The 109,881-nt window shown below is 69.9% G+C and carries 104 protein-coding genes, 2 tRNA genes and 3 pseudogenes; 39 read left to right on the top strand and 70 right to left on the bottom strand.

From position 1 onward, the window contains the following. Positions 1 to 70: 70 nt before the first annotated feature. A complete protein-coding gene (locus ABD927_RS15345; RefSeq protein WP_345250706.1) occupies positions 71 to 667 on the bottom strand; it encodes an ATP-dependent Clp protease proteolytic subunit in 597 nt (198 codons plus the stop codon). Positions 668 to 768: 101 nt separating this feature from the next. On the opposite strand from ABD927_RS15345, the gene ABD927_RS15340 reads away from it, so the two are divergent. The 3 genes from ABD927_RS15340 to ABD927_RS15330 all read left to right on the top strand — a co-directional run bounded on the left by ABD927_RS15340 (position 769) and on the right by ABD927_RS15330 (position 3,204). After that, the gene (locus tag ABD927_RS15340) at positions 769 to 1,503 is read left to right on the top strand and encodes an RNA polymerase sigma factor (protein ID WP_345250705.1); all 735 of its coding nucleotides are present in this window, start codon (positions 769 to 771) and stop codon (positions 1,501 to 1,503) included. A 215-nt stretch (positions 1,504 to 1,718) separates the two neighbouring features. Next, positions 1,719 to 2,999: an Nramp family divalent metal transporter gene (locus ABD927_RS15335; protein WP_345250704.1), complete on the top strand. Its 1,281-nt coding sequence runs from the start codon at positions 1,719 to 1,721 to the stop codon at positions 2,997 to 2,999. A 129-nt stretch (positions 3,000 to 3,128) separates the two neighbouring features. Further along, positions 3,129 to 3,204 (top strand) — tRNA-Gly (locus ABD927_RS15330). Positions 3,205 to 3,439: 235 nt separating this feature from the next. Here the strand turns inward: ABD927_RS15330 and ABD927_RS15325 are convergent. Continuing rightward, positions 3,440 to 3,817 carry a DUF427 domain-containing protein gene (locus ABD927_RS15325; RefSeq protein ID WP_345250703.1) on the bottom strand — a complete coding sequence of 126 codons (378 nt, stop codon included), beginning with the start codon at positions 3,815 to 3,817 and terminating at the stop codon, positions 3,440 to 3,442. A 214-nt stretch (positions 3,818 to 4,031) separates the two neighbouring features. Between ABD927_RS15325 and ABD927_RS15320 the strand changes: the two genes are divergently transcribed. From ABD927_RS15320 to ABD927_RS15310, 3 genes and pseudogenes are all read left to right on the top strand, one after another. Then, complete coding sequence (locus ABD927_RS15320) at positions 4,032 to 4,229, top strand: hypothetical protein (RefSeq protein ID WP_345250702.1); 198 nt, start codon at positions 4,032 to 4,034, stop codon at positions 4,227 to 4,229. A gap of 189 nt (positions 4,230 to 4,418) precedes the next feature. Then, positions 4,419 to 4,586 (top strand): annotated as a pseudogene (locus tag ABD927_RS15315) (DUF1800 family protein); the annotation flags it as partial. Further along, positions 4,584 to 4,979 (top strand): annotated as a pseudogene (locus ABD927_RS15310) (helix-turn-helix domain-containing protein); the annotation flags it as partial. The pseudogenes ABD927_RS15315 and ABD927_RS15310, both read left to right, overlap by 3 nt. 415 nt (positions 4,980 to 5,394) lie before the next feature. On the opposite strand, the gene ABD927_RS15305 reads toward ABD927_RS15310, so the two are convergent. The 7 genes from ABD927_RS15305 to ABD927_RS15275 form a co-directional block, all read right to left on the bottom strand. After that, on the bottom strand, positions 5,395 to 6,204 hold the full coding sequence (locus ABD927_RS15305) for an IclR family transcriptional regulator (RefSeq protein ID WP_345250719.1): 810 nt from the start codon (positions 6,202 to 6,204) through the stop codon (positions 5,395 to 5,397). A gap of 214 nt (positions 6,205 to 6,418) precedes the next feature. After that, positions 6,419 to 7,513, bottom strand: a complete 1,095-nt coding sequence (locus ABD927_RS15300; RefSeq protein WP_345250701.1) for a CapA family protein — start codon at positions 7,511 to 7,513, stop codon at positions 6,419 to 6,421. A gap of 48 nt (positions 7,514 to 7,561) precedes the next feature. Next, entirely contained in the window at positions 7,562 to 8,533 is a 972-nt protein-coding gene (locus ABD927_RS15295; RefSeq protein ID WP_345250700.1) for a tripartite tricarboxylate transporter substrate binding protein, read from the bottom strand. Positions 8,534 to 8,556: 23 nt separating this feature from the next. After that, entirely contained in the window at positions 8,557 to 9,633 is a 1,077-nt protein-coding gene (locus tag ABD927_RS15290) for an acyl-CoA dehydrogenase family protein (RefSeq protein WP_345250699.1), read from the bottom strand. After that, positions 9,630 to 10,790, bottom strand: a complete 1,161-nt coding sequence (locus tag ABD927_RS15285) for an acyl-CoA dehydrogenase family protein (protein WP_345250698.1) — start codon at positions 10,788 to 10,790, stop codon at positions 9,630 to 9,632. The genes ABD927_RS15290 and ABD927_RS15285 overlap by 4 nt, the downstream gene beginning before the upstream one ends. A gap of 50 nt (positions 10,791 to 10,840) precedes the next feature. Beyond that, entirely contained in the window at positions 10,841 to 12,241 is a 1,401-nt protein-coding gene (locus ABD927_RS15280; RefSeq protein ID WP_345250697.1) for an MmgE/PrpD family protein, read from the bottom strand. A 3-nt stretch (positions 12,242 to 12,244) separates the two neighbouring features. After that, on the bottom strand, positions 12,245 to 13,522 hold the full coding sequence (locus ABD927_RS15275; RefSeq protein ID WP_345250696.1) for a CaiB/BaiF CoA transferase family protein: 1,278 nt from the start codon (positions 13,520 to 13,522) through the stop codon (positions 12,245 to 12,247). Between the two features lie 259 nt (positions 13,523 to 13,781). Here ABD927_RS15275 and ABD927_RS15270 point away from each other — a divergent pair, with 259 nt between their 5' ends. From ABD927_RS15270 to ABD927_RS15260, 3 genes are read left to right on the top strand one after another with little or no spacing between them, the layout of a single operon-like run. Then, positions 13,782 to 14,822: a tripartite tricarboxylate transporter substrate binding protein gene (locus ABD927_RS15270; protein ID WP_345250695.1), complete on the top strand. Its 1,041-nt coding sequence runs from the start codon at positions 13,782 to 13,784 to the stop codon at positions 14,820 to 14,822. A 51-nt stretch (positions 14,823 to 14,873) separates the two neighbouring features. Beyond that, positions 14,874 to 16,262, top strand: a complete 1,389-nt coding sequence (locus ABD927_RS15265) for an MmgE/PrpD family protein (protein WP_345250694.1) — start codon at positions 14,874 to 14,876, stop codon at positions 16,260 to 16,262. Then, entirely contained in the window at positions 16,259 to 17,638 is a 1,380-nt protein-coding gene (locus tag ABD927_RS15260; RefSeq protein ID WP_345250693.1) for an MmgE/PrpD family protein, read from the top strand. The genes ABD927_RS15265 and ABD927_RS15260 overlap by 4 nt, the downstream gene beginning before the upstream one ends. A 77-nt stretch (positions 17,639 to 17,715) precedes the next feature. Here the strand turns inward: ABD927_RS15260 and ABD927_RS15255 are convergent, their stop codons facing one another. The 3 genes from ABD927_RS15255 to ABD927_RS15245 form a co-directional block, all read right to left on the bottom strand. Beyond that, positions 17,716 to 18,702: a Bug family tripartite tricarboxylate transporter substrate binding protein gene (locus ABD927_RS15255; protein ID WP_345250692.1), complete on the bottom strand. Its 987-nt coding sequence runs from the start codon at positions 18,700 to 18,702 to the stop codon at positions 17,716 to 17,718. 71 nt (positions 18,703 to 18,773) lie between these two features. Continuing rightward, positions 18,774 to 19,916 (bottom strand): CaiB/BaiF CoA transferase family protein, encoded by a 1,143-nt coding sequence (locus ABD927_RS15250; RefSeq protein WP_345250691.1) that lies wholly within the window; start codon positions 19,914 to 19,916, stop codon positions 18,774 to 18,776. Between the two features lie 5 nt (positions 19,917 to 19,921). Continuing rightward, positions 19,922 to 20,893: a Bug family tripartite tricarboxylate transporter substrate binding protein gene (locus tag ABD927_RS15245; RefSeq protein ID WP_345250690.1), complete on the bottom strand. Its 972-nt coding sequence runs from the start codon at positions 20,891 to 20,893 to the stop codon at positions 19,922 to 19,924. A gap of 260 nt (positions 20,894 to 21,153) precedes the next feature. On the opposite strand from ABD927_RS15245, the gene ABD927_RS15240 reads away from it, so the two are divergent. From ABD927_RS15240 to ABD927_RS15230, 3 genes are read left to right on the top strand one after another with little or no spacing between them, the layout of a single operon-like run. Beyond that, complete coding sequence (locus ABD927_RS15240) at positions 21,154 to 22,158, top strand: tripartite tricarboxylate transporter substrate binding protein (protein ID WP_345250689.1); 1,005 nt, start codon at positions 21,154 to 21,156, stop codon at positions 22,156 to 22,158. Between the two features lie 15 nt (positions 22,159 to 22,173). Continuing rightward, positions 22,174 to 22,407: a hypothetical protein gene (locus ABD927_RS15235; RefSeq protein ID WP_345250688.1), complete on the top strand. Its 234-nt coding sequence runs from the start codon at positions 22,174 to 22,176 to the stop codon at positions 22,405 to 22,407. Next, positions 22,383 to 23,240: a MaoC/PaaZ C-terminal domain-containing protein gene (locus ABD927_RS15230; protein WP_345250687.1), complete on the top strand. Its 858-nt coding sequence runs from the start codon at positions 22,383 to 22,385 to the stop codon at positions 23,238 to 23,240. Before ABD927_RS15235 ends, ABD927_RS15230 begins: the two co-directional genes overlap by 25 nt. A 176-nt stretch (positions 23,241 to 23,416) precedes the next feature. On the opposite strand, the gene ABD927_RS15225 is transcribed toward ABD927_RS15230, so the two are convergent. Then, positions 23,417 to 24,265, bottom strand: a complete 849-nt coding sequence (locus tag ABD927_RS15225) for an NADPH-dependent oxidoreductase (protein WP_345250686.1) — start codon at positions 24,263 to 24,265, stop codon at positions 23,417 to 23,419. 224 nt (positions 24,266 to 24,489) lie between these two features. Here ABD927_RS15225 and ligD point away from each other — a divergent pair, with 224 nt between their 5' ends. After that, positions 24,490 to 26,010 (top strand): non-homologous end-joining DNA ligase, encoded by a 1,521-nt coding sequence (gene ligD, locus ABD927_RS15220; RefSeq protein ID WP_345250685.1) that lies wholly within the window; start codon positions 24,490 to 24,492, stop codon positions 26,008 to 26,010. A gap of 27 nt (positions 26,011 to 26,037) precedes the next feature. Here the strand turns inward: ligD and ABD927_RS15215 are convergent, their stop codons facing one another. Next, entirely contained in the window at positions 26,038 to 26,532 is a 495-nt protein-coding gene (locus tag ABD927_RS15215; RefSeq protein WP_345250684.1) for an arsenate reductase ArsC, read from the bottom strand. Between the two features lie 153 nt (positions 26,533 to 26,685). Between ABD927_RS15215 and ABD927_RS24560 the strand changes: the two are divergent. The 4 genes and pseudogenes from ABD927_RS24560 to ABD927_RS15200 form a co-directional block, all read left to right on the top strand. After that, positions 26,686 to 26,754 (top strand): annotated as a pseudogene (locus tag ABD927_RS24560) (hypothetical protein); the annotation flags it as partial. Positions 26,755 to 27,184: 430 nt separating this feature from the next. Next, entirely contained in the window at positions 27,185 to 28,561 is a 1,377-nt protein-coding gene (locus tag ABD927_RS15210) for an aspartate aminotransferase family protein (RefSeq protein ID WP_345250683.1), read from the top strand. After that, the gene (locus tag ABD927_RS15205) at positions 28,561 to 29,694 is read left to right on the top strand and encodes a GNAT family N-acetyltransferase (RefSeq protein WP_345250682.1); all 1,134 of its coding nucleotides are present in this window, start codon (positions 28,561 to 28,563) and stop codon (positions 29,692 to 29,694) included. Before ABD927_RS15210 ends, ABD927_RS15205 begins: the two co-directional genes overlap by 1 nt. After that, on the top strand, positions 29,691 to 30,599 hold the full coding sequence (locus tag ABD927_RS15200; RefSeq protein ID WP_345250681.1) for a hypothetical protein: 909 nt from the start codon (positions 29,691 to 29,693) through the stop codon (positions 30,597 to 30,599). The genes ABD927_RS15205 and ABD927_RS15200 overlap by 4 nt, the downstream gene beginning before the upstream one ends. Here the strand turns inward: ABD927_RS15200 and ABD927_RS15195 are convergent. The 13 genes from ABD927_RS15195 to ABD927_RS15135 form a co-directional block, all read right to left on the bottom strand. After that, a complete protein-coding gene (locus tag ABD927_RS15195) occupies positions 30,594 to 32,000 on the bottom strand; it encodes a 3-deoxy-D-arabino-heptulosonate 7-phosphate synthase (RefSeq protein ID WP_345250718.1) in 1,407 nt (468 codons plus the stop codon). The two genes, ABD927_RS15200 and ABD927_RS15195, sit on opposite strands and share 6 nt — an antisense overlap. A 56-nt stretch (positions 32,001 to 32,056) precedes the next feature. Further along, complete coding sequence (locus tag ABD927_RS15190) at positions 32,057 to 32,527, bottom strand: VOC family protein (protein WP_345250680.1); 471 nt, start codon at positions 32,525 to 32,527, stop codon at positions 32,057 to 32,059. Positions 32,528 to 32,625: 98 nt separating this feature from the next. Further along, entirely contained in the window at positions 32,626 to 33,930 is a 1,305-nt protein-coding gene (locus tag ABD927_RS15185; protein WP_345250679.1) for a DegT/DnrJ/EryC1/StrS family aminotransferase, read from the bottom strand. After that, a complete protein-coding gene (locus ABD927_RS15180) occupies positions 33,917 to 34,312 on the bottom strand; it encodes a DMT family transporter (protein WP_345250678.1) in 396 nt (131 codons plus the stop codon). The genes ABD927_RS15185 and ABD927_RS15180 overlap by 14 nt, the downstream gene beginning before the upstream one ends. A 4-nt stretch (positions 34,313 to 34,316) precedes the next feature. After that, positions 34,317 to 34,691 carry an EamA family transporter gene (locus ABD927_RS15175; RefSeq protein ID WP_345250677.1) on the bottom strand — a complete coding sequence of 125 codons (375 nt, stop codon included), beginning with the start codon at positions 34,689 to 34,691 and terminating at the stop codon, positions 34,317 to 34,319. Then, positions 34,684 to 35,748, bottom strand: coding sequence for an alpha/beta hydrolase (locus ABD927_RS15170; protein WP_345250676.1), 1,065 nt, complete (start codon positions 35,746 to 35,748; stop codon positions 34,684 to 34,686). The genes ABD927_RS15175 and ABD927_RS15170 overlap by 8 nt, the downstream gene beginning before the upstream one ends. Then, on the bottom strand, positions 35,745 to 36,464 hold the full coding sequence (locus ABD927_RS15165; RefSeq protein WP_345250675.1) for an MtnX-like HAD-IB family phosphatase: 720 nt from the start codon (positions 36,462 to 36,464) through the stop codon (positions 35,745 to 35,747). The genes ABD927_RS15170 and ABD927_RS15165 overlap by 4 nt, the downstream gene beginning before the upstream one ends. Then, entirely contained in the window at positions 36,457 to 37,386 is a 930-nt protein-coding gene (locus tag ABD927_RS15160) for an HlyD family secretion protein (protein WP_345250674.1), read from the bottom strand. Before ABD927_RS15160 ends, ABD927_RS15165 begins: the two co-directional genes overlap by 8 nt. Continuing rightward, positions 37,383 to 38,249 carry an ABC transporter ATP-binding protein gene (locus ABD927_RS15155; RefSeq protein ID WP_345250673.1) on the bottom strand — a complete coding sequence of 289 codons (867 nt, stop codon included), beginning with the start codon at positions 38,247 to 38,249 and terminating at the stop codon, positions 37,383 to 37,385. The genes ABD927_RS15160 and ABD927_RS15155 overlap by 4 nt, the downstream gene beginning before the upstream one ends. Positions 38,250 to 38,261: 12 nt before the next feature. Beyond that, positions 38,262 to 39,398, bottom strand: a complete 1,137-nt coding sequence (locus ABD927_RS15150) for an ABC transporter permease (RefSeq protein WP_345250672.1) — start codon at positions 39,396 to 39,398, stop codon at positions 38,262 to 38,264. Continuing rightward, entirely contained in the window at positions 39,395 to 40,789 is a 1,395-nt protein-coding gene (locus ABD927_RS15145; RefSeq protein WP_345250671.1) for a TolC family protein, read from the bottom strand. Before ABD927_RS15145 ends, ABD927_RS15150 begins: the two co-directional genes overlap by 4 nt. A gap of 131 nt (positions 40,790 to 40,920) precedes the next feature. After that, the gene (locus ABD927_RS15140; protein ID WP_345250670.1) at positions 40,921 to 42,081 is read right to left on the bottom strand and encodes a sensor histidine kinase; all 1,161 of its coding nucleotides are present in this window, start codon (positions 42,079 to 42,081) and stop codon (positions 40,921 to 40,923) included. Continuing rightward, complete coding sequence (locus ABD927_RS15135) at positions 42,066 to 42,791, bottom strand: response regulator (RefSeq protein WP_345250669.1); 726 nt, start codon at positions 42,789 to 42,791, stop codon at positions 42,066 to 42,068. Before ABD927_RS15135 ends, ABD927_RS15140 begins: the two co-directional genes overlap by 16 nt. Before the next feature lie 264 nt (positions 42,792 to 43,055). Between ABD927_RS15135 and ABD927_RS15130 the strand changes: the two genes are divergently transcribed. Continuing rightward, on the top strand, positions 43,056 to 45,386 hold the full coding sequence (locus ABD927_RS15130) for a heavy metal translocating P-type ATPase (protein WP_425570262.1): 2,331 nt from the start codon (positions 43,056 to 43,058) through the stop codon (positions 45,384 to 45,386). Positions 45,387 to 45,427: 41 nt separating this feature from the next. Continuing rightward, positions 45,428 to 46,279 carry an NAD(P)-dependent oxidoreductase gene (locus ABD927_RS15125; protein ID WP_345250667.1) on the top strand — a complete coding sequence of 284 codons (852 nt, stop codon included), beginning with the start codon at positions 45,428 to 45,430 and terminating at the stop codon, positions 46,277 to 46,279. Here ABD927_RS15125 and ABD927_RS15120 read toward each other — a convergent pair. The 7 genes from ABD927_RS15120 to ABD927_RS15090 all read right to left on the bottom strand — a co-directional run bounded on the left by ABD927_RS15120 (position 46,257) and on the right by ABD927_RS15090 (position 52,724). After that, entirely contained in the window at positions 46,257 to 47,318 is a 1,062-nt protein-coding gene (locus ABD927_RS15120) for a 2,5-dihydroxypyridine 5,6-dioxygenase NicX family protein (protein ID WP_345250666.1), read from the bottom strand. The two genes, ABD927_RS15125 and ABD927_RS15120, sit on opposite strands and share 23 nt — an antisense overlap. Before the next feature lie 71 nt (positions 47,319 to 47,389). Then, on the bottom strand, positions 47,390 to 48,316 hold the full coding sequence (locus ABD927_RS15115) for an aspartate dehydrogenase (RefSeq protein WP_345250665.1): 927 nt from the start codon (positions 48,314 to 48,316) through the stop codon (positions 47,390 to 47,392). Further along, positions 48,313 to 49,149 carry an alpha/beta fold hydrolase gene (locus ABD927_RS15110; RefSeq protein WP_345250664.1) on the bottom strand — a complete coding sequence of 279 codons (837 nt, stop codon included), beginning with the start codon at positions 49,147 to 49,149 and terminating at the stop codon, positions 48,313 to 48,315. The genes ABD927_RS15115 and ABD927_RS15110 overlap by 4 nt, the downstream gene beginning before the upstream one ends. A gap of 64 nt (positions 49,150 to 49,213) precedes the next feature. Further along, positions 49,214 to 50,026: an ABC transporter ATP-binding protein gene (locus ABD927_RS15105; RefSeq protein WP_345250663.1), complete on the bottom strand. Its 813-nt coding sequence runs from the start codon at positions 50,024 to 50,026 to the stop codon at positions 49,214 to 49,216. 2 nt (positions 50,027 to 50,028) lie between these two features. Beyond that, the gene (locus ABD927_RS15100; protein WP_345250662.1) at positions 50,029 to 51,075 is read right to left on the bottom strand and encodes an ABC transporter substrate-binding protein; all 1,047 of its coding nucleotides are present in this window, start codon (positions 51,073 to 51,075) and stop codon (positions 50,029 to 50,031) included. A 28-nt stretch (positions 51,076 to 51,103) separates the two neighbouring features. Next, the gene (locus ABD927_RS15095; protein WP_345250661.1) at positions 51,104 to 51,886 is read right to left on the bottom strand and encodes an ABC transporter permease; all 783 of its coding nucleotides are present in this window, start codon (positions 51,884 to 51,886) and stop codon (positions 51,104 to 51,106) included. A gap of 49 nt (positions 51,887 to 51,935) precedes the next feature. Further along, positions 51,936 to 52,724, bottom strand: a complete 789-nt coding sequence (locus ABD927_RS15090) for an IclR family transcriptional regulator (RefSeq protein ID WP_345250660.1) — start codon at positions 52,722 to 52,724, stop codon at positions 51,936 to 51,938. 237 nt (positions 52,725 to 52,961) lie between these two features. Between ABD927_RS15090 and ABD927_RS15085 the strand changes: the two genes are divergently transcribed. Beyond that, positions 52,962 to 54,224, top strand: a complete 1,263-nt coding sequence (locus tag ABD927_RS15085; RefSeq protein WP_345250659.1) for a Rieske 2Fe-2S domain-containing protein — start codon at positions 52,962 to 52,964, stop codon at positions 54,222 to 54,224. An 86-nt stretch (positions 54,225 to 54,310) separates the two neighbouring features. Here ABD927_RS15085 and ABD927_RS15080 read toward each other — a convergent pair whose 3' ends face one another. The 6 genes from ABD927_RS15080 to ABD927_RS15055 form a co-directional block, all read right to left on the bottom strand. Further along, complete coding sequence (locus ABD927_RS15080; RefSeq protein ID WP_345250658.1) at positions 54,311 to 55,579, bottom strand: CaiB/BaiF CoA transferase family protein; 1,269 nt, start codon at positions 55,577 to 55,579, stop codon at positions 54,311 to 54,313. Next, positions 55,576 to 56,613: a CoA transferase gene (locus ABD927_RS15075; protein WP_345250657.1), complete on the bottom strand. Its 1,038-nt coding sequence runs from the start codon at positions 56,611 to 56,613 to the stop codon at positions 55,576 to 55,578. Before ABD927_RS15075 ends, ABD927_RS15080 begins: the two co-directional genes overlap by 4 nt. Then, complete coding sequence (locus ABD927_RS15070) at positions 56,600 to 57,427, bottom strand: enoyl-CoA hydratase/isomerase family protein (protein ID WP_345250656.1); 828 nt, start codon at positions 57,425 to 57,427, stop codon at positions 56,600 to 56,602. The genes ABD927_RS15075 and ABD927_RS15070 overlap by 14 nt, the downstream gene beginning before the upstream one ends. Next, entirely contained in the window at positions 57,424 to 57,888 is a 465-nt protein-coding gene (locus ABD927_RS15065; protein WP_345250655.1) for a Zn-ribbon domain-containing OB-fold protein, read from the bottom strand. Before ABD927_RS15065 ends, ABD927_RS15070 begins: the two co-directional genes overlap by 4 nt. 3 nt (positions 57,889 to 57,891) lie before the next feature. Beyond that, entirely contained in the window at positions 57,892 to 59,010 is a 1,119-nt protein-coding gene (locus ABD927_RS15060) for a thiolase family protein (RefSeq protein ID WP_345250654.1), read from the bottom strand. 162 nt (positions 59,011 to 59,172) lie between these two features. Then, entirely contained in the window at positions 59,173 to 60,519 is a 1,347-nt protein-coding gene (locus ABD927_RS15055) for an MmgE/PrpD family protein (RefSeq protein ID WP_345250653.1), read from the bottom strand. Positions 60,520 to 60,608: 89 nt separating this feature from the next. On the opposite strand from ABD927_RS15055, the gene ABD927_RS15050 reads away from it, so the two are divergent. Beyond that, positions 60,609 to 61,520: a LysR family transcriptional regulator gene (locus ABD927_RS15050; protein WP_345250652.1), complete on the top strand. Its 912-nt coding sequence runs from the start codon at positions 60,609 to 60,611 to the stop codon at positions 61,518 to 61,520. 15 nt (positions 61,521 to 61,535) lie between these two features. Here the strand turns inward: ABD927_RS15050 and ABD927_RS15045 are convergent, their stop codons facing one another. Genes ABD927_RS15045 through ABD927_RS15020 form a run of 6 tightly spaced genes read right to left on the bottom strand, consistent with a single transcriptional unit; the run spans position 61,536 to position 67,783 of the window. Next, positions 61,536 to 62,744, bottom strand: coding sequence for a CaiB/BaiF CoA transferase family protein (locus tag ABD927_RS15045; RefSeq protein ID WP_345250651.1), 1,209 nt, complete (start codon positions 62,742 to 62,744; stop codon positions 61,536 to 61,538). Further along, a complete protein-coding gene (locus ABD927_RS15040) occupies positions 62,741 to 63,625 on the bottom strand; it encodes an alpha/beta fold hydrolase (protein WP_345250650.1) in 885 nt (294 codons plus the stop codon). The genes ABD927_RS15045 and ABD927_RS15040 overlap by 4 nt, the downstream gene beginning before the upstream one ends. A 16-nt stretch (positions 63,626 to 63,641) precedes the next feature. Next, a complete protein-coding gene (locus ABD927_RS15035; protein WP_345250649.1) occupies positions 63,642 to 64,802 on the bottom strand; it encodes an acyl-CoA dehydrogenase family protein in 1,161 nt (386 codons plus the stop codon). Positions 64,803 to 64,835: 33 nt separating this feature from the next. Further along, entirely contained in the window at positions 64,836 to 66,059 is a 1,224-nt protein-coding gene (locus ABD927_RS15030) for an acyl-CoA dehydrogenase family protein (protein WP_345250648.1), read from the bottom strand. 52 nt (positions 66,060 to 66,111) lie between these two features. Continuing rightward, complete coding sequence (locus ABD927_RS15025; protein ID WP_345250647.1) at positions 66,112 to 67,128, bottom strand: Bug family tripartite tricarboxylate transporter substrate binding protein; 1,017 nt, start codon at positions 67,126 to 67,128, stop codon at positions 66,112 to 66,114. A 25-nt stretch (positions 67,129 to 67,153) separates the two neighbouring features. Continuing rightward, complete coding sequence (locus tag ABD927_RS15020) at positions 67,154 to 67,783, bottom strand: flavin reductase family protein (RefSeq protein ID WP_345250646.1); 630 nt, start codon at positions 67,781 to 67,783, stop codon at positions 67,154 to 67,156. A 258-nt stretch (positions 67,784 to 68,041) separates the two neighbouring features. On the opposite strand from ABD927_RS15020, the gene ABD927_RS15015 reads away from it, so the two are divergent. Beyond that, entirely contained in the window at positions 68,042 to 69,466 is a 1,425-nt protein-coding gene (locus tag ABD927_RS15015) for an NAD-dependent succinate-semialdehyde dehydrogenase (RefSeq protein ID WP_345250645.1), read from the top strand. Positions 69,467 to 69,483: 17 nt separating this feature from the next. Next, entirely contained in the window at positions 69,484 to 70,638 is a 1,155-nt protein-coding gene (locus ABD927_RS15010; RefSeq protein ID WP_345250644.1) for a PrpF domain-containing protein, read from the top strand. Between the two features lie 43 nt (positions 70,639 to 70,681). Here ABD927_RS15010 and ABD927_RS15005 read toward each other — a convergent pair whose 3' ends face one another. The 8 genes from ABD927_RS15005 to ABD927_RS14970 form a co-directional block, all read right to left on the bottom strand. Then, positions 70,682 to 72,397, bottom strand: coding sequence for a thiamine pyrophosphate-requiring protein (locus ABD927_RS15005; protein ID WP_345250643.1), 1,716 nt, complete (start codon positions 72,395 to 72,397; stop codon positions 70,682 to 70,684). 8 nt (positions 72,398 to 72,405) lie between these two features. After that, the gene (locus ABD927_RS15000) at positions 72,406 to 73,848 is read right to left on the bottom strand and encodes an aldehyde dehydrogenase family protein (RefSeq protein ID WP_345250642.1); all 1,443 of its coding nucleotides are present in this window, start codon (positions 73,846 to 73,848) and stop codon (positions 72,406 to 72,408) included. A gap of 136 nt (positions 73,849 to 73,984) precedes the next feature. Beyond that, positions 73,985 to 75,232: an NAD(P)/FAD-dependent oxidoreductase gene (locus ABD927_RS14995; protein ID WP_345250641.1), complete on the bottom strand. Its 1,248-nt coding sequence runs from the start codon at positions 75,230 to 75,232 to the stop codon at positions 73,985 to 73,987. After that, on the bottom strand, positions 75,229 to 75,552 hold the full coding sequence (locus ABD927_RS14990) for a 2Fe-2S iron-sulfur cluster-binding protein (protein ID WP_345250640.1): 324 nt from the start codon (positions 75,550 to 75,552) through the stop codon (positions 75,229 to 75,231). Before ABD927_RS14990 ends, ABD927_RS14995 begins: the two co-directional genes overlap by 4 nt. Positions 75,553 to 75,568: 16 nt before the next feature. Further along, positions 75,569 to 76,774, bottom strand: coding sequence for a cytochrome P450 (locus tag ABD927_RS14985; protein WP_345250639.1), 1,206 nt, complete (start codon positions 76,772 to 76,774; stop codon positions 75,569 to 75,571). A gap of 27 nt (positions 76,775 to 76,801) precedes the next feature. Continuing rightward, positions 76,802 to 77,569, bottom strand: a complete 768-nt coding sequence (locus ABD927_RS14980) for an SDR family NAD(P)-dependent oxidoreductase (protein ID WP_345250638.1) — start codon at positions 77,567 to 77,569, stop codon at positions 76,802 to 76,804. A 26-nt stretch (positions 77,570 to 77,595) separates the two neighbouring features. After that, on the bottom strand, positions 77,596 to 79,038 hold the full coding sequence (locus ABD927_RS14975) for a UbiD family decarboxylase (protein ID WP_345250637.1): 1,443 nt from the start codon (positions 79,036 to 79,038) through the stop codon (positions 77,596 to 77,598). Positions 79,039 to 79,130: 92 nt separating this feature from the next. After that, positions 79,131 to 80,150, bottom strand: coding sequence for a tripartite tricarboxylate transporter substrate binding protein (locus ABD927_RS14970; protein ID WP_345250636.1), 1,020 nt, complete (start codon positions 80,148 to 80,150; stop codon positions 79,131 to 79,133). A 142-nt stretch (positions 80,151 to 80,292) separates the two neighbouring features. On the opposite strand from ABD927_RS14970, the gene ABD927_RS14965 reads away from it, so the two are divergent. Continuing rightward, complete coding sequence (locus ABD927_RS14965; protein ID WP_345250635.1) at positions 80,293 to 81,225, top strand: LysR family transcriptional regulator; 933 nt, start codon at positions 80,293 to 80,295, stop codon at positions 81,223 to 81,225. 120 nt (positions 81,226 to 81,345) lie between these two features. Here the strand turns inward: ABD927_RS14965 and ABD927_RS14960 are convergent, their stop codons facing one another. Both ABD927_RS14960 and ABD927_RS14955 read right to left on the bottom strand, forming a co-directional pair. After that, positions 81,346 to 81,831: a hypothetical protein gene (locus tag ABD927_RS14960; RefSeq protein ID WP_345250634.1), complete on the bottom strand. Its 486-nt coding sequence runs from the start codon at positions 81,829 to 81,831 to the stop codon at positions 81,346 to 81,348. Between the two features lie 293 nt (positions 81,832 to 82,124). Beyond that, positions 82,125 to 82,198, bottom strand: a tRNA-Cys gene (locus ABD927_RS14955). A gap of 90 nt (positions 82,199 to 82,288) precedes the next feature. Between ABD927_RS14955 and ABD927_RS14950 the strand changes: the two genes are divergently transcribed. After that, positions 82,289 to 82,672 carry a VanZ family protein gene (locus tag ABD927_RS14950; RefSeq protein ID WP_345250633.1) on the top strand — a complete coding sequence of 128 codons (384 nt, stop codon included), beginning with the start codon at positions 82,289 to 82,291 and terminating at the stop codon, positions 82,670 to 82,672. Between the two features lie 9 nt (positions 82,673 to 82,681). Here ABD927_RS14950 and ABD927_RS14945 read toward each other — a convergent pair whose 3' ends face one another. After that, a complete protein-coding gene (locus ABD927_RS14945) occupies positions 82,682 to 83,155 on the bottom strand; it encodes a hypothetical protein (protein ID WP_345250632.1) in 474 nt (157 codons plus the stop codon). A 111-nt stretch (positions 83,156 to 83,266) separates the two neighbouring features. On the opposite strand from ABD927_RS14945, the gene ABD927_RS14940 reads away from it, so the two are divergent. Next, positions 83,267 to 83,554: a transcriptional regulator gene (locus tag ABD927_RS14940; protein ID WP_345250631.1), complete on the top strand. Its 288-nt coding sequence runs from the start codon at positions 83,267 to 83,269 to the stop codon at positions 83,552 to 83,554. Here the strand turns inward: ABD927_RS14940 and ABD927_RS14935 are convergent. The 5 genes from ABD927_RS14935 to alr all read right to left on the bottom strand — a co-directional run bounded on the left by ABD927_RS14935 (position 83,551) and on the right by alr (position 89,257). After that, positions 83,551 to 83,742, bottom strand: a complete 192-nt coding sequence (locus ABD927_RS14935; RefSeq protein WP_345250630.1) for a hypothetical protein — start codon at positions 83,740 to 83,742, stop codon at positions 83,551 to 83,553. The two genes, ABD927_RS14940 and ABD927_RS14935, sit on opposite strands and share 4 nt — an antisense overlap. 127 nt (positions 83,743 to 83,869) lie before the next feature. Continuing rightward, on the bottom strand, positions 83,870 to 86,464 hold the full coding sequence (clpB, locus tag ABD927_RS14930) for an ATP-dependent chaperone ClpB (protein ID WP_345250629.1): 2,595 nt from the start codon (positions 86,462 to 86,464) through the stop codon (positions 83,870 to 83,872). Positions 86,465 to 86,651: 187 nt separating this feature from the next. Further along, on the bottom strand, positions 86,652 to 88,019 hold the full coding sequence (gene radA / locus ABD927_RS14925) for a DNA repair protein RadA (protein ID WP_345250628.1): 1,368 nt from the start codon (positions 88,017 to 88,019) through the stop codon (positions 86,652 to 86,654). A gap of 1 nt (position 88,020) precedes the next feature. Next, complete coding sequence (locus ABD927_RS14920) at positions 88,021 to 88,161, bottom strand: hypothetical protein (protein WP_345250627.1); 141 nt, start codon at positions 88,159 to 88,161, stop codon at positions 88,021 to 88,023. A 1-nt stretch (position 88,162) separates the two neighbouring features. Continuing rightward, positions 88,163 to 89,257, bottom strand: a complete 1,095-nt coding sequence (gene alr, locus ABD927_RS14915; RefSeq protein WP_345250626.1) for an alanine racemase — start codon at positions 89,255 to 89,257, stop codon at positions 88,163 to 88,165. 208 nt (positions 89,258 to 89,465) lie between these two features. On the opposite strand from alr, the gene hpnC reads away from it, so the two are divergent. The 5 genes from hpnC to ABD927_RS14890 all read left to right on the top strand — a co-directional run bounded on the left by hpnC (position 89,466) and on the right by ABD927_RS14890 (position 93,840). Continuing rightward, positions 89,466 to 90,542 (top strand): squalene synthase HpnC, encoded by a 1,077-nt coding sequence (gene hpnC / locus ABD927_RS14910; RefSeq protein WP_345250625.1) that lies wholly within the window; start codon positions 89,466 to 89,468, stop codon positions 90,540 to 90,542. After that, positions 90,539 to 91,393 carry a presqualene diphosphate synthase HpnD gene (gene hpnD / locus ABD927_RS14905; RefSeq protein ID WP_345250624.1) on the top strand — a complete coding sequence of 285 codons (855 nt, stop codon included), beginning with the start codon at positions 90,539 to 90,541 and terminating at the stop codon, positions 91,391 to 91,393. Before hpnC ends, hpnD begins: the two co-directional genes overlap by 4 nt. A gap of 42 nt (positions 91,394 to 91,435) precedes the next feature. After that, positions 91,436 to 92,899 carry a hydroxysqualene dehydroxylase HpnE gene (gene hpnE / locus ABD927_RS14900; RefSeq protein WP_345250623.1) on the top strand — a complete coding sequence of 488 codons (1,464 nt, stop codon included), beginning with the start codon at positions 91,436 to 91,438 and terminating at the stop codon, positions 92,897 to 92,899. Positions 92,900 to 93,142: 243 nt separating this feature from the next. Next, positions 93,143 to 93,688, top strand: a complete 546-nt coding sequence (locus tag ABD927_RS14895; RefSeq protein ID WP_345250622.1) for an RpnC/YadD family protein — start codon at positions 93,143 to 93,145, stop codon at positions 93,686 to 93,688. Continuing rightward, a complete protein-coding gene (locus tag ABD927_RS14890) occupies positions 93,688 to 93,840 on the top strand; it encodes a hypothetical protein (RefSeq protein WP_345250621.1) in 153 nt (50 codons plus the stop codon). The genes ABD927_RS14895 and ABD927_RS14890 overlap by 1 nt, the downstream gene beginning before the upstream one ends. A 42-nt stretch (positions 93,841 to 93,882) precedes the next feature. Here the strand turns inward: ABD927_RS14890 and moaE are convergent, their stop codons facing one another. From moaE to alaC, 7 genes are all read right to left on the bottom strand, one after another. Then, a complete protein-coding gene (moaE, locus tag ABD927_RS14885) occupies positions 93,883 to 94,350 on the bottom strand; it encodes a molybdopterin synthase catalytic subunit MoaE (protein WP_345250620.1) in 468 nt (155 codons plus the stop codon). A 4-nt stretch (positions 94,351 to 94,354) separates the two neighbouring features. Beyond that, positions 94,355 to 94,612 carry a molybdopterin converting factor subunit 1 gene (gene moaD, locus ABD927_RS14880; protein WP_345250619.1) on the bottom strand — a complete coding sequence of 86 codons (258 nt, stop codon included), beginning with the start codon at positions 94,610 to 94,612 and terminating at the stop codon, positions 94,355 to 94,357. A 122-nt stretch (positions 94,613 to 94,734) separates the two neighbouring features. Beyond that, on the bottom strand, positions 94,735 to 95,937 hold the full coding sequence (locus tag ABD927_RS14875) for a molybdopterin molybdotransferase MoeA (RefSeq protein ID WP_345250717.1): 1,203 nt from the start codon (positions 95,935 to 95,937) through the stop codon (positions 94,735 to 94,737). 26 nt (positions 95,938 to 95,963) lie between these two features. Next, on the bottom strand, positions 95,964 to 96,470 hold the full coding sequence (gene mobB, locus ABD927_RS14870) for a molybdopterin-guanine dinucleotide biosynthesis protein B (RefSeq protein WP_345250618.1): 507 nt from the start codon (positions 96,468 to 96,470) through the stop codon (positions 95,964 to 95,966). A 12-nt stretch (positions 96,471 to 96,482) separates the two neighbouring features. After that, positions 96,483 to 97,898, bottom strand: a complete 1,416-nt coding sequence (gene thrC, locus ABD927_RS14865) for a threonine synthase (protein WP_345250617.1) — start codon at positions 97,896 to 97,898, stop codon at positions 96,483 to 96,485. 7 nt (positions 97,899 to 97,905) lie between these two features. Continuing rightward, on the bottom strand, positions 97,906 to 99,213 hold the full coding sequence (locus ABD927_RS14860) for a homoserine dehydrogenase (protein WP_345250616.1): 1,308 nt from the start codon (positions 99,211 to 99,213) through the stop codon (positions 97,906 to 97,908). Positions 99,214 to 99,313: 100 nt separating this feature from the next. Further along, positions 99,314 to 100,525, bottom strand: coding sequence for an alanine transaminase (alaC, locus tag ABD927_RS14855; RefSeq protein WP_345250615.1), 1,212 nt, complete (start codon positions 100,523 to 100,525; stop codon positions 99,314 to 99,316). Positions 100,526 to 100,662: 137 nt separating this feature from the next. Between alaC and ABD927_RS14850 the strand changes: the two genes are divergently transcribed. From ABD927_RS14850 to ABD927_RS14835, 4 genes are all read left to right on the top strand, one after another. After that, a complete protein-coding gene (locus ABD927_RS14850) occupies positions 100,663 to 101,046 on the top strand; it encodes an Mth938-like domain-containing protein (RefSeq protein ID WP_345250614.1) in 384 nt (127 codons plus the stop codon). 149 nt (positions 101,047 to 101,195) lie between these two features. Next, positions 101,196 to 101,660 carry a peroxiredoxin gene (locus ABD927_RS14845; protein ID WP_345250613.1) on the top strand — a complete coding sequence of 155 codons (465 nt, stop codon included), beginning with the start codon at positions 101,196 to 101,198 and terminating at the stop codon, positions 101,658 to 101,660. 171 nt (positions 101,661 to 101,831) lie between these two features. Further along, the gene (locus ABD927_RS14840) at positions 101,832 to 102,815 is read left to right on the top strand and encodes a tripartite tricarboxylate transporter substrate binding protein (RefSeq protein ID WP_345250612.1); all 984 of its coding nucleotides are present in this window, start codon (positions 101,832 to 101,834) and stop codon (positions 102,813 to 102,815) included. Between the two features lie 16 nt (positions 102,816 to 102,831). After that, a complete protein-coding gene (locus tag ABD927_RS14835) occupies positions 102,832 to 104,229 on the top strand; it encodes a CoA transferase (protein WP_345250611.1) in 1,398 nt (465 codons plus the stop codon). On the opposite strand, the gene ABD927_RS14830 is transcribed toward ABD927_RS14835, so the two are convergent. Further along, a complete protein-coding gene (locus ABD927_RS14830) occupies positions 104,221 to 105,150 on the bottom strand; it encodes a LysR family transcriptional regulator (protein ID WP_345250610.1) in 930 nt (309 codons plus the stop codon). The two genes, ABD927_RS14835 and ABD927_RS14830, sit on opposite strands and share 9 nt — an antisense overlap. Positions 105,151 to 105,331: 181 nt before the next feature. Here ABD927_RS14830 and ABD927_RS14825 point away from each other — a divergent pair, with 181 nt between their 5' ends. From ABD927_RS14825 to ABD927_RS14810, 4 genes are read left to right on the top strand one after another with little or no spacing between them, the layout of a single operon-like run. After that, positions 105,332 to 106,300: a hydroxymethylglutaryl-CoA lyase gene (locus ABD927_RS14825; protein ID WP_345250609.1), complete on the top strand. Its 969-nt coding sequence runs from the start codon at positions 105,332 to 105,334 to the stop codon at positions 106,298 to 106,300. Between the two features lie 4 nt (positions 106,301 to 106,304). Further along, the gene (locus ABD927_RS14820; protein ID WP_345250608.1) at positions 106,305 to 107,546 is read left to right on the top strand and encodes a CaiB/BaiF CoA transferase family protein; all 1,242 of its coding nucleotides are present in this window, start codon (positions 106,305 to 106,307) and stop codon (positions 107,544 to 107,546) included. 3 nt (positions 107,547 to 107,549) lie between these two features. Then, complete coding sequence (locus ABD927_RS14815; protein ID WP_345250607.1) at positions 107,550 to 108,482, top strand: SMP-30/gluconolactonase/LRE family protein; 933 nt, start codon at positions 107,550 to 107,552, stop codon at positions 108,480 to 108,482. A gap of 17 nt (positions 108,483 to 108,499) precedes the next feature. After that, positions 108,500 to 109,480, top strand: coding sequence for a Bug family tripartite tricarboxylate transporter substrate binding protein (locus ABD927_RS14810; protein WP_345250606.1), 981 nt, complete (start codon positions 108,500 to 108,502; stop codon positions 109,478 to 109,480). The last annotated feature ends 401 nt before the right edge of the window (positions 109,481 to 109,881 follow it).

Here is a 109,881-nt window from a genome sequence, read left to right as displayed (position 1 = left end):
GTGGCAGGCCCGCTCGCAATCAGGACGTAACGCGCGAACATCCAATGCCTTAGATATGGGCTCATGGCGGTCATGCGGCCAGTTCCCCACGCCGCTCGATGATGCGCGAAACCAGGCCATAGGCCACGGCTTCTTCCGCCGGCATCCAGTGATCGCGCTCGATGTCTGCCAGCACCCGATCCAGGGGCTGCCCGCTTTCACGCGCAATGACGCGGGCGATGCGCTCGCGCGCCTTGACGATCTCGCGCGCATGGATGGCGATATCGCTGGCCGGGCCGCCGGCGCCGCCGCTGGGCTGATGGATCAGGAAGCGGGTTTGCGGCAGGCAGAAGCGGCGCTCGCGCGGCGCGCCGAGGTAGAGATGGGTGGCGGCGCTGCCTACCCAGCCGGTGCCTACCATGTTGACCGGCGCGCAGATGAAACGCACCACGTCGTGTATCGCATCGCCCGATTCCAGATGGCCGCCGGGGGATGAGACGATCATGTTGATGGGCGCATCGGACTCTGCGTCGAGCGCCAGCAGGCGGCGCACCGTTTCGGACGCCGTGGCGTCGGTGATGGTTCCGAATACCAGCACCGTCCGGGCCCGGAAGGTCTTCTCTTCCAGGAAGGCGCCGTTCTGTGCCGGCGAAGGCGCGGCATTGCGGTCCGGATCGTTGGCGAACATCGGGAAAGCTCCTTTCGTGTTAAGTTCCGCCGGTAAACGAACGAGCCGCCGATAACGTGACATCCGCCGTCCCTCCCCATCCCCTGGCCGACGACGAGGCATTGCGCAAGCGCCTGATCGCGCTGGCCCGGCGCTGGCTGGCGCACGGCAGCGAGGCCGAAGACCTGGTCCAGGACGCCTATCTGCGCACGGCCGCGGGAGCGCTGCCGCCCACCGAAGCGGGCCGGGAAGCATGGCTGGTCACGGTGCTGCACCACCTCTGCATCGATTTCCTGCGTCGTCAGGGACGCTACCGGACCATTCTCGCGCAGGCCGCCGAAGAAACGCCGCACCGGCCGGACGACGATTGGCCGCAGCGGCTGGCCGATCAGGCGCAACGCGTGGAAGCGGCCCTGGCCCACCTGAGCCGGACCCTGGCCCCCGGCGATGCGGCGGCCGTGCTGCTGTACGAAATCTTCGGGTTCAGCCACGCCGAACTCGGCTCGCTGGCCGGCCGCAGCGAGGACGCATCCCGCCAGCACCTGCATCGCTTGCTCCGGCGTCTACGTTCCACGCCTATCGGCCCCAGGCCGGACGAAATAGAGGAAGAGGAAGGCGACGACGCGGCGTACCTGTTCGCGCTGTGCCGGCATGCGCTGACCCAGCGCGATCCCGGCGGGCTCGTCGCCGTGCTGCGCGCTTGCCGGCCGCAGGCGATGGCGGCGCTTGCGAATGCCGTGGCCGGCGGTGTGCGGGAAGACATGGCGGCTTCCTGCATGGCACGGCGGATTCATATCCGGAACCTGCTGACCTGGGCGGCGCACACGGAAGACTGCTGCGCGCTTTGCGGCTTGTAGTCGATCGCCACCGGCAGCGCCAGGCTGGCCGGTAGGAGACATGCGAACACGCGGTGGCGCCGGGCACGCGGCTTGCAGCAACCGGCGCCGCGCCCCTCTCGCGAATCAAGCAGGCCGGGCGAGGCGGCGCCTAACGATTCCATTGGCAAATTCAATCGTAGATGCTAATGAGAATTGATATCATTTATTCCGTGAAGACTTTCCGCGAGCCTGCCATGTCGACCCATGCAGTCCCTCTTCGCGCCGAGCCCGCGCCGCGCCCTACCCCGCGCTGGTTTGCGTTCGCCGGCGCCGGAGCCCTGATCGCCGTCGGCTACATGGATCCCGGCAACTGGGCCACCGCCCTGTCCGCCGGGGCCGGCTACGGCTATGCCTTGCTGGGCGTCGTCCTGCTCGCCAGTCTCATGGGCATGCTGCTGCAATGGATGTCTTCGCGCGTGGGCGTGGTCAGCGGACGAGACCTTGCAGAACTCGCGCATGAACGCTACGGCCGGCGAACCGTGCTCATGCTGTGGATCGCGGCCGAGATCGCCATCATCGCCTGCGACGTGGCCGAGGTGCTCGGCGTGGCCGTCGCCCTGCAATTGCTGCTGGGCGTCTCGCTGGCCGTGGGCGTGGCGCTGTCCGCGGTCGGCACCTTCGGCCTGCTGGCCTTGAAGCGCCGCGGCACGCGAAGGCTCGAAGGCACGGTGACCGCCCTCATCATGTTCACGGCCGCCTGCTTCGTGGCGCAACTCGCGCTCGCCCATCCCGACTGGGCCGCCGCGCTGCGGGGCTTCGCGCCCTCGCGCGAGATGATGACCAACACCGGCATGCTCTGGCTCGCCGCCGGCATCCTGGGCGCCACCGTCATGCCGCACAACCTGTACCTGCACTCGGCGCTCGTCAAGGATCTGGCGCCCGAGCGGCAGCCGGCGCAGGTGCGGCAGGCGCTGCTGGGCGTGAACTTCGACACCTTCGGGTCGCTCGTCTTCGCCTTCGTCATCAACGCGGCGCTGCTCATCCTGGCGGCTGCCGTTTTCCATGCCAACGGCAACACCGGGGTGAGCGACCTCGGCGACGCCCAACGGCTGCTCGCGCCGTTGCTGGGGCACCAGTGGGCGGGGCTGCTGTTCGCCGGCGCGCTGCTGGCCTGCGGCCTGAATTCCACCGTCACCGGCACCCTGGCCGGCCAAGCCGTGATGCAAGGCTTCCTGAAATTGAAGCTGACGCCGTGGAAGCGGGCCCTGCTGACCCGGGCGCTGGCCATCGGCCCCGCCTTCCTGGCCGTGGCGGCCTTTGGCGAGCACGGATCGACCTCGCTGCTGGTGGCGAGCCAGGTGGTGTTGAGCTTGCAGTTGCCGCTGGCGGTGATCCCGCTGGTGAAGTTCGCTTCGGATCGCTCCTTGATGGGGCGGTGGCGGGTCGGCGGTGTCTTGCTTGGCCTGGCCTGGATCTGCGTGGCGATGATCCTGGGCTTGAACGCGGCCTTGATCGGGCAGGCCGTGGCCGGATAGTTGCCGCTGGTTTGACACAAATTTGAAATTAGGTGAGAATGCGCGCCTTCGATCAGAAAGCATTGTCTTTCTTGTCACTCTCTTCGCCGGTGAAGCAGTAGATCAACCGGCGGGCGGCATGCAGGATACGCGGGAATAGCTCAGTTGGTAGAGCGCAACCTTGCCAAGGTTGAGGTCGCGAGTTCGAGACTCGTTTCCCGCTCCAAGAATTTTGTTCCGTGGAGATCCCACTGACTTCCGTGGATGCCTACCTGGAAATGAATCAAGGGGCTTCGGCCCCTTTTTCATTTCCGGCCGAGTTACGCTGACGTCCATCGGCTTCCACTGACAGCTACAAGTTCGTTGACCTGCTCCAGGAATTCGATTCCATGGATTTTCAGAGAGCCATGGTCGTAAAACAAAGGAGCCGCGGCTCCTTTTCATTCTCGCGACACCAAACGCTAGCGGGTTTCTTCGATCGAATCGACGCGATCCGGATAGAACGCCAGATGGCCGGCAATCTGCGCCACGGCGGCATGCGGCGACTCATAGCTCCACACGGCGTTGACGGCCCGTTCGCCACCGACCGGGATACTGTAATACGAGCAATCGCCCTTGTACGGGCAATGGGTGGTGTGGGAAGTACGCTCCAGCAACGTCATGTCCACGTCTTCGCGCGGGATGTATTGCACGGGGGTATAGGAGGCTTCGCGCAGCGTCAGCGCACGGCGCGTGTCGGCCACGGTGCGGCCGCCTGCCCTCACCACGATGTGCGCGGTGTTGGGCGTGACCGTGATAGGATGGTCGGGGCCGGGAATCTTGATGGATTTGTCGGTCATGGCTTGCTCCTGGAAGAACTTCGCGTATCTCGACACGAGTCTCTTAGCTTAGCGCTTGGCGGACCGCGCGGCACACGCAAGCCGCTGTAGTTCGTGACGTATCGTGCAGTAACAGTCTCCTGCTGATGCACGTGCCAGTCGGGCGAGGATTCTTCGGCCATTGCCGAGCGGTCGCACGCCACGGCGTTCGGCTTCCAGAGGCAAGAAATATTGAATGCAACGCGAAGGCGCGAGCTACGTGCTGCACCATATCGCCATTCCCACGTCGCGGCAATTGCCCGGGCAACGCTACGCGGCCAAGGCAGGCATGTATACCTCCGACGACCTGGCCTGCGGCAAGCCCACGCGGACGGTAAAGGCATTTTTGCGAGTCAGTCTGATTAGGGTACTTTATATAAAAATTCAGTGCTGAATCGCGATGAACGATACCGCAACCGTTGCGGATATCAAGCGCCGAGGCATGGCGCCATCGAAGAAAGATTGCGGCGGGGGCCCGTACATTCGCCACACGCAATAAGCCAGCCACCGTAGTGCCGTCCGAAGGAATACCTGCGCCTGACGATGCTGAGTTTCAACGCGTCCGAGGCCTCTTTCCGTGGCGCCGTTCGTCGAACGGCTGGTGCGTTTCTGGGCCAGCCATTTCGCGGTTTCGACCGAAAAGCAGGACGTTGCCGTGCTGGCCGGCGATCTCGGAACGCGGACCATACGCCCACACCTGTTGGGACGTCTCGAAGACATGCTGGTCGCGGTGGAACGCCGCCAAGACATGGCTGCAGGCCAATGCCGGACGGATACGCGCGCAGGTCATCGGCATCGCCACCGTGGTGCCCGCCGAGCACCTCGACCGCATGAGCCGGATGGACGCGGAAAAACTGTTCGGCGTGCCGGCGCGCACCTTCGACGACGTGGACCGCGCGCTGTCCTGGGTCTCGGAAACCATGGGCCGCGCGGCATGACGGCCGGTCAGACCGGGCTCGCCGCTGCGGCCGCCAGGCGGCCGCGCACCAAGCCCGCCGAAATCCGCGGCGAGGAATTGATGGACGCGGCCGAGGCATTGTTCCTCGGCAAGGGCTTCGACGACACCATCGTGGACGAGATCGTGAGAGGCGCCGGCGTCGCCAAGGACACCTTCTACTTCTACTTCAAGACCAAGGACGACGTCCTGCAGGCGCTGCGCGAGCGCTTCGCCGAACGCTTCCACGCGCGCGTGGAAAAGGCGGTGGCCGCCAAGGCACCCGCCGACTGGAGCGGCCGGCTCGACGCCCGGATCGAGGCCGCCGTGCACGGCTACCTCGACGACTTCGCGCTGCACGATCTAGTGTTCCACGAGTTCCGGCCGTCCGGCCGCCGCATGCGCTACGACAACCCCGTCATCGCCCACCTTTCCGCGCTGGTCGCCGGCGGCGCCAGGGATGGTGCCTGGACCGCCCGCCCTGCCCACCTGACGGCCTCGATGCTGTTCGGCGCCTTTCACAGCGCCGTCGACACCGCCATCGTCTCGCCCGGCAGGATGGGCCGCAGGCGCCCGGTGGCCAGGTGCGGGCGTTCTGCCGCTCGGCGCTCGCCTGTAGCCCGGCCTAGACGGCGGCCCGGCTGTCGGCCGAATCGAGCCCTTGCCGGATCGCGTCGGCCATGCCGAGCAATTCGGGCACCAGCTGGCCGGCCACCTGCTGCTGGCCGAACAGCTTGGTGGACACGCTGATGTTGATGAAATAGACGACGCCCGAGCGCAAGCGGATGGAAGTGGCGATCGAGGTTACGCCCGGCAGCCAGTTCACCTGGCAGTAGCCCATCTCGTGGACCTGACGGACCGATTCGCGGATGTCCTGCTCCAGCCGCTCCCAGCGGTCGGCGTAGCGCGGTCGCAGCCCTTCCAGGAAACGGTCGAGATCCGGCTCGCCCAGCGTCGCCAGATGCGCGCGGCCGAGCGAGGTCAGTTCGACCGGGGTGCGATGCCCGGTGGTGACATGCCGGGGCATGCCCACGCAGTTGCGCCGGAAGGCATGCAGATAGACCATCTCGTCGCCGTCGGCCATCGCCAGGCCGACGTTGACCTGCAGTTCCTCGGACACGCGCCGCATCAGCGGAACGGCAACCAGCAGCACGTCGGAACCGGCGATGAAGGCCTCCGCCAGGCTCAGTACCGCGGGCCCCAGGCGGTAGGCATCGGCCGTCCGGTCGTGCTCCAGGAAACCACAGGCCACCAGGGTCTGCGTGAGCCGGCTGACCGTCGAGCGCGGCAGCCCCGCGCGTTCGGCGATCTCGTTGTTGCCCCGCAGGGAGGCGCCCGGACGGAAGACGCGGAGGATGCGCAAGCCTCGTTCCAGGGAACGGTTGGACGGGGACGCGCCCGGAAATCGTGTGTCGGCTCTGGAACCGGCGCGCATCATGCCGGCGCCCGACGCCGTCATGTGCGGCGGCATGCCTGCCACCGCCCTGAGGCCATACGCCATTCGAGTCTCCCAGTCGCCGCCCGTGCCGGCGAACCGCGCCGGGCAGTCTCAGCATCTGCGATGATCCATCGCGTATGGACATACTATACATGCCGGGAATCGTTCGGCGGGGCCAATTCCACTCCATGGAATTGCCCGATGCCCGCGGTCAACTGACCACCACCTCATCGCCCTCGATGGCGAAGCGATGTTCAAACCCCTCGGATGCCCAGTCCATGTACCGGACCGCCTCGTCGAAGCGGGGATCGCCGCGGCGCAGCACTTCCGGGCGCATCTGCGTGTCGATCAGCACCGGCAGGAAAGATACGCGGTCTACCCCTTTTTTCGACAGCACGGCCTTGGCGATCAGGCTGCGCTTGGCGTCGGTGCCGAAGGCCAGGCGCGGATAGGCGGGATCCTGCTCGATGCCGTAGATGCGCGCGAACTCCCTGGCCCGCGCCGGGTTCTCGCGGGTGGTGAAGATGAAGTTCGACAGGCTGTAGAAGCAAGCCATGCCGTGGTGCATGCCGATCGCCTTGGGGATGTGGGCGTGGTGACCTAGGATGATGTCCACGCCGGCCCTGGCGGCGGCGTTGGCGACGATGGGCTGGTATTCGGCGATCAGGCGCGGGATGAAATGCACGCCCCAGTGCAGCGAGAGCACCACCACGTCGGCCGCCTTGCGGGCCGCGGCGATGTCGTCGAGCACGGCGACCATGTCTTCTTCGTAGGGCACGGTCACCACGCGCGGGGGAATGCCCGGCTGCGGCTCGACCGCTTCGTAATAGGTGTGCACGCGCAGCGGCGCCACGCCCGGCCGGTCGGGACCGGCGTCGTAGTTTTCCGCCAGCAGCGAACAGTAGGCCAGAAAGGCCACCCGCACGCCGTTCTTCTCGACGATGGCGGGCCGGCGCGCCTCCTCGGCGTTGCGGCCGGCGCCGACGGTGCGGATGCCGCGGCCGCGCAGGTTGTCGATGGTGTCCATCAGCGCGTCGGGGCCGAAATCCATGCCGTGGTTGCCGGCCACGGACACCACGTCGAAGCCGCAGTCGGAGAACACCGAGGCCATGTGCGGCGCCAGGCGGCCGTGCCGCAGGCCGTGCAGCTGGAATTCGCCGCGCTCGGAGTAGATGCGCTCGGCCTGGCCGAAACGGATGTCGGCCGCTTGCAGGGTGGGTTTCACCAAGGTGCTGTAGGCGTCCATCGGCTCCTGGACGGGGCCGATGTCGCCGCAGCCGAGTAGGACTACGGTCGGTTCTGTCATCGCTTCTGTTCTATATTCAAAGATAAGGAAGGTAAGAAAAACGGCGCTTCAGTCTTCGTCGACGGGGATCCTGGCGTCCTTCACCACGCGCGCCCACTTCTTGATCTCGCCGTCGATGTAGGCGCCGAATTCCTGCGGGCCGGTGCCGACCACCTGCGCGCCCTGCTCGGCGAACAGCTGCTTCATTTCCGGCGTTTCCACGATCTCGCGCATCACGCCGTAGAGCTTGTCGACGATAGGCTTGGGCGTGCCGCCGGTAACGAAGATGCCGTACCAGGTCACGTACTCGTAGTCCGGCAGGCCGGCCTCGGCCACCGTGGGCAGTTCGGGAAAGACCGGCGAGCGCCGCTTGCCGGTCACCGCCAGCGCTTTCATCCGGCCGGTGCGCACGTAGGGCTGGGCCGACACGATGGTGGAAAAGCTCATGTCGACGTGCCCGCCGGCCAGGTCGGTGAGCGAAGGCGCCGAGCCCTTGTAGGGCACGCGCAGCAGCTTGCCGCCGGTCAGGGAATTGAACAGCTCGGCCGACAGGTGCGAGGGGCCGCCCGTGCCGCCGTCGGAATAGCTGTACTTGCCCGGCTCGGCGCGCACCAGCGCGATCAGGTCCTGCATGGTGTTCACCGGCAGCCCGTTGCGCACGGTGACCAGGCTGGGCGCCTCCATCAGGTCGATCACCGGCGCCAGGTCGCGCCGGACGTCATAGGGCAGGTGCTTCTTCAGCGAGGGCTGCACCGCCACCAGGGAATAGGTGAGCAGCATGGTGTAGCCGTCGGGCGGCGAGGTGGCCACCAGGCGCGTGCCGATGATGGTGTCGCCGCCGGGGCGGTTTTCGACGACCACCGGCTGGCCCATGCGCTCCTGCATCTTTTCGCCGAGCAGGCGGGCGATGGCGTCGGCGCCGCCGCCGGCCGGCGTCGGGATGATCATGCGCATGGGGTGGGAGGGAAACTCCTCGGCCGGCGCGATGGCGCCGTAGGCGGCCAGCGCGAGGCCGGCCGCGAAGATGTGGAAGCGACGCATCTTGATGTCTCCTTCGGAAGGCCTCAGCGACCTATGCCCACGGCGGCCAGGCGGGGCCACAGCGCGTCGGCCGGCGTGCCGGCGAAGGCGCGCCCCAGCCGCTCGCGCCATTCGGCCGCCGAGCCGTATTCGTCGCGCCAGCCCCACAGGCGGCGCGTGCTGAAGTGCAAGGGGTACTCGCGCACGAAGCCCATCGCGCCGTGCACCTGGTGCGCGACGGCCGCGCCGGTGTCGATCGCCGCCGCCAGCCGGGCGCGCGCCGCGGCCACCATCACCATGCCGTCGTCGCGCAGCACGGCCGAGGCGGCCGCGTCGGTGATGGCCGACGCGGCCGCCACCGCGCCGGCCATCACGGCCAGCTGCTGCTGCACGGCCTGGAACTTGGCCAGCGGCCGGCCGAACTGCACGCGGTCGCGCACGTAGCGCACCGACATGTCGAGGATGTTTTCCAGCGCGCCGCTGATCATCGCCGCGCGCAGCAGCGCGGCCATGCGCAGCACGGCCTCGGCATCCAGGCCGGCAAGCAGGGCCGAGGCATCCAGCGGCGCGCCCTGGGCGGCCAGGCGGTCGCGCGGCTCGCCGGCGATGTTGCGCCCCGGCTCGACCCGCAGCCGGGACGGCGGCAGCACGCCCAGCGCCACGCCGCCTTCGGCGGGCGCCACCGCCACCACGGCCGCCGCGCTCGCTCCCCATGCCACCGCGGCCTGCTCGCCGCTCAGCGCCGCCCCGCCCTGCCCGCGCGCGATCCGCCAGGGTTTGCGGTCGCTGCCGAGCGCCACCGCCAGCGGCCCGGCGGGCGCCTCCAGGCCGGCGCGCGACAGCAGCCAGCGCGCGAGCATGGTTTCGGCCAGCGGCAGCGGCACGGCGTGGCGGCCGGCGGTGCGCAGCACCGCCACCGCATCGCGCGGTGCCGCGCCGATGCCGCCGTGGCGCTCGTCGGCCAGCATGGCGGGCAGGCCCAGCTCCTCCACCGCCCCCCACAGTTCCTGCGGCAAGCCGCCGGTTTCGGCCGCGGCCAGCACGGCGTCGGTGCACAGCGTGGAAAACAGCCGCGTGGCCGTCTCGGCCATCATCGCGGTCATGCCATCGTTATCGTTCATCGCAACCCCAGTCCGCGCGCGATCACGCCGCGCATGATTTCCTTGGCGCCGCCGCGGATCGTGTAGCAGATCGACCAGGCCTGCGCGTTGTCGAGCACCTCGCCGAGCCGGCGCGCGCCGCCGTGCAGTTCTATGCCCTCTTCGTGGATCAGGTCGCGCGCCTTGGCGACCATCGCCTGCTCGAAGCAGGTGCCGAGGTCCTTGACGATGGCGGCCTCCTGGTTCGGGGCGCGGCCTTGTTCCAGCATCACCGCGATCGACATCGACATTTGCCGCAGCGCCAGCATCTCGGCCAGCAACGCGCCCAGTTCGCGGCAGGCCGAAGGGGAGGCGTCCTCGCCCAGCGCCTCGGTCAGTTCGGCCAGCAGCCGGAAGGAACTCATCCAGCGCTCGGGCCCGCTGCGCTCGTAGGCCAGTTCGGTGGTCGCCTGGTTCCAGCCGTTGCCCAATTCGCCCACCACGTTTTCGTCGGGCACGAACACGTCGTCGAAATAGAGCTGGTTGAAGTCGTGTTCGCCGGCCAGGTTGATGATGGGGCGGATCTGGATGCCGGGCGAGGACAGGTCGACGATGAAGCGCGACAGGCCGTGGTGGCGGTCTTCGCCGGCCGGTTCGGTGCGGCACAGCAGCAGCGTGTACTGCGCCACATGCGAGTTGCTGTTCCAGATCTTGGTGCCCTGCACGCGCCAGCCGCCCTCCACCTTGGTCGCCGAGGTGCGCAGCGAGGCGAGGTCCGAGCCGGCGTCGGGCTCGGACAGCCCCGGCGTGAAGAACCAGTCGCCGGCGGCGATGCGCGGCAGGTATTTGCGTTTCTGTTCTTCGGTGCCGAAACGCAGCAGCACGGCGGCGCTCTGGCGGTCGGCCACCCAGTGGGCGCGGATCGGCGCGCAGGCCGCCAGCAGTTCCTCGGTCACGGCGTAGCGTTCCAGCGCGGTGCGCTCGTGGCCGCCGTATTCGGCCGGCCAGGTCATGCCGATCCAGCCGCGCTCGGCCAGTTTTTTCGTGAACGGCAGCGAAACCAGCATGCTCACGTAATTGGGCCGCGGCAGCGCCCCGCTGGCGCGCTCTTCGGCAAGAAAGGCGCGCACCTCCTCGCGCAGCGACTCGATGTGCCCGGGAAATACGGGTGGCGTGAACTCGAAGCGGGCGGCTGTCATCGCGGCAGGTCTCCTCAGTAGTGGAAAAGGGGTAGTCAGGGCGGCGCGGTTCAGCCCCGGGCGGCAAGCGCCAGCGGCGGCTGCGCGGCGCCTGGCCGCGCCAGCGTGGCCAATACCTCGCCCACGTCGGGCGCGCCGTCCAGCGCCCACAGCGCGTCGAGCGCCTCGGCGCACTGGCTTTCGCTGCAGAAGCCGCCGGACATGCTGCGGAACTTGGCGCCGATCTCGGCATCGCTCATCGGGTTCTGCAGGCTGCCCTTGGGTTCGTCGACGCCGGCCTGCGCGGCGCGGCCGTCGCGGTGGACCACGCGCAGCCGGCACGACGAGACGCCCGGATAGCGCCGCGTGAGGTCGGCCGCCTCGGCCACGCGCACCTTGCGCATCAGCGCGCCCAGCGCCGGGTCGCCCAGCCGCGCGGGCGCGAAGGAGCGCACCTTCACCTCGCCGTCCAGCAGCGCCACGGCGACGATGTAGGGCAGGCTGTGGTCGGCGGTCTCGCGCGTGGCGGGCGCCCATTTGGCCGGTTCGCCGGCCAGGAAGTCGCTGGCGAAGCGGTAGGTCTCGACCTCGATGGCCTCGACCTCGTCGATCCGCACCTGCCCGCGCAATTGCAGCGCGGCCCATACCGCGGACTGCGCGTGATAGCACAGCGGAAAGCTCTTCAGGTCCGTGCGCGCGATGCGATGCGACGAATCGTCCGCCTCGGGCGTCCACTCGAAGCGGCCCACCGCGTCCCACAGCCCGCCCTTGCCTTCGAACACCGCGCTGGGGCCGGTCAGGCCTTGCTGCGCGAGATAGGCGGCGAATACGGCGTTGCGGGAGGCATTGGCCGCCGCGCAGCCCTTCCAGGCCGACAGCGTGTTGTGGCGCGTCTGGGCCAGCGCCATGTTGGGCGCCAGCGCCAGGCCCACCGCATGGCCGGCCTGTTCGCGCGACAGGCCAAGCAGGCGCGCGATGCCGAGCACGCCGCCGAGGATGCCATAGACAGGCTGGTCCCAGCCGCGCGAGTTGACGTCGACGGCTTCGCAGAAGCTGCAATAGACGTCGTAGGCCAGCGTGATGGCGCCGATCACCGCGGCGCCGTCGGCGCGCGCCGCCTCGCCCACCGCCAGGATGCCGGCCATCACGTCGCTGGGATGGCCGCCGCTGCGGACGCGGTACATGTCGCTGATGTCCAGTTCGCGCAGCATCACGCCGTTGGCGAAGGCGGCGGCTTCCGGCGTGGTGGGCGCGTGGCCGCCCCATACGCGGGCCGCCGGCGCGCCGGGCGCGGGCAGCACGCGCGCCGCGGCGGCGCGCGCCAGCCGGCTGCTGCTTTCATCGTAGGCGCCCAACGCGCAGGCAAGGGTATCGACCACGCGGCGCTTGCATTCGTGCACGACGTCGGCGGGCAGGCGCGCGTAGCGGGGATCCAGCGCAAGGTCGACCAGCCGTTCGGTGGTGGCGTCCATGGCCTACTCCGCCGCCGCGGCCGGCGCGGCCTCGCGCGCCGCGCCGCTGGCCAGCAGTGCCTCGATGCGTTCGCGCGGCAGCCCGGCCTCGGCCAGCGCTTCCACCGTGTGTTCGCCCAGCCGCGGCGCAGGCCGCAGGCTGGTCGCGGGCGTATCCGCGAACGTGGTGGGATAGCAGGCGGTGCGCAGCCTGCCCTCGGTGGGATGCTCGGTGATGCGGAAGTAGCCCACGTCCTGCAGGTGCGGATCGCCCAGCACGTCCTGCAGCGAATTCATCGGTCCCACCGGCAGGTCGTGCTCGCGGAACAGCTCGGTCCATTCGGCGGTGGTGCGGGTGGCGAATACCTCCGACAGGAAGGCGAACACGGCCTCGAAATTCTTCACCCGGTTGCCGTGGCTGGAAAAGCGGGCGTCGGCTTCGAATTGCTCGGGCCGGCCGATCAGGGCGAAGAAGGCACGCCACTGCTTGTCGTTGTAGATGAAGGGGCAAATGTAGCCGTCCCTGGTCTGGAACGGGCGGCGGTCGCGCGCCATCTGGCGGCGGTAGCCCACCGGCCCGGCGGGCGGATCGAAGCTGGCCCCGGCCAGGTGCTCGCCCAGCAGGACGTGCACCAGGTTCTCGAACATCGGCACCTCGACCTGCTGCCCGCGCCCGGTGTTCGCGCGGGCCGCCAGCGCCGCCAGCACGCCGATCACCAGGTGCAGGCCGGCGCTCTGGTCCACATAGGAGAAAGGCACGTAGCGCGGCTCCTGGCCGCTGGCCTGCTGCTGCATCCATGGGATGCCGATCATGCCTTGCAGCACGGTGTCGTAGGCCGGGCGCCCGGCATAGCGGCCGCGCTCGCCGAAGCCCACCGCGCCCACGTAGACCAGACGCGGGTTGACCGCCGCCACCTCGTCGTAGCCCAGCCGCAGCCGCGCCATCGCGCGCGGCCGCACGTTGAACACCAGCACATCGGCCGTGCGGCACAGTTCCAGCAGCGCGTCGCGGCCATCGTCCTGTTTCAGGTCCAGCACCACCGAACGCTTGTTGCGATTGATCGCCAGGAAGGAATGGCCCATGCCGCGCGTGCGCGACGGCTGGCTGTTGCGCGAGATGTCGCCTTCGGGAGACTCGATCTTCAACACGTCGGCGCCGAGGTCGGCGAGTATCGTGGTGGCCAGCGGCCCCATCTGCACGCTGGTCATGTCAAGGACGCGGATGCCTGCGAGCGGGCCGTGTCCGCCGGCCGCCGGCCGCGCCGCCGCGTTCGTTTCGCGCTGCACTCGTTCGCTGCTCATGTCTGCCCGATGTCTCCGTGGAATGCGCCGCGCCGAGGTCCGCGCGGCGTCGTCGAACCGCATGGCGAAAGAGAATATCCCCGCGGCCCGGCCCGCCGTAGACGTCAATTCCAGTCAGCGGAATTGCCCGCGCGTGACGACGTGGCGTGGGCCGCATGCGCCCGCCGTGGTGCAATTCCGATGCGTGGAATGCGGGCGATGGAAGCGCGGTATGCCACTCCTATAATCGCCGTGCCCCGCGCCAGACGACGGAGGAGACATGAGAAAGACGAGCACGAAATACGGTAGAGGCCTTCACATCGAGGCGGCCGGCCGGGACGGCGCGCGGCGCCGTTTCCTGATCGCCTCGGCATCATCGGCGCTGGCCGGCGCCGCGCCGGCATGGGCGCGGGCCGGAGACGACTATCCGAGCAGGCCGATCCGCATGATCGTGCCCTACGCCCCCGGCGGCGGCAGCGACGCCACCGCGCGCCTGGTGGCGCAGAAGCTGAGCGAAAGCCTCGGCCAGACGGTGGTGGTGGACAACCGCACCGGCGCCGGCGGCATCCTCGGCATGGAGATGGCGGCCAAGGCCGCGCCCGACGGCTATACGCTGGTGCTGGGCGCCACCGGCACGCTCAGCATCAATCCCAGCCTTTACCGCAGCCTGCCGTACGACGCGCTGCGCGACTTCACGCCGATCTCGCTGGTGATCGTCACGCCCTGCGTGCTGGTTGCCAACCCGGCGCTGCCCATCCATTCCGTGGCGGAGCTGATCGCCTACGCCAAGGCCAATCCGGGCAAGCTCAACTATTCGTCGTCGGGCGTGGGCGGCTCCAGCCACCTGGCGGGCGCGCTGTTCAACGCCATGGCCGGCACGCAGATGGCGCACATTCCCTACCGCGGCACCGGCCCGGCCGCGCTCGCGGTAGTGGCCGGCGAGGTCAGCGTGACCTTTGCCGACGTCTATGCCACCCTGCCCCACGTCAAGAGCGGCCGGGTGCGCGCGCTGGCGGTGACCAGCATCACGCGCATGCAGGCGATGCCCGAACTGCCCACCATCGCCGAGGCCGGCGTGCCCGGCTACGAGGCCGGCTCCTGGTTCGGCGTGCTGGGGCCGGCCGGCATGCCGCACGACGTCGTGGTCCGGCTGGCGAGCGAACTGGCCGACATCGTGAACGCGCCGCAGATGCGCGAGAAGCTGATTTCCGACGGCAGCATCCCGGTGGGCAACACGCCCGAGGAGTTCGCCCGTCACATCCGCGCCGAAAACGCCCGCTGGTCCAGGGTCATCAAGCAGGAAAACATCCACGCGGACTGAGCGCGGCCGCCCGCGCCCCCCGCCGTTCGCGGGCAAAGACGAGGTCAATCCATGAAGCCAGAGCAGTCCGCCACCGTCAGCCGGCTCATCGCCGCCTTCGCCGTGGCCTTTCGCGAACGCCCGCTGTCGCCGGCGCAACGCCATGTCGCCTATCGCGCCCTGCTGGACACGGTGGCCGTGGCCATCGCCGGGCGCGGCGAGCAGGCGCCGCGCTTCCTGCGCGACTACCTGTCCGAGATGACGGGCAGCGGCCGCGCCACGGCCTGGACCACGGGCGAGCGGCTGCCGGCGGAAGCGGCCGCCCTGCTCAACGGGACCGCCGCCCACATGCTTGACTACGACGACATGCTGCCGCCGATGGTGGGTCATCCAAGCGTCGTGCTGGTGCCGCCGCTGGCGGCGCTGGCGGAGATGACCGGCGCCGACGGCCGCCGCTTCGCGCAGGCCTACGTGGCCGGCTTCGAGGTGCTGGCCAAGATATCGGCCGTGATGGCGCTGCCGCACGTGGTCAAGGGATGGCACTCCACGGCCTCGATCGGCACGCTGGGGGCGGCGGTGGCGGCCTCGGTGCTGCTCGGACTGGACGAGGTGCAGACCATGCACGCCCTGGGGCTGGCGATCGCGCAGACGGCGGGCAACCGCCAGAATTTCGGCACCATGGCCAAATCGTTCCAGGTCGGCCAGGCGGGTTCGGTGGCCCTGCGCGCCGCCTTGCTGGCGCAGCGCGGCTTCGATGCGCCGCGCGATGCGCTGGAAGGCAAGTACGGCTACATGGCACTCTACGCCGCCAACGAGGACCTGACCGCCGCGCTCGACACGCTGGGCCGCGGCCCCCTGGATTTCGACGCCATCGGCATCGACGTGAAGAAGTATCCCTGCTGCTACGCGCTGCACAAGCCTCTGGACGGCGTGCTGGGGCTGCGCGCCGCGCACGGCCTGGGGCCGGACGACGTGGAGCGCGTGGAGATCGTCACGCAGAAGCGCGGCCTGCAGCCGCTGGTCTACACCGATCCGAAGAGCGGGCTGGAGGCGAAGTTCAGCATGGAGTATTGCGTGGCCGCCGCGCTGCTGGACGGGCGCATCCGCCTGTCGAGCTTCGACGCGGACCAGGTGACGCGGCCGCAGGTGCGCGCCCTGTACCCGCGCATCGCCAAGCGCGAGGTCGACGGCGACATGCTGCCGCGCTGGGCCGAGGTGACCCTCCATCTGAAAGGCGGCGCGCAGCTGCGGCGGCGCGTGGACACCTCGCGCGGCGACGCGCAGGATCCGCTGACCGACGCCGAACTGGTGGAAAAGGCCGAGGACTGCTTCGCTTTCGGCGGCCTGGACCTGCCGGCCTCGGCCTTCGCGGCGGAGGTGTTCGCGCTGGCCGACCAGCGCGTGGCCGACGTGCTGGGCGCGCTGCGGGCGCCCGAATCGCGCGGCGAGGTGGTGCGATGAGCGCGGTTGCCCTGACCCTGGACCTGGGCGCCTTCATTGCCGGCCTGCGCTGGGCCGACCTGCCTGCCGATGGCCTGGACGTGATCCGCGCCGGCTTCGCCGACTGCGTGGGGGTGATGCTGGCCGGCGCCAACGAGGACGCGCCGCGCATCCTGCGCGAGATGCTGGCCCCGGCCGGCGGCGAGTCCACCCTGCTCTTCACCGGGTCGCGCGCCGGCGCTCTGGATGCGGCGTGGATCAACGGCACCGCGGCCCATGCGCTGGATTTCGACGACGTGGCGCTGCGTTCGCACCCGAGCGCGGTGCTGGTGCCGGCCATCCTGGCCGAGGCCGAGGCGCTGGGCGCCTCCGGACGGGAGATGATGCGGGCCTATGCGGCCGGCTACGAAGTGTGGGCCGAACTGGTGCGGCGCGACCAGGATCCGCAACACAAGAAGGGCTGGCATCCCACCGGCGTATTCGGCGCCATCGGCGCGGCCGCCGCCTGCGCCGCGCTGCGCGGGCTGGACGCCGCGCAGGCCGCGCACGCGCTGGGGATAGGCGCCTCGCAAAGCGCCGGGCTGATCGCCAATTTCGGCAGCATGACCAAGCCCTTCCACGCCGGGCGCGCGGCCCATGCCGGCGTGGCCGCGGCGCGGCTGGCGCAGCGCGGCTTCACCGCTTCGCCCGACGCGCTGGAACACCCGCTGGGCTGGCTGACCGCCGTGTCGCTGAACGGCCGCATCGACCGCGACGCCGCCTGCGAGGCCGGCCGGCCTTGGAAGCTGACGCGCGACCGGCTGAGCATCAAGAAGTACCCGGTGTGCTTCTGCGCCCACCGCGCGCTCGACGGCATGCTCGACCTGGTCCACGACCACGATCTCGATCCCGCTTCGGTCGAGCGGGTCACCGTTTCGGTCAGCCGGCGCGCGGCCGGCATGCTGCGCAACGCCGCGCCGCAGAATGCGCTGGAAGCCAAGTTCAGCATGCAGTTCGCCATGGCCAGCGCGCTGATCAGCCGCCGCGCCGGTCCGGAACAATTGAGCGACGAATTCGTGCGGCGGCCCGACGTGCAGGCGCTGATGAAACGCGTGACGGTCACGCCGGACGATCGCGAGAACAGCGCCGGCTACGCGCTGTCCGACCGCGTGCAGGTAGCGACCGGAGCCGGCGTCTACGACAGCGGCGAGCTGGTCTCGGTGCGCGGCGGGCCCGACCGGCCGCTGGGCGCCGGCGAGCTGCGCGAGAAATTCGAAGGCTGCCTGCGCGCGGGCCGCGCCCGCGTTCCCGCCGGTCCGCTGTTCGACGCGCTGATGGCGCTCGACACGCTGCCGCACGTGGCAGGCCTGCCGGGGCTCGGGCCTGCCAATAGCCCGACCGGAGCCGTGCCGGCCTGAGCGCTACGCGTCCGGTCACGCACGGCGGTCAACGGCGCGCTCTTCGCCCCGCGCCGTCCAGCCGCCGCCCGCGCGTATCAAGCGGCCTGGATGTTGGCGCTCTTCACCACCAGCGCGAACTTCGCGATCTCCGACTTCAGGTAGGCCGCGAATTCCCCGGGCGTGCCGCCCAGCGTGATGTCGGCGCCTTCGTTGCGATACCGCTCCTGCACGTCGGGCAGCCGGATGATCTGGTTGAGTTGCCTGTTGAGCGTGGCGACGATCTCGCGCGGCGTGCCGCCGGTGGTGCCGATGCCGGACCACGAGACGTTCTCAAACCCTTTCACGCCGGCTTCGTCCAGCGTGGGCAGTTCAGGCAGCGCGCGGATGCGGTGCTTGCTGGTCACCGCCAGCGCGCGCATCTGCCCGGACTTGATGAAGGGCACCACCGAGATCGAGGTGTTGAACAGCACCTGGATCTGCCCGCCGATCAGATCGGTATTGGCCGGCGCCGCGCTCTTGTACGGCACGTGCACCATCTTCACGCCGGTCATCTGGCAGAACATCTCGCCCGAGATGTGGCCGATCGAGCCGGCCCCCGAGGAACCGAAGTTCAGCTGCCCCGGCCTGGCCCTGGCCAGCGCGATCAGGTCGTCGACCGACTTCACCGGCAGCGAGGGATGCACCACCAGCACCGCCGGCGAGGCCGTGAGCAAGGCCACCGGCGCGATATCGCGGGTGATGTCGAAAGGCGGGTTCTTGTAGATGCTGGGATTGACCGCCCAGGTGCCCACCGAGGCGATGACGATGGTGTATCCGTCGGGCGGCGCGGCCGCTACCGCCTGCATGCCGATGTTGCCGTTGGCGCCGGCGCGGTTGTCGGCAACGAAGGGCTGGCCAAGGCGCTGCGCGAGCTTGTCGGCCAGCATGCGGCCCTGGATGTCGCTGGGGCCGCCGGGGGCGAAGGGAATGATGAATTTCACCGGCTTGTCGGGATAGACTGCGGCCAGGGCCCGCGCGGAGCCGGCGGCGGCGCCAGCCAGCGCGGCGCCGCCGGCCGCCTGCAGGAAACGGCGTTTGTCCATGAATGCTCTCCTCTGTTCTTTTGTTCTTCGCGTGGTCGGCATCGGCATCGAAGCCGACCGGCGGCAACGGGCTATCCGAGCGTGCCGGCGGCGCGCAGTGCCTCCACCTCGCCGGCGTCGATCCATCCCCGCAGCGCGGCCGCGGTGTTGCCGGGCGTGATCGGCGCCGGCGGCTCGGGCACGGCCGCAGGCGTGCGCGAAAAACGCGGCGCGGGCGCCGGCTGCACCACGCCGTCGACGTCCAGGAAAGCGCCGCGCGCGCGGTTGTGCGGATGCTGCGGCGCCTCGGCCATGCTGAGCACCGGCGCGAAGCAGGCGTCGGCGCCCTCGAACCGCGCGCACCATTCGGCGCGCGTGCGAGTGCGGAAGCGCTCGGCGAACAGCGCCCGGGCCTTGGGCCAGTTGGCGCGGTCGCGCTGCACGCCAACCGCGTCAGGATCGATTTCCAGCCGGCGCAGCAGCTCGGCAAAAAACCGCCCTTCCAGCGCCGCGACCGACACCCACAGTCCATCGGCGCACTGGTAGCAGTCGTAGAAATAGGCGCCCGAATCATTGTTGTTGGTGCCGCGCTCGGTGCTCGCGATGCCGGCCGCGAACAGGCCGTACAGCGAAGTCATCAGCGAGGCGGCGCCGTCCACGATGGCGGCGTCCACCACCTGGCCGCGCCCGCTCTGCCGGGCCTCCAGGATGGCGGCCAGCACGCCCAGCGCGAGATAGAGCGCGCCGCCGCCGTAGTCGCCGACCAGGTTGAGCGGCGGCGTCGGCGGCTGCCCGGCGCGGCCAATGGCGTGCAGCGCGCCGGTGAGCGAGATGTAGTTCAGGTCGTGCGCGGCGACGGTGGCCAGCGGCCCGTCCTGGCCCCAGCCGGTGATGCGGCCATAGACCAGCTTAGGATTGCGCCGCCAGCAGTCTTCGGGCCCCAGGCCGAGGCACTCGGTCACGCCGGGCCGGAAGCCCTCGATCAGCGCGTCGGCCTGCTCGGCCAGCCGCAGCACCAGCGCCACGCCGCCGGGCCGTTTCAGGTCGACCGCGATCGCCTTGCGGTTGCGCAGCAGCAGGTTGTATTTGAGCGGCCGCGGATTGCCCTGCTCGATCGCCTGCTGGCGGTCCACGCGCAACACCGTCGCGCCGAGGTCGGCGAGCAGCATGGCGCACATCGGCCCCGGGCCGATGCCCGCGAGCTCCACGATCTTGATGCCGGCAAGAGGTCCCATATCGGCTACTTGCCCTCTGGCTTGTTGAAATACCCGCTCCAGTGATCGATCTCGCTCTGCACGTATTTGGTGAAAGTGGCCGCATCCCAATCCTGGCTTTCCATGTTCTGCTTCAACAGCTCGGCCTTGCCCTCGGGGGAGGACATGGCCTGCCGCACGTCATGGTTGATCTGCTCCACCAGCGCGGGCGGCATGCCGGCCGGCCCCGAGATCGCGTACCACGCGGTGCCGGCGAGCTGCGGGTAACCCAGTTCGGTAAAGGTGGGCACGTCGGGAAAGTCCGGAATGCGCTTGGACGAGGTCACGGCCAGCACGCGCAGCTTGCCGGCGCGGATGTTGGAAGCGCCCGTGGACAGCGTGAGGAAGGCCACCGGGACCTGGTTGCCCACCACGTCTGCGAGCGATTCGGCGCCGCCCTTGTAGCGGATCTCCACCATCGGCAGGCCGGTGATCTTCTGCAGCGCCTGGCCGATCAGCGAACCGTGCGTGCCCTGGCCGGACGAGCCCCAGCTCAGGCCGTCCGGCATCTTCCTGGCATAGGCCATGAAGTCCGGCAGGCTCTTGATGGGCTGGGCCGGATTGACCACCAGCGCGGTGGGCGGACCGCCCAGCATGGCGATGTGGGTGAAGTCCTTCATCGGGTCGTACACATTGGGCTGCAGCGCCGGGCCGCCCACGTGCGAACCCACGCTCGAGACGATCAGCAGGTAGCCGTCGGGCTCGGCGTGCAAGGCCATCTGCGAGCCGATCATGCCGCCCGCGCCGCCCCGGTTCTCGATGACGAAGGCCTGCTTGTACTGCTCCTGCAACTGGCGCGCCATCAAGCGCGCCAGCGTGTCGGCGGCGCCGCCCGGGGGATAGGGCACGATGACGCGCACCGGCTTGGCGGGCCATTTCTCGCCGGCCCACGCGGAACCGGCGCAGACGGCCACGGCGCCGAGCAGCAAGCCGGCGATCGCGATCTTCAGTGTTCTCAATTGTTCGTCTCCTCTTGTCGTCCTGCCGCGGTCGGCCCGCCGCCGGCGCTCGCGGGCGGCGCCATGGCGGCGAGCGGTCCATGATAGGAACAAGCGCGCGCGGGTTGGACGGCCCAATTCCGCACGCTGGAATTCGCCAGACCGCGCCGCCGAGGCGCGGAACCGCATTCCGGCCCTTGGAATACGCCCGCCGACGGCGCCGCGCACGCTTCCTATACTTCCCTGCCCCGCCATCGCTAAGACGAGCAGGAGAAGACGCCGTGCATCCGAGATCCCATTCCAGCGCCGGCCGCGGCGCCTTGCCGGCCGTGCGGCCCGGGCGCGTGGCGGCGGCCCTGCTGCTGGCCGCCGGCTCCGCCGCCCACGCCGCCTTTCCCGACCGGCCGCTGACCCTGGTGGTGCCCTTCGCTCCCGGCGGTGCCAACGACGTGATCGCGCGCATCGTGTCGCAGAACCTGGGCAGCGAGCTCGGGCAGCCGGTGATCATCGACAATCGCCCCGGCGCCGGCGGCACGCTGGGCACCGAGATGGTGGCCAAGGCCGCGCCCGACGGCTACACGCTCCTGATGATGTCGGTCACCCACGCCACCAGCGCCTCCATGTACGCCAAGCTGGCCTACGACCCGGTGAACGACTTCGCCGGCGTCTCCCAGCTCACCCGCACTGGCTATGTGATGGTCGTTTCCGCAGCCAGCCCGCTGCATACCCTGGGCGAGCTGATCGCCCAGTGCCGCGCCCGCCCGGGCCAGCTCAACTACGCCTCGTCCGGCAAGGGCAGCCCGCCGCACCTGGCCGGCGCGCTGTTCGCCAACATGGCCGGACTCCAGCTCACCCACATCCCCTACCGGGGCGGAGCGCCGGCGCTGGTCGATGTGGTGCGCGGCGAGGTGCTGTTCTACTTTTCCAGCGTCTCGGGCGCGGTGCCGCAGGTGCGGGCCGGCAAGGTCCGGCCGCTGGCCGTGAGCGGGGCCACGCGCTCGCCGGCCTTCCCCGACGTGCCCACGGTGGCCGAGGCCGGCCTGCCCGGATTCGACATCGGCGGTTGGTACGGCATCGCGGCGCCGGCCGGCACGCCGCGTCCCGTCATCGGCCGGCTCAACGCGGCGATCGCGGCCACGCTGGCGCGCCCCGGGGTCAGGCGCCAGCTGGCCGACCACGGCGAGGAAGCCGTGGCCAGCAAGCCCGACGACTTCCAGCGCTACATCGCCGCCGAGATCAAGCACTACGCGCGCATCGTCGGCGTCGCCGGCGTCACCCCCGAATAAAGACAAGGAGCAATCATGACGGAAGCGTTCGACGGCCCCGGGCGGCTGCGCCGGCTGCTCGCGGGCGCCGGCATGGCGGTGTTCGACGAGCTGCTGGCCGCAACGCGGCAGGCCGGCCGCCACGCCACGGCACGCACCGAGCTCGAGCCCCAGCAGGCATTCGACCGCATGGGCGCCCGCCGGCGGGACGCCCTGTCGCAACGCTACGCGCAACCGGATCAGCCATGCCGCTCGACTACGACAAGCTGATCGACTTCAAGGTCGAAGGCCTGGTCCACCGCTACGGGCCCAAGGACACCATGCTCTACGCGCTGGGCGTGGGGCTGGGCGAGGACCCGCTCGACGAGCGGCAGCTCGCCTTCGTCTACGAGAAGGAACTCAAGGCGCTGCCCACCATGGCGGCGGTGCTGGCCTATCCGCACGCCTGGCTGGAAGGCGCCAAGGCAGGCATCGACCGCGTGCGGCAGCTCCACGGCGAACAAGGCATCCGGATCCACAAGCCCATCCCGCCCGCGGGCGAACTGATCGGCAGCTCGGCGGTGACCCGCATCGTCGACAAGGGCAAGGACAAGGGGGCGCTGGTGTATTCCGAGCGCAAGGTCCACGACCGCGCCAGCGGCGATCTGATCTTCACCGCCACCGCGACCAGCTTCTGCCGCGCCGACGGCGGCTTCGGCGGCCCATCGGGCCCGGCCAAGCCGATACCCGCGATTCCCGACCGCGAGCCGGATGCCGCCTGCGAACTGCGGACCCTGCCCCAGCAGGCGCTGATCTACCGGCTGAGCGGCGACATGAACCGCCTGCACGCCGACCCCGCCACCGGCCGCGCCGCCGGCTTTCCCGGCCCCATCCTGCACGGGCTGTGCACCTTCGGCGTGGCCGGCCACGCGCTGCTGCGCACGCTGTGCGACTACGATCCCGCCAGGCTAGCGGCGATGGACGTGCGCTTTTCCGCGCCGGTGTTCCCCGGCGAAACCATCCTGACCGAAATGTGGCGCGAGGACGGCCGCGTGCTGTTCCGCAGCAGCGTGCCGGCGCGCGAGGTGGTGGTGCTGAACAACGGCGTGGCCGAGGTCCGTTGATGCAGGGCGCCCTGCCCTATTCCCGAGCCGGGCTGCCTGTAGATCCGGCCGACGTCGTCGGAGCCCGTCTCGCCGCCGCTCAGGCGCGCGGCCGATGCGCCGTCCCCGGCCGACGCGTCCGGCGCATCCGGTGGCGGCCACGGCCTCGGGCCGCCGAACGACGCCTGCGGGGCCGCCTACTCCAGGCCGAAGCCCAACGACCGCAGCACGCCGTGCAGCACGTCGCGGCCGTTCAGCGCTTCGGGACCGCGCACCCGGTGCGCGGCCTGCTGCGTCCAGCCGCGCTCCGGCATGCCCTGCTCGCGCTGGAATTCGCGCAGGCGCTCATCGTAGGCGGCGATCGCCTCGGCCGTGCCGGCGGCGCCATATTGCTCGCGAAACAGCACGGCCTCCTGGGGCAGGCGTGGCTTGACCGAGGCCGGCTTCGCCGGGTCCGGACGGCCGACGACCAGCCCGAACAACGCGAAGACGTGCGGCGGCAGGCCGAGCTCGGCCGCGACCTCGGCCGGCTTGTTGCGCATGCCGCCGATGTAGACCGAGCCCAGGCCCAGCGATTCCAGCGCGACCACCGCGTTCTGCGCGGCCAGCGCGGCGTCGACCACGCCAAGCACGAAGCCTTCGAGATACTTCAGCCCGGCGGTGGGAATCGAACGGGCCTGCCCGACGCCATCGAGCCGGTGCAGGTCCACCAGCCACACCAGCAGCAGCGGCGCCTGGACGATGTGCTTCTGGTTGCCGGCGAGCACGGCCAGGCGCGCCTTGCGTTCCGGGTCTTCCACGGCCACCACGCTCCAGGCCTGGAGATTGGACGACGACGAGGCCGATTGCGCGGCCGCCACCAGCAGTTCCACCGTGCCGGCCGGCAGCGGATCGGGCAGGTAGGCCCTGACCGAGCGATGGGCCAGCAGCCTGTCGAGCGTGGCGTTCCATTCGGCGGGCGGCTGCGGGTCGGGCACGCGATAGCGTTCGGTCAGCCGGGCAATCGCGGCGGCGGCGGACTCGCGGGGCAAGGCAGAAGTGGACATGGCTGGATTCCTGTGGACGAACTGGAAAAATAAGGCGCAGTGCGGCAAAGAGCAATGCGGCCGCATGGTCGGAAGCGATTGTCGTTGCTCCGCATGAGCGCATGCCCGGCGCCGACACGCCGGGTGGAGCACGCCCGCGGCGGCCGGGAAACGATTGGACACAGCCGTGGCGCGATATTTGCTGCCCATCCGGCAAGATCCCGGATTCGGCCCAATCCGTCGCCATGGCACGCACCTCTCTCCAACGCTACGAGCAAAAACGCAATTTCGACGTCACCCCCGAACCGCGCGGCGGGGAGGAACCGGCGGCGCAAGGCCTGCGCTTCGTCGTCCAGAAGCACTGGGCCTCGCGCCTGCACTACGACTTCCGCCTGGAACTGCGCGGCGCGATGAAAAGCTGGGCGGTCCCCAAGGGCCCCAGCTACGACCCGGCCGACAAGCGCATGGCGGTGCACGTCGAAGACCACCCGATTTCCTACAACAGCTTCGAAGGCACGATCCCGCCGAAGCAGTACGGCGCCGGCCGCGTGATCATCTGGGACAAGGGCATCTGGGAGCCGGAAGGCGACCCGGCCAAGGGCTATCGCGCCGGGCGGCTGAAGTTCCGGCTGCACGGCTACAAGCTCCACGGCCGCTGGACGCTGGTACGCATGCATGGCCGGGAGGAAAAGCAGGACACCTGGCTGCTGATGAAGGAAAAGGACGAACTGGCCCGGCCTTCGGTGGAGTTCAGCGTCGTCGACCAGTTCCCCGACTCCGTCGCCGCGCTTCCCATGCCGCCACGCACGGAGGAAATGGAACAGGCGGCGGCCGGCGCCGCCCCGCGCGCGCGCAAGGCCGCCCAGGGCCGGCCCCAGGCGTCGACGATGCGCGTCACCCATGCCGAGCGGGTCGTGGACCCCGCTTCCGGCGTGCGCAAGATCGAGCTCATACGCTTCTACGGCCTGATGGCGCCGTTGATGATGCCCCACCTGAAAGGCCGTCCGGTATCGATCGTCCGCGCGCCGCAGGGCGTGCGCGGCCAGCATTTCTTCCAGAAGCACATGGAGGCCGACCACATCGACGGCCTGCGCGAACTCGACGCGGCGCTGTGGCCGGGGCACGAGTCCCTGCTGGAGGTGGTCGGGCCGCCGGGGCTGCTGGCCTGCGCCCAGCTCAACGTGATCGAGTTCCACACCTGGAACGCCGTCAAGACGACCATCGACAAGCCGGACCGCATGACCTTCGACCTCGATCCCGGCGAAGGCGTCCAGTGGCCGATGATGCTGCAGGCGGTGGAACTGGTGCGCGTGCTGCTCGGCGAACTCGGCCTGGCGCCGTTCTGCAAGACCAGCGGCGGCAAGGGCCTGCACGTGGTCGTTCCGCTGCGCAAAGGCTACGGGTGGGACGACGTGAAGGGCTTTTCGCAGGCGATCGTGCGCCACCTGGCCGCCACCCTGCCCCAGTTGTTCGTGGCCAAGAGCGGGCCGAGCAACCGGGTCGGACGCATCTTCATCGACTATCTGCGCAACGGCTTCGGCGCCACCACCGTGAGCGCCTGGTCGGCGCGGGCCCGGCCGGGGCTGGGCGTATCGGTGCCGGTGGCGTGGGACGAGGTGCCGCACCTGAGCGGCGGCGCCCACTGGCACCTGGGCAACATCCACGAACGGCTGGATCGCGGCAACGAGCCGTGGAACGGCTACGACCGCGCGGCGAAAGGCCTGGCCCCGGCGATGAAGGCGCTGGGCTTCAAGCCGGGGGCGTGAAACCGCGCCGGCGCCTCGGTTTATCTATTATTGCCTGCCGATTCCTTGCAGTTCTTCCTGCAGCGGCGTGGCGCTCAGCTTCTGGATCGGCAGCGACAGGAACAGCTCGATGCGCCGCTTCAGGATCACCGCGGCGTCCTGGAACGCCTTGCGCCGGACTTCCTCCGTTCCTTCCGCTGCCACCGGGTCGGGCACGCCCCAATGGGCCGACAAGGGCTGGCCCGGCCATGCGGGGCAGGCTTCGCGCGCCGCCTGGTCGCAGACGGTGAAGACGAAATCGAGCCGCGGCGCGTCGGGTTGGACGAACTCGTCCCAGCTCTTGCTGCGCAAGCCGTCGCTGGGCAAGCCCTGGCGTTGCAGCGTGGCCAGCGTGTAGGGATGAACCTCGCCCTTGGGATGGCTGCCCGCCGAATAGGCGCGGAAGCGGCCCTTGCCCAATGCGTTCAGCAAACCTTCAGCAAGGATCGAGCGCGCCGAGTTGCCCGTACAAACGAACAATACGTTGTAGACCCTGTTTTCCATAAATCCTCAGCAATGTGTAGGCAGAGTTCGGGATGGTGACGGCCAGCACGCGGCCGGCCCCGTCCGGCAGGCGGACGGGGTGGGTGGCCGTGCTGCCGGCGTCGTTGTAACCGGCAATGCTTTCCGTGCGATGTCTGCGCTGTGGTTTCGGCGATGGTCAGCGGATTGCTGGCCGGCGGGGCGCCCGTCTCCATCCGTTATCGCGGCGGCGCCGCGCGCGACGGCAACGGCCTGTTGTGGGAAATCAACGGCACCGAAGGAGACATCCGGATCTCGGGCCCGTCCGGCCACGCCCAGATGGTGCCGCTTTCCCTGCAAGGCATGCGCGGCAAGGAAACGGCATTCCGGCCGCTGGCGGTGCCCGCCACCCTCCGCGCCGGCTGGCCGGAGGACGTGGAAGCGGGCAACGTCGCCCGCGTTTACGCCAGCATGGCACAGGATCTCCGGACGGGCACCCGCACCGCGCCGGACTTCGACGACGCGGTGGCGCTGCACCGTGTCATCGCAGCCATCGAGCAAGCGGCCGCAAGCGGAAGCACCGCGCCGTGCCCTGATCCCATTGCGGCTTCCACACTCCGTACACAATTCCTCGACAGTCGTTCCACCTTGGCGGCGCAGACTCCCGGCCCTGAACTTCCGGAGATCCGCTTCCATGCCTCTCGACACCGCCAGCCTGCTGGCCGACGAAGCCCGGTACTGCTCGTTCGGCGATACCGTCCACTACGTCAACCCGCCCAAGATCTTCACCGGCTGCGAAGGCAGCTATATGTACGACGACGCGGGCACGCCGTACCTGGACCTGCAGATGTGGTATTCGGCCGTCAACTTCGGCTACAAGAACAAGCGGCTGGAAGAGGTGATGATCCGGCAGCTGCAGACGCTGCCGCAGGTGGCCAGCCAGTACCTGCACCCGACCAAGATCGAGCTGGCCCGCTTCATCGCCCAGGACGCCGAGAAGAAATGGGGCCATGCCGGCCGCGTGCACTTCAACGTGGGCGGCGCGCAGGCGATCGAGGATTCGCTCAAGGTCGTGCGCAACGCCAGCAACGGCAAGAGCCTGATGTTCGCCTTCGAGGGCGGCTACCATGGCCGCACGCTGGGCGCCTCCAGCATCACCTCCAGCTACCGCTACCGCCGCCGCTTCGGCCACTTCGGCGATCGCGCGCAGTTCATCCCCTTCCCCTACCCGTTCCGCCGCCCCAGGGGCATGACGGCCGAGGAATACGCCGAGGCCATCGTGCGCGACTTCGCGCGCAAGTTCGAGAACGAATACCACGCCATCTGGGATCCGAAGACCAACCAGTGCGAATACGCCGCCTTCTACGTGGAGCCGATCCAGGGCACCGGCGGCTACGTGGTGCCGCCGGCCAATTTCTTCAAGGGGCTCAAGAAGGTGCTCGACGAGCACGGCGTGCTGCTGGTGGTGGACGAGATCCAGATGGGTTTCTGGCGCACCGGCACGCTGTGGTCGGTCGAGAACTTCGGCGTCGCGCCCGACGTGCTGGTGTTCGCCAAGGCGCTCACCAACGGGCTGAACGCGCTGTCGGGGCTGTGGGCGCGCGAGGAACTGATCAACCCGACGGTGTTCCCGCCCGGCTCCACGCACTCCACCTTCGCCTCCAACCCGCTGGGCACGGCCCTGGGGCTGGAAGTGATGAGGATGACGCACGAGCTGGACTTCGGCCGCCAGGTGCGGGAATCGGGCGCCTACTTCCTGGAAGGCCTGAAGGATCTGCAGAAGCGCCACAAGGAAATCGGCGACGTCGACGGCCTGGGACTGGCGCTGCGCGCGGAGATCTGCACCGGCGACGGCTTCACGCCCAACAAGGCGCTGCTCGACAAGATGGTCGACATCGGGCTGGAAGGCACGCTGGAATACCGGGGCGGCAGGCGCGGGCTGGTGCTGGACGTGGGCGGCTATTACAAGAACGTCATCACCTTCGCGCCGTCGCTGATGATCACGCGCGGCGAGATCGACGAGGCGATGGCGCTGCTGGACCAGCTGATTTCGCGCGCCAAGCGGGACTGATGCCGAATCCAATGCGGTGGCGCAACCAGCTCGAGCCGGCTGCGCTGTTCGACCATTTCGCCGCGCATCCGCCCGAAGGGTTCGTGCCGCTGGCCGAGCTGCCGGCGCCCGGGTTTGCCGCGCCGTTCGACCTGCTGACCACGGCCGATGACGCGCTCAAGGCGCGCGCGGCCAGGCTGCCCGGCTTCGCGCGCTGGTCGCGCTGGCTGCGCATCCGCACGGCTTTCGTCGGCACCACGGTGAGCGAATATGCGCCGCTGGCGCTCCGCGGCCATGCCGGCGCGCAGGCCGGTGCCGGCATGCCGGTCGACCCCCGGGCTTCGGCCGATGCCGGGGCGCTGGCCGATGCCGTGCGCGCCTGGGCCAGCCGCGGCTTCGCGCTGACGATAATCAAGGATCTGCCCAGGCAGTCGCCGCTGCTGCCCGCCGCCGACAACGCCTTCGCCGACGCGCTGGCCGAGGCCTGCGCGCGGCGCGGCTTCGTGCTGGTGGAAGGCCAGGCGCTGGCCTACGTGCCGATCGATTTCGCCGGCATCGACGAATACATCGCCCGGCTGTCGGCGGACTGGCGCAAATACCTGCGGCGCAAGCTCAAGCACCGCGCGGCGCTGACGGTGCGCCGGATCCCCACCGGCACCGGCTTTGCCGACGACGCGGTCGTCGAAGCCTACTACGCGCTCTACGAGGGCGTGTACGCGCAAAGCGAAGTACATTTCGACCGCCTCACCCGTCCCTTCTTCGCCGCCGTGCTGCGCGACGCCGCGGCCGGCGGCATCGTGTTCGAATACCGCCGCGCCGCTGACAACGCGCTGATAGGCTGGAACCTGTGTTTCGAGCACGACGGGCGGCTGGTGGACAAATACATCGGCCTCTCCTATCCTGCCTCCCGCGAATTGAGCCTGTACTTCATAAGCTGGATGATCAACCTCGAATACGCGCTGGAGCGCGGCCTGACGCACTACATCGCGGGCTGGACCGATCCCGAGATCAAGGCGCAGCTGGGCGCCCGGTTCACGTTCACGCGGCATGCCGTGTACGTGCGCAATCCGGTGCTGCGCGCGCTGGCGCGGCGCTTCGCCGGACGCTTCGAAAGCGACCGGCAGTGGCGGGACGAGCGGAAGGCGCGGGCATGAACGCCTGCGCCCGGCCGCCTGTCGTGCTCGATACCGACGGCGCCGTCGGCCCGCTGCCGGGCGAGCGCCGCGTCGTGCTGCCGCCCTCGTGGCGCGAAGCGGTCCGCTTCGGCTGCGGCCTGGCCCGGCTGCGCGGCTGCGCGGCCGGGCTGCAGGCGCACATGCCGCCCTTCGCCGAGCACGGCACCGTGTTCATGGGCAGCGGCGATTTTCATCACCTCAGCTGGCCGCTGATCGAACGCTGCATCGCGGCGCGCGGCCATACGGCCGACAAGCCGCTGCGCGTGGTCGTGCTCGACAACCACCCCGACAACATGCGCTTTCCGTGGGGCGTGCACTGCGGCTCCTGGGTGCGGCGCGTGGCGATGCTGCCGCAGGTCGCGCACGTGCACGTGGCCGGGATCACGTCGGGCGACATCGGCGCCGGCCATGCCTGGGAACATCACCTGGGCGCGCTGCGCGCCGGCAGGCTTACGTACTGGAGCGTGGGCGTGGATACGCGCTGGGCGGGCTGGTTCGGCCTCGGCCGCGCCTTCCGCAACTTCGAGGACGGCGACGCGCTGGTGCGCGCGCTGTGCGACACGCTCGCAGCCGCGCCGCACGCAACCTATCTCAGCATCGACAAGGATGCGTTCGCCCCGGACGTGGCGCATACCAACTGGGACCAGGGGGTGCTGCGGGCGGAGCACGCCGAAGCGGTCGCCGCGGCGCTGCGCGGCAACCTGGCCGGCAGCGACGTGACCGGCGAGGTTTCGGTCTGGCGCTACCGCACGGCGTGGAAGCGTTGGCTGAGCGCGGCCGACGGGCAGGACACCGGGCGCTCCGATGCCGAACTGCCGGCCTGGCAAGCGCAGCAGGCGGCGCTCAATCTGCGCTTGTTGCGGGCGCTGGATGGGGCGTCATGATGGCGGCCGCGCCAGGCCGTGCGCAGCGTTTATGTCCTGTCCGGCGCTGCCTGGATCATCTGCGCCATTGCCCGCAGCCAGCAGGTCGTCGGCATGGACCATCAACTCACGTACCCGGCGCAGCATCGGGTACTGGTGAAGCACGCCGCGCCACCCGGGCGATTCCGATAACCGGTACCAGACAGGCACCAGGCTTTGCGGATCCGCATCCTGCTTCTCCGCCAGGATGGCGGCGAATTCCAGGCTGGCCTGCGCGGACAAGAGCTGCATCCGGCTGGCTGCGCCGAGCAGACGCGGACTTGCTTCGGCAGGCGCATCGCAGCAATAGAGAACCGTTCTTGCGAGACCGGCTTCGTCGGTCGTCAGCGCGCGCAGGCAAGCGCCGCGCAGGTGCACGGTCCCTTGCCTGGTCGCGAATGGATAGACGACGTTGTCTTCGGCGTGCGCGAGCAAGCGCAGTCCGCGCAACAGACGCGGGAGGTCGGTGCTGGCGGCGTCCACTGAGGCCTTGGCTTCTACGAGCAGGCAAACGTCCCAGACGGTTGTTCGATCGACCGTGCCGGCATGCCTTAGCAGGACCGCGTCCCACTCGCCTTTGGCGCGCTCGCGGCTGGCGGCGATCGACGCCGGCACGCGCATCGAAGTGACGACCCGGTATGGCGCCGCAGCCTCCTGCGCCTCGAGCCGCCGCGCCAGTACCTCGAGCCCCTGCATGGCCAACGCTTCGACGGCGGCGCCACGCCGCTGCGAGGCGGCGCCTTGTGCGGCGGCCATGGCGGTGCCGGAACGGGGACCATACCGTTCGCACAAAGACAGGTATTGGCGCACGGCCGCGTCCTGCGCCAAGGCCTGGAGATGCCGCAGGCGCTCCAACGCAGGATGGTCCAGCAACCGCATCAAGCCGCGCTCGAATGGCGCTTCGGCGGCGATTTCCGGCATGGCGAGAAGACGCTGCACGGCAGCGTAAAGCGCCGGCCAGGATTCTGAGGCAGCGAACGCGTGCAGCCGGGCAAGCGCCTCGCGCTGCGGGCCTGGCAGGATGCGCCGCTGCCTGGCGGGATGGGCAACCGCATTGACGGCCGCGCGGACGAGGCGGCGATCCTGTTCGGCATGAGCGGCCAGCGACGCGTACTGGCGGACCTGCGACATCCGATGCCGAAGCACCATGGCCTGAAAAACAGGATCGCCCGACTTCGGGCGCATGGCGTCGTGAATCAGACGCGCGAGCGCTTCGACGAAAACATGCTTCAGTGCCGCATCCGGTACGTGGCCGCGGGCCAGCGCCTCGCGGGCCCGTTCGATCGTAATCGCGAGCGCCGTCGACGGGCTGGCGTCTCGCACCGGGAAAGACGCGAAGTCGATGGGCGGCAGGCGATAGCGACGGGGGACCGTGCGCAGCATCTTGCCGAGCAAAGGATCGGGGGGCAAAGCCCTGCTGCCGGCCTGCTCGGGTCCGCTCAATCCAGCCGCTTGCGGGTCGTGAGCCCGCTTGCCTTGTCCCATTCCTCAGGCGTCATCCGTTGCACGGTAACACCAAAAGTCCAGATGTGGCCCTCCGGATCCTTCGCGCGGTAACTGCGATCGCCGTAGAACTGGGTTGCCGGCTCCTGCAGGATGGTCGCGCCGGCCGCACGCGCACGCTCGCAATGGGCGTCGATGTCCTCGCCTTCGGCGAGCTGGACATGGACGGATTGCGTGTTCTTGCCGCCGATGGAGCGCGGGCTGCTGTGATCTTCGCTCCACTCGCTGCCGATCATGACGACGGAATTGCCATACGACATTTCGGAATGGGCAAGATTGCCATCGCCGTCGAGGATGACGAACAGGGGCTCGAACCCGAATGCGGCTTCGAGCCACCGGTAGGCGGCCTTTGGATCCTGATAGGAGACTGCGCTCGAAAGCCCTTTGCTGCGGTAGGCGTCGCTCATGCTGGAAACTCCTCCTGGTTCGAACCGCCATATTTATCAGAATTTGCGGACAACGCCAGGCGCGGGCCTCCAAGATCTGTAACGCTCGACCACCCTGCTCAAGCATGGGACCGTGCCGCGGTCCCTCGTCGGTCGGCGCAGGCCTCGACCGCCTCGCACACCGCGTGGAACCGGGCATCGTCCAGCCAGGGGCTGTTGCTGATCGACAGCAGCCGGGAGGCCAGATCGCGCGCATGGGGCAATTCGCCGGGCGCCGCGCGCGGCACGGCGTGGCGGTAGGCGGCGTAGTCGGCAAGCGCGTGCGCGAAGGGCAGGCCCAGGCCATCGCCCGCGCCCCAGCCCTCGCGCAACAGCGCGTCGCGGCTGTGGGCGGTCGGCATCGTCACGAGCAAGACGGGCCAGGTGCCGGCCGCGCCCTCGGCGGCCGGGCTGTCGCCCAATACCCGGACGCCGGGGATGCGGGCCAGCCGCGCGATGCGCCGCAGGGCTCGTGCGCGCGTGCGTTCCAGGAAGTCGGGAAGCCGCGCCAGCGCGCGCGCGCCGACGCCGCGGCGCCAGCGCCCTACGCCATGCAGCGGGATGTACGCGCCGAAATCGTCGCCGGCGGCCGCTACCCAATCGCCCTGCTCCAGCGCATGGCGCAGTGGCCGGAGATAGGCCCAGCCCAGTGGACCGGGCCGGTAGAGCGCCCAGTAGCCGAGCAATTCCACGCTGCGCCGCAGGTCCCACGCATGGCCGGCCAGCCGGCGCCGCCACGAGGCCGGCCGGGCCTGTTCGCGCAAGGCGGCGGCGCATGCCTCGCGCAGTTCCGGATCGCGGGCAAGGAGCACGCCACCCTCGAAGATCGTCAGGCCCTTCCCCACCGCGAGGCTGAAGAAGCCGATGTCGCCCTGCAGGCCCACGCTGCGGCCGCCGACCCGCGCGCCGAGCGCCTGCGCGGCGTCCTCGACGACCCAGGCGCCCGCCGCCCGCGCAATGCGCAGCGCCGATGCCACGTCCGCCACGCGGCCCGCCAGGTGGGTCGGCACCACGGCCAGCGTGCGCGTATCGCACAGGCTCTGGAGATGGGCAGGATCCAGGTCCGGCGAGCCGGCCCGCAGGTCGCACAGTGCTAGCCGAAGGCCGCAGTGGGCTACGGCCAGGGCCATGAGCGGGCAGGTATAGGCCGGCACGATGACCGTATCGCGCTCCGGCGACAGCCGTGAAAGCGCCGTCAGCGCGGCGACGAAGGCGGCCGTGCCGGAGCACGCGATCTGCGTGGATTCCACGCCGAGGAAATGCGCGAGCGCCGCGTCGAGGCGGACATTGCCGGGCAGCAGGTCGCCGGCGCGCAGCGGCAGGCCGGCGGTAGGCGGGACCGTGCCGTGGACGGGTTGCGATGGCGCCGGGTCAGCGGCGGCCATCTCGGGCTCCGTGCTCGCCCGCCTCGCTCACGGCCAGGCAGGCAATGCCGCCGAGGATAAGGAGCGCGCCGGCCATCTGCGGCCAGCCGACGGCTTCGCCGAAGAAGACGGCCGACACGGCCAGCACGGAGACGATCTCCAGGTGCGAGGCCGCGAACGCCGGGCCGATGGGCGCGCGCTGCAACAGCGTCATCCATGTGAAGAACGCGCCCAGATAGCCGGCGAAGGCGCCGTAGATCCATGGCTGGCCGAACACGCGCAGCAGCCACGCCGGAGAAAATTCAAGCGGCAGCGCATGTTCGCCCGCGACCTTGAAGCTGATCTGCGCCAGCGTGTCGAACGCCATCAGCGCGAGGAAGCCGACGATGTAGAACCGTTTCACGGCCTCACCCCTTCAGGCCGACCACGGCCACGCCCAGCGCCACCAGCAGGATGCCCAGCACGCGCATGCGCGACAGCCGTTCGCGAAACAGCACCCGCCCCAGCAGCATGATGGCGACGATGTTGATGGAGCCCAGCAGCACCCCTTCGGACAGCGGCACCAGCGACAGGAAGGCCAGCCACAGCAAGAACTCCGCCACGTAGCAGCCGATGCCGAGCCACAGCCATGGCCGCCGGGCCATCCAGGCCCAGCGCGCCAGGCCGTCGCCGGCGCCCGGATCTCCCGCGGCTGCCTTGAATGCGAGCTGCCCGCCGCTGTCCACCAGCACGTTCAGGCTCCACAGCAGCATCACCAGCGGCGGCAAGGCGCCGTCATCCATGCGCGGCCTCCGTGGCCGCAGCCAGCATCGGGCCGTTGCCCGCGGCTGCGGGCGCAGGAGCGGCCTTGCCCGCAGCCGTGCCCATGGCCGTGGCCGTGGCCGGGCCCGCGCTGGCATCCGTGCCCGCGCCGGCCTCGGCGCGAACGCCAGTACCGCTGCCGGCGCCGATCCCCGCCTCCGCGACGGCGGCCGCGAAGGCCGTCACGCGCGCGATCACGGTACGGCGCTCGCGGTCGATCGTGATCATGTGGTAGCTGTCATCGAGCAGCACCAGTTCCACCGGCGCGTTGCGCACGCCGCGCACGATGTCGCGCGCGTTGGAAGCGGAGGCGATGTCGTCGTTGCGGGCGTGGATCACCAGGCAGGGCGCGCGCACCAGGCCCAGTCGGGGCCGGACATGCGCGGCCAGGCCCTGCATCTCGACCACCGACCACCACGGATTGCCCGGCAACCCGGCGGCGGCGCTGTCGCCACCCTGCATCTGCGCCACCACGCGGGCGCGCAGCGCTTCGTCCTTGATGCCGTAGGGCGGCTGTTCCAGGAACATGCGCCGCCGACCGATCCCCAGCGCGCGCAACCACGGCAGCACGAAGGCCAGGCGCGTGTAGGCCGGCATGCTCCAGCCGTCGTGGCGGAAGGTGGTGGACAGCGCGATCACGCCGGCCACCTGCGCCGGCCGTTCCTCGGCCAGCGCGAGCGCCAGCACCGCGCCCATCGACAGGCCGCACACCAGCAGGCGGTCCACCCGGGCCGCCAGCCGGTCGGCGCCGGCGCGCACGCTGGCCAGCCAGTCGCGCCAGCCCGTGTCCACCAGGTCGTCCTGCGTGCCGCAGTGGCCGGCGAGCCGCACCGCATGCACGGTGAAGCCTTCGTTGTTCAGGCCGCGCGCGATCAGCCGCATTTCGTTGGGGGTGCCGGTCAGGCCGTGGATCAGCAGCACGCCGGTACGCGCGTGCCGCCCATGGCCTTCGAGCAGGTATTCGTGCCGCGCCATCGTGCTCGCTGGCGTAGCCTCCTGTCGCTGCGCGACACCCTCCCCGAGGGCGGGCGCGCTCATGCCGCCGGCTCCAGCGCCCGCGGCCCGACGATGGTGGGCAGCAGCGCCAGCGCCTCGCGGAAATCGGCGAACGGGACGTGGGCGATGGCGTGGGCGCGGCAGTGGTCGATCAGGCGGTGTTTGGCCAGCACCAGATCGGCCTTGCCCGACACGCAGAAGTCGGAGCTGCCATCGCCCACGTACAGCACGCGGCCGCGCACCGCCTGCTGTTCGGCCAGGCGTTCGCATTTGCAGTTGCCGCTGGCGCGCGCGCAGGCCGGGCTGGCCCACGGCGATTCCAGCCGCCAGCGGCGCCCGCCGGCCGGCAGCAGGCGGTTGGCGATCACCGGCAGGTGGCCGAGGCCGTGGCGGCCCAGCACGTCGCGGATGGCGCGGTCCAGGCCGTCGCTCACCACCTGCACGGCAATGCCGAGCTCTTGCGCGGCGGCCACGAAATCCGGGAAGCTCGGGTCGATCTCGACCGTGCGCAGCTGCGCGTCCAGCTCTTCGGCGCCCATGTCGAGCAAGGCCACCTGGCCCTGCATGCAGGCGCGCGAGCCGATCTCGCCGCGCTCCCAGGCGGTCTCCAGCGCCTGCCAGCCGGGCATGCCGAAGCGTCCGAGCAGCATGTCGGTCACGTCCTCGACGCTGATGGTGCCGTCGAAATCGCACTGGATGGTCCAGCCCCAGCCCGTGGAAGCGCGCGGCTGCGCGCGCAGGATGCCGTCGTCATTCATGGAAGGTGACCCTCACGTTCTGCCCCACGCGCGCCTGCGGCACGCCATCGAATTCCAGGATGCACTCGACCACCCGCGCGGGGCCGCGCTGCGCGTCGTCCTGCAGCCGGGCGTTGCCGTACAGCGGGCTCAGGCGCGCCACGTGCGCCGGCGGCAGCGGCGCCGCGTCGGCGTCGGCGTCGGTATCGGGCACCACGGTGGCCTGCATGCCGGGCCGCACGGCGGCCACGTAGCTTTCGTTGAGTTCGGCGCGCACGATCAGCGGGCGCTGCGGCAGCAGCACCAGCGCCGGCCTGCCGGCCGCCACGCGCGCCCCCGCCTGCGCCGCCACGCGCACGACGGTGCCGTCCTCGGGCGCGCGCAGTTCCAGCAGCGCCAGCCTTGCGCGCGCCTGCGCCAGCCGGCTTTGCGACACGCCCACTTCGGCATTGGCGATGGCGGCGTCGGCCTCGGCATCGCGCAGCGCCTGGCGGGCGTCGTCGGCCAACTGGGCCTGGACGGCGCCCACGCGCGCGGCCTCGTCCAGCCGCGCGGCGGCCTCGCGCAGCCCGGCCAGGTCGCGGGCGCGGGCCTGGGCGCGCGCGCGGGCCAGCCGCAATTCCGACTCGGCCACCCGCACGTCGGCCTCGGCCGTGCCGCCGGCCAGCCGCAGCAGCAACTGGCCGCGGCGCACCGCCTGGCCCTCGCCGACGGCAAGCTGCCGCACCACGCCGTCCTCGGCGGGCGACAGGTCCACCAGGCCGCCCTGCACCTCGATCTTGCCGCGCGCGATGGCGGCCTCGCGGGGAGCGGGGACGGAGCCGACAGCCTGCCCCGCCGGATCGCCGGCCGCGGCATGGTCCGCCCCATCGGAGCAAGCCGCGAGCGCCAGTCCCGCCGCCAGCGCCAACGCGCGCCAGTCCGGACGCAAGTCGCAAATCATATGGATTTCCCCTGGCGCTGCGCGCCTTCAACGCCGCACGAACTTGCGCCCCCCCATCCAGGATGCGGCGGATCCGGCTCCGCCGGCCCGCCCGCATCGCCCCCTGGGGGGCGCGCGAAGCGCGTAGGGGGAGGCCCTTCCCTCCAATCGCTGCGGATGGTGCCGTCTTCCATGCCGAGCACGCGGTCGGCATGGCGCACCAGACGCGGGTCGTGGCTCACGCACAGCACGGTGGCGCCGTGGGTGCGGGCGATGCGGTGCAGGATGTCGATCACGCGCTGGCCGCTTTCGGCGTCGAGCGCGCTGGTCGGCTCGTCGGCGAACAGCAGTTGCGGCTCCTTGGCGAGGGCGCGGGCGATGGCCACGCGCTGCTTTTCGCCGCCCGACAACTGGGCCGGCCGCATGTGGGCGCGATGGCCCAACCCCACTTCGTCGAGCGCGCGCAGCGCGCGTTCGGCGCTGCGCCGGTTGTCCATCCCCAGGTAGCCCAGCGGCAGCTGCACCTGCTCCTGCGCGGTCAGCGCGGGAAAAAGGTTGAAGCCCTGGAACACGAAGCCGGTGTGGTGCAGGCGGAAGCGTTCCAGCGCGCGCCGCCCCAGCGTGCCGAGGTCCTGCCCCAGCGCGTAGGTGCGGCCCTCGTCGGGGCATTGCAGCCCGGACAGCAGCGACAGCAGCGTGCTCTTGCCGCAGCCCGACGGGCCCGAGACCAGCGTCAGCTCGCCCGGGTACAGGTCGAGCGTGATCGCATGCAGCACCTGCACGTTCACCACGCCGGACAGGAATGATTTGCTGACGTTGTCGGCCCGCAGGCTGGGGGCCTTGGCGGGCGGCGGCGCGGGATGCGTGGAGACGGCGGCATGCATGGCGTTTCCTCCTCAGCGCAGCAGCAGCGTGGGGTCGGCGCGCAGCAGGCCGCGCACCGCCGCCAGGCTCGACAACAGGGCCATGACGCCCACCAGCGCGGCGCAGGCCAGCGCCACGCCCGGCGTCATCGCCACCGGCACCTGGTAGGCGGCGGCCGCCGCCAGCAGGATCGCGCTGGCGGCCACCGCCAGCACCAGCCCCAGCCCGCCGATCCAGCACGACTGCGCGACCACCACGCGGCCCAGCGCGCCTCGGCTGGCGCCCAGCGCATTGAGCGTGGCGTACTCGCGCGCCGACCCGGCCACCACCGCGGCGAACGACTGGCTGGTGATGACCGCGCCCACCAGGCAGACGATCAGCGCCATGAACAACACCGCGACGCCGGCCCCGGTATCGAGCAGCCAGTAGCGTTGCGAACGGTGCGCGAAGGCGCGGGCGGTCCAGACCTCGTACGGCCCGAAGGCGCCGCCGCCGGACGCCAGCCGCGCCAGCGCGGCCTCGGCCTGCTGCGGCTGCGCGGTGCGCGCCACGTAGTAGGTGTTGCCGCGCCCGGCGTCCGGCCCGGCGATCTCCCGGGCGGTGTCCAGCGAGGCGAGCACGTTCACGCCGCCCAGCCCGCGCAGCCCCTGCACCACGGCGACCACGCGCACGGGATGCGTATTGATCCAGGCGCGGCCGCCGTCGCCCACGCCGAGCGTATCGAGATCGGCCGGGTCGACGATGACCGCGCCCGGTTCGCGCAGCCGCGCCCGCAGCGACGGCGGCAGCACGGCGGAGAACAGCATGGCGTCGGCGCCGGTGGCGATGCCCGACAGGTAGACCGATACGCTGGTTTCAGAGGCGGCGCTGGCATGCCAGTCGCCGTCCACCCACAGATAGGGCTCGACGGCGGTCACGTCCGGGTCCATGCGCAGCCGCATCTCCACGTCGCGGCTGATGGGGCGGCCGAAGTTCACGCTCTGGGTGCCGGGATAGCCGGCCCACAGATCGGCCGACGAGGCCGTCACGTACAGCGCGGCGCTGCCGAAGATGCCCAGCACCAGCGCCGCCTGCACCGCCAGCAGCACGCCCGAGAAACCGACCGCCAGTACCACCGGCACGAAGCGGCGCCACTCGTACGCCAGCGTCTTGCGCGCCAGCGCGATCATGGCGCGGCCTCCGGCGCCGGCAGCGGCGCGCCGCCCAGCGCCTTGTACAGCGCGACGAAAGCCAGCGCCTGCGCGGCCTGGGCGGTGGCCAGGTCGGCCTGCGCCTGCAGGTCGGCACGGCGGCCGGCCAGGCCGTCGAATTCGCTGGCCAGGCCGAGGCCGGCCAGCGTGCGGTGCGCCTGCAGGCGGCCGTCCAGCGTGCGGCGGACCTCTTCCAGCGCGGCGGCGCGCTCGCCCTGCCGCGCCAGCGCCGCCAGCGCGTCTTCGGTTTCGGCCACGCCGTCGAGCACGGCCTTGCGGTAGCCGGTCAGGGCGGTGTCGAGGTCTTGTTCGCCGGCGCGCGCCTGCGCGCGGCGCAAGCCCCAGTCCCACAGGGGAATGTCGATCACCGGGCCGACGGCGGGCGCCTTGTCGGAAGTGGTGCGGACGTTCTGCGTGATGTTGTAGGCATACAGCAGCGAGCCGCCCAGCGCCAGGCGCGGGTACAGCGCCGAGCGCGCCATTCCCAGCGCCGCCGCCGCCCGCAGCACCCCGGCCTCGGCCGCCTGGATGTCGGGGCGGGTGCGCAGCAGGTCGGCCGGCACCTGGGCCAGCGAGAAGGACGGCGCCATCGCCGGCGGCGCGGCCTGGCGCCAGACGGGGTCCGGCGCGTCGCGGCCCAGCAGCACGGACAGCGCGCGCGCCGCGCGGTCGGCCGCCTCGCCCACCAGCGCCTGTTCGGCCCGGGTCTGCGCCGCGCGCAGCACCGCCTGGGCCCCTTCGTCTGGCGTGCCCAGGTGGGCGCGCACCCGCTCCTGCGCCAGGACGAGCGCCCGTTCGTCCAGCGCCTGCATGCGCGCCAGCAAGGCGGCCTGGCGGCGGGCATTGCCCAGGTCCAGGTAGTTGCGCACGACGTCGGCCACCACGGCCACGCGCACGCCCTGCTCGCGCGCCTGGGCCGCGCGCACCTCGGCCGCGCCTGCCAGGCGCGCGCTTTCCGCGGCGCCGAACAGGCCCAGCTCCCACACCATGTCGATGCTGGCCTGGAAATAGGTATCGGTGGCCGAGACGTTCTGCACCGTGCGCGCGCCGGCGCTGAAAGAGGGCTGAAAGCGGGCCTGCGAGCGGGCCGCGATGATCCGTTCGCGCCGCAGGCGGCCGGCGGCCTGCGCGATGTCGAGGTTATGGGCCAGCGCTTGGTCCACCAGCGCATCGAGCGCCGGATCGCGCAACGCCTTCCACCACGCGCGCAACGCCACCGGCGGCGCGGCGGCCGGCCGCGGCTCGGTCCACGCGGCGGGCGTGCGGTCCGGCAGATCGGGAATGGTCGGCGCCATGCAGCCCGCCAGCAGCGCGCCGGACAAGGCCACGGCGCCGCGGCGGAGCGGGAGAAAGGCGAGGAAACGTGGCACGCGGCAGTCGATCGGTAACGCGCGCGGCGGTTGCCGCGCAAAAAACCAGGTGCCGCACTATGCCTGCGCAACGTTGCGCGGTCGTGCACGGATCATGGAGGAACGATGGAGGCCGCGGGACCGCGGACCGCTCAATCCCCTGCCGGGGCCGCCGGCAGCGTGACGGTGAAGCAGGCGCCGCCGCGTTCCGAGGTGCCGGCGCGCACCGCGCCGCCCAGTTGCAGGGCCAGCGCGCGCACGATCGACAGCCCCAGCCCCGATCCGCCGCCCTGCCGTCCCGGCCCGCGCGGGAAACGCTCGAACGGCCGTTCGCGCATCCAGGCCGGCAGCCCGGGCCCGGCGTCGCTCACGCTCAGCTTCACGTAGCCGCCCTCGGCCTCGACCGCCACGCCGATCCAGCGGCCGGCGGCGCCGTGCCGCAGCGCGTTCTCCAGCAAATTGGACAGGATCTGCCGCAGGCGGTCGGGGTCGGCTTCGACGATCGCCGTGCCCGGCTCGCGCGGCGGCCGCCATTCCAGCTCGGCGCCGTGTTCGGCGATGCGGCGCGCGTAGCCCGCCAGCGCGTCGCCCACCAGCGCGTCCAGCTCGAGCCGTTCGCTGTACAGCGAGAGCTGGCCGGCATCGGTCATCGACAGCGTGTGCAGGTCGCTGACCAGCCTTCCCAGGTGCTCGGCCTGGTCCAGCAGCGCCCGCAGTTCCGAGTCGCTGGCCGGGATGACGCCGTCGCAGATGGCGTGCAGGCGGGCGATCTGCACCGCCAGCGGCGTGCGCAGTTCATGCGAGATGGAAGCGGCGGTGACGCGCCGTTCGCGCTCCAGGCCTTCCAGCGAATCGATCATGTGGTTGAAGTCGCGCAGCATGTCGGCCATCTCGCCGCGGGCGCGGCCGGGATGGGCGCGCGCGGCGAAATCGCCGATCGCCACGCGACGCGCCACTTCGGCCATGGAGGCCAGCGGCTGGGTGACGATGCGCGATACCCAGAACCCGACGGCCAGGCCGAACGGCAGCCCCACCACCAGGCCGATGACCAGAGACACCTGCTCGCCGAACAGCAGGTCGCTGCGCCAGTACTGGCTGTAGATCTGCATCGCCCGCGGGCTGTCTTCGAGGTCGCGGTCTTTGAGGTCGTCAAGCTCGGAGCGCACTGAGGATGGCAGCGCGTTGTAGAAATTCTGGTACTCGGCTGCCCAGAACAGCGCCATGCCGGCGGTCAGCAGCACCATCGCGACCACCACGGTAGCGGCGATGCTGAGACCGAAGCGGACCCAGATGCGGTCTAGTCCCCGGGCCATAGGCGATAGCCGATGCCGCGCACCGCTTCGATCAGTTCCCCCTGCCCGGCCGCCTGCAGCTTGCGGCGCAGCTTGGAGATGTGGGAGTCGATCACGCGCTCCAGCGCCTCGCTCTCGGGCAGGCAGTGCTCGATCAGGTAGCTGCGGGAAAAGCAGCGGCGCGGCTGTTCGGCCAGGCAGGCGAGCAGCCGGAATTCGGTCAGCGTGAGCGGCAGCTGCACGGAGCGTCCGCCCTCGAAGTGGACCATCGCGGCGTGCGCCTGCTCGTCGATCTCAAGGCGCCCGACGCGGATCGGCGTGGCCTGCCTGCGCGCGCCGGAACGCCGCAATACGGCCCGCACGCGCGCCACCACCTCGGCCGGGCTGAACGGCTTGACCACGTAGTCGTCGGCCCCCAGGCGCAGGCCCAGCAGCTTGTCGACGTCGTCTGCCAGCGCGGTGACCATGATCACGGGCGTGGGGCCGTCGTCGCGGATGGCGCGCAGCACGTCGACGCCGTCCATGCCGGGCAGCAGGACGTCGAGCAGCACGATGTCGGGACGCAGCCGGCGGAACAGCCGCAGCGCCTCCAGGCCGTCGGACGCCAGGTGCGTGCGCAGGCCGTCGCGCCGCAGATAGGCGTCGAGGATGCTCGCGATGCCGGACTCGTCTTCGACCACGAGCACCAGCGGACTGGTGGAGGAGACCTGTGAAGGAGGAGAAAGGGACATGGACATCACGACACACGGCGTGCCCGGATGGCGGGCGCTTCGGACATGGCGCGGACCGGCGGTCCGCGCCGGCCCTCGCGGGCCGCTATCTTACAACGCCGGGCGCGCACGGCATCGCCATGCTTGCGCATGCCGCCGCCGCGACACTGGCGAAGCGGCCTTGACCTTGGAGCAACTTCAGGGTTTACCGTTATCGTTGTCGTATCACCTCCGGGAACGGAACCTGTGAGCACCTCCCATACGCTGAAGCTGCGCATCGAAGGCATGGATTGCGCCTCCTGCGCGCTGAAGATCGAAAACGCGATGAAGCGCCTGCCCGGCGTCAGCGACATCCAGGTCAGCTATGGCCAGGAGAGCCTGTCGCTGACGTTCGACGAAGGCCGGACTTCGCGGGTCGCCATTGAAAACAAGATCCGCACGCTGGGCTACAAGCCGGTCGGCGGGGCCGGCCAGGCGCGCGGCCGTGACGGCGCTCACGGTCTGGGCCAGGGCCACGCTCGCGGTCATGACCATGCGCATGACCATGGCCATGCGCATGGTCACGCTCACGACCACGCCGGTCCTGCCCGCGGCCCGTGGTGGCGCGGCCGCAATGCCGTCCTGACCGCGGCCATCGGCGTCCTGTTCCTGGTGGCCGCCACGGTGGCGCATGCCGCGCCGGAAGCCGCCCGCTGGGCCTACGCGGCGGCCGCGCTGGTGGCCGTCGCCCCGTTCGCGCGGCGCGCGTATGCCGGCGCGGTGTCGGGCACGCCGTTCAGCATCGAAATGCTGATGACCATCGCCGCGGTGGGCGCGATCCTGATCGGCGCCGTCGAGGAAGCGGTGGTCGTGGTGTTCCTGTTCGCGCTGGGCGAACTGCTCGAAACCATCGCGGCCGGCAAGGCGCGGGCCGGCATCGAATCGCTGGCGGCGCTGGTACCGCGCGAAGCCCTGCGCGAGCGGGCGGGCGGCCTCGGTGTCGCGGGTAGCGCGGGCGTCGCGGAGGGCGCGGGCAGCACCGATGATGCGGCTGGCGCCGTCGAGCTCGAACGCGTGCCGGCCTCCGCGCTGGCGGTGGGCGACATCGTGGTCGTCCGGCCGGGTGACCGCGTTCCGTCCGACGGCAGGGTGATCGGCGGCGCGGCTGAAGTTGACGAGGCCCCGGTCACCGGCGAATCGGTGCCGGTGGCCAAGGCGGCCGGCGCCGAGGTGTATGCCGGCAGCATCAGCACCAACGGCGAACTGCGCGTGGAAGTCAGCCGCGCGGCTGCCGACAACACCATCGCGCGCATCGTCCACCTGGTCGAGCAGGCGCAGGAGTCCAAGGCCCCCACCGCGCGCCTGATCGATCGCTTCAGCCGCTGGTATACGCCGGCGGCCATGGGCGCCGCGCTGCTGGTGGCCATCGTGCCGCCGCTGCTGTTCGGGGCCGCCTGGACCACCTGGATCTATCGCGCGCTGGCCACGCTGCTGATCGCCTGCCCTTGCGCGCTGGTAATCTCTACCCCGGCCGCGATCGCATCGGCGCTGGCCGCCGGCGCGCGGCGCGGCCTGCTGGTCAAGGGCGGCGCGGCGCTCGAAACGCTGGGCCGGGTCCGCACGGTGGCCTTCGACAAGACAGGCACGCTCACGATCGGCCGGCCGCAGGTGACCGACATCGTGCCCGTGGCCGGCGCCGCCGGCGGCGAGCCGGTCGCACCGGTCGCACCGGACGCCGGCACTGGCACTGGCTCCGGCACCGGCGGCATCCCGGCAATACATCCCGCTGCAGAGAACGACCTGCTGGCGATGGCCGCCGCCGTCGAGCGCAAGACCAGCCACCCGCTGGGCGCGGCCATCGTCGCGGCAGCCGCCGCGCGCGGGCTCGAACTGCCGGCCAGCTACGGCGCCGCGCTGACCGTGCCCGGCAAGGCGGTCACCGCGCGCCTGAAAGGCGGCTTCGCGTCGGTCGGTTCGCCGCGCTACGCCGCCGAACAGGCACCGCTGGAAAAACCGCTGCAGCAGCGCCTGGAAGCGCTGGAGCAAGAGGGCAAGACGGTGGTCGCGGTCCTGTCGGGCAAGCGGCTCGCCGGCCTGATCGCGCTGCGCGACGAACCGCGCGACGACGCGGCGCGGGCCGTCGGCGCGTTGCACCGCATGGGCGTCGACACCGTCATGCTGACCGGCGACAACCGCCGCACGGCGCGGGCCGTCGGCTCGGCCGTGGGCGTGCGGCCGGTGGCCGAACTGCTGCCGGACGCCAAGCTCGCGGAAATCGCGGCCCTCAGGCAGAATGGATCGGTGGCGATGGTCGGCGACGGTATCAACGACGCGCCGGCGCTGGCCGCGGCATCGGTCGGCATCGCGATGGGCAGCGGCACCGACGTCGCGCTGGAAACGGCCGACGCCGCCCTGCTGCACGATCGCGTCGCCGGCGTGGCCGAGCTGATCGCGTTGTCGCGCGCCACGTTGTCCAACATCTGGCAGAACATCGGCATCGCGCTGGGGTTGAAAGCCGTCTTCCTGGCCACGACGCTGCTGGGCGTCACCAGCCTGTGGATGGCGATCCTGGCCGACACCGGCGCCACCGTGCTGGTCACGGCCAACGCGCTGCGGCTGCTGCGCCGCGGCCGCTGAAGGCTTCGGATGCCGCCTGACACCACCGCAGCGAGGATCTCATGGAAATCGGTTTCATCGGATTGGGCAATATGGGCGCCGCGATGGCGTCGAACCTGCTGAAAGCGGGCCATCGGGTGACGGTATGGAACCGTTCGCCCGCCCGCGCCGACGCGCTGGTGGCCGCCGGCGCGCGCCGGGCCGCCACGCCGGCGGAGGCGGCGGCCGGCGAACTGGTCGTCACGATGCTGGCCGACGACGCGGCGGTGGAAGGGGTCGTGTTCGGCGCGGACGGCCTGCTCGCCGCCGCCGGCCCGGCGCTCCACGTGTCGATGAGCACCATTGGCGTCGCGCTGGCCGACCGCCTGGCCCAGGCCCACGCCGAAGCCGGCCGCGGCTTCGTCTGCGCGCCGGTGTTCGGCCGCCCGGCCGCGGCCGGCGCCGACGACGCGCTGGCGCGCTGCGAACCGACCTTCGCCGCGATGGGACAGAAGGTCTTCCGTATCGGCGCCAAGCCCTCCGCCGCCAATGTCGTCAAGCTGTGCGGCAACTTCATGATCATGGCCACGATCGAAACCCTGGCCGAGGCGATGTCGCTGTGCCGGAAATCCGGCGTGCCGGAAGCCGGCCTGCTGGATGTACTGACCGGCACGCTGTTCAGCGCCCCGGTCTACCAGGTCTACGGCGAGATCCTGCTCGAACGGCGCTTCCGGCCCGCCGGCTTCGCCGCGCCGCTCGGGCTCAAGGACATGCGGCTGGTGGGCGAAGCGGCCGACGGCGCGGGCGCGGCGATGCCGCTGCTGGAACTGGTCAAGGCCCACCTGCTCGACACGCTGGAGCACGAAGGTCCGGACGTGGACTGGAGCGCGATCGCCACCGCGGTGGACCGCCTCAGCGCGCCGGCGGCACGTTGAGCTTCTCGTCCAGGAAGCGCCCGCGCTCCATCAGCGGTTCGCCGTCCAGCAGCACGGTGCAGTCGCACATCGGGGTATCGATATGCCCCTTGGTATCGCGCTTGCCGCCCATGTCCGTATTGGGCCCGGTGGAGAACAGGAAATTGCCCTTGAACACCCGCGCCATGATGTGCAGTTCGTCGAAATTGTTGCCGTGGCGCATGATCTGGTCCCAGTGGCCGCCGGGGTGCAGCCCCACGCCCAGGTGCGACACCGCGTAGGGATCGAGGTCGTCGGGCGAGCGCTTGTTGCTGTCGAGCCAGTAGCGGAACGCCTTGGCGTCCAGCCCGCCTTCCACGCTGCGGATGAAGCCGTCGCGCACTTCCAGCCGCACCGGGCTCTCGATGGCGCGGATGTACGGCAGGATCCACATGTCGCCCGGACTCAGCACCACCACGCCGTTGGCCGAACCCTCGTCGGGAAAGTTGGTGATGTGGCCCGCGCCCCAGGCGTCGAAACGGCCCGGCAGTTCGGCAAAGCCGTACTGCTCCTTCACCTTGAATTCGCCGCGCCGCCACGACAGGTCGGTGCCGGCGTCCGACAGCAGCCGGATCTCGCGCGCCTTGCCCCACAGCGCGGAGGCGTGCTGGACGGCCTCCTTCAATCCGGGCGGCGAGATCAGCCTGGCCAGCACGTCCGGCGAATCGCCGATCGACAGCACGCGCGCGCCGGCCTCGCGCACGCGCTTCTGCCAGCCGGCGAAGTTGGGCGGATGGAACACGCAGATCAGGTCGGCGGCGCACAGCGCTTCCATCAGACCCTTGGCCTTGCCGATGACGTCGACGCCGATGTGCAGCCAGGCGGGCGAGGTGCTGATGCCCAGCTCGTACACGCTGGCGCCCAGGTCCTCGGCGGCGACCTGCGCCGCCTGCACGTAGTCGCGGCGGGTGGAGCCGTCGGTCAGCAGGACCACCGTTTCGCCGGCGGCGACGCGGCACAGTTCGAACTGCTTGCGGAACAGATCGGGGATTCTTGCGGGATTGACCAGTTGCTTGCTCATGGCGTTGTCTTCCTCGACGGGGATTCAGGCATTCGGGGCGGCGGCGCTGCGGGGCATGGCCGCACGCGTGTTCAGACGCACAGCGGGGCCGCCTGCCGCCCCAGAGCGCGCACCAGGCTGTAGGCGGCCAGCGCCGACGTCTTCGGGTTGCGGGCCGACGGCGCGTTGCTCAAGATGAGTTCGAGGCGGCCGAACTCGCCCTCGGCCTGCAGCACGTGCACGTTCTGCGTTGCAGCCGGATCGGCGATCAGTTGCACCTCGGTCCGGTCCAGGCCCAGGCCGGCGAAGGCGACCGTGGCCGCGACGTTGGCGTTCTTCGGAAAGCGCAGCGCCGCCTCGCGCGCGCTGCCGCTGAACACGACCGCCGGCGCGGCCAGCGCATCCAGGTCGTGGCTCGTTTCGGCGGGGGTGCCGCGCCACGCTTGCGGGGGCTTGCGGCCAAAGTAGCGCACGCTATCCAGCCGGCCCGTGCGGGCCGCGGCCAGGGCGTCGATCGCGCCGATCGCGCCGGCGATCATCTCCACCTGCGTGCCGCCCTCCCGGGCGGCAGCCTCGATGGCCTCGGCGCAGCCGGGCACGCTCAGCGCGCCGACCGACGCGACGATGCCGCGGATGCCGCGCCGCAAGGCCGGCACCACGTGCCGCGCCACGGCCTCCTGGCCGGCGGCCTCGGCCACCAGGTCGATGCCCGACGGCGGCAGTGCCGTGCCCACCTCGGCCTCGATGCCCAGGCCACGCAGGAACGCGGCCGCCGCCCCGGCCCCGCGCGCCGTGGTCACCACCGCGGCCACCTCGAACGCGGCATCGCGGCGGATCGCCTCCAGCACGATCTGCCCGATCGCGCCGCAGCCGACCAGCGCGATGCGCAGCGGCCGGGCGGGCACGGCCGCCGGGCCGCCCTCCTGCCGCGGCGCCGCTGCGGCCAGGCCGGGCGCCTGCCCGGCAAGCCGACTCGCTTCCCCGCCCAGGCCGGGGGCCAGCCCTGCGGGCGCACTCATTTCGCCGCCTCCGCCGCCGCGGCGAAGTCCGCCAGCAGGCCGTTGAACCTGTCCGGCTCTTCCAGGTACAGCGCATGGCCGCAGCGCTCGAGCACGTGCACCTTGGCATCCGGCCGCTGCGCGGCGACCGCCAGCGTGTCCCTGGGCGGCGTGACGACGTCCTGGCCGCCGATGATGAACTGGACCGGCAGGCCGGCGGCCAGGCGGGCAACGTCGCCCGCGGTGTCCGACACCGACAGCATGCGCACGGCCTTGGTATAGCCCTCGGGGCGGACCCGCGCCATGGTTTCGATCACCTGCGCCTTCACGGCCTCAGGCGCCTGTTCCGACACCAGCCGCGGTCCGCGCGCCCGCGCCATGCCGGCCGGGCCCAGATCGCGCAGGTCGTTCAGACGGCGGTCGCGCAGCAGCTCCCGCTCCTCCGGCGCCAGCCGCGCATGGCCCGACGACGGGCTGACCAGGGTCAGGCTCAGCACCCGAGCCGGGTACGCGCAGGCAAAGCGCGCGGCCATGATCGCCCCCAGCGAGTGGCCGACCAGATGGAAGCGCTCGAACCCCAGCAGGCCGGCGAACAATTCCAGGCGCGCGGCATAGTCGCCGGCGGTGGGCTGATCCGGCTCGACGGGGGTCGATTCGCCGTAGCCGGGCGCGTCCCAGGCCGCCACGCTGAAGGCCGAGCCCAGCCCAGCCAGCTGCGCGCGCCAGGAGCGCGCGCCCGACCCGACGCCATGCAGCAGCACCAGCGGCACGCCGCTGCCGCCGGCCATGTAGGAAAACGACACGCCGGCCGACGCGATGGTGCGCAGCGGCGGATTCTCTTCGGTCATCGTCATTGAAGCTTTCGATTGGAAACCGCCCGCGGCAAGGCCGGGCGGCGGATCGGCCGGCATCCCGGCGTCAGGCATACTCGACTCCGAGCAGCCGGTGGATGTCGATGGAAAGGCGCTGGAAGGCCGGCGTCGAGCGGATGCTCGGATGCCGTGGGCGCGGCAGGTCGACCGGCACTTCGGCCACCACCGTGCCGGGGCGGCCTCCCATCACCAGCACCCGGTCGGCCAGGAAAATGGCCTCCTGGATGCTGTGCGTGATCAGCACCGTCGTCTTGCGGCGCTCGTTCCAGATCCGCATCAGCTCGACGTTCATCACGTCGCGCGACAGCGCGTCGAGCGCGCCGAACGGCTCGTCCATCAGCAACAGCCGCGGATCGTGGACCAGCGCCCGGCAGATCGCCACGCGCTGCTGCATGCCGCCCGACAGCTCGCCCGGCCGCATGCCCGCGAACTCGTGCACGCCCGCCAGCTCGAGCAGTTCCATCGCGGCCGGCACGTGCTTGGCGCGCGGCAGGCCGAGGATCTCGATCGGCAGCAGCACGTTGTCGAGCACCGTGCGCCACTTGAGCAGGCGCGGCGACTGGAACACCATGCCGGCGTCGGCGCGCGGCTCGGTGACCGTGTCGCCGAACACCTCGACGGTGCCGGTGGTGGGCGGCATCAGGCCCGCGATGATCTTCAGGATGGTCGACTTGCCGCAGCCGCTCGGCCCCACCACCGTCACGAATTCGCCGTCGGCAATGTCGAACGACAGGTCCGACAAGGCCGTGACCGTGCCACGCTTGGTGCGGTAGGTCTTGCAGACGCCCGAAACGCCCACTACCCGGGCGCGCGGCGGCGCGGCGCCGTTCACGGCCGCGATGGACAGGTTCGCCGTCATGGTCATAGGGTGGAAGGCCGCTGGTTCGGCTTGACGAACGCGTTCGAGAACGTATCGGCCAGATTGACGTTGCCCTTCAGGCCGTAGAACTCGCGCACGATGTTCAGCGTGAACTTCATCTTGTCCTCGCTCATGGGCCCGACGCCGTTGCGCTTGACCTCGTCGACCAGCAGGTGGCGGATCGCGACGTCGAGCTGCGCGCGCACCGTGGCGGGGCTGGCCAGCGGGTAGCGCTTGAGGAACATCTGGACGGCCTCGTCGGGATGTTCACAGCTGTAGATGATGCTCTGCACCATGGCCTCGTTGAAGGCCGAGACCAGGCCGGGATCCTTGGCCAGCAGCGCGTCGCTGGCGATGATGCCGTTCGAGTACAGGTCGAGCCCGAAATCGGCGAACACCATCTCCACCACCTTCTCGCCGGTCTTCTCGGCGGCGGCGGCGTAGACGGGAGCGAAGGCGGTCAGGCCCAGGATGCCCTGCGCCTTCTTCGACATCAGCACGGCGGGCTTGGCCGAGCCGTCGATGGTGACGATCTCCACCTTGCCGAGGTCGAAGCCGTTGATCTTGGCCAGCGCCGGCAGCGCGATGCGCGGCGCGTCGCCCGCCGTCGCGCCGAAGATCTTGCCTTCCATGTCCTTGGGCTTGCGCACCGGGTTGGAGGCCAGCGTGACCACGTTGTTCATGGCCTTGTAGTGGACCATCAGCACCTGCTTGACGTTGACGCCGGTGCCGCGCGCCTGCATGGTGGTGGGCGTGTCGGCGAAGCCGAACTCGGCCGAGCCGCTGGCCACCTTGACGGCGTTGTCGGCCGAGCCCTTGGCCGCCTCGATCTGCACGTCGAGCCCGGCGTCGCGGAAGAAGCCGCGGTCGATGGCCGGGTAGAACATGGCGTGCTTGCCGTAGGCGCCGATGTCGAGCAGGAAGGTGATCTTGCGCAGCCCCTGGCCGATGGCGGGCGCGCCGGCGAGCAGCCCGGTCGAGGCCGCGGACAGCGCGGCGATCGTCTTGCCGAACTGCCGGCGGGTCATGCGCGATGCGTTGAAGCTCATGAACGTACTCCTTGAGTAGTTGCCAGAATCAAGCCTGAGGCACCGCGAAGAGCCGCTCCGACTCTTCCACGTTCCACGGGATCAGAAAGCGCTCGGCCAGCTCCACGAGGCTGAACAGCGCCAGGCCCATCGCGCACAGCAGGATCAGCGACACGAACGCCATCGCGACGTTCAGTTCGGAGTTGGCCATCATGATGGCGTGCCCGAGCCCCGCGTTGGACGAGACGAACTCCGCCACCACCTGGCCGATCACGGCCAGCGTCGCCGCGACTTTCAGCCCGGAAAAGATGAAAGGCAGCGCCTGTGGAAAGGCCACCTTGAGGAATTGCTTCACGCGGCCGCCGCGCAGCATGCGGACCAGGTCCAGCAGATCGGCCTCCACCGACGACAGGCCGGCCACGGTGCTCATCACGACCGGGAAGAAACTGACCAGCGCCACCATCACGATCTGCGGCAACGAGCCGTATCCCAGCCACACGATCAGCAGCGGCGCGATGGCGATCTTGGGCGCCGCCTGCAGCACCACGATGACCGGATAGAGCACCGCGCGCAGGCGGGGCGAGTACACGACCGTGGTGCCGATCAGGACGCCGGCGGCGGCCGCCACCGCGAACCCGATCACGGTGCCGCTCAACGAGACGAGAAAGTTGTCCCAGTAGATGCCGGGGCGGGAGGCGAATTCCTGCCATACCGCGGAGGGCGGCGGCAACAGGAAGGGCTGGACATGCAGCAGCCTGACCAGGATCTCCCACAGGACGGCCAGCACCGCCAGGGTGAGCAGGCCGATTCCCAAAGCGCGCGTCTCGATCATCGAAGCAATCCGTTATGAGTGGAATAAACCGCCGGCCCGGCGCCGCCGCTCAGGCGGACGCGCCGGCGGCCAGCCGCCTGGGAATGGCAACGCCGCGCGCCGATGCCGCGCTGGCCTGGGCGATCTGCTGCGCCGTCCTGCGCATCATGGGCTGCAGCTTGTCGATGGCCTCGGCGTTGAGCCGGATGCTGGGCGCGGCCAGGCTCAGCACCGCCAGCGGATGCCCGTAGCGCGTATCGCGGATGACCGGCACCGCGATCGAGGCGACCCCGGGGTTGACCTCGTCGGCCGTGACCGACACATCGCTTTGCCGGATGTCGCGCAGGCGCCCGACGAAGTCCGCCAGCGCGCCGCTCGACGCGTTGGGCCGGTAGTCGCGCGCGGCCAGCCGCTCCATGTCGGCGTCGGGCAGCAGCGCCAGCAGCATCTTGGCCGCGGCGCCGCCGTGCAGCGGCATCGGGACCATCAGGTTGTCGTAGACCCAGCGGTGCGGATGCTGGCTGATCTCCTGCGCCAGCAGCACCCGGCGCTCGGCATACAGAACGTGCAGCCCGACCGTTTCGCCGGTCTGGTCGCGCAGGGCTTCCATCGGCGCGCGCGCCTGCTGCAGCAGCGAACGCCACGACAGCTGGCCCGCGTTCAATTCCTCGATCAGCTTGCCGACCGCGTAGACGTCGCCGTCGGGCGCGCGGTGCGGCTCGAGCAGGCGCACCTTCACCAGCGAGCCGACCAGCCGGTGGGCGGTGCTGCGCGGCAGGCCCAGCGCCTCGCCGATTTCGCGTACGGTCAACTCCCCTCGCAGCGCGACGAGGCTGACGGCGTCCAGGGCCTTCTGCAATGAACTCGTTTCCGACATTCGGGATTCAATTTTCTCTCAAATTGGGAATGCATCCTATCGGTCAACGGCGTCGTCTGTCAACATATACCGTCTTTCCGTTTTTTTATACCTGCCAATAACATTATCGAATGTCCCAGAATCCCGTATTGAATAGTCTCTTTTTACGGGATACCATGACCCGCAATCCGTGCAATGGAATTTGGAGGCGCGATGCTGACGGAAGAGGAAAATCGCCTGTTGACCCAAGTCGGGCCCGGTACGCGCATGGGCGACCTGCTGCGCCGCTACTGGCACCCGGTCGCCGGCGAAAGCGAGTTCGAGTCCCGGTCCACCAAGCCGATCCGGCTGATGGGCGAAGACCTGCTGCTGTTCAAGACACTGAAGGGTGAGTTCGGCCTGGTCGCCCGGCGCTGCGCCCATCGCGGCTCCGACCTGGGCTTCGGCATCGTCGAGGAAGACGGCCTGCGCTGCAGCTACCATGGCTGGCAGTACGATCTCGGCGGCGCCTGCGTCCACCGGCCGTTCGACGAAACCGTGGCCGGCGCCGCCGCCCTGCGGCGAGCCGTGAAGATCGCCGCCTACCCGGTAAAGATCAAGGGCGGCATGCTGTGGGCCTATCTCGGCCCCTTGCCGGCCCCCGAACTGCCCGACTGGGAAACCTTCAGCTGGCCCAATTGCTTCGCCCAGGTCGTGATCGCCGAGATCCCCTGCAACTGGCTGCAATGCCAGGAAAACACGGTCGACCCGGTGCATTTCGAATGGATGCACAACAACGGCCCCAAGCGGCGCGCCGGCGACTTCGGCCCGTTCTCGCCCAAGACGCTGAAAATGGGCATAGAGGACACCGAATACGGGCTGCTGTCGCGCCGCTACCGCGAAGGCACCGACGAGTCGACGCCGCTATGGAGCGTGGGGCGCGCGATCCTGTGGCCGAACGGCTGGTACTTCGGCCACCACTTCGAATGGAAAGTGCCGATCGACGACTTCAACACGCTGTTCATCACCTGGAGCGTGCTGCACGTGCCGCGCGAATGCGAGCCCTACGCGCAGGCGTCGATTCCCACCTGGCATGCCCCGATCAAGGACCAGAACGGCGAATGGATCATCAGCCACGTGGGCAACCAGGACATCGTCGCCTGGATCAGCCAGGGCCCGATCGCCGACCGCACCCACGAGATCCTCGGCGCCAGCGACGTCGGCGTCGTGACGCTGCGCCGCCGGCTGCTGGAAGACCTCGACAAGGTCGCCAAGGGCCAGGATCCGCGCGGCCTGATCCGCGACCCGGCCCGCAACGTGAAGATCCCCCTGCCCTGCATCGCACGCGAAGAGCTGATGAACGGCCTGCCGCGAGAACAGATGGAAAAGCACCCGGTCATGGGGCCGTTCCTGCGCGACTTCTATTCGATGGCCGGCCAGCCGGACGCCGTCAGGCAGGCCTTCGAGGAAGCGATGGGGGTAAGGCAGAGCTCGTTCGAGGTGCACTCCTTCGTGCCGCAGTAGCCGGCCGGGCGCCTGGGCGCCTGGGCGCCAGGCGCCGGCCGCCGGGGCGCCAGCGCCCTGCCCGGCCAGCGTGCCGCCGCGCCGCGCTAGCGCCGCCGCGCCTTGCTGGGCCGGTCGGCGAAGATGCCGTCGGCGCACAGCCGGCCGTACTCCTCCTCGCCCAGTCCCAGGATCTCGCAGGCCACGTAGCGATTGTCGCGGCCCAGCGGCGGCGCCGCGCGGAACGTGCCGGGGCCTTCGGCGCCGATCCGCAGCGGCAGGCCCTTGACCTGGCGGCCGCAGTCGTCGGTGGCAAAGGCGTCGGCCAGCGCCGGCCAGGCGTCGAGCTCGCTGCGTCCCGCCGTCCACACCACTTCGGCCGCCGCCCCCATCTCGCGCAGGGCGCAGGCCGCGTCCTGCGCGCGCTGGCGGGCGATCCACCCGGCCAGCCCCGCCGCGCCGCCGGGCACCCGCGCAAGCGCATCGCGGCCGGCGGTGACGGCCACCCACAGGCCGTCGTTCGCGGCATGGACGCCGCTCGTCTCGCCGGCAATGCCCTCGCCGGCATTGCCCTCACCGGCATTGCCCTCGCTGGCGGCGCCCTCCCGGTCCGCGCCGGCGGCTTCCGTGGCGCTATCCGCCCCGTCCCGCTGGCCCGGCGTGCCCGCGCCGGCGCCCTGCTCCGCTGCCGGCGCGCCCCGCCGCGCGCCGGCAGCGACCAGTTCCTCCGCGATCAGAAAGGCGGTCAGCTCGCGCTGCGACAGATCGACGTGGATCGCGCGGCCGCCGCGCCGCGCCTCGATCAGGGCGGCGATGACGGCGCTGGCCGAGAACAGCGACGCCACCTGGTCGGGGTAGTTCATGCCGCGGCCGGTGATCTGCGGCCGCCCGCCGGGATAGCGCATCAGCGCGGCCATGCCGGAGGAAGCCTCCAGCGTCGACCCGAACGAGCTCTTGTCGCGGTCGGGCCCGGTCTGCCCCTGGCTGCTGATCGATGCCAGCACGATCTTCGGATTGGCGGCGGCCAGCCGTTCGAACGGAATCCCCAGCCGTTCCAGCACGCCGTACCTGAAGTTTTCCAGCACCACGTCGGCCATGGCGACCAGGTCGAGCAGCAGGCGGGTGCCCTCCGGGCGCTTCAGGTCGATGCAGGCGCTGAGCTTGTTGCGGTTGGTGGCCTGGAATTGCGCGCTTTCGTTCCACCATTCCGAATCGAAATTCACGCCCGTCCATTCCCGGAACGGGTCGGTATAGTGCGGCCCTTCGACCTTGATGACCTCGGCGCCCAGATCGGCCAGCACCGCCGACGTGCTGGCGCCCGCCGTGACGATGCCCAGATCCACCACGCGCCAGCCTTCCAATACCCTGTAGCTCATGCCCGATCCTGCCCGTCTGCCCGCAGCGCCTGCCAGACCACCGGCAGCCGCGGAAACGTCAGGCCGGCTTCGTCGGCGAAGAACCGCCGCGCCTGCATCTGCGGATCGCCGAACATTTCGGCGGGGTCCAGCACCGCGGAAAACTGCAGCCCGAGCGCGTCGGCCTGCGCCAGCACTTCGTCGCGCCCGCGCCGGGCCAGCGCGCCGGCCACCAGGCGATGGAATTCGTCCAGGTTCGCCACCCTGCTTTTCTCCTGGATGAACTCGGGCGTATCCAGCGCCTCCAGGCCCAGCAGCCTGGCCATGTCGGGAATGTCGCGGTCCCTGAAGATCACGGCGATGTAGCCGTCGCGGCAGGCCACGGTGATCCACTCCTCCTTGCGGTCGCGTCCCGTCTGGCGATTGCCGCTGACCGCGCTGAGCCGGTTCTTCCAGTTCAGCCACGCGGCAACGTCGAGCGCCGACACCGTCACCGGCTCCGCCACGCCGGTCAGCATGACCTGCGCATGCGCGGCCGTCAGGCCGGCCAGCGCCGCCAGCCCGGCCGCGTAGGCCACCTGGTGGCCCGGCATGGGCAGCGGCGGCTGGTCGGCCTCGGCCACGATGTCCAAGAGGCCGGAGGCAGCCATCACGGTCAGTTCGCTCTGCGGCCGGGGCGCACCGCCCTCGCCGGCCATGCCGGCGCGCACGAGCACCGTGCGCGCGTCAGGCCAGGCGCGGACCGCCGCTTCATCGTCGGTGACCAGCCAGGCGCCCGGCACGTCGTCGCCCTCGGCCAGCGGCCGCTTGCCGCGAGCGAGGAAACGCTGCAGCGCGGAACTGCCGTCGGGCAGGCGGGGCGGCGCGCCCTCGCCGACCGCCGGCGACCGCGCCGGCACGCGCACGTCGGCCCCCCACTGGGCGGCCATCATGGCGGCGAAACCCACGGCCAGCGCGCCCAGCCCGCTGCCGCCCGCCCGCTCCACCAGCGCGAGCCCGCGCAGCGGCCGCAGCTCGGCCGGCGCCGCGCGCGGCGGCTCGCTAACGCTTGGCATCCGGGCCTCCGGGCTGCGCCGAGCGCCGCGCGTCGGCCACGGCATTGGCGAAGGGATTGCCTTTGTCGGCGCGGCGGTTCTGGATCTTGGCGTTGACCAGTTCGCCGAAGGCGAAGCCCTGGCGCCAGTCGGTGATCACGGCCGGGATCTGGTCGAGCGCCTGCTTGGCGCCGGCCAGCGCGACCGGATCGAAGCCGGCCACGCGCTCGGCCAGCGCGGCGGCCTCGGCCATCAGGTCGGCCCGCGCCACGCAGCGGTTGATCAGGCCCCACTCCAGCGCCTGCCGGGCGCCGATGCGCTCGGCGGTCAGCACCATCCAGGCCGCCCGCTTGCGCGACAGAGACAGCTGGGTAGACGGGCCCGCCATGGCCGGATAGGTGGCGAAGCTCATTTCCGGCATGCCCATCTGGATGTCGTCGGCGGCGATGGCGAGGTCGCACACGTTGATGAGCGTGGCGCCGCCGCCCAGCGCCGTGCCGTTGACGGCGGCGATGAAGACCGCGCTGTGCGCGCGGATCGCCACGTTCACGTCGACCCATTCCCCCGACGCGCTGAAATCGCCTTTCTCAAGGTCGGCCGCGCGTTCCTTCAGGTCGATGCCGGCGCAGAACGATTGCCCGACCCCGGTCAGCACGACGGCCGGATAGCGGCCGCGCGCGTGGTCGAGCGCGCTCATCAGGCCGCGGCGGCAGGCGCGGTCGACGGCATTGCGCTTGTCTTCGCGGTCGATGACGATGATGGCGTAGGCGCCGCGGTCGAGCAGGCGGATGTTGTTCCAGGCGAGGTCTTCGCCGGGCTGGCGAGGCTCGCTCATTCTTCCTCCGCCGGCACGAAGATCGGCACGTTGGCGTTGCCGCGCTTCTCGAACGCCAGCGAGACGCGCTGGCCGATATGGATGCCGTCGTTGGGCGCGGCGATGTTGGACTGGATGGAAAAGCCCTCGTCCATCCTGACGATCGCCACGTTGTACGGGAGTCGGTCGGCGAAGCCGGCGAAGTATTTCTGGTGGAACACCACCCACGACATCACGGTGCCCTTGCCGGCGCTGTCGATCCACTCCCACCCGGCCCGCAGGTCGAACGGGCTGACCGGCGACGGCGGCCACCACGTCTTGCCGGTGGCCTTGCAGCGCTGGACGATCAGCCGGCCTTCGGCGCACGCGTCCCAGAACGGCTTGTTCCAGACGTCGATGGCAGGCTGGGGCATGGCCGCGGTATCCGTGCCGGCCGGCACGCGCGCGCCGCCGTATGCGCTGGAGCTGGAAACGTCTGCCATACGTCAATCCTTGCGAAAAATGATGGAAGTGGCGATCGGCGCGGCGCAGGTGTACTGGATCGCCTTGGCGTCCGGAATCTGGCGTTCGCCGCAGTCGCCGCGCAGTTGCAGCGCGGCCTCGGCGATCAGGCCCCAGCCCTGCATATAGCTGTCCGACAGGTGGCCGCCGTTGGTGTTGGTGGGCCAGCGGCCGCGGCCGAGCTGCAGCGTGCCGTCCTTGACGAACTCGGCCGCGCCGCCCGGCTCGCAGAAGCCCAGGCCGTCCAGCGTGAACAGGACGGTAGGAGAAAAGTTGTCGTAGATCATCAGGCCGTCGAGCTCGTCGCGGCCGATGCCGGCGCGCTCGTAGACTTCGCCGGCGATCTGGCTCAGCGCCGGATACCAGTAGTCCAGCCGCGGCAGCGCGTCGTCGAACGAGTCGCGCCGCGCGTAGCCCGAGATGTACACGGGCGGCTTCTTCATGTCCTTGGCGCGTTCCGGCGAGGTGATGATCATCGCGATGCCGCCGTCGTTGATCTGGCAGTAGTCCAGCAGCCGCAGCGGCTCGCAGATCGGCCGCGCGTTGGCGTGGTCTTCCAGCGTGATCGGCTTGCGCATCAGCGCGCCGGGATTGAGGCTGGCATGGTGCCGGAACGCGGTGGCCACGTGGCCCAGCGCGTCGGTGCCCACGCCGTACTGGTGCATGTAGGCGCGGTACATCATCGCGTGCGTGGCGCCGGGCGAGGTCATGCCCCAGGGGTTGCCCAGGCCGCCCTCGCCGCCGCCGTAGTACATGCGGTTGGAGCGGCCGTTGTTGCCGTAGACCAGCGCCACCGCCTTGGCGGCGCCGGTGGCGACGGCCTGCGCGGCCAGCATCACGGCCACGCCCGAAAAGCGCCCGGCGATGTCGATCGGCATGCAGAAGCTCGGGTTCATGCCGGTCATCAGCCCGAACCGCTCGTAGGATGGAATGCGGCCCACCAGCAGGCCGTCGATGTCGTCCTTGCCGAGGCCGGCGTCGTCCAGCGCCATGGCCAGCGCATCGGCGCCCAGGCCGTAGCTATCGCTTTGCGGGAACGACCCGGTGGGCGTGACGCCCACGCCCACGATGCAGGCCTTGTCCCGCATGTCCCATTTCTTCATTGTCTCTCCGTGTTCGCGTTCGGCGGCGCCGCCGCGAAAGCGGCTGCCACCCCTGCCTGCGCCCGGCCGCGGCCGGCGCGATGGCACCTTGGCACTTTAGATAGTCGGCGCCCGTTATGTAAGGCGTTTGCAGTCCATACTTTGATGAGCCCGATTCACAATTCATGCGGGAACGTTGAGCGCGCCCCTTACGTCGGGCAAGGCGCGGAACGATGCCAGGCCGCGCGCCAGCGCCTGCGCCTGGCCAGCGGTCAGCACGCCGTCGCAGCAATCCATGAACTTCGCCTGCCGGTCGGCATCCGACAGCGGCCATTCGGACGAGCCCGGCGTGCGGTCCACGCGCATGGAACAGGTCTTGCCGCCGGCCCGCACCTCCACGTCGGTGAAGCCCTTCAGGCTGCTGAGGATGCCGTCGGCCGCCACCGGGTAGCGCTCCACCCGGGCCATCAGCGCCTGTGCGGCGGGCCGCATGACCATCTCGTCGGTGAACGAGCCCAGCGCCACCTTGCCGTCCAGCAGCAGCGCCGCCAGCACGTACTCGACGCTGAACTTGCCCTGCAGCCCGGTGCGCGGCGCCTTGTACCTGAGCGGCCCTTCGGTGCCCGGCGGAAAGCCGATGCGGATCCGTTCGACGTCGGCCGCCGCGAAACCGTGTTCGGCCTGCAGCGTCCGCACGCCGGCGATGGCGCGATGGGTGGCATAGCAGCACGGCCACTGCTTGACCAGCAGCCCGGGCGACGCCAGTTCCCACGAACTGCCCAGCGATTGAAGGTCGACCAGAGCGCCGTCGGCCGCGCCGCCGTACACCGCGATGACGTTCTGCGGGCCGTCGAAGATGTCGGCGTCGGCCGTCATGCCGGCCGCCGCCAGCCGGGCCACGTGCACGCCCGCGCGGGCGGCGTGGCCCGCATGGAAGGGCTTGCCCATCGAGCCGAAGTTGCGCGACAGCCCGCCCACCAGGCTGCCGGCCAGGCCGAAGGCATGGCGCTGCCGCCGCGCATCCAGCCCGAGCAGCCGCCCGGCGGCGGCGGCCGCGCCGAAGATGCCGATCGTGGAGGTGGTGTGCCAGCCCGACAGGTAATGGCCGGGCCCGAGCGCCGGCGTCAGCCGCCGGGCCACCTCCAGGCCGACCGCATAGGCCGCCAGCACTTCGCGCCCGGCGGCGCGCGCGGCCTCGCCGGCGGCCAGCGCGGCCGGAAGCATGCTACAACTCGGATGAGCCCGCATATTGGACGAAGAGTCGTCGAAATCGAGCGCATGCGACTGCACGGCATTGATGAACGCGGCATCCTCGATGCTGGCCCGGTCCGGGCTGCCCCATACCGCGGCGCCGCCCTGCGCACCGCCGGGCGCCACCTCCCTGGCGATCCGCGCCACCGGTTCGGCCGAACCGGCCACCGCGCAACCCGCCAGGTCGGCAAGCGCGCGCTCGGCGCCGCCCATGGCCGCTTCGGGAATCCCGGACGTCGGAAAGCCGACCGCGAATTCCGCCAGGCGCTCTGTAATCATCACTCCCTCCTCCTTCGAACCCATGTGCCGTACGCGTGCCGCGCGCGCCGCGGACGGCGGCCGGACATCCATAACGCCAGGAGACAATCGTGCGCGACCTCAACAACCTGACCGTCTTCCTCCAGGTGGCGGAACTCAAGAGCTACACCCAGGCCGCCCGGCGGCTGGGGCTGACCTCCTCGGCCGTCAGCAAATGCATCACGCGCATCGAATCCGAACTCAACGCCACGCTGTTCGTGCGCAACACGCGGCACGTCTACCTGACCAACGACGGCGCCGACTTCTACGAGCGGTGCAAGCTGATCCTGGGCCAGCTGGAGGAAGCCGAACTCTCGCTCAAGCGCAGCCGCAACGACTACAGCGGCACCCTGCGCATCCAGATGCCGATGGGCTTCGGCCGCAAGGTGGTGTTTCCCAAACTGCCCGTGTTCCGCTCGCGCTATCCCGAGATCGAGCTCGACATCGAAATGAGCAACCGCATCGTCGACATGGTCTACGAGCGCATCGACGTCTGCGTCGTCTCGGGGCCGGTGACCGACGAACGGCTGGTGGCCAGGAAGCTGTGCGACGTCCAGCACGTGGCCTGCGCCTCGCCCGCCTACCTGGCCCGGCACGGCGAGCCCCAGACGCCCGACGACCTGGAACACCACCACTGCATGGCCTTCATGATCACCAACCCCAACACCTTCCGCGAATGGAAGTTCACCTACAACGGCCGCACCTTCAGCAAGCGCCTGTCGGGCAAGCTCAACATGAACCAGGGCGAATCGCTGCTCGAGGCCGCGATCAACGGCGAAGGCATCGCGATGCTGAACACCTATTTCCTGGGCGACGCGGTCCAGCGCGGGCTGGTGAAAATCATCCTGAAGGACTGGATCGCCAAGGGCCCGCATCTGTCGATCGCCTATCTTCCCAATCGCAAGCTGTCTCCCAAGGTGCGGGCGTTCATCGATTTCCTGATCGAGATCGCGCCAGGTTCCGCCAACTTCGCGCTGCAATAGGCCGCCGCCGCGCCGTCAGGCCGCGGCCGCCCGGATGACGCCTTTTTCCTCCAGCGCCGCGATCTCGTCGGCCGAAAATCCGTAGCGCGCCAGCACCGCCCGCGTATCGGCGCCCAGCGCGGGCGCAAGATTCCGCACCGCCATGTCGTGGCCGCCGAGCCGGAACGGCAGCTTCGGCGCCTTGCCGACGACCCCGTTGGGCAGCGGCACGTCCACCAGCTGGCCCGACTGCGCCAGGTGCTCGTCGGCGCCCAGTTCGTCGGGCCGGTTGACCGGCGCAAACGGGATCTTCGCGGCGCGCAGCCTGGCGGCGGCCTCCTGTTTGGTGAAGCCGCCGACCAGTCCGGCCAGCGCCTCGTACAGCGCGGGGCGGTTGAGCCGGCGCGACGCTTCGTCGGCAAAGCGCGGATCGTCGTGCAGCGCGGCCAGGCCGAACTCCGCGCAGAAGCGGTCCCAATGCGCGTCGGAGACGATGCCGATGAAGACCTGGCTGCCGTCGGCCGTGTCGAACAGGCGATAGACGCTGAAGCCCATGCGCGTGTCCTGGCGGACCACGGAAATCGGCACCGAGGGCTCGCCGCTGTACTGGGCCGCGCCCATCCACTGGGCCACGAAATAGGCGCAGGTTTCGTACAGGCCGGTGGTGACGTGGCGCCCGCGGCCGCCGTTGGCATTGCGGCTGAACAGCGCCGCCAGCACGCCGATCACGCCGTAGGCCGCGGCGGCGTTGTCGGTGAGCGAGGCGCCGGCGCGCATCGGCTTGCCCGGCAACCCGGTCATGAAGGCCAGGCCGCCCGCCATCTGGGCCAGTTCGTCCAGCATCGGCAGCGCTTCCGACGGCCCGGGCAGGAAGCCCTTGATGGACAGCCACACCAGGCCCGGATTCAGTTCCGACACCACCGGATAGCCGATGCCCAGGCGGTCGACGGCCTGGTAGGCGAAATTGTCGACCACCACGTCGGCCGAGGCCGCCATCCGCAGGAAGACCTCGCGCCCCTCGCCCTTCAGGTCGAGCGCCACGCTCTGCTTGTTCCGGTTGAGGAAGTGGAACATGGCGGCGATGCTGCCGGGCATGTTGCGCGCCTGGTCGCCGCCGCCCACCGATTCGATCTTGATCACTTCCGCGCCGAGCTCGGCCAGGATCTGGCCGGCGGTGGGGCCGGCCACGATGTGCCCGAGTTCGAGCACGGTAATGCCTTGCAAGGGTGCGCCGCTATGGCTCATGTCCGCTCTTCCCGCGTTGCCTCTGGCGCGCCGCCGGCGCCCGCGCCCGGCTGCCCGAGGAAGCGGAGCAGCGCGGCGTTGAACGCCTCGGCCTGTTCGTACTGGACCCAGTGGCCGCCGTCTTCGATGATCTGCACGCCGTCCAGGCGCAGGTTCGGCACGCGCGCCAGCAGGTCGTCGAAACGATCGCGATAGGCGAAGTCCTGCCGTCCCCAGATGCCGAACGCGCGGCAGCGCCGCGCCGCGGCCAGCATGAGGTTGACGTCGGTGCGGGCCAGCTTGCGGTTCTTGTTGCGGTCGCGCGGCGCCACGGTTTCCTGTATGGTTAGCGCGAGCTCGTCGATCGACGTAGGATCGGCCAGCATCATCTGCAGCAGGTTGTGGCGCAGCACGGCGCGGCGCTCGTCGCGGCCGGCAACGCCGCGCAGCGACCGCAGATCGGGCATGCCCGCGAATAGCCCCAGCGACGACGCGCTGACCAGCACCAGCGCCTTCAGGGCGGGCGGGCCCTTGGCCGCCACGAACGACGCCACCATGCTGCCGAAGGAAAAGCCCACCAGGTCGAACGGCTCCTGGCCGAGGATCGAGGCGATGCCGCGCTCCACATAAGGCGCGATCGAATCGGCGTCGAGCCCCTCGCGCGGCAGGTCGGAATCGCCGAAGCCCGGCATGTCGGGGGCCAGCACCGTGAAGCGCCCGGCCAGCGCCTCGATGTTGCGCGCCCAGTGCATCCAGCCGCCGGCGCCGCCGTGCAGCAGCACCACCGCCGGACCGCTTCCCCAGCGCCGCCAGGCGAAGCGCATGCCGTCTTCCACCTGCTGGATCTTCTCGGCCCGCGCGTCCAGGCCGGCCAGATATGCCTCGGATGAGGTCTGCGTCATCTGCGTTTCCCCGTCCTCAGGCCTGCGCCGGCAGCGGCTGCGCCATGCCCAGCCGCACCGGCCCGGCCTGGCCGAACAGGAAGCCGGAGATCGTGAGCCGGTGATCGTAGGTGGAACCGCCGCGCATGCTCCATGCGGCCACCCGGCGGTACCAGAGGTTGATGTCGAATTCGGCGATGAAGCCGATGCCGCCGTGCATCTGCTGGCAGCCGCGCACCACGGCCAGGCATTTCTCGTTGGCGAACGACTTGGCCTGCGCGATCTCGACCCGGGCCGGCAGGCCCTGGCCCAGCAGCCACAGCGCCTCGCGGTTGAGCAGCTGGCAGCCGTCGACCGCGTTGAGCATGTCGGCGGCCAGGTGCTGGATGGCCTGGAAGGCGCCGATGGGCTGGCCGAAGGCGTCGCGCTGCGATACGTAGGCGGCCGACATTTCCATCGCGTGGCGCGCCGCGCCTTCCATCATGCAGGCGCTCAGCACGGCGATGTAGTCCATCATCGCCGCCACGGCGGCCGCGCCGCCGGGCACGCGCGCTTCGGCCGGCACGCGCACCGCGCGGAAGTGGACCGTCTCCTGCTCGTCGTTGGCCAGCGTGGTCAGGCGCTCGGCCACGATGCCGGGCGCTTCCGGATCGACGACGAACAGGTCGCACTGCCCCGGGCTGCCGGCGCGCGCGGCGGCCACCAGGCATTTGCCGGAACCACGGAAATGGTCGACGAAATACTTGCTGCCTTCCAGCACATAGCCGCCGCCGTCCTCGCGGGCAGTCAGCTCGAAGGCGGCGGCGTCCCAGCGGCCGCTGCGTTCGAGCAGCGCGCAGCTCACCAGCAGGCTGCCGCCCACGATCCGCGGCACCAGCTCGCGCTGTGGCCCGGCGCCGTGGCCGGCCAGCACCAGCGCAGCCACCATGTTGGAGAGAATGGGCAGCGGCGCGATGTAGCGGCCGGCCTCCTCCAGCACCAGGCCGGCGTAGCCCACCGGCAGCCCCTGGCCGCCCAGCGTGTCGGGCACCGACAGGCCCATCCAGCCCAGTTCGCAGAAACGCTTCCACAGTTCGGTCGAGTAGCGCGGATCGCGCTTTTCGGCGTCGCGCGCGGCGCGCGGGCCGCATTCGGCCTGCAGGAATTCGCCGGCCGAACGCTTGATCAGGGTTTCCTGCTCATCCAGCAATACATCCATGTCTTTCCTTCCGTCGATTCTGTGTGGTGCCGGTCAGCCAGGCCGCCGCCCGGGCCGCGGCATGCCGAGCCCTTTGCGCGCGATCTGGTCGCGCATGACCTGGATGCTGCCGTGGTTCACGGTGGACTGGAACGCGCCCAGCAGGTTGTGCGCGAACACGCCGGACTGCACCGCATGGGCCGAGCCGTTCATCAGCTGGGCATAGGGGCCGAGGATCTGGCTGATGGCCTCGGTGGCCCGCACGCCGTGCTCCGGCCCGGTCACCTTCTCGCCCGCGCCTTCGTAGGCGAACTGGCCGCCGCGCGCCTCGATCGACATGCTGCGCATCGTCATCAGCCGGCACATCTGGGCCTCGGTCCACAGGTCGGCCACCTTGTCGCGCACGCGCGGATCACCGCGCCGCTCGGCCGCGCCGGGTCCGTCGCCGTTCAGGTAGTTGACGATGTCCTCGGTGCGCCGGACGGAGGCCAGGTAGCGCCAGGAACCGACACGGTCCAGGTTGAGCCCGCGCTGCGTCACGTTCCAGCCGTCGCCCTCCTCGCCCAGCAGGCAGCTGGCCGGCACCTCGACGTTGTCGAAGAACACCTCGTTGGTGCGCGGCTCGGCATAGGTGGTGTTGACCGGCGCGCGCGGGTCGTTCTGGATGGTCCACAGCGGCCGCACCGTGATGCCCGGCGTCGACATCGGGATCAGCAGCACCGACAGCCCGGCCTGGCGGCGCGATTCCGGATCGGTACGCGCCAGCAGGAAGATGTGGGTGGCGTTCTGCGCGTTGGTCGTATAGATCTTCTGGCCGTTGACCACGTACTTGTCGCCCTGGCGGGTGGCGCGGCAGCGCAGGCCGGCCAGGTCGGTGCCGCAGTGCGGCTCGCTGAAGCCCAGGCAGAAACTGATCTTCAGCCGCATGGCGTCGGGCAGGTACCTGCGCTTCTGCTCGTCGGTGCCCGAGGCCAGGATGGCCGGCGCGCCGCTGCCGCCGCCGCCGACCCGCATGTCGCAGGCGCGCAGGAACTCTTCTTCCACGATGTACTGGGCGATGCGGGTGCCGCCCTGGCCGCCGTATTCGCGCGGCCAGCTGATCGCCAGCCAGCCGCGCGCGCAGATCTCCTCCTGCAGCCGCGTCAGGTGCGGCCCCTTGCCCTTGCCCGCGTGCGCGTCGGCGAGCTCGCGGCGGATCTCGTCGGTGATGTTTTCCTTGATGAAGGCCTGCACCTCGCGCCGCAGGCCTTCCTCTTCCTCGGTATACGCAAAATTCATCGATTGCCGTCCGTGATCGAAATCCGCCGCTGGCGGTCGGTGGTCCTTGCGATCAATCCAGGGAGATGTTGCGTTCCCGGATGATCTTGCCCCAGGTGTCCTTGGCCCGCTGGTTGATGGCCGCGTACTCTTCGGGGGTGTTGGGCGCAGCCGGCTCATAGCCTTCGGTGACGAGCCGCTTGCGGAATTCCGGATTCGCCAGCGCTTCGTTGAGCGCCTTGTTCAGGCGCTTGACGATCGGCGCCGGGGTCTTGGCCAGCGCCACCAGGCCCACCCGCAGCGTAGACTCGAAGCCGGGCGCGCCGCTTTCGGCCACCGTGGGCACGTCCGGAATCGCGGCCTGGCGCTTGAGCGTGACGGCGGCGATCGGGATCAGCTTGCCGGCCTTGATGTGCGGCACCGCGATCGCGGTGGTGCCGAAATACACCTGCACGGTATTGCCCAGCACCGCCAGCAGCGCGTCGCCGCCGCCCTTGAAATTGATGGACTGCATCTTCACGCCGAAGGCCTGCATGAACATCTCGCCAGCCAGGTCGCCGTTGCCGCCGCGGCCGGGCGAGGAATAGTTCAGCTCGCCCGGATGGGCCTTGGCATAGGCGATGAATTCCTTGATGTTCCTGGCCGGCACGGCGGGATTGATGGCCATCATCTGCGGCACTTCGGCCACCAGCCCGATCGGCACGAAATCCTTGTCGGGGTCGTAGCTGAGGTTCTTGTAGAGGAAGCTGTTGAGCACCAGGTTGGCGTCGGTCCCGTACAGGATGGTGTAGCCGTCGGGATCGGCCTTGGCCGCCACCGTGGTGCCGACGATGGCGCTGGCGCCGCCGCGGTTCTCGATCACGATGGGCTGCCCCAGCGATTTGCTCATCACCTCGGCCAGCGCCCGCGCCGCATTATCGGCGCCGCCGCCCGCCACGTAGGGAACGATCAGGCGGATCGGCTTGACCGGATAATCGTCGGCTGCCGACGCGCCGGCGAACGACGCCGCCAGGAAAACTCCGGCCAGCCACGCCAGCGCGGGGCGTGCGAAACCGCCCGGCCGCCGGCCGGTCTTGTTCGGTGCTTCCATTCTTGTCTCCTCAGGGATATTGCATTTATGGGTTGTTGACCAGGGACGGTTTCGCCCTGATTTTGCGATCGCGCATCTGGAAATAGTCGTCGATCACCGCGTAGTCGAAATAACCGCAGCGCGCGATGACCCGCATCGCGGCCGTATCGACCCGTCCGTCCTTGATGAAGCGGTCGTCGATATACACGCCGACCACCTGCCCGATGACCGCCATCCGGTTGGCGCCGTTGCCGGCGAGGTCGGTCAGCTCGAACGAGCTCACCACCCGGCATTCCAACGCCGCCGCCACGCCCTTGACCCGCGGCGGGCGCACCAGGCGCGACGGCTCCCATTCGAGCCCGGCATGCAGGAATTCATTCTCGCCGCGCGGCAGGTCGTCGGAACTGAGCAGCAACTGGTCGCGGAAATCCCAGGTGGCCTGGTTGCAGACGAACTCGCCGGTATCGACCGCATAATCCACCGAATCCTTGCGCCCTTCGCTGGTGAAAATGACCATGCCCGGCCGCTGCGCGATCGCCTGGAAAAAACTGTAGGGCGCGAGATTCAGGTGTCCCTCGCGGCTGACGGTGCTGATCCAGCCGATGGGGCGCGGCGCGACCAGCGCCTTGAATGGATCGTAGGGTAGCGGGGGTTTTTCGCTGGCGTCGTAGAACATTGCAGCCGCATTGCCGTTGCTAAGTGGCGCCAGTTTAAGATCAATCCCCCGGATTATTGATGATCCGTGCGCCCATATATGTTGAACCTCAGGCAACATCCGCGGCCATGCCGCGGCGCCGTGGATTTGTGAACTCCAGTCATCACAGTTTGAATGCGCGAGCCGGTCATCCCGGCCCGGCCGCCGGCTAAAGTGCGGGAGGCGGCACCGCGAAGCCGGTGCCTTTCATGTTTCGCTGTCTTGTTAGCCGGAGCGGCAATGGTACGGAAGCTCAAACTGCTGATCGATGGTCAATGGCTGGATACGCAAAATGCCAGGCCGGTAATCAACCCCGCCACCGGCGAGCCGGAAGCCGAGCTGTCGGTCGCGCGGTCGGAAGACCTGGCCGCCGCCGCCGCGGCCGCGGCCGCCGCGTTCGAGAAATGGAAGCGCGTGTCGGCGCTGGAGCGCGGCAATATGCTGCGCAAATGCGCCGCGCTGATGCGCGAGCGCGCCGCCGCGATCGGCGAACTGATCACCCGCGAAAACGGCAAGACGCTGGCCGAGGCCACGCTGGAAGTGCAATGGGCGGCCGATTATTTCGACTGGTTCGCCGAAGAGGCGCGCCGGGTCTACGGCCGGGTCATCCCGGCGCGCATGCCGGGCGTGCGGCAGATGGTGCTGCGCGAGCCCATCGGCCCGTCGCTGGGGCTGTCGCCATGGAACTGGCCGGTGATGACCGCCACCCGCAAGCTGGCGCCGGCGCTGGCGGCCGGCTGCACGGTCATCCTCAAGCCGGCCGAGGAAACGCCGTCGGGGCCGGTGGAGCTGGTGAAGCTGCTGGTGGAGGCCGGCGTGCCGGCCGGCGCGGTGAACGTGGTGTACGGCGATCCGGCCCACATCTCCAGCGAGTTGATCGCCTCCAAAGAGATCCGCAAGGTCTCGTTCACCGGTTCGGTGCCGGTGGGGCGCCACCTGGCCGCGCTGGCCGGCCAGCACCTCAAGCGCATCACGCTGGAACTGGGCGGCCACGCGCCGGTGCTGGTGTTCGACGACGCCGACGTGGCCGATGCCGTGGCCAAGCTGGCCACCTTCAAGTTCCGCACCTCCGGCCAGGTATGCAGCTGCCCCAGCCGCTTCTTCGTGCAAGAAGGCGTGTACGACGAATTCGTCGAGCGCTTCCGCCAGGCCTGCGCCCGCCAGGTGGTCGGCAACGGCCTGGACACGCAGAGCACGATGGGGCCGCTGACCAGCGAGCGGCGCCTGCACGCGGTCTCGGCCTTCGTCGACAACGCCGTCGCGCAGGGCGCGCAGCTGCTGCACGGCGGCAAGCGGCTGGGCGCGCGCGGCAACTTCTACGCCCCCACCCTGCTCGGCGACGTGCCGCCGCAGGCGCAGCTGATGCAGGAAGAAACCTTCGGCCCGATCGTGCCGGTGGTGCGCTTCCAGCGCTACGAAGAAGCGATCGCGCTGGCCAACGGCCTGAACCTGGGCCTGTCGGCCTATGCCTTCACCGCCTCGCTGGCCACGGCCCAGCGGCTGAGCGAAGACATCCAGAGCGGCATGGTCGGCATCAACAGCATGGCGGTATCGATCGCCGAGGCGCCGTTCGGCGGCATCAAGGACAGCGGCCAGGGACACGAGGGCGGCCAGGAAGGCCTCGAAGGCTATCTGAACACCAAGTTCGTTTCACAAGCCGGCTGAAGGCGGCGGAGACTCGCATGCAAACTTCTTCCAAGGTCCCGTTCGTGCTGATGCGCGGCGGCACGAGCAAGGGCATATTCCTGCGCGAGGAACACGTGCCGGCCGACCGCGACCGGCTGACCGCCTTCACGCTCGACCTGATGGGCAGCCCCGACAAACGGCAGATCGACGGCCTGGGCGGCGCCGACAAGCTGACCAGCAAGCTGGCGGTGATCGGCAAGCCGCGCATTCCCGGCACCGACCTGACCTATCTGTTCGGCCAGGTCGGCATCCTGGCGGCCGAGGTCGACTACAAGCCGAACTGCGGCAACCTCACCTCGGGGGTGGCGATGTACGCGCTGCAGGAAGGCATCGTGCCGAGCAGCGAAGGATGGAACCGGGTCAGGATCCACAATCTGAACACCGACAAGATCATCAACGCCGACATCCTGGTGCGCGACGGCGAACCGGTGGTCGAAGGCGAGCTGGCGATCGGCGGCGTGCCCGGCACCGGCTCGCCGATCGGGCTGGACTTCAGCGCCGCCGCCGGTGCCATCACCGGCAAGCTGCTGCCGCTGGGCGGCGTGACGTCGACCTTGCAGGTGGACGGCTATCCCGACATCGAAGTCTCGGTGGTCGATTGCGCCAACCTGGTCATCTTCTGCCGCGCCGCGGACCTCGGCATGCGCGGCACCGAACTGCCGGCCGAGATCGACGCGAACCCGGCGCTGGTGGCGCACATCGACGCCATCCGCGGCACGGTGGCGCGCCGCGTGGGCATGGGCGAATACTGGGCCTCGCGCAAGGCGCCGGCGCTGCCGATGCTGTGGACCGTCCAGCGGCCGACCTCGTACACGGCGCAGAACGGCGCGCCGATCGACGCCGCCGCGATCGACCTGGTATGCCGCTCCTACGCCACCGGCACCACCCACCAGGCCGTGCCGGTGACCGCCACATCGTGTGCGGGCGTGGCCGCCAGCCTGCCCGGCAGCATTCCCAACCAGCTGCTGGGGCGCGGCAACCGCGGCAACGGGCTGATCGAGATCGGCCATCCGTCGGGCGTCATCAAGGTGGAAGGCGCGGTCGAAGCGGGCGCCGGCGGCGAGCCGTTCGCGGTTCGCACGGCCAAGATATTCCGCACCGCGCGTCGGCTGGCCGACGGCACGGCGTATCTGCACCGGCCGCACGGATGACGCACGGCCGCGGGCGTGTGACGCCCCGGCCGGCGGCTTCCGCTCAAAGCGACGGAATACGGACGTGCAGCACGGCCGACCGACCGCCGGCCACCGCATCCAGGCAGCGGCGCACCGCGGCATCGATATTGGCCGGATCGCGCAACAGTTCGCCATGGGCGCCGGCGGACGCCGCCAAGCCGGCGAAATCCGTCTCCGGCGGCAGCAGCGAGGCGAACTCGCCGCTGCCCTGCGCCACGCCGTCCGGATACATGCGGACCGTGGCCTCCTTGACCGCCGCCCAGCCGCTGTTGTCGAGCACCACGGTGAAGATCGGCAGGCCGTACTGGCGCGCCACGGCCAGCGCCGAACTCGGATTGCAGAAGTAATAGGAGCCGTCGCCCACGATCTGCACCACGGTGCGTTCCGGCTGCGCCAGCTTGCAGCCCAGCGCCATGCCGGCCGAAAAGCCCAGCCCGCCGCCGGCCAGGCCGATCAGCGCGCCGGTATCGGAAAACCGCATCTGTTCCAGCACCGCCGGCGTATTGCGGATGGCTTCGTTGACCACGATCGCATCGGGCCCGAGCATGCGGGCGATCGCCGCGCACAGCGCGTGCGGCTCGATGCGGTCATGCTCGCCGGGATCGGCGGCCTTGTCGCGGGCTGCCTGCAAGCCGCGCCGGTGCTCCAGCCGGAAGGCCTCGACGCGGGCGGCCGCGCGCGAGCGGAAATCCGCCGTCGCCCTGGCCTGCAGTTCGTCCAGCAATTGCCGCAGGAAGGCGGCGCTGTCGGCCTCGAAACGCTGGTCGGCGGGAAAATCCCACATCGGGATGTCGCGCTTGACGGCATCGACGTCGACCTGGACCCAATAGGTATCCGGATCCGGCGCCGCCGCCTGCGGGATCCACGGCACGTCGACGTCGACCAGGAAGCCCAGATCGGTACCGGCCAGGTGCTTCGCGCTCTGGTAGCCCGCGAAACACGGGCTTTCGCGCGCGATGTTGAGATGGATGGGGCTGAATTCGCAGACCCGGATGCCGGCGAATTCGGCCAGCTCGCGCAGCGCCCGCGCGGCGGCCGGATTGCGGCCCGCGTACGAGGTGATCAGCAGCGGGTTGCGTGCTTCGAGCAGGCGGCCGGCGATGTCTGCGATCGCCGCCGCCGGCAGCCCCGCGGCCCGCACCGGGCGGCTGCGCGCGGGCGCGGCGGCGGCCTCGCAGCTAGCCGCCAGGATCTCGCGCGGCAGCATCAGGTAGACGGGCCCCTGCGGATCGCTCTGGGCCACGGTAAGGGCGCGGGCGACGACGTCCTTGGCGACCACCGGCGACTGCAGCGTGTATTCCCATTTCACGTAGGGCCGCACCACGCTGGCCTGGTCGAACGGCTCCTGGATGAAATGCACATAAGTGTCGCGCGACCCCGGCAGTTCGCCCCGCAGCGTGAACGGCGCGCGGCCGGCGATCAGCAGGATGGGCAGGCGCGCCCGCGCCAGGTTGTGCAGCCCCATCGACGCGTTGGCCGTGCCCGCGTCCACGTGCACCAATACGGCCTGGGCGCGGCCGGTGGCCTGCGCATAGCCGCCGGCCATGTGGATGGCCGTGTTCTCGTGGGGGCACAGCACGATCCGGGGATGGCGGCGCCCTTCGCGCTTCCAGCGGGCGATCTCCTCGACCAGGGGCGCGTGGTCGGTGCCGAGATTGCAGAACAGGTATTCGACGCCCAGCTCCATCAGGCCTTCCAGCAGGAGGCAGGAGGCGCTTCGAACGGCGGTATCGGGCATGGCTTCCTTCATTGTTCGAAATAGTAGTGCTTGGTGGCCAGGAAATCGTTCAGCCCTTCCACCCCGTGCAGGCGGCCGTATCCGCTGGCGTGGTGGCCGCCGGTTTCCGCCTCGGGGAACAGCTTGTTGTGGGCGTTGGCCCATACCGTTCCGAAGCGCAGCCGGCCGGCCACGCGCCGGGCCTTGAGCGCGTCGCGCGTCCATACGCTGGCGGCCAGGCCGTATGACGTGGCATTGGCGCGCCGGAGCGCGTCGGCCTCGTCGGCGAAGCGCTCGATCACCAGCAGCGGGCCGAACAATTCTTCCTGCACGAAACGGCTCTGCAAATCTTCCACCTCGACCAGGCTCGGTTCGATGAAGGCGCCGCGGGCCAGCGCGCCGCCCGGCACGCGTCCGCGCACCAGCACGCGTTCCGAACGCTCGGCCTGGGCCACCAGCGCGTCGATGCGGTCCCGGTTGCGCACGTCGATCAAGCTGCCCATGCCGGACGCGGGATCCATGCCGGGGCCGACGCGCACCGCGCGCAGCGCCGCGGCCAGCCGCGGAGCGAAGCTATCGTAGACGGAATCCTGCACCAGCACCCGCGACAGCGCGGTGCATTGCTGCCCGGCCAGGATCAGGGCGCCGGCGGCCACGCCGGCCACCGTGGCGTCGAGGTCGCAATCGTCGAACACGATGCCGGGCGCCTTGCCGCCCAGTTCGAGCGACAGCCGCGCCAAGGTCTGCGAGGCAGCGGCGGCGATCGACTTGCCGACCGCGGTCGAGCCGGTGAAGCTGATGACGTCGACCTGCGGCGACGCGCACAGGGCGCGGGCGGCGTCGGCGCCCGACTCGACCACGACGTTGACGATGCCCGGCGCGACGCGCGTGTCTTCGAACAAGGCCTCCAGCACCAGCCGGGTGACCCATGCCGTCTGGCTGGCGGGCTTGACGATCGACGCGCAGCCGGCCGCCATGGCCGGCGCCAGCGAACGGATCAGCAGCGTGACCGGGCCGTTCCACGGCACGATCGCCACCGCCACGCCTGCCGGCTCGCGTTCGAGCGAAGAGAAGCAGCCCGGCTCGACTTCCAGCACGCGGCCGAACAGATTGCGCGCCAGGCCCGCGTAATAGTGCAGCTCCGATACGCCCGCCGCCACCTCCGCCCGCGCCTCGCGGCGCAGCTTGCCGTTGAGGCGCACCAGCGCATCGGCCACCCGGTCGGCGCGTGCCTCCAGCCGCTGGGCGAACCCGGTCAGCACCTCGGCGCGCAGCCGCGGGCTGTGAGCCCATGCCGTGGCCGCGAAAGCGCGGCTCGCCGCGTCGACCGCGGCGCAGGCCTCGGCCGCGCCGCCTTCGGCGAACCGCGCGGCGGGCTCGCCGGTGGCCGGGTCGACGGCGATGCCGAAGCGGCCCGGGCCGTCGATGGCCGACAGCCAGCGGCCGTTTATGTAGTGCTCTGCAGTGTCCATATCGTGTCGTTTCTGTGATGATCGGAATGGGGCGGCCATGGGCGGGGAACACTGCCTGGCGCGGCCTCCTGTCGCCGCGCGACGTCCTCCCCCGGGCAGGAGAGCGCTTCCCTTCGGGCGGCCGAACGGCAAGCGCTCATGCCGCCGCAAATGCCTTCAGGTCGAAGTCGGCGCGCGCCAGGTGTTCGCGTGTCGGCGCGCGCCCGCTGGCCAGCAGCCGGCGGGCCGCCATGTGGTCGGCCGAGCGGTTGACCGACTCCACGCCCAGCCAGCGGTCCGCCTTGAACAGGTGGACCGAGAACGCGCCGCAGGCCGGCTCGCCATGCACCACCGCGTCGTCGGCGCCTGCCGTCAGGCCGGCGATCTGCAGCCGGATGCCGAACTGGTCGCTCCAGAACCACGGCACCGCCGCGTAATCCTGTGGCCGGCCCGCAAGGCCCGCGGCCACGCAGCGGGCCTGGTCGGCGGCGTTCTGCACGGATTCCAGCCGCACGCGTCCGTCCGCCGAGGCCGCCGCGTAGCGGCATGGAAAACGCGCGCAATCGCCGACCGCCGAGATCGCCGGGTCCGAGGTCCGCAGGCGGGCGTCGACCACGATGCCGTCGGCCACGGCCAGGCCGGCGGCCTCGGCCAGCGCGGTCTGCGGCACGGCGCCGATGCCGACCACGACCAGATCGGCCGCCAGTTCGGTGCCGTCGTCGAGCCGCACCGCCCGCGCGCGCCCGCCTTCGCCCACGATGGCTGCCACCGAACGGCCGAGATGCAGCGACGTCCCGGCACGGCCATGCAACTCGGCCAGGTGAGCCGACACGACCGGCGAGGCCGCCCGCCCGAGCACGCGGGCGGCGACGTCCACGATGCCGGTCCGCACGCCCATCCCGGCCGCGGTGGCCGCGACCTCCAGGCCGATGAAGCCGGCGCCGATCGCCACCAGCGTGCGCGCCGCGGCCAGTTGCCCGCGCATCGACTCGGCTTCCTCGATCGTGCGCAGCGACACCACGCCCCGCAGATCCGCGCCGGGCACCGCGAGCACGCGATGGCGCAGGCCGGTGGCGAGGATGAGATGGCCGTAGCCGATGGCCTCGCCGCCGGCCAGAATCACGCGGCGGCGTTCGCGATCGATCGACTCGGCGCGCTGGCCGAGCCGCAGCTCGATCCGCCGCTGGGCGTACACGTCCGGATGGCGCAAGTGCAGCCCGTCCATGTCGACGCCTGACTTCAGGAAGGCCTTGGACAAGGGTGGCCGCTGGTAGGGAACGGCCGTCTCCTCGCCGATCAGCACGATGCGTCCGCCGAAGCCGGCATCGCGCAGCGCCAGCGCGGCGCCCGCGCCGGCCTGCCCCGCGCCGACCACCACCACGGTATCCGGCGGCGGCGCACTCATACCTGCCGCTCCGGCAGGCGGACGACGAGGCCGTCGAGCTCGGGGCCGATCACCAGCTGGCAGCTGAGCCGGCTGTTCGGCATGCGCGGCTCGGCGGTCGATTCGAGCATTTCGTCTTCCACCGCATTGGGCGCCGGCAACTTGTCCACCGGGCCGGCCTCCACGTAGACGTGACAGGTGGCGCACATGGCCGAGCCGCCGCATTCGGCGACGATGCCGTCGACGCCGTTGGCCACGGCGACCTGCATGACGGAGCGGCCCGCGGGCGCGTCGATTTCCCGCCGCTGGCCGGCGGCGTTCTGGTAGATGATCCTGGTCATGGCATTCCGGCCCGCGTCAGGCGCGCAGGCGCAAAGGCAGTTGCTCGAAACCCCGCAGCGTGTTGTGCATCATGGGGCGCGGCTCGCCGGCCAGCTCGATGCGTTCGACCCGCTCGGCCAGCGCGACCAGCAGCACCTCCACTTCCAGCCGGGCGATCATCTGGCCCACGCAGCCGTGGATGCCGCCGCCGAAGGCCAGGTGGCCCGCGGTCGAACGGCCGATGTCGAAGCGGCCGGGCTCCGGCCAGACGTCGGGATCGTGGTTGGCCGCGCCCATCGATAGCAAGACTTTTTCGCCCGCCGGGATGCCGACGCCGCCGACCCGCACGTCGCGCGTGGTGGTGCGGAAGAAGGTCTGGAACGGCGAACAGTACCGCAGCACTTCCTCGAAGGCCTGGCGCGCCAGCGAGGGCTCGGCCCGCAGGCGGTCCCATTGCTCCGGGTGCAGGGCGAAACAATGTGCGGCCAGGCCGATCCCGTTGGCCGTGGTATCGATGCCGGCCGACAGGAAAGAGCGGACCAGCGTGGCCGCCTGCTCGGGCGTGAACACGCCCTCGTCCACCGCGGTGTAGATGGCCGTGCCCAGGCCGTCCTCGCTCAGGTTCTCGCGCTGGCAGGCTTCCCACACCCAGCCGGCCACCGCCTCGGCATTGCGCATCGCGTTCTCGTACAGGGCGTTGCGCGGCCCCATGCCGTTGAACACCATGTTGCCGTAGGCCACCAGGTTCTCGCGGCCGTCTGCGCGCAGCCCCACCGCATCGGCGAACACCTTCAGCGGAAAGGCCTCGCCCATCTGCTTGGCGCCGTCGAACGTGCCCAGCGCCACCAGGCGGTCCACCAGCTCGCGGGCCTGCGCCTCGAAGCGCTGGCGCAGATCGCGCAGCACCTTGGGCGACAGCGTGCGGCTGATGATGGCGCGGTTGCGGGTGTGCTCCGGCGGGTCGGTTTCCAGCACCATGCTGGGCGGCCGCCACGGCGGCTCCTTGCGGAAATTGCTCAGGCCCACGCCGGCCCCGGAGCAGAAGGTGGCCGGATCGCCCAGGATGGCGCGCACGACGGCGTGCCGCCCGGCCGCGAAGCACTGGTAGCGCGGCAGATAGGCCACCGGCCCCGCCTCGCGCAGTTGCGCGTAATGGGGATGAGGGTCCAGCAGATAGGCCTCGCCGAACGGGTCGATGTCCACCGGCGCCGCCGCGCTGCCGCCTTCTCCGAATTCAATCATGACTGTCTCCTTCATCCGGCCGCCGGCTCAATGCATGACCACGCCGCCGTCCACCACCAGCGTCTGGCCCGTCACGAAGGCGCTGTCGTCGCTGGCCAGGTAGAGCAGCGCGCCGACCATGTCCTCGGGCCGGGAGTCGCGCCGGATCGCGCGGCTGGCCACGATGGCCGCGCTGCTCTGCTGCCAGTCGGCGTGTTCCTGCACGCCCTCGCTCATCACCAGCCCCGGCGCGATGGCATTGACGCGGACCTTGGCCTCGGCCGCCTCGCGCGCCAGGCTGCGCGTCAGGGCGACGATGGCGCCCTTCGAGGCCACGTAGTGCGCCAGGAACGGCGAGCCCTTGAACACGGTGGCCGACGAGATGTTGACGATGCTGCCGCCGCCCGAGGCCGCCATGTACGGCAGGGCCGACTTGGCGACCTGCCACGAGCCGCGCACGTTGACCGCCATCACCCTGTCCCACTCGGCCGGGTCGATGCGGGTGAACGGCTGCATCTTCAATTGCGCGAACAGCGCCGCGTTGTTGACGACGACGTCCAGGCGCCCGAAGCGCTGCTGCGTGGCGGCGACCATCGTCTCGACCGAGTCCGGGTCGGTCACGTCGCAGCGCACGCCGATGGCCTGGCCGCCCGCCGCGCGGATGGCCTCGACCGTATCGTCCGTGGCGGCGACGTCGGAGACGCAGACACCGGCCCCGGCCTGCGCCAGCGCCAGCGCGTAGACGCGGCCGATGCCCTGCGCGCCGCCGGTCACGACGGCCGTCTTTCCATGTAGCCTCTTGCTGTTCGAATCCATGCGAAACATCCTGCGTGCTTGAAGGTTCAACGACGCGCGGCGGCCGTATCCGCGTCCCACTCGACGCGCCCGCCGGCGGCGATCTCGGCGCCGAGGTCGACCTCGCGCTCGCCCGGGATCGCGACCCTGGTGAAAATGTGTTGGTCGTAGGCCATCGGCCGGGTCGCGTCCAGCCCCATCTTGGCGCTGGTGCCGACGCTGTGCGCGGCGGCCTGCGCGCCGGCCTGGCGGCCGACGGTGGTGGACGGATCGAGCAGCGAGCCCTGCGCGCCCGGCACGACCAGCAGGTCGCGGTCGGCCTGAAAGCGCGTGGCGATGGCCCATTCCACCTGCTGCGGCCGGTGGATGTCGATATCGTCGTCGAGCACGACGACGTGCTTGATGTCGTAGTGGGCGCCGAGCGCGGCGCAGATGACGTTGCGCGGCTGGCCCTCGTGCGTCTTGCGGATCTTGACGAACAGGTGGTAGCGCCCCACGCCGCCGGTCGACAGGTGCACGTCGAGCACGTTGGGAAAGCTGCGCTGCAGCTGCGCCAGCAGGGTCGCCTCGCGCGGGATCGCGCCCAGCAGCAGGTGCTCCAGCTCGGCCGGCACGATGGTGTGGTAGAGCGGCGCCCGGCGGTGCGTCACGCAGTCGACCGCGATGACCTCGCGTTCCTCGCGCGCGCTGTAGTAGCGGGGGAACTCGCCGAACGGCCCTTCGGCCGCCCTGACCCCGGGCAGGATGCGCCCTTCGATGACGATCTCGCTGGCGGCCGGAACCCTGACCTCGCTGGTCAGGCACTTGACCATCGGCAGCGGCCTGCCGTGCAGCGCGCCGGCAATGTGGAACTCGTCGAAATCCAGCGGCACGATGGCCTGCGAGGCCAGCAGCGTCAGCGGATCGATGCCGATGACGATGGCGATGTCGAGCGCCTGATCGCGGGATTCCGCTTCCTTGTAGAACTGCCACAGGTGGCGGGGCAGCATGCAGATGCCCAGCCGGTCGGCATCGGTGACCTGGATGCGGTGCATGGACGCGTTCTGCACCCCGGTGGACGGATTGCGCGCCACCACCAGCGCGCCGGTCAGGTAAGGCCCGCTGTCATGCTCGCTGTGCACCGGCACCGGCAGCAGCTCGCGCAGGTCGCGTAGGTCCCGGCCGCGGATGACCACCTGCTGGCAGGGCGCCTCGTCCTGCCCTACCTCGCGCCACGGCAGCGGCCTGGCGGCGGCCGCCAGGAAATGCGGCAGCAGCTCCGACTGCGACACGCCCATGGCCTCGGCGATCCAGGCCCGGCTCGACAGGAAGCCGGAGACCACCGGGATGTCCATGCCGCCCGGCCGCGGGAAGTACACCGCCTGCGAGCCGTCCAGTGCCTTGGCCACCGCGGCCAGGCGGTGTTCCAATCCGATCCCTTCCTTCGCCACCGCCAGGCGGCCGGTGGCTTCCAGATGCTGCAGCCACTGGCGAAGATCCGTATATGTCATCGATGCGATTCCATGCTGTGGCCGGCTCCCCGCGCCGGCCTGTTTCTGATTCGTTCCCGCAAGCGCGCCTCGTATTGCGAGCCGCCGGCGGTTCAGTCGACGCGGATGCCGTTTCTTTCGATCACGCCCTTCCACAACGCCAGCTGGCCGTCGATGAAGGTGCGGAACTCGTCCACGCTGCCGCCTTCCGGCGTGACGCCCTGCTTCTGGAACTCTTCGCGGATGTGCGGCAGGCGCAGGATGCGATTGATCTCCCGGTTCAGCTTGGCGACGATGGCCGGCGGAGTGCCGGCCGGCACGACGAATCCGTGCCAGCCCGGCACGTCGATCTTCGGGCCGCCCGCCTCTTCCACGGTCGGCACGTCAGGCATCAGCGGCGAACGCTTGCGGTCCGCCACGGCCAGCGCCCGCAGCTTGCCGGCCTGGATGAAAGGCATGGCATTGGGCAGCAGGTCGAACGACACGTCCAGGCGGCCGCTGGCCAGGTCGGTCAGCGCGGGGCTGCCGCCCTTGTACGGAACGTGGTTGAGCGTGGTGTGGGTCAATTCCTGGAACAGGACCATGGCCAGGTGGTTCGATGCCGCCACGCCGGCCGTGCCGTAGTTGAGCTTGCCCGGGTTGGCCTTGGCCGCGGCCAGCACGTCGGGCACGGTCTTGTACGGCGAGTCGGCATAGGTGGCCAGCACGGTGGCCGAGCGCGCGGCCAGGATCACCGGCGCGAACGCCTTGGCCGTGTCGTACGGCAGGTCGTTGCGCACCCATGGGTTGGTGGCGAAGCCGAAGGCCGCCACCAGCATCGTGTAGCCGTCCGGGGCCGCGCTGGCCACCGCCTGCGTGCCGATGATGGTGGCCGCGCCGGCCTTGTTGTCGACCACCACCGGCTGGCCCCAGGCCTGCTGCAGCTCCTTGCCGACCAGGCGCGCCAGCGTGTCGTTGAAGCCGCCGGGCGGAAATGGCACGACGATGCGGATGGGCTTGCTGGGAAACGCGGTCTCCTGCGCCGCCACCGTCCACGGCAGCGCTGCCAGCACCGCGGCGCCTGCCGCATACCTGCCGAAACGCCTGCGCGATGCGCCGCAGGCGCCGGCCGCGCAAGCTCGCTTGTCTTTCATCTGTCTCCTCCGGTTGGGATGCCGCGTTCTTCGTTTCAGAAACGTCGTGGAGGCGACTTTAGAAGTCCTGGATCCATCAGGTCAAATACTGTCGTATGATGAAAAACATAAATCAGACTGATGGGTAGGGCTCTTATCTCTTATGATCGAATTCAAACATGCGCTTTATTTCATAAGCCTGTACGAAGAAGGTTCGGTCACGCGGGCCGCGCGCCGGCTCAATATCGTGCAGCCCGCGCTGAGCATGCAGCTGGCGAAACTGGAGGCCGAAATCGGCCAGCCCTTGTTCGTGCGCAATGCGCGCGGCGTCCAGCCCACGCCCGAGGCCAAGCGCCTGTACAAGCTGTTCATGCCGGTGCTGGCGGATTTCGCCCATGCGCGCGACCAGGCGGTGCAGAAGAAGGGAGAACTGGTGGGGCACGTGCGGGCCGGCATGGTCGTCACCATCGCCCAGGGCGCGCTGGCCGATACGCTGGCGGCGTTCTCGTCGGCCCATCCCAAGGTCACGGTCGAAGTGGTGGAAGGCTACAGCCACGCGCTGATCGAATCGGTGGCGCGCGGCAAGCTCGACGTCGCCATCGTCAACAAGCCGCGCCGGCCGCCGGCGGTCAACATCCAGCCCATCGTGGAGGAAGAGTTCGTGCTGGTGGCCGGCGCGAACCACGCCGGGCTGCCGGCCGCCATCCCGTTCCGCCAGGCCGCCGGCATGAAAATGGTGCTGCCGACCATGGACCACGGCTTGCGCAGCATCCTGGAAAGCCTGGCGGCCCGCGCCGGGCTCGAATTATTGCCGGCGCTGGAAGTCGATTCCATCAACGCCATCCTGGAACTCGTGGCCGCCACCGATTTCGTCACCCTGCTGCCGCGCAGCGCCGTGGGGCGCAGCATCGCGCGCGGGCAGATCCATGCCCACCGCGTCAAGGAACCGTCGCTTTACCGTGAAGTGATCTGCGCCACGCATCCGAAACACCCGCTGTCGGCCGCGGCCTCGGAACTCGCGCGGGTCATGATCGAACGCGTGCGGGCGGCCGCGCGGCCGGTGCCGAGCCGGCGGCGCGCGGCGGCGGGCCGATGATCCCGATTCCGCAAAAAGCCGCGGCCGAAACCGGCGCAAAAGAAAAGCGCCATCCCCGAGGGGAATGGCGCTTTATCAGATGTCCGGCTGGAGGCGCGTGCCGGAGTCGAGTGCGTGGCGCTACGCAATGGCCTGCAGGAAGCCTTGGTACCAGTTGATCTTGATTTGCTGATCCGGCCGGTTCAACTCTTCGGCCACGTCATTGAACGCAATGTCGCGCAGAGACTCGATCTCGGGAGCATCGCTACGCCGAGCCTCGGCCAGCAATGGCCGGATCTCTTCCATGGAAAGAGCCTGCGCCTTGGCGAAAAGGTCCGCGTACTTCTTAACGTCCATCTCGTTCGGCACGGCCTTGTCGGCCGGTCGTATCGAGAGCGTCATCGCCCCGTAGATCGCCAACAGCACGCCCCCCGCGATCGAGATCCAAGGGGGAATATTGTTGGATATGCCCGCCATTGCGCCGCTGCCGCCAAGCACCGCCAGGAACGTGCCGACGGCTTGGATGCGGCGATACAGGCGTGCCGTCCGTTGCGCCAGTCTTTGCGCGTATCGGATTTCGCCGAGCAACTGCTCTTTTGTCTGTACGGTGCCCACCACATCTGTCATAGGGCCTCCTATCTGCTTGGGGGTGGAGGCGGGGGTGCTGGCGCCGGAATTGGCCTCGGCGGCACGTGCCCCCTCACAGGATGATCTCGCATTATAGACATCCGCCTATCATAAAAATTCAGTCTTGCAACCAATCGGCGGCTTGCCGATGCCGACCTGCCCGCAAGTAACAAAAGTCTACATGAAGCAAGGCAGATAGGAATGCAGGCAAGAAGGGCACCACTCTGGAAGGAGCCTGCCAAAGAAGAAAAGCGCCAGCCCCGGGGGGAATGGCGCTTTATCAGATGTCCGGCTGGAGGCGCGTGCCGGAGTCGAACCGACCTACACGGATTTGCAATCCGGTGCATAACCGCTTTGCTAACGCGCCCTTCTTCTTCACAAAAGAAGAGCCTGCTATCTTAGCATGGCCCTGTGAATAGCTGCAATGACAACCACGACGCCACGACGGAGCCGCAACGTGCCCACCCTATCCGCATTGCCAGACCTTTCCGCCTACCGCCGACAATGCCTGTGGGCCGCCGCCGTCTTCTACGCGCTGATGATCGGCATCGGCTCGATCCCCGGCGAGGCCAACGAACTCGGCCGATTCCTGCCCGATACGGTGCTGCATTTCACGGCCTACGGTTTCCTGAGCTTCCTGCTCTGCATCGGCCTCGGCCCGCGGACGGGCGCCGCGCTGGTCTGGCGGGTGCTGGCGCTGATCGCGCTGATGGGCCTGGTGGATGAAACCATCCAATCCACGCTGAGCTACCGGACGGCCGACATCAAGGACTGGCTGGTCGACATGGCGTCCGCGATCACGGTAACGACGGGCTTCCTGCTGGCGCCCGCGCGCCGCTGACTGCCGCCGTCAGCCGTCGGTGCCGCGCCCTTCGGCCCGGCGCGGCCTGGCCGCCCCCTGGTGCAGCGGGTCCACCAGCGCGAGCATGCCCTTGACGAGATCCTGCACCGGGCCGGTGGCCCATTCGGGCGCCGCTTCCCCCGGCGCCTTGAGCAGCAGGTCGACCAGGGCGCGGGCCGGCGCCGGCGCGCGCATGTAGCGCTCGAACAGGTCGCGCCCGGCATGGGGCTCGCCGACGCGGTCGGCCAGCCCTTTCGCATCGTCCCGGTCGGGCGCGAACCAGCTTTTCAGTCCTGGCAGCGCCTCGATGGCCCGGATCGTCTTTTCCGAGACCGGCCGGCGCCCCGCCAGCATCTGCCGCACGAAGGCGCCGTCGCGGTAGCCCAGGCGCCTGCCGAACTCCGACGCGTTGCCCTGGGCAACCAGCCTGATGGCCTGCTGGAGGCGCTCGATGCGGAATTGCTGCAGCTCGAGTTCGTTCATGCCGCGACGGTAGCATACGCTACAGCGCCATTTGCTACTTGTCGTAAGGTAGCTTTTGCTCCTACCATAACGACGACACGGACGACTCCGCGCCTGCCGGCGCCTTTCCCGATGACCCTGGATGAATACCTGTCGCGGCCCGACGCGCCAACCATGGCCGAACTGCGCCGCCGCATGCGCGCATTCGGCGTGGACGTGAAAAGCGATGCGCAGATCCGGCAATGGCGCCACCGCTATGCCGACCGCCTGCCCTCGCCGCGCAGCTGCGTGGCGCTGGAAAAGGCCTCGGCCGGCGCCATCACGCGCCGCGACCTGCGGCCGGACGACTACTGGCTGATCTGGCCCGACCTGCCTGCCCCGCGCGCGGCGCAAGGCACGGCACGGGGCACCGGCGGCTAGCGGGCCAGCATGTCGAGCGAATCGAACAGGCGGTCCAGGCCGACGTCGGCCAGCGCCATCGCCGCCCACACGTAGACGGCCGAAATGCCCAGCACCACCACCGCTTCGACCAGCAGGTCGGTCTTGCGGAAGCGCCGGGCATTCGCGTCGTCGGGTCCGGGGGACCGCCCCCAGAATTTGCGCTTCATTGTTGTTCTTCCTTGGATTCAAGCGGAACAGTACTCCGCCGAGCGCATTTCGTCTTGCTTCCGCCGGCCGGATGGCCTTTTCGCCACAGGCGGGAAAACCTTGCGGGGGCCAAGGCCCCCGCCGCGCTTACTGAAGCGTACGTGTGAAGACGAACTTACCGTCCACCCAGTCGACCGGCACCACATCCTTCGGGCCGAACTTGCCTTCCAGGATCAGCTTGGCGACCGGGTTTTCGATCTCCTGCTGGATCGCCCGCTTGAGCGGCCGCGCGCCGAACACCGGGTCGAAGCCGCTGCGCGCGATCTGCGCGATGGCCTCGTCGGACACCTCCAGCCGCATTTCCATGCCGGCCAGGCGGTCGGCCAGGCGCTGCAGCTGCACCCGCGCGATGGCTTCGATGTGCGACGCATCCAGCCCGTGGAACACGACCACTTCGTCGATCCGGTTCAGGAATTCGGGCCGGAAGTGCTGCTTGACCTCTTCCCAGACCACGTCCTTGATGGCCTCGTAGGGCTGGCCCGTCATCGACTGGATCTGCTGCGAGCCCAGGTTCGACGTCATCACGATGACCGTATTGCGGAAGTCGACCGTGCGGCCCTGGCCATCGGTCAGGCGACCGTCGTCGAGCACCTGCAGCAGGACGTTGAACACGTCCGGGTGCGCCTTCTCGATCTCGTCGAGCAGGATCACGCTGTAGGGCTTGCGCCGCACCGCCTCGGTCAGGTAGCCGCCTTCCTCGTAGCCGACGTAGCCCGGGGGCGCGCCGATCAGCCGCGCCACCGAGTGCTTCTCCATGAATTCGCTCATGTCGATGCGCACCATGTGGTCGTCGGAGTCGAACAGGAAGCCGGCCAGCGCTTTGGTGAGTTCCGTCTTGCCCACGCCGGTGGGGCCGAGGAACAGGAAGGAGCCGTAGGGCCGCTGCGGATCGGACAGGCCGGCGCGCGAACGGCGGATCGCGTCGGACACCAGGCGCACGGCCTCGTCCTGCCCGATCACGCGTTCGTGCAGCTTGTCTTCCATCGACAGCAGCTTGGCGCGTTCGCCCTGCATCATCTTCGACACCGGGATGCCGGTGGCGCGCGACACGACCTCGGCGATTTCCTCGGCGCCGACCTGGGTGCGCAGCAGCCGCGGCTTGCCGGTCTCGGCCTCGCCCGACTTGGCGCCCTCGGCCGACTTCAGCCGCGCCTCCAGTTCCGGCAGCTTGCCGTACTGCAGCTCGGCCAGCTTGTCGAACTGGCCCTTGCGCTGCAGCTCGCTCATCTCGGCGCGCACCTTCTCGATCTCTTCCTTGATCGACTGGCTGCCCTGCACCGCGGCCTTCTCCGACTTCCAGACTTCCTCGTAGTCGGCGTATTCGCGCTCGAGCTTGGCCAATTCGTCTTCGATCAGCTGCAGGCGGCGGCGGGAGGCTTCGTCGGTTTCCTTCTTGACGGCCTCGCGCTCGATCTTGAGCTGGATCATGCGGCGGTCGAGCTTGTCCATCACTTCCGGCTTGGAATCGATTTCCATCCGGATGCGCGCGGCCGCCTCGTCGATCAGGTCGATCGCCTTGTCGGGCAGGAAGCGGTCGGTGATGTAGCGGTGCGACAGCTCGGCCGCGGCGACGATCGCCGGGTCGGTGATCTCGACGCCGTGGTGCAGTTCATAGCGCTCCTGCAGGCCGCGCAGGATGGCGATGGTGGCCTCGACCGAGGGCTCGTCCACCAGCACCTTCTGGAAGCGGCGTTCGAGCGCGGCGTCTTTCTCGATGTACTTGCGGTATTCGTCGAGCGTGGTGGCGCCGATGCAGTGCAGCTCGCCGCGCGCCAGCGCGGGCTTGAGCATGTTGCCGGCGTCCATCGCGCCTTCGGCCTTGCCGGCGCCGACCATGGTGTGCAGCTCGTCGATGAAGACGATGTTGCGGCCGGCGTCCTGCGCCAGTTCCTTCAGCACGGACTTCAAACGTTCTTCGAACTCGCCGCGGAACTTGGCGCCGGCCAGCAGGCCGGCCATGTCCAGCGACAGCACCCGCTTGCCTTTCAGGCTCTCGGGGACTTCGTCGTTGACGATGCGCTGGGCCAGGCCTTCGACGATGGCGGTCTTGCCGACGCCCGGTTCGCCGATCAGCACGGGGTTGTTCTTGGTGCGGCGCTGCAGGATCTGGATGGTGCGGCGGATTTCGTCGTCGCGGCCGATGACCGGGTCGAGCTTGCCCTGGCGGGCGCGTTCGGTCAGGTCGAGCGTGTATTTCTTGAGCGCCTCGCGGTTGCTTTCGCCTTCCTGCGAATCCACCGCGGCGCCGCCGCGCACGGCGTCGATCGCCGCTTCCAGCGCCTTGCGCTGCAGGCCGGCTTCGCGCAGCAGGCGGCCGGCCTCGCCCTTGTCGTCGGCCAGCGCCAGCAGGAACAGCTCGCTGGCGATGTAGCTGTCGCCGCGGCGGGCGGCTTCCTTGTCGGTCTTGGTGAGCAGGGCCTGCAGGTCGCGGCCGACCTGGACGTTGCCTTCGGCGCCCTGCACCTGCGGCAGGCGGGCGATGGCCGCGGACAGCTCTGGCGCCAGCCGGCTGACCGCCACGCCGGCGCGCGCCAGCAGGCTGCCGGCGCCGCTGTCGGCGTCGGACAGCAGGGCCGACAGCACGTGGACGGGTTCGATGTACTGGTGGTCGTTGCGCGCCGCCAGGCTCTGGGCATCGGCCAGGGCTTGCTGGAACTTGGTGGTGAGTCGGTCGAGTCGCATGGTCTTGGAGTTCGTCAATGGGGGCCGGAACAGCCCGATGCCTTTGATGTGAGGACAGATCGGTCCATTTCAATCCTGGAAATGGTCCCCCCTACGTGCTTCGCGCGCCCCCAGGGGCGGCACTGGCGGACCGGCGGAGCCGGATCCGCTGTGCCCTGGATGGCGTTGCCGCAAAGCTACCGATTGCTCAACCCCGGAGGCGTTCCAGCGCGTCGTCCAGGCGGTCCACCGCCCATACTTCCAGCCCTTCGATCGGCTGGCGCGGGGCGTTGGCCTTGGGGATCAGCGCGATGCCGAAGCCCAGCTTGGCCGCCTCGCGCAGCCGCTCCTGGCCGCGCGGCGCGGGGCGGATCTCGCCGGCCAGGCCTACTTCGCCGAAGGCCACCAGGCCGCGCGGCAGCGCCTTGTTGCGCATCGACGAAACGATGGCCAGCAGCACCGGCAGGTCGGCCGCCGGTTCCGTGATGCGGACGCCGCCCACGGCATTGACGAACACGTCCTGGTCGAAGGCGGCCACCCCGGCGTGGCGGTGCAGCACCGCCAGCAGCATGGCCAGCCGGTTGCCTTCCAGCCCGACGGACAGCCGGCGCGGGTTGGGCACGTGCGCAGTATCGACCAAGGCCTGGATTTCCACCAGCAGCGGACGCGTGCCCTCTTGCGTGACCATGACGCAGGAGCCTGGCACCTGCTGTTCGTGGCGCGACAGGAACAGCGCCGACGGGTTCGGCACGCCGCGCAGGCCGCGGTCGGTCATCGCGAACACGCCGAGTTCGTTGACCGCGCCGAAGCGGTTCTTGAAGGCCCGCACCAGGCGGAACGAGGAATGGGTGTCGCCCTCGAAATACAGCACCGTATCGACGATGTGCTCCAGCACCCGCGGGCCGGCCAGCGCGCCTTCCTTGGTGACGTGGCCAATCATCACGATGGTGACGCCGGTCTGCTTGGCGGTGCGGGTGAGCTGGGCCGCGCACTCGCGCACCTGGGCCACCGAGCCGGGCGCGGAATTGAGCTGCTCGGAATACACCGTCTGGATCGAATCGATCACCGCCACCTCGGGCGCCTCGGCCGCCAGCGCGGCCTGGATCGCTTCCAGGCGGATCTCGGCCAGCAGGTCGACGTTGCCGGTTTCCAGGCCCAGGCGGCGCGCCCGCAGCGCGACCTGCTCGCCGGATTCCTCGCCGCTGACATACAGCACCTTGCGCGTGGCCGACAGCGCCGCCAGCGACTGCAGCAGCAGCGTGGACTTGCCGATGCCGGGGTCGCCGCCGATCAGCACCACCGCACCGGCCACCATGCCGCCGCCCAGCACGCGGTCGAATTCGTCGATGCCGGTGGAAAAGCGCGGGAACTCGCGCGCCTCGATGTCGGCCAGCCGGCGCACGGGGGCGCTCGCCGCCAGCGGCGCGTAGCGGTGCGCGGCGCCGCCCGCCGCGGCCGGCGGGGCGGCGGATTCTTCCAGCGTGTTCCAGCCGCCGCAGTGCGGGCACTTGCCCTGCCACTTGGCCGACACGCCGCCGCATTCGGAACAAACGTACTGGGTCTTGGCCTTGGCCATGTCAGTGCTCCATGGCGCCGCGCGCCTCCCACGGCGCATGAACCCGCGCCGCTGCATCCAGGATGCGGCGGATCCGGCTCTGCCGGTCCGCCCGCATCGCCCCCTTGAGGGGGCGCGCGAAGCGCGTAGGGGGTGGGTTCATCCTAGGCCTCCGTCCGGACCGGCACGCGCGGCGCCAGCGCGCACAGCAGTTCATAGCCGATGGTGCCCGCGGCCTGCGCCACCTCGTCCACCGACAGGCCGTCGGCGCCCCACAGCGTGACCGGCGCGCCGATGCCGGCCTGCGGCACCGGGGTCAGGTCGACCGCCAGCATGTCCATCGAGACGCAGCCCAGCACCCGGGTGCGCACGCCGTCGACCACGACCGGCGTGCCGCTGGGGGCATGGCGCGGATAGCCGTCGGCGTAGCCGCAGGCCACCACGCCGATGCGCATCGGCGACGGCGCGCGGAAGCGGGCGCCATAGCCGACGGCATCGCCCTCGCCCAGCGACTGCACGTCGATCAGCCGCGAGCGCAGCGCCATGGCCGGGCGCAGGCCCAGCGCCGCGGCGCTTTCGCCGTCGAACGGACTGGCGCCGTACAGCGCGATGCCGGGCCGCGCCCAGTCGCCGGCGACTTCGGGAAAGCGCAGGCTGGCCGCCGAGTTGCAGACGCTGCGCGGCCCCGGCAGGCCGGCGGTGGCGCGCTCGAATACCCGCCACTGATCGCCGAGGCCGGCCGGCATGTCGGCGGTGGCGAAATGCGTCATGTGGCCCAGCGTGCCGATGGCGCCGGCCTGCCGCAAAGCCTGCGCGCGGGCATAGGCGCCGGCGTACCGCGCCGCGGGAAAGCCGAGCCGGTTCATGCCGCTGTTGAGCTTGAGGAACACATCGAGCGGCGGGCCGGCGGGCGCGGTTTCCAGCATGCGCAATTGGTCGTCGCAATGGACGGTGACGGTAAGCCCCAGTTGGCGGGCGACGGCCAGGTCGGCGGGCTCGAAAAGGCCCTCCAGCAGCATGATGGGCCCGGCCCAGCCGGCATCCCGGCAGCGGGCCGCTTCGGCCAAGTCCAGCATGGCCAGCCCGTCGGCCCCTGCGAAGCCGGCCGCCGCCCGTTCGATGCCGTGCCCGTAGGCATTGGCCTTGACCACCGCCCACACGCGCGCCGCGCTGCCCCCGGCGCGCAGGCGCCGGCGCACGGCGTCGAGGTTGTGGGTCATCGCGGCAGGGACTATCGTGGCTTGGATCGGGCGGGGCATGAAAGGAATGCTAGGCGGTTGACGACGGGCCGCTGGCTGCGGCAGGCGCCATTATCGCCCCGCCGCCGCGCCGCGTCCCGGGCCGGGTTGGATCATTTTGTCTCTGCCGGCCGGCGTCCGCCCGGCCATCCTGGGCCGCCGGAACCATCGGCCCCGGCGCTGGCCGCACTGTGCCGGTATCATCGAACTCCGAGCCCTGCCTGTACCTATGTCCGTCGATCACTACGAAAACTTCCCCGTCGCCTCGATCCTGCTGCCCGCCCGCCTGCGGCCGGCCGTGATCGCCATCTATCGCTTCGCGCGCGCGGCCGACGACATCGCCGACGAAGGCGACGCCCCCGACCGCGAACGGCTGGCCGCCCTGGCCCGCTTCCGGCAGGAGCTGCGCGCAATCGAAACGCGGCTGGGCGCCGCGCCCCAGGCCGGCCGCAGCGGGCCGCTGGAGGTCGGCGACGGCGCCGCCGCGTGGCCCTTCCGCGCGCAAGAGAACGCCGGCGAACCCCGCGTCGATCCACCGGCCGATGCCGGCCTTCGGCCGACTGTCGACACCGCGCCCGCTGCCGGCGCTCGGCCCGCTGCGAATGCCCCGCTCCACGCCGACGGCGCCTCCCATGCAACGGCCGAATCCTCCACCGGCACCGACACGATATCGGCCATCTTCGCGCCGCTGGCCGACGCCATCGACCGCCACGCGCTGCCGATGCCCCCCTTCCACCGCCTGCTCGACGCCTTCGAGCAGGACGTGACCGTCAAGCGCTATGCCGACTTCGCCGCGCTGAAACGCTATTGCAGCCGTTCGGCCGACCCGGTGGGCGAACTGATGCTGCACCTGTACGACGCCGCCACCGACGAAAACCTGGCGCTGTCGGACGCCATCTGCACCGGCCTGCAGCTGGTCAATTTCTGGCAGGACGTCGCCATCGACCGGGACAAGGGCCGGATCTACCTGCCGCGCGACGAGATGATCCGCTTCGGCGTGACCGAAGACGACATCGCCGCCGGCCGCTGCAACGCCGCCTGGCGCCGCCTGCTGGCGTTCGAGACGGCGCGCGCCCGCTCGCTGCTACACTTCGGGGCGCCGCTGGCCAGGCGGCTGCCCGGGCGCGTCGGCTGGGAACTGCGCCTGGTCGTCCAGGGCGGCCTGCGCATCCTGCAACGCATCGAGCACGCCGGCTTCGACGTGTTCCGCGCCCGCCCGACGCTGGGCCGGCGCGACGCCGCGCTGCTGGCCTGGCGCGCGCTGCGCATGCCGCGCGGCTACCCCGCAAGCCCTTACCACCCATGACTCCCGACCAGTACTGCCAGGACAAGGCGGCCCAGAGCGGCTCCAGCTTCTACTACAGTTTCCTGTTCCTGCCGCCCGAGCGCCGCCGCGCCATCACCGCGCTGTACGCGCTGTGCCGCGAACTGGACGACACGGTGGACGAAGCCAGCGACGCCTCGGTGGCGCGCATCAAGCTCGCCTGGTGGCGCAGCGAACTCGGCCGGCTGTTCGAAGGCCGGCCCGAGCACCCCGTCACCCAGGCGCTGGCGCCGCACGTGGCACCCTTCGGCGTCACCCCGCAGCGCCTGGAGGCCATCGTCGACGGCATGGAAATGGACCTGGACCAATCGCGCTATCTCGATTTCGCCGCGCTGCGCACCTATTGCCGGCGCGTGGCCGGCGTGGTGGGCGAGCTCTCGGCCGGCATCTTCGGCTATTCCGATCCGGCCACCCTCGCCTATGCCGACAGGCTGGGATTGGCGCTGCAGCTCACCAACATCATCCGCGACGTCGGCGACGACGCCCGCAAAGGCCGCATCTACCTGCCGATCGAAGACCTGCAGCGTTTCGGCGTCAAGGCGGCCGACATCCTCAACGGCCGCTACTCCGACGACTTTGCCGCCCTGATGCGCTTCCAGTGCGAGCGCGCCCGCGCCGCCTACGCCGAGGCCTTCGCCGCCCTGCCGCCGCAGGACCGGCGCGCGCAGCGGCCGGGGCTGATGATGGCGGCCATCTACCGCGCGCTGCTCGACGAAATCGAACAGTCCGGCTACCAGGTGCTGCACCAGCGTATCTCGCTCACGCCGCTGCGCAAGCTGTGGCTGGCGTGGAAGACCTACGTCACGGGCGGCCGGGCTGCGCTGGCGGGCTGACGCGATGCAGGGCGGCAGGCGGGGCGCATGGGGAATGGCGCGATGAACGGCGACCGGCAGGGGGCGCAGGCACATGGCGCGCCGAACGGCGCCCGGCGCGTCGCCGTGGTCGGCGCCGGCTGGGCCGGCCTGTCCGCCGCCTGCGCGTTGCGCGATCGCGGCTTCGACGTCACGGTGTTCGAGGCGGCCCACGTGCCCGGCGGCCGCGCGCGCCGGGTGGACGACGGCCGCGCCGCGTTCGGCGCGCCGCTCGACAACGGCCAGCACCTGCTGCTGGGCGCCTACGACGCCACGCTGGCGCTGATGCGCCGGCTCGGCATCGATCCCGCGCAGGCCCTGCTGCGGCTGCCGCTGCGGCTGGCCAGCGCCGACGGCCGTTTTTCGCTGCGCGCGCCGCGCTGGCCGGCGCCCCTGCACGTGGCGGCGGCGCTGGCGGGCGCCCGCGGGCTGGGCTGGCGCGACAAGCTGGCCGCCGCGGCCTTGATGCGAACGCTGCAGCGGTCCGGCTGGCGCGTCGCGCCGGGCCAGACCGTGGCCGGCCTGTGGCGCGACACCGGCCAGACGGCCGCCGTGGTGCAATGGCTGTGGCTGCCGCTCTGCCTGGCCGCCCTCAATACCCCGCCGGAACAGGCCTGCGCCGGACTGTTCGCCCACGTGCTGCGCGACAGCCTGGGCACCCGCCGCGCCGCCAGCGACCTGCTGCTGCCGCGCGTGGACCTGACCGCGCTATGGCCGGCCGCGGCCGCCCGCCGCTGCACGCTGCTGGCCGGCCACGCCGTGCGCAGCCTGGTCGCCGGCCCGGACCACGCGGCCGTGGACGGCGAACGGTTCGACGGCGCCATCCTGGCCGTGCCGCCCTACGCCGCGGCACGGCTGTTGCGCGTGCTGGCCTGCCCCACGCAAGCCGCGCCAGGCACGGCGCCCGCGGCCCCCGCCTCGCCGTTCCCTCCACGGGCGGCAGCGGCCCCCGGGGAAGCCATGTCGACGAACCCGCAGGCGCTGCTCGCGGCCCTCGAAGATTTCGACTACCTGCCCATCGCCACGCTGACGCTGCGCCTGGCCGGCCCGCTGCGCCTGCCCGAGCCGATGATGATGTTGTGCGACGATCCCGGTGCCGGCCACGACGGCCAATGGGTGTTCGACCGCGGCCGCCTGCTGGGTCTGGACCCCGCCCACGGCGAACTCACGGTGGTCGCCAGCGCGGCCCGCGCCCTGGCCGACCGTCCGCGCGACGACACGATCCGCCTGTTGCAGGACCAGTTGGCGCATCAGCTCGCTTCCCATCACGGCATCGGCGCCCTGCCCCCCGCCATCGCCACGGAACTGATCATCGACAAGCGCGCCACCTTCGCCGCCCGCCCCGGCCTGCGCCGCCCCGGCAACGCCACGCCATGGCCCCGCCTGGCCCTGGCCGGCGACTGGACCGACACCGGCTATCCCGCCACGCTGGAAGGCGCCGTGCGCAGCGGCGAAGCCGCCGCCCGGCACCTGGCCGCGAAACTGTAAGCCGCCCCGCAGGCACGCCAGCGCCCCCCGCTGCGGCGCTGGAGCGTGAGGACATTCTTGCCCTAGCCACCGTCCACAGCGAAGACCCGGCGATCTATAACTCTGCGCTCGCCCTGCTGGAGCACAGATGCCCGATGATGCCTTGCCCGCCGCCGACTACGATAGCCCCTGGAAAGAAACCCTCAACCACTACTTCCAGCAGTTCATGCAATTGCTGTGGCCCGCCATCCATGCGCAGATCGATTGGTCGCGCGCGCCGGAACCGCTCGACGCGAACTGCAGCAGGTGGTGCGGAACGCCGACGCCGGCCGCCGCCATGCCGACAAGCTGCTCAGGGTCCGCACCCGTGACCGCCGTCCTGCCCTGGTCATGGCCCACGTCGAGATCCAGGGCCGCCCCGACCCTGGATTCGCGCGCCGCATGGTGCGCTGCCACTATCGACTGATGGACCGATACAATGACGCGGAAATCGTCAGCCTGGCGGTACTGACCCGCAGCCGCCGCGGTCCGGCTTGGCTGGCCTACCGGCACGAACGCCGGGGCAGCCGGCTCGAATTCCGCCTTCCGGTAGCGCATCTGGCGCGCTGGCTCGATCGCTGGGACGAACTGGCCGCCCATGCCGTCGGCAATCCGTTGTTGCCGCCGGCGCTGGAGGCGGGCTTCACCCGGGCCATCGAACGCATCGACGAGGAATACGGCATGGCATACGTGACGAGCATCGAACGGCTGGCCATCCAGCGTGGGCGGGCAGAAGGCAAGCTTGAAGGGAAGATGAAGGCCAGGCACTGATGCTGCGCCGCCAGCTGACACGGCGCTTCGGCCCGCTGCCCGCCTGGGCCGAGCAGCGCCTGGCCGGCGCAGACGAACCGGCCCTGCTGCAATGGAGCGAACGGGTACTGGATGCAGCGTCTTTTGAAGAAGTGTTCAATCCCGCCGGCTGAGGCCCTCCCCTTCCCGGCTTGGCCAAACCGCCGGCCGGCTGGCTATTCGCCGTGTTCCCAGCGAGCCCGCGCCGCCTCGTCCTCGTCCCTTGCCTCGACCCAGCGCTCTCCTTCCGGCGTGACTTCCTTCTTCCAGAACGGCGCCTCGGTCTTCAGGTAGTCCATCACGAACGCGCAGGCGTCGAACACTTCCCTGCGATGCCGGCCCGACACGGCCACCAGCACGATCTGGTCGCGCGGCCTGAGCGCGCCGACGCGATGGATGATGCGCACGGCATCGATCGGCCAGCGCTCCCCGGCCTGCGCGGCGATTTCCTCGAGCGCCTTTTCCGTCATGCCCGGGTAGTGCTCGAGCGTCAGCGCCGAGACGTCGGCGCCGGCATTGATGTCGCGCACCGTGCCGATGAAACTGGCAATCGCGCCCACCGCCGGGTCGTCGCGCAGCGCCGCCAGTTCGGCGCCGGTGTCGAAGTCGTTGGCCTGCACGGAAACCGAAATACGCGCCGTCATGGCCTCAGCCTCCCGTGACCGGCGGAAAGAACGCGACCTCGGCGCCGTCGCGCAGCGGCGCGTCGGGCTTGACCATTACCTGGTCGACCGCCGCCCGCACCACGCGGTCTGCCGCCAGCGCCTCGGCCCATGCGCCGCCGCGCGCCGCCAGCCACTGCCGCAGTTCGCCCACCGTGCGCACCCACTCGGGCGCCACCACCGACTCGCGCGCGCTGCCCAGCGCCTCGCGCAGCGATGCAAAGAAAAGCAGTTGCAGCGTCATGTCACCTAGCCCTTAGTAAACCGGCCGCCACGCACCCTCGTCCCCATCCGGGACGCAGCGGATCCGGCTCCGCCGGTCCGCCAGCGTCGCCCCCCGGGGGGCGCGCGAAGCGCGTAGGGGGGTCATTTCAACAGATCCGCGAAGCTGATGAATTGAACGGTATCGCCGGGCGCGATCGTCTGCCCGGACGGGTTGTCGACCACGCCGTCGGCCCATACCGTGGAGGTCAGCACGGCCGACAACTGGTTCGGGAACAGGTCCAGCCCGCCGCGCTCGTTGCGCCGCACGCGCAGGAATTCGCGCCGGCGGTCGGCGCGCGGCCAGGCGAAATCGGCGCGCATCGCGGCGCGCGGAGGCAGCGGGTCGGAGGCGCCGGCCATGCCCAGCAGCAGCGGCCGCACGAACAGCGCGAAGGTCACCAGGCTCGACACCGGATTGCCCGGCAGCCCGATGAAGGCGGCCTCGCTGCCGTCTTCGCGGCGGATGCGGCCGAAGGCCAGCGGCTTGCCGGGCTTGATGGCCAGGCTCCAGAGGTCGAGCGCGCCGAGCGACTCGACCGCCGGCTTGACGTGGTCTTCCTCGCCTACCGACACGCCGCCGGTGGTGATGACCAGGTCGTTGCCGCGCGCCGCCTCGCGCAGCGCCTCTTGCGTGGCCGCCAGCGTGTCGGCCACGATGCCCAGGTCGGCATGGACCACCGGCAAGGCCTCCAGCAGGCCCCGCAGCAGGAAGCGGTTGGAGTTGTAGATCTTGCCCGGCGCCAGCGGCTCGCCCGGCATCGCCAGCTCATCGCCGGTGAAAAAGGTGGCCACCCGCAGCCGCGGCCGAACGGCCAGTTCGGCCACGCCCACCGACGCCGCCAGCGCGACGTCTTGCGGCCGCAGCCGCGCGCCGGCGCGCAGGATGGTGCTGCCGGCGGCGATGTCGCAGCCCGCCGGGCGGATCCATGCGCCGGGCTCGGGCACCGTGGCGAAGCTGACCCGGCCCTCGGCCGCCGTGGCCTGCTCCTGCATCACGATGGCGTCGGCGCCGGGTGGCACCTGGGCGCCGGTGAAGATGCGCGCCGCCGTGCCGGCCGCCAGCGGCCCCGGGACCGAACCGGCCGGAATCCGCTGCGACACAGGCAGGCCGGCCGCGAACGACGCCGCATCGGCCAGCCGCACCGCATAGCCGTCCATCGCCGAATTGTCGACCTCCGGCACGTTCATGCCGGAGCGGATGTCTTCGGCCAGCACCCGGCCGAAGGCCTCCATCAGCGCGACCCGCTCATCCGGCCGCGCCGGCGGGCGCGCCGCGGCCAGCAGTTTTTCCAGGGCCTGGTCCATCGACAAGGCCGTCGCAAGCGCAGCGTTCACTTCAGCTCCCCATCCAGATAATCGAGGATCCAGCCCGCGATACCGACCGGATCGTTCAAATCGAGCACCGGCAGGCCGGCGCCGACTGCATCGGGACGATCGGTGGCCACCGCCACCGCCGGCGCCTCGGCGCCTTCCCAGCGCGGCTTGCCCGTGGCCGGCCGCCATACTTCCAGCTTGGGAATCGGCCAGCCCTTGTAGCCCTCCACCAATACCAGATCGCACGGCGACAGCCGGGCCAATTGCTCCCGCATGCCGGGCTCCGGCTGGCCGCGGTTCTCGTGCAGCAGCGCCCAGCGATGCGGGGAACTCAACAATACTTCAGTCGCCCCGGCTTCGCGATGACGATAGGAATCCTTGCCGGGCCGGTCGAGGTCGAAGCGTTCGTGGGCATGCTTGATCAGCGACACGCGCAGGCCGCGCGCGACGAAACAGGGAATCAGCCTTTCGATCAGCGTGGTCTTGCCCGCGCCGCTGTAGCCCGCGAAGCCGAAGACTTTCACCGTGCCATGCCTTTAGCGCGCGCCTTGCGCCGCGATCAGATCCTTGACCGCCTGGACGTCGGCCGGGATGGTAAGCACACGCTGCGGCAGCGATTCCAGGTTTTCGAGCCCTGGCGGCCGCGGCGCGGGCCGGCCCAGCGCCGCCTCGATGGTCTCGGAGAACTTGACCGGCAGCGCGGTCTCCAGCACCAGCATCGGCACGCCGGGCTCGACGAAGGGCCGCGCCACCTTGACGCCATCGGCCGTATGCGGGTCGATCACGGTGCCGGTGCGTTCGAACACCTCGCGGATCGTGGCCAGCCGGTCGGCATGGCTGCTGGTGCCCGCCACGAAGCCGTAGCGGCCGAATTCGCCGCGCAGCGCCGACAGGTCGAACTGGCCCCGGGCCTGGAGCTGCTCCCACAGCGCCTTGACCTTGGCGGCGTCGCGGCCCATCAGGTCGTAGACGAAGCGTTCGAAATTCGACGCCTTGGAAATGTCCATCGATGGGCTGGAGGTCTCGAAGGTTTCGCTGGAAGCGCGCGGCCGGTAGATGCCGGTGCGGAAGAACTCCTCCAGCACGTTGTTCTCGTTGGTGGCCAGCACCAGGCGGCGGATCGGCAGCCCCATGCTGCGCGCGACGTGGCCCGCCAGGATGTTGCCGAAATTGCCCGACGGCACCGCGAACGACACTTCCGGCGGCGTCGCGCCGCCCGGCTGCGTGGCCACGCGCCAGCCGTGGAAGTAGTAGACCACCTGCGCCGCGATGCGCGCCCAGTTGATCGAGTTGACCGCGCCGATGCGATGGGCGGCCTTGAAATCGAGGTCGCCGCTGACGGCCTTGACGATGTCCTGGCAGTCGTCGAACACGCCTTCGACCGCGATGTTGTGGATATTGGCGTCCTGCAGCGAATACATCTGCGCGCGCTGGAACGGGCTCATGCGCCCTTTGGGCGACAGCATGAACACCGCCACGCCGTGCTTGCCGCGCATCGCATGCTCGGCCGCCGAGCCGGTATCGCCGGAAGTGGCGCCCAGGATGTTGAGGGTGGTGCCGCGCCGCGCCAGCACGTATTCGAACAGATGGCCCAGCAGCTGCATGGCCATGTCCTTGAAGGCCAGCGTCGGGCCCTGCGACAGGCCCAGCAGCGACAGGCCGCCGTCCAGCGGCTTGAGCGGCACGATGGCCTCGCTGCCGAACACCTCGGGCCGGTAGGCGGCGTGCGTCAGCGCGCGCAGTTCGTCGTCGGGGATGTCGGTAAGGAAATGCCGCAGCACCTCGAACGCCAGGTCGGCGTACGACAGCCCGCGCCAGGACTCCAGCTGCGCCGGCCCGATGCGCGGAATGGTCTCGGGCACCGCCAGGCCGCCGTCGGGCGCCAGCCCTTCGAGCAGGACGTCGGTGAAAGGTTGCGGGGCCATGCCGCCGCGGGTGGATACGTATCGCATCGGGTTCTCAAGCCAGGGTTTCGAGACGCAGGCGCGTGACTTCGGAGAGCACCGTGGGCAGCGCCTCGATGTGCGCGACGGCGGCGTTGACGTTGCGCTCGACCGCCTCGTGCGTGAGGAAGATGATGTCGGCCTGGCTGGCCTCGTCGCGCGGCTTCTGGATCATCGACACGATCGAGATCGAGGCGTCGGCCAGGATGCGGGTGATGTCGGCCAGCACGCCGGGGATGTCGTGCACCGTCAGCCGCAGGTAATACGAGGTGGTGACGGCCTCGATCGGCAGGATGGGCTTGTCGGACAGCGCATTGGGCTGGAAGGCCAGGTGCGGCACGCGGTGTTCGGGGTCGGCCGTGTGCAGGCGGGTCACGTCGACCAGATCGGCCACCACGGCCGAGGCCGTGGGCTCCTCGCCCGCGCCCTGGCCGTAGTAGAGCGTGGCGCCGACGGCGTCGCCCTTGACCATGACGGCGTTCATCGCGCCTTCGACGCTGGCCAGCAGGCGCTGCGCCGGGATCAGCGTGGGGTGGACGCGCAGTTCGATGCCGTCCTCGCGGGCGCGGGTGACGCCGAGCAGCTTGATGCGGTAGCCGAGCTCTTCGGCGTAGCGGATGTCGGCCTGCGACAGCGCCGAGATGCCTTCGACATAGGCCTTGTCGAACTGGACGGGCACGCCGAAGGCGATGGCCGACAGCAGCGTTAGCTTGTGCGCGGCGTCGACGCCTTCCACGTCGAACGTGGGGTCGGCCTCGGCATAGCCCAGGCGCTGGGCATCGGCCAGGGCCTGGTCGAAACCGAGCCCGCGCGAGCGCATTTCGGACAGGATGAAGTTGGTGGTGCCGTTGATGATGCCGGCCACCCACTGGATCTGGTTGGCCGTAAGGCCTTCGCGGATGGCCTTGATGATGGGCACGCCGCCGGCCACCGCGGCCTCGAAGGCGACCATCACGCCGCGTTCGCGGGCGCGGCCGAAGATTTCGTTGCCGTGCTTGGCCAGCAAGGCCTTGTTGGCGGTGACGACATGCTTGCCGTGGGCGATGGCTTCGAGCACCAGCTCGCGCGCCAGCGTATCGCCGCCGATCAGTTCGACCACGATGTCGATGGCGGGGTCGCGCACGATGGCGAAGGGGTCGGCCACCACTTCGGCGGCGTCGCCCACGCGCGACTTGGCCTTGGCGAGGTCGCGGGCCGAGACCTTGGTGGCCTTGATGTGGCGGCCGGCGCGGCGGGCGATCTCTTCGGCATTGCGCGCCAGCACGTTGAACGTGCCGCCGCCGACGACACCCAGGCCCAGCAGGCCTACACGAATCGGTTCCATTCTGCTTCCGGGAATGCGGTTCATAAAAGAAGAAAGGCCGGCGCCGGCGGGACAGGCCGACCCGGTGCGCGCCATGGCGTAGCCGGCGCAACCTTGCAGTTTAACGGATGCCCGGGACGATCAAGCCGTCTTTGCGGAACATTTCCTTGATGCCGCGTACCGCCTGGCGGGTGCGCTGTTCGTTCTCGATCAGCGCGAAGCGGACGTGGTCGTCGCCGTAGTCGCCGAAGCCGACGCCGGGCGAAACCGCTACATGGGCGTCGGCCAGCACGCGCTTGGCGAACTCGAGCGAGCCCAGGTGCTGGTAGGGCTCGGGAATTCTGGCCCAGATGTACATCGAGGCCTTGGGGATCTCGACCATCCAGCCGGCCTCGTGCAGGCCCTTGGCCAGGACGTCGCGTCGGCGGCGGTATTGCTCGACGACTTCCTGCACGCAGTCCTGCGGGCCTTCGAGCGCGGCGATGGAAGCGACCTGGATGGGGGTGAAGGTGCCGTAGTCGTGATAGCTCTTGATGCGCGCCAGGGCGTTGACCAGTTCGCGGTTGCCCACCATGTAGCCGATGCGCCAGCCGGCCATGTTGTAGCTTTTGCTCATGGTGAAGAATTCCACGGCGACGTCGCGCGCGCCGGGCACCTGCATGATGGAGGGGGCGACGTAGCCGTCGAAGGTGATGTCGGCGTAGGCCAGGTCGTGCACGACCAGGATGTCGTGTTCGCGGGCCAGCGCGACCACGCGCTCGAAGAACGACAGGTCCACGCACTGGGCGGTGGGATTGCTGGGGAAGCCCAGAATCATCATGCGAGGCTTGGGGATGGACTCGCGGATGGCCCGTTCGAGTTCGGCGAAGAAATCCACGCCCGGGGTCATGCGGACCGAGCGGATGTCGGCCCCGGCGATGACCGCGCCGTAGATGTGGATGGGATAGCTGGGATTGGGCACCAATACGGTGTCGCCGCGGTCCAGGGTGGCCAGCATCAGGTGGGCCAGGCCTTCCTTGGAGCCGATGGTGACGATGGCCTCGGTGTCGGGGTCGATGTCGACCCCGTAGCGGCGGCCGTACCAGTCGGCGATGGCCTTGCGCAGGCGCGGGATGCCCTTTGAGACCGAGTAGCCGTGGGTGCGCGGCCGGCGCGCGGCCTCCACCAGCTTGTCGACGATGTGGACGGGGGTGTCGCCGTCGGGATTGCCCATCGACATGTCGATGATGTCCTCGCCGCGCCGCCGGGCCGCCATCTTCAGTTCGGCGGTGATGTTGAAGACGTAGGGCGGCAGGCGCTTGATGCGCGAGAACTCCCGGGACGGGCTGGGCATGACGGATCCTTGCGTGAGGGGGGCGATGCGGCGAGAGCCTATAATCTAGCACTTGGCGCAGGCGCCGTCCGTCGGCGCGGCGCGTTCGCGGGCCCCGCGGCCGGGCCCTGGAATCGCTGGGTCCTGGAGTCTTTTTCTTGAAGCTGCATTCCGATACTTCCTCGTCGGCGCTCAATACGATCACGGCCTACGGCGACGGCTACATCGAGGTCAACCGCGTGCGCTACGACAGCGCGCTGGCGTTCGGCCCCGAGGGCAGCGTCGCGGTCTGGCCGGTAGACAGGGTCGAAGACATCGACGCCGCCGCGCTCGAGCAGGCGGCCGGACTGGGTGCCGAGCCGCCCGAGGTGCTGCTGATCGGCACCGGCGCGCGCCAGCGTTTCCTGCCGGCCGCGCTGCTGCGGCCGCTGCTGCGCGCCGGCGTGGGGGTCGAGATGATGGATTCCCAGGCCGCCGCCCGCACCTACAACATCCTGATGTCCGAAGGCCGCCGCGTGGTAATCGCGCTGCTGCTGGATTGAATCCACCCCTACGCGCTTACGCGCGCCCCTCAAGGGGCGGCACTGGCGGGCCGGCAAAGCCGGATCCGCGGTGCCCTGGATGGGGCGGCGCGGGTTCGCGCGAAGTCGAAGGTACGACGAACTTAGATCACTGACAGGAGCATCCGTCCATGACCACCGCAGTCGGCAAAGCCGCCCCCGACTTCACCGCGCCCAGCACCGACGGCGAGATCTCGCTGCGCGGACTGCGCGGCCGCGCCGTGGTGCTGTACTTCTACCCGCGCGACAACACCCCGGGCTGTACCACGGAAGGGCAGAACTTCCGCGATCTCTATCCGCAATTCGAAGCCGCAGGCGCAGTCGTGCTGGGCGTGTCGCGCGATACGCTGGCCTCGCACGCGAAGTTCAAGGAAAAACAGGGCTTTCCCTTCCCGCTGGTCGCCGATCCCGACGAAACCCTGTGCGAGCTGTACGGCGTGATGAAGATGAAGAACATGTACGGCAAGCAGGTGCGCGGCGTCGAGCGCAGCACCTTCCTGGTCGACGCCGCCGGCAAGCTCCGCCGCGAATGGCGCGGCGTCAAGGTCCCGGGCCATGCCGAGGAAGTGCTGGCCGCCGTGCGCGAGCTGGCCTAGCGTTCCCCCATCGCGGCCGGCCTCGCGCGCCGGCTTCCCCACGAAGCGATTCGAGAAAATTTGTCTCGATCGTATGTCCGGGCCCGGCATAAACGCGGGCGCCGGCCGTCTTACTATTGCCGCGAGCATTCATACGACGATCGGGAACCAAGCAATCGCACGGAGGAGCAAATGCGCCCGGCCTTCCACCGCCATGGCCTCGTCCTGGCGCTCGCGCTATCGATGACGACCGCCCCCGCGCCGGCGCAAACCTATCCCGCCAGGCCGGTCCATGTCGTCGTCCCCTTCGCCCCCGGCGGCAATGCCGACATCCTGGCGCGCGTCCTCAGCGAGGGGCTGACCAGGAACATGGGGCAGCCTTTCGTCGTCGACAACCGTCCCGGCGGCAGCAACATCATCGCCACGCAGATGGTGGCCCGGGCAAAGCCGGACGGCTATACCCTGCTGGTGATCTCGAACTCGCACACGGTCAACCCCACCGTGTTCGCCAGCAAGCTCCCGTACGACACCCTGCGGGACTTCACCGGGGTGGCCAAGCTGGCCACCACTCCCATGGTCCTGGCCGCCAATCCCGGCCTGGGCGTGAACACGGTGCCGGAACTCATCGCCAAGGCCAAGGCCGAGCCCGGGCGCATCAATTTCTCTTCCAGCGGCAACGGCTCGTCGGCGCACATGGCGGGCGAATTGCTCAACACGCTGGCCGGCATCAAGATCGTGCACGTCCCCTACAAGGGCACGTCGCAGGGCGTCAGCGATACGATGTCGGGGCAAGTGCAACTCGCCTTCCCCAGCCTGTCGGCGGCGGGCGTCCTGATCAGGGCCGGCCAGCTGCGGGGGCTGGGCATCACCACCGCCCGGCGTTCGGAGGCGGCTCCGGACATCCCGCCCATCGCCGAAACCCTGCCCGGCTTCGACGCCAGCATATGGACCGCCGTCATCGCGCCCGCGGGCGTCCCCCGGCCGGTCATATCCAGGCTGAACGCGGAGATCGTCAAGGTGCTGAACGATCCCGCGATCAAGCCCAAGCTCGTCGAAATGGGCGTGGACGTCGACACCGGCACGCCCGAACAGCTCGATGCGTTCATCGAATCGGACATCAAGCGGTCGGCACAGCTGCTGAAAGGCGCCATCAAGCTCGACATGATCCGGCAATAGCCGCGGGAAAGGGACCATGCAACCGATGCAAGCCTTCCACCAGGCCCTGCGGCAGGCGCTCCGGAGCGCGGGGCTCGCCGAATCGTCCGCCGCCGGCGTCGAATTCAGCGGCAGCGACCCGGTCTATCGCACGCCATACAAAGTATCCACTGCAGGCGCGGCCGCCCTGGGCGCCATGGCCATTGCGATGGCCGACATCCGCGCGCTCCAGACCGGCACGCGCCCTGCCGTCGCCATCGACGTGCATGGCGCCACCGCTTCGTTGCGCAGCAGCAAGTACGTGCGCGTGGACGGCAACCCGCCGCCCAGGCGCAAGGCCGTGACGGGTTTCTATCCCGCGACCAACGGGCGCTGGAACTACTTCCATTGCAATCACCTGCCGCACGAACAAGCCCTGCTGCGGGTGCTGGGCGTCCCGGCGGACAAGGCCAGGGTGGCCGCGGCGGCGGCCGGCTGGGACGCCTTCGCCCTTGAGACCGCCGTGCACGAAGCGGGCGGCCTGGCGCCGGTGGTCCGCACCCCCGAAGAATGGCAGGCCCTGCCGAACACGCGCGCGCTGGAAGCCGAGCCGCTGGTGGACATCAGGAAGACCGGCGACAGCGCGCCGACCCCGTTGCCGCAAGGCGGGGGGCGCGCGCTGTCGGGCCTGAAGGTGCTCGATCTGACGCGCGTGCTGGCGGGGCCGACCTGCGCGCGCCTGCTGGCCGAGAGCGGCGCCGACGTGCTGAAGATCACCTGCCCACGCCACCCCGATTCCGAAGGCCTGGAATGGGACACGGGCTACGGCAAGCGCAGGCTCACGCTGGATATCGCCACCCCGGACGGCAAGGCAGCGTTCGCCGAACTGGTCAAGGGCTGCGATGTACTGAGCCAGGCCTATCGACCTGGCGCGCTGGCCGGGCTGGGCTTCGGCCCGGATCAGGCCAGGGCCCTGCGCCCGGGCATCGTCTACGTCAGCCTGAACGCGTACGGATACACCGGCGACTGGAACATGCGGCGCGGCTTCGACACCGCCGTGCAGTCCGCCTCGGGCATGGCCTACGTGTCCGGCCGCGGCCAAGAGCCGCAGTTCACGCCGGTGTCGGCGCTCGACTACATCGCCGGCTATCTGATGACCTTCGGCGCGCTGGTCGCGCTCAGACGCCGGCACGAGGAAGGCGGCAGCTATGCCGTCAATGTTTCCCTGGCGCGGTGCGCGCAGTGGCTGGCATCGATGGGCCTGCACGACACCGCCACCGTCTGGACGGGAGCCGATGAGTTTCCCGCGATCGGCGATTGGCTGATCGACGTGCCCACGCCGCTGGGCACCCTCAGGCGCCTGCGCCCCATCGTCCGCTACACCGAGCAGGCGATGAACGAGCTGATCGCCTGGAATCGCGCGCTCGATGCGCAAGCCGCCGCCTGGTCATCCTGACATGAAGCCCCAGGCCTCGTGCGGGCGCGGCCGTCTGGGTTTCAAGGCGTCGCGCAGGAAGTCGATGAAGGCGTTCACCTTGCGCGACGAGCGATGCGCCACCGAATAGACCGCGATGACGTCGCGCGGCGGGGCGGCATAGGGTTCCAGGATCTCGATGAGCCTGCCGTCGCCCAGCGGCCCTTGGGCCGCGTAATAGGGCACCTGCGCGATGCCCAGGCCGCCGACCGCGGCCTCGATCAGCCCATCGGAATTGTTGAGCACCAGGTTGCCCGACAACGCCAGCTGGACCTGGATGTCTTTCTGAACGAAGGTCCATTTGCACGGACGGCCCGTCTGGCGCGAGAAAAACCGCAGGCAATTGTGCTGCAGCAGTTCTTCCGGCCGCGACGGGATGCCGGCGGATTTCGCATATATGGGTGAACACACCGTCACGTAGCGGGCGGCGCCGACCCGGCGCGAAATGACGTTGGCGCCGTCGAAGCGGCCGACGCGCACGGAAAGATCCACGCCTTCTTCGATCGGATCGAGCATGTCGTTGCGCAGCGAAATCTGCAGCGTCATGCCCGGATGCGCCTTCGAGAATGCAGGCAGCGCCGGCATGATCAGTATGCGCGCGAGTGCCGGCGCCATGTGCACGCGCAGCGTGCCGCGCAGGGACTTGGTCGGCTCCCACATCATTTCCATCTCGTCCAGGTCGAACAGAAACTGCCGGAACCTCTGATGGCATTCCGCGCCGGCCTCGGTCACCACCAGCCGCCGCGTGCTGCGCGTGAGCAGGCGCAGCCCCAACCGATTCTCGAGCCGGCTGACCGCCTTGCCCACCCCGGAAGGCGTCATGCCGAGCCGGTGGGCCGCCTGGGCGAAACTGCCGGCTTCGACGGTGGCGACGAATTCGGCGATCCCCGCGAATTTCTCCATTTGGTCTCCTCCTATTCGAGACAATCCGTCTCGACGCATTGTCCTGCCTGGGCATTCTAAATAGTTCCGGACCTACCTAAACTTCTCCTCGCCGAAGCCCGGAACGGCGCCGCCGGCCAGGCACAGATTCTATGGCGTTACCCGGCCCGCATCCTGCCGATGCCGGCCGCAAGGACCACACATGGCCGACCTGCCCAAATCCGTCCGCATCCACGAAGAAGGGCCGCGCGAAGGCTTCCAGATGGAACCCCGCCCCATACCGACCGCGCGCAAGATCGAATTCATCGAGGCGCTTTCCGACACGGGGCTCGAACAGATAACGATCGCGTCGTTCGTGAACCCGAAGAAGGTGCCGGGCATGGCCGACGCGGAAGACATCGTCCGCGGCTTCCGGCCCCGGCCGGGGGTCGCCTACCGGGCGCTCTGGCTGAACGAAAAGGGCTTCGAGCGGGCGCGCACCGTGTCGAACGGCAAGCTCGCCTTCGAAGCCAAGATCGGCATCTACGCTTCCGAGAAATTCTCCATGCGCAACAACAACCGCAACACGGCGCAGGAGTTCGAATACGCGCGCAACGTCGTCCGCCGATACAGGGAATACGGCGTTCCTGTGAACCGGGCGTCCGTCTCGAACGCCTTCGGCTGCAATTTCCAGGGCGACATTCCCATCGCCACCGTGCTCGACATCTTCACCCGCATCTTCGAGATCGCAGAAGAGAATTCCCTCGAACTGAAAGAGATTTCCCTGGCCGACACGATGGCATGGGCGACGCCGCTTTCGATCAAACGGACGGTCGGCGCCATCCGCGACAGGTATCCCGACATGCGCCTGAACCTGCATCTGCACGACACGCGCGGCATGGGCATCGCCAACTCCGCCGCCGGCCTGGAAATGGGCGTCGACATGTTCGACGCCTCCGTCGCCGGGCTCGGCGGCTGTCCCTTCGCCGGTCACAAGGGAGCGGCGGGCAATGTCTGCACCGAAGACCTGGCCTTCATGTGCGAAGAAATGGGAATCGAAACGGGCCTGGATCTCGAAAAGCTGATCGACTGCGCGCGCCTTGCCGAGGACATCGTCGGCCATCCGCTGCCGGGATCGGTCATGAAGGGCGGCAGCCTGAAACGCCTGCGCCATGCGATCAGCCAAGGGTAAGACCATGCTGACATCCAGCGCCGGCGCGGCCGGCGGCGGCGCGTCCCTGCCGCTTCACGGCGTGCGCGTCCTCGACCTGACCAATGTCATCGCCGGGCCGCTAGCCTCCTACCAGCTGGCGATGCTCGGCGCCGAAGTCATCAAGATCGAGGTCCCGGGGCGCGGCGACCTGGCACGCATCATGGGCGCAGATCCCGGCCTGAGCGAAATGCGGATGGGCGCCTCGTTCTGCGCCATGAACGCGGGCAAGAAATCGATCACGCTCAACCTGAAGCGCCCGCAGGGCCTGAAGATCTTCATGCAGCTGGTCGAGAGCGCCGACGCGGTGATCGAGAATTTCCGTCCCGGCATCATGAAGAAGCTGGGCGCCGATTACGAAGCGCTCAGCAAGGCGAATCCGCGGCTGGTCTATTGCGCGGTTTCCGGCTTCGGGCAGGACGGGCCGCTCTCCGGGCGTCCGAGCTACGACCAGATCATCCAGGGCTTCTCGGGCATCATGAGCCTGACCGGCGACCCGGACGGCGAGCCGACGCGGGCCGGCTACGTGGTGTGCGACACCATCGCGGCCATGACGGCCGCCTTCGCCCTGGTCGCCGCGCTCTATCGCCAGCAGAAGACCGGTCAAGGCGAAATGATCGACGTCTCGATGCTCGACGCCTCGCTCGCCACCATGGCCGCATGGCCGGTATCGAACTATCTGAACGGCGGCCACGTTCCCCGGCGCATGGGCAACCACAATCCGGCCGGATGTCCGTCGGGCACCTTCCCGACGGCCGACGGCGAATTGAACATCGTGAACAACGAACAGCATCAGTTCGAGCGCCTGTGCGACGCGCTCGGCCTTGCCGCGTTCAAGACCGACCCGCGCTTTCGCGATCGCGCCAGCCGCGCCAGGCACCGCGACGTGCTGCATCCCGCCATCGTGCAGGCGCTGTCGAAGAAGACGACGGCCGAGTGGGAGGCCATCTTCGTCGAGGCCGGCGTGCCGGCCGGACCGATCCTGACGGTTCCCGAGGTGCTCGACCATCCGCAGATAAGAGGCCGCCAATTGGTCAAGCGCTTCGCCGACGCCCATGGCATGGGACGCGACATAGCGGTGACGCGCACCGGCTTCCGGCTGCAAGGCAGCCAGCCCGACGTGCATGGCCCGCCGCCGAGGCTGGGCCAGGACAACGCGGAAATACTGGGCGGCCTCGGCTATACGCCTCGGCAACTCGAAGCGCTCCGCCAGCAGGGAGTCATCTGAGCCATGTACTTCGGCCCCCCACCCCAGCTCATCGAAGCCGAGTTGGTCAGCGCCGTGCCCGACGGCCTGCGCAATGCGCCGCCCAAGGTCAAGCCGGGCCAGCCGCGCTGCTTCCTCGAAGGGCCGTCGTTCGACCGGGTCGGCAATCTCTATGTGGTCGACATCCGCTACGGACGCATCCTGCGCCTTGCGCCGGGCGGCCAGTGGGACGCGGTGGCGGAATACGATGGCGAGCCCAACGGCCTGAAGATCCACCGCGACGGCCGCATTTTCGTTGCCGACAGAAAGCGGGGCATCGTCCTGATCGACCCCGTCCGGGGCACGGCGGAAACCGTGCTCGCGGGACCGTCGAAGAGCGAGCCCTTCAAGGGGCTGAACGATCTGATATTCGCCGCCAACGGCGATCTTTACTTCACCGACCAGGGCAGGACCGGCCTGCAGGATCCCACCGGCCGCGTCTATCGCTTCGATCTGCGGACCGACCGGCTGCAGTGCCTGATCGGCAACGTGCCCAGCCCCAACGGACTGGTGTTCAACGTGCGCGAGACGGCGCTGTTCGTGGCAGCCACCCGGGGCAGCTCGGTATGGCGCATCCCGCTGTCGGAGCCGGGCGCCGGGGCGGCCGGCTGGCCATCCCAGCCCATCGGCGCGGCAAGCCAGTTCACGCAGCTGTATACGCCGGGACCGGACGGGCTGGCGCTCGACGAGGAAGGCAACCTCGTCATCGCGCATCCGACCGCAGGCTTCGTCTGGGTCGTCAGCAAATATGGCGTGCCGCTGTTCCAGATCCGATCCTGCGCCAAGGAGATGACCACCAACATCGCCTATGGCGGGGCCGACAACAAGACGCTCTTCATCGTCGAATCCAAGAGCGCGAGCATTCTCGCCGCGCGCCTGCCGGTGGCCGGCAAGCGCATGTATTCCCACGCGGACTGACCGAGCCAGGAGACGATATGACATTGAACCGCCGCCGCTTCGTATCCCTCGCGCTGATGCCTGCGGCCCTCGATGCGCTGCGCCCGGCCGGGGCGATGGAAAAGCCCTACCCCAATCGTCCGATCCAGCTCGTCTCGCCCTATACCCCCGGCGGCGGCAACGACACCCTCGCCCGCCTGGTCGCGGACCGGCTCGGAAAGGCCGTCGGGCAGACCGTGATCGTGCTGAACAAGCCCGGCGCCAACACCATGATAGGCAACGACTACGTTGCCAAGGCCGAGGCGGACGGCCACACGCTGGTTCTGGACGGCAACAGCCTGGTGATCAATCCGAGCTTCTACCGGCACGTGCCCTACGACACGATCAAGGACCTGGAGCCGGTCAGCTTCATCGGCTTTTCGACCGTGGCGCTGGCCTGCACTCGGGACCTGCCCGTCGACACGGTGCAGGAGCTGATCGCATTGGCGAAGTCCAAGCCGGGATTCCTGAACTGCGGAACCTCGGGACACGGCGGGCCGGGCCATTTCGCCGGCCTGCAGTTCGGCCAGATGGCGGGCGTCGACATCAATTTCATCCCCTACAAGGGCACCGCGCCGGCCATGACCGATCTGATCGCGGGCCACGTGCACCTGATGTTCACGCCCTTGTCGACGGTGCCCCACGGAAAGGTGAAGCTGCTGGCCGTCGCCACGAAAAGCCGGTCGCTCCAGTTTCCCGACGTGCCGACCGTGGCCGAGGCCGGCGTTTCCGGCTACGAAGCCTTTCTGTGGTTCGGGCTGATCACGACGGGCGGCACGCCGCGGCCCATCCTCGACCGGATCAGCGACGAGATGGGGAAAATCCTGAGGCAGGACGACACCGTCAAGGCGCTGGCCGCCATGGACATCCTGATCGGCGGCCCCGAATACGCGACGCCGGAGAAATTCGCGGCCTTCGTCAGGGCCGATCTGGAGAAGTCGGCGCGCATCGCCAGGGCGGCCGGGGTGCGGCCGGAATAGCAGCCGCGGACGGTCCCGGGGGCCGGCCCGCTGTCACCACATGGGCGCTGAAAAAAGGGTATCGTAGAAACTCGCTACTCGGAGATTCGCGCCTATGCCGCTTCCCAAGATGCCCTCCCGGCCCGCTGCCATTCTCACGTTTCCCTCGGGTGAACCAGCGCGTCCGGCAGCCGCAACGCGCAGCAAACGAACCGCCTCCGCTCCCGCCCCTGCTCCTGTCGATACGCCCCCTCCCCCATCCTTCGAGGCAGGCATCCAGCCCCAGCTCGAAGGATTGCAGGCCCCGCCGCCCCGCTCCCCCAGGAAATCCGCCAAATCCGCCGGCGCGCTGCTGGCGGCGGCCGCCGAGCCGGCTGCGCCCGCCGCGCCCGCGCCCACGCGCCTGCGCGCCGCCCCGGCGC

The organism is Pigmentiphaga soli (assembly GCF_039541095.1).
GTDB classification, from domain to species: Bacteria; Pseudomonadota; Gammaproteobacteria; order Burkholderiales; family Burkholderiaceae_B; genus Pigmentiphaga; species Pigmentiphaga soli.
This window is presented reverse-complemented; position numbering and strand designations above follow the sequence as displayed.

What these genes read in the sequence shown, in the direction of transcription:
- ABD927_RS15135 (WP_345250669.1), bottom strand. Translation starts at nt 42,791, where the DNA reads ATGTCCCTTTCTCCTCCTTCACAGGTCTCCTCCACCAGTCCGCTGGTG.
- ABD927_RS15260 (WP_345250693.1), top strand. Translation starts at nt 16,259, where the DNA reads ATGAGCGCGGTTGCCCTGACCCTGGACCTGGGCGCCTTCATTGCCGGC.
- hpnE (WP_345250623.1), top strand. Translation starts at nt 91,436, where the DNA reads ATGAACGGCGACCGGCAGGGGGCGCAGGCACATGGCGCGCCGAACGGC.
- clpB (WP_345250629.1), bottom strand. Translation starts at nt 86,464, where the DNA reads ATGCGACTCGACCGACTCACCACCAAGTTCCAGCAAGCCCTGGCCGAT.
- ABD927_RS15295 (WP_345250700.1), bottom strand. Translation starts at nt 8,533, where the DNA reads ATGCGTCGCTTCCACATCTTCGCGGCCGGCCTCGCGCTGGCCGCCTAC.
- ABD927_RS14945 (WP_345250632.1), bottom strand. Translation starts at nt 83,155, where the DNA reads ATGAACGAACTCGAGCTGCAGCAATTCCGCATCGAGCGCCTCCAGCAG.
- ABD927_RS15225 (WP_345250686.1), bottom strand. Translation starts at nt 24,265, where the DNA reads ATGTCCACTTCTGCCTTGCCCCGCGAGTCCGCCGCCGCCGCGATTGCC.
- ABD927_RS15125 (WP_345250667.1), top strand. Translation starts at nt 45,428, where the DNA reads ATGGAAATCGGTTTCATCGGATTGGGCAATATGGGCGCCGCGATGGCG.
- ABD927_RS14875 (WP_345250717.1), bottom strand. Translation starts at nt 95,937, where the DNA reads ATGGACCAGGCCCTGGAAAAACTGCTGGCCGCGGCGCGCCCGCCGGCG.
- ABD927_RS14940 (WP_345250631.1), top strand. Translation starts at nt 83,267, where the DNA reads ATGACCCTGGATGAATACCTGTCGCGGCCCGACGCGCCAACCATGGCC.
- ABD927_RS15230 (WP_345250687.1), top strand. Translation starts at nt 22,383, where the DNA reads ATGCCGCTCGACTACGACAAGCTGATCGACTTCAAGGTCGAAGGCCTG.
- ABD927_RS15115 (WP_345250665.1), bottom strand. Translation starts at nt 48,316, where the DNA reads ATGAGTGCGCCCGCAGGGCTGGCCCCCGGCCTGGGCGGGGAAGCGAGT.
- ABD927_RS15000 (WP_345250642.1), bottom strand. Translation starts at nt 73,848, where the DNA reads ATGGACACTGCAGAGCACTACATAAACGGCCGCTGGCTGTCGGCCATC.
- ABD927_RS15165 (WP_345250675.1), bottom strand. Translation starts at nt 36,464, where the DNA reads ATGAATGACGACGGCATCCTGCGCGCGCAGCCGCGCGCTTCCACGGGC.
- ABD927_RS15320 (WP_345250702.1), top strand. Translation starts at nt 4,032, where the DNA reads ATGCAACGCGAAGGCGCGAGCTACGTGCTGCACCATATCGCCATTCCC.
- ABD927_RS15030 (WP_345250648.1), bottom strand. Translation starts at nt 66,059, where the DNA reads ATGAATTTTGCGTATACCGAGGAAGAGGAAGGCCTGCGGCGCGAGGTG.
- ABD927_RS15080 (WP_345250658.1), bottom strand. Translation starts at nt 55,579, where the DNA reads ATGAGCTACAGGGTATTGGAAGGCTGGCGCGTGGTGGATCTGGGCATC.
- ABD927_RS15040 (WP_345250650.1), bottom strand. Translation starts at nt 63,625, where the DNA reads ATGACGCAGACCTCATCCGAGGCATATCTGGCCGGCCTGGACGCGCGG.
- ABD927_RS15210 (WP_345250683.1), top strand. Translation starts at nt 27,185, where the DNA reads ATGCCTCTCGACACCGCCAGCCTGCTGGCCGACGAAGCCCGGTACTGC.
- ABD927_RS14860 (WP_345250616.1), bottom strand. Translation starts at nt 99,213, where the DNA reads ATGGAACCGATTCGTGTAGGCCTGCTGGGCCTGGGTGTCGTCGGCGGC.
- ABD927_RS15155 (WP_345250673.1), bottom strand. Translation starts at nt 38,249, where the DNA reads ATGCATGCCGCCGTCTCCACGCATCCCGCGCCGCCGCCCGCCAAGGCC.
- ABD927_RS15275 (WP_345250696.1), bottom strand. Translation starts at nt 13,522, where the DNA reads ATGAGCAGCGAACGAGTGCAGCGCGAAACGAACGCGGCGGCGCGGCCG.
- ABD927_RS14835 (WP_345250611.1), top strand. Translation starts at nt 102,832, where the DNA reads ATGCAACCGATGCAAGCCTTCCACCAGGCCCTGCGGCAGGCGCTCCGG.
- ABD927_RS15075 (WP_345250657.1), bottom strand. Translation starts at nt 56,613, where the DNA reads ATGCCAAGCGTTAGCGAGCCGCCGCGCGCGGCGCCGGCCGAGCTGCGG.
- ABD927_RS14995 (WP_345250641.1), bottom strand. Translation starts at nt 75,232, where the DNA reads ATGAGTGCGCCGCCGCCGGATACCGTGGTGGTGGTCGGCGCGGGGCAG.
- ABD927_RS15100 (WP_345250662.1), bottom strand. Translation starts at nt 51,075, where the DNA reads ATGAGCTTCAACGCATCGCGCATGACCCGCCGGCAGTTCGGCAAGACG.
- ABD927_RS15235 (WP_345250688.1), top strand. Translation starts at nt 22,174, where the DNA reads ATGACGGAAGCGTTCGACGGCCCCGGGCGGCTGCGCCGGCTGCTCGCG.
- ABD927_RS15070 (WP_345250656.1), bottom strand. Translation starts at nt 57,427, where the DNA reads ATGAGCGAGCCTCGCCAGCCCGGCGAAGACCTCGCCTGGAACAACATC.
- alaC (WP_345250615.1), bottom strand. Translation starts at nt 100,525, where the DNA reads ATGCCCAGCCCGTCCCGGGAGTTCTCGCGCATCAAGCGCCTGCCGCCC.
- ABD927_RS14990 (WP_345250640.1), bottom strand. Translation starts at nt 75,552, where the DNA reads ATGACCAGGATCATCTACCAGAACGCCGCCGGCCAGCGGCGGGAAATC.
- ABD927_RS15250 (WP_345250691.1), bottom strand. Translation starts at nt 19,916, where the DNA reads ATGGGACCTCTTGCCGGCATCAAGATCGTGGAGCTCGCGGGCATCGGC.
- ABD927_RS14825 (WP_345250609.1), top strand. Translation starts at nt 105,332, where the DNA reads ATGGCCGACCTGCCCAAATCCGTCCGCATCCACGAAGAAGGGCCGCGC.
- ABD927_RS14830 (WP_345250610.1), bottom strand. Translation starts at nt 105,150, where the DNA reads ATGGAGAAATTCGCGGGGATCGCCGAATTCGTCGCCACCGTCGAAGCC.
- ABD927_RS15190 (WP_345250680.1), bottom strand. Translation starts at nt 32,527, where the DNA reads ATGAGCGACGCCTACCGCAGCAAAGGGCTTTCGAGCGCAGTCTCCTAT.
- alr (WP_345250626.1), bottom strand. Translation starts at nt 89,257, where the DNA reads ATGCCCCGCCCGATCCAAGCCACGATAGTCCCTGCCGCGATGACCCAC.
- ABD927_RS15285 (WP_345250698.1), bottom strand. Translation starts at nt 10,790, where the DNA reads ATGACAGCCGCCCGCTTCGAGTTCACGCCACCCGTATTTCCCGGGCAC.
- ABD927_RS14980 (WP_345250638.1), bottom strand. Translation starts at nt 77,569, where the DNA reads ATGGATTCGAACAGCAAGAGGCTACATGGAAAGACGGCCGTCGTGACC.
- ABD927_RS15110 (WP_345250664.1), bottom strand. Translation starts at nt 49,149, where the DNA reads ATGACGATGACCGAAGAGAATCCGCCGCTGCGCACCATCGCGTCGGCC.
- ABD927_RS14985 (WP_345250639.1), bottom strand. Translation starts at nt 76,774, where the DNA reads ATGATTGAATTCGGAGAAGGCGGCAGCGCGGCGGCGCCGGTGGACATC.
- ABD927_RS15160 (WP_345250674.1), bottom strand. Translation starts at nt 37,386, where the DNA reads ATGATTTGCGACTTGCGTCCGGACTGGCGCGCGTTGGCGCTGGCGGCG.
- ABD927_RS15255 (WP_345250692.1), bottom strand. Translation starts at nt 18,702, where the DNA reads ATGGACAAACGCCGTTTCCTGCAGGCGGCCGGCGGCGCCGCGCTGGCT.
- ABD927_RS15020 (WP_345250646.1), bottom strand. Translation starts at nt 67,783, where the DNA reads ATGTTCTACGACGCCAGCGAAAAACCCCCGCTACCCTACGATCCATTC.
- ABD927_RS14935 (WP_345250630.1), bottom strand. Translation starts at nt 83,742, where the DNA reads ATGAAGCGCAAATTCTGGGGGCGGTCCCCCGGACCCGACGACGCGAAT.
- ABD927_RS15305 (WP_345250719.1), bottom strand. Translation starts at nt 6,204, where the DNA reads ATGCGCGCCGGTTCCAGAGCCGACACACGATTTCCGGGCGCGTCCCCG.
- ABD927_RS14975 (WP_345250637.1), bottom strand. Translation starts at nt 79,038, where the DNA reads ATGACATATACGGATCTTCGCCAGTGGCTGCAGCATCTGGAAGCCACC.
- ABD927_RS15345 (WP_345250706.1), bottom strand. Translation starts at nt 667, where the DNA reads ATGTTCGCCAACGATCCGGACCGCAATGCCGCGCCTTCGCCGGCACAG.
- ABD927_RS15130 (WP_425570262.1), top strand. Translation starts at nt 43,056, where the DNA reads ATGGATTGCGCCTCCTGCGCGCTGAAGATCGAAAACGCGATGAAGCGC.
- ABD927_RS15325 (WP_345250703.1), bottom strand. Translation starts at nt 3,817, where the DNA reads ATGACCGACAAATCCATCAAGATTCCCGGCCCCGACCATCCTATCACG.
- ABD927_RS15280 (WP_345250697.1), bottom strand. Translation starts at nt 12,241, where the DNA reads ATGGACGCCACCACCGAACGGCTGGTCGACCTTGCGCTGGATCCCCGC.
- ABD927_RS15105 (WP_345250663.1), bottom strand. Translation starts at nt 50,026, where the DNA reads ATGACGGCGAACCTGTCCATCGCGGCCGTGAACGGCGCCGCGCCGCCG.
- ABD927_RS14810 (WP_345250606.1), top strand. Translation starts at nt 108,500, where the DNA reads ATGACATTGAACCGCCGCCGCTTCGTATCCCTCGCGCTGATGCCTGCG.
- ABD927_RS14890 (WP_345250621.1), top strand. Translation starts at nt 93,688, where the DNA reads ATGCTGCGCCGCCAGCTGACACGGCGCTTCGGCCCGCTGCCCGCCTGG.
- ABD927_RS15265 (WP_345250694.1), top strand. Translation starts at nt 14,874, where the DNA reads ATGAAGCCAGAGCAGTCCGCCACCGTCAGCCGGCTCATCGCCGCCTTC.
- ABD927_RS15045 (WP_345250651.1), bottom strand. Translation starts at nt 62,744, where the DNA reads ATGAGCCATAGCGGCGCACCCTTGCAAGGCATTACCGTGCTCGAACTC.
- ABD927_RS15065 (WP_345250655.1), bottom strand. Translation starts at nt 57,888, where the DNA reads ATGGCAGACGTTTCCAGCTCCAGCGCATACGGCGGCGCGCGCGTGCCG.
- ABD927_RS14970 (WP_345250636.1), bottom strand. Translation starts at nt 80,150, where the DNA reads ATGAAAGACAAGCGAGCTTGCGCGGCCGGCGCCTGCGGCGCATCGCGC.
- ABD927_RS15060 (WP_345250654.1), bottom strand. Translation starts at nt 59,010, where the DNA reads ATGAAGAAATGGGACATGCGGGACAAGGCCTGCATCGTGGGCGTGGGC.
- ABD927_RS15025 (WP_345250647.1), bottom strand. Translation starts at nt 67,128, where the DNA reads ATGGAAGCACCGAACAAGACCGGCCGGCGGCCGGGCGGTTTCGCACGC.
- ABD927_RS15150 (WP_345250672.1), bottom strand. Translation starts at nt 39,398, where the DNA reads ATGATCGCGCTGGCGCGCAAGACGCTGGCGTACGAGTGGCGCCGCTTC.
- ABD927_RS15215 (WP_345250684.1), bottom strand. Translation starts at nt 26,532, where the DNA reads ATGGAAAACAGGGTCTACAACGTATTGTTCGTTTGTACGGGCAACTCG.
- ABD927_RS15175 (WP_345250677.1), bottom strand. Translation starts at nt 34,691, where the DNA reads ATGGATGACGGCGCCTTGCCGCCGCTGGTGATGCTGCTGTGGAGCCTG.
- ABD927_RS15095 (WP_345250661.1), bottom strand. Translation starts at nt 51,886, where the DNA reads ATGATCGAGACGCGCGCTTTGGGAATCGGCCTGCTCACCCTGGCGGTG.
- ABD927_RS14820 (WP_345250608.1), top strand. Translation starts at nt 106,305, where the DNA reads ATGCTGACATCCAGCGCCGGCGCGGCCGGCGGCGGCGCGTCCCTGCCG.
- radA (WP_345250628.1), bottom strand. Translation starts at nt 88,019, where the DNA reads ATGGCCAAGGCCAAGACCCAGTACGTTTGTTCCGAATGCGGCGGCGTG.
- ABD927_RS15055 (WP_345250653.1), bottom strand. Translation starts at nt 60,519, where the DNA reads ATGATTACAGAGCGCCTGGCGGAATTCGCGGTCGGCTTTCCGACGTCC.
- ABD927_RS15200 (WP_345250681.1), top strand. Translation starts at nt 29,691, where the DNA reads ATGAACGCCTGCGCCCGGCCGCCTGTCGTGCTCGATACCGACGGCGCC.
- ABD927_RS14815 (WP_345250607.1), top strand. Translation starts at nt 107,550, where the DNA reads ATGTACTTCGGCCCCCCACCCCAGCTCATCGAAGCCGAGTTGGTCAGC.
- moaD (WP_345250619.1), bottom strand. Translation starts at nt 94,612, where the DNA reads ATGACGCTGCAACTGCTTTTCTTTGCATCGCTGCGCGAGGCGCTGGGC.
- ABD927_RS14845 (WP_345250613.1), top strand. Translation starts at nt 101,196, where the DNA reads ATGACCACCGCAGTCGGCAAAGCCGCCCCCGACTTCACCGCGCCCAGC.
- ABD927_RS15290 (WP_345250699.1), bottom strand. Translation starts at nt 9,633, where the DNA reads ATGAACGATAACGATGGCATGACCGCGATGATGGCCGAGACGGCCACG.
- ABD927_RS14920 (WP_345250627.1), bottom strand. Translation starts at nt 88,161, where the DNA reads ATGAACCCACCCCCTACGCGCTTCGCGCGCCCCCTCAAGGGGGCGATG.
- ABD927_RS15300 (WP_345250701.1), bottom strand. Translation starts at nt 7,513, where the DNA reads ATGACAGAACCGACCGTAGTCCTACTCGGCTGCGGCGACATCGGCCCC.
- ABD927_RS15140 (WP_345250670.1), bottom strand. Translation starts at nt 42,081, where the DNA reads ATGGCCCGGGGACTAGACCGCATCTGGGTCCGCTTCGGTCTCAGCATC.
- moaE (WP_345250620.1), bottom strand. Translation starts at nt 94,350, where the DNA reads ATGACGGCGCGTATTTCGGTTTCCGTGCAGGCCAACGACTTCGACACC.
- ABD927_RS15015 (WP_345250645.1), top strand. Translation starts at nt 68,042, where the DNA reads ATGGTACGGAAGCTCAAACTGCTGATCGATGGTCAATGGCTGGATACG.
- thrC (WP_345250617.1), bottom strand. Translation starts at nt 97,898, where the DNA reads ATGCGATACGTATCCACCCGCGGCGGCATGGCCCCGCAACCTTTCACC.
- ABD927_RS15270 (WP_345250695.1), top strand. Translation starts at nt 13,782, where the DNA reads ATGAGAAAGACGAGCACGAAATACGGTAGAGGCCTTCACATCGAGGCG.
- ABD927_RS15205 (WP_345250682.1), top strand. Translation starts at nt 28,561, where the DNA reads ATGCCGAATCCAATGCGGTGGCGCAACCAGCTCGAGCCGGCTGCGCTG.
- ABD927_RS15195 (WP_345250718.1), bottom strand. Translation starts at nt 32,000, where the DNA reads ATGCTGCGCACGGTCCCCCGTCGCTATCGCCTGCCGCCCATCGACTTC.
- ABD927_RS15170 (WP_345250676.1), bottom strand. Translation starts at nt 35,748, where the DNA reads ATGAGCGCGCCCGCCCTCGGGGAGGGTGTCGCGCAGCGACAGGAGGCT.
- ABD927_RS15035 (WP_345250649.1), bottom strand. Translation starts at nt 64,802, where the DNA reads ATGGATGTATTGCTGGATGAGCAGGAAACCCTGATCAAGCGTTCGGCC.
- ABD927_RS15010 (WP_345250644.1), top strand. Translation starts at nt 69,484, where the DNA reads ATGCAAACTTCTTCCAAGGTCCCGTTCGTGCTGATGCGCGGCGGCACG.
- hpnD (WP_345250624.1), top strand. Translation starts at nt 90,539, where the DNA reads ATGACTCCCGACCAGTACTGCCAGGACAAGGCGGCCCAGAGCGGCTCC.
- ABD927_RS15120 (WP_345250666.1), bottom strand. Translation starts at nt 47,318, where the DNA reads ATGAGCAAGCAACTGGTCAATCCCGCAAGAATCCCCGATCTGTTCCGC.
- ABD927_RS14965 (WP_345250635.1), top strand. Translation starts at nt 80,293, where the DNA reads ATGATCGAATTCAAACATGCGCTTTATTTCATAAGCCTGTACGAAGAA.
- ABD927_RS14840 (WP_345250612.1), top strand. Translation starts at nt 101,832, where the DNA reads ATGCGCCCGGCCTTCCACCGCCATGGCCTCGTCCTGGCGCTCGCGCTA.
- ABD927_RS15335 (WP_345250704.1), top strand. Translation starts at nt 1,719, where the DNA reads ATGTCGACCCATGCAGTCCCTCTTCGCGCCGAGCCCGCGCCGCGCCCT.
- ABD927_RS15185 (WP_345250679.1), bottom strand. Translation starts at nt 33,930, where the DNA reads ATGGCCGCCGCTGACCCGGCGCCATCGCAACCCGTCCACGGCACGGTC.
- ABD927_RS14960 (WP_345250634.1), bottom strand. Translation starts at nt 81,831, where the DNA reads ATGACAGATGTGGTGGGCACCGTACAGACAAAAGAGCAGTTGCTCGGC.
- ligD (WP_345250685.1), top strand. Translation starts at nt 24,490, where the DNA reads ATGGCACGCACCTCTCTCCAACGCTACGAGCAAAAACGCAATTTCGAC.
- hpnC (WP_345250625.1), top strand. Translation starts at nt 89,466, where the DNA reads ATGTCCGTCGATCACTACGAAAACTTCCCCGTCGCCTCGATCCTGCTG.
- ABD927_RS15005 (WP_345250643.1), bottom strand. Translation starts at nt 72,397, where the DNA reads ATGCCCGATACCGCCGTTCGAAGCGCCTCCTGCCTCCTGCTGGAAGGC.